This window comes from Sulfurimonas sp. C5 (assembly GCF_029872055.1).
Taxonomy (GTDB): domain Bacteria; phylum Campylobacterota; class Campylobacteria; order Campylobacterales; family Sulfurimonadaceae; genus Sulfurimonas.
In genome coordinates this window covers 230,032-343,974 of the sequence record NZ_JARXNQ010000002.1, presented here as the reverse complement: position 1 = coordinate 343,974, position 113,943 = coordinate 230,032, and the positions used below count along the sequence as shown (strand labels likewise).

Below are 113,943 nucleotides of genomic sequence, written 5' to 3'. Positions count from 1 at the left end.
GTTATTATCTCAAGCTCTCGCTTGCTTAGTTTTCAATGATCTCAAACTTGATTTCCTCTTCTAAACTCTAGAAGATTCTGACCCTCTTTCGTTGGCCTCTCATCGTTTGTGGACGGGAATTATAGAGAAATAATTCTTATAATATTCTTAAAAAAACATCTTTTTGAAAAAAGATTTTTCTTTTCTGTAAAAAGGTATTTTTAACTATATATAAGAGTCTTCTATAATAGATAATTTTCCATCTATTTTTAGTAGTGGGAAGTTTTGATTTTAGTACTAAAATGATAAAAGAATGTTTAAAAAATTAATTTGAGAATTTTATTAAGATTGATTTTGTATATGGAGTTGAAATATATAAGGTAATTAAATTGTAGATGGTTGAGTTAGAAGAATTATTTTCTTCTAAGCTCTTTAATACGTGCTGCTTTACCAGCAAGGTTACGTAAGTAGAAAAGTTTCGCACGGCGAACACGACCACGACGAATAACTTTAATTTCATTGATAGAATCAGTATAGATTGGGAAAATTCTCTCAATACCTACACCATTTGCACCAATTTTACGAACAGTGATAGTTTCACCAGTTCCTTGACCACGTCTTGCAATACATACACCTTCGTATGCTTGAACACGAGTTTTGTCTCCCTCTTTAATAGTTACTGCTAAACGAACAGTATCACCAGCACGAAAATCTGGAATATTTTTGTCAGCGATTTGCGCTTTTTCAAAGTTTTCAATGTACTTATTTCTCATAAGATTTCCTTGTTTTATGCTTTAACAGCTGTCCTGGTCTGAAAAATTTTGTTTTCGCTTCAGACAAGGCAAATTTTAGTGAGCGAATTTTACTATGATTTCCCTTTAAGTATTCTGATGGAACACTTACACCTTCATACGTTTGCGGCTTTGAGAAAGATGGAGCTTCAAGTAATTCCGTCTCAAAGCTTTCCACTTCAAGAGATTCACTATTCCCCAGTACACCATCCACATTTCTAGCAGTCGCATCACATATAACTAAAGAGGCTAGTTCACCTCCAGTTAAAATGTAATCACCAATACTAAAAACTTCATCGGCGTATTTCTCAATCACCCTCTCGTCAATCCCCTCATAGCGTCCACTCACAAACGCTACATGAGATTTTTTTGCTAACCTCTTCGCATCATTCTGCGTAAAAGGTTTAGCAACCGGAGTTAAAAAAACAATATGAACATCTTCATCATTTTTTTGTAAATCACTTAAACAGTCGTACAGTGGCTGAGGATTCATAACCATCCCTGCCCCACCACCTACTGTAGTGTCATCTACTTTATGATGTTTATTATTTGAGTAATCTCTTGGATTTAGATACTTAATATCTAAAAGTCCTTTTTCGATCGCTCTTTTTAAAATCGAGTCACTAAAATAACCCTCTATCACATTTGAGAACAGGGTTACAAAAGTAAAAGTCATTACGAAGCTTCTAAGATATCAATAGCACCACTGACAGTGATTTTTTTGTTATCTATATCTACATCTTTTTTGAACGGTTCAATAAAAGGAATTAAAAACCTTTTTGGATGTCCCTCTTTTACCAATGACTCATTTGTGTCAATTACTAAATAGTTTGTAATATTTAGACGTTCAACTTCGTGAACTTTACCTAAAAGCTTTCCATCTTCATAAACTTCACAATCTTCTAAATCAAAGAAAAAGTATTCACCATCTTCAAGATGACAATTTTTTCTTGTCTCTTCATAAGTTGTATAAAGTTTTGCGTTTGTAAACTTTTTAGCATCCTCAGGGTTGTTAATGTTATTAACTTTTACAATCCCTCTTTCTAAATCCACATCACTAAGAACAACTTTGTCGTTTTTATTGATTAAAAAACTTGCCCCATCTACAAACTGCTCCGGAAAATCAGACTGAATATGAAGTTTCATATCCCCTTTAATACCGACAGTTTTGCCAAGAGTGGCAATGTGAAGTAATTTATTCAATTGGTTCGACATTTATTCTGTAACTCACACCATCTTTAGCTTTACAGCCAGAGATAACAGTTTTAATAGCACCTATCATCTTACCGCTTTTACCAATAAGTTTACCGATATCAGCTTGGTTAGCATAGAGAACTATCTCTGTCACTTCGTCGCCTTCAACCATTTCCACTTTTACATCTTCAGGATATGAAGCTAAAAGTTTTGCAAATTGTGCGACAAAATCAGTTATCATGATTATCTACCAGTAATCTTTTTAACGCGATCACTCATTTTAGCACCAACGCTTAACCAGTAATCTAATCTTTCGTTATCAACTACTAGAGTTTTCTCTTCGTTCATTGGATTGTAGTGTCCAATTAACTCGATCCAACCACCATCTCTACGTTTACGGCTGTCAGTTACCGCGATACGGTAAAATGGTCTTTTCTTTCTTCCCATACGAGTAAGTCTAATTACTGTCATTTATGTTCCTATGTTTTGTTTTTACCTAATTACTGGTTAAATCTGTGCAAGTATAAAGTGATTGTTTAATAAGGAAGAGTATATTGTAGGTTCTTTAAATAAATCATTAAAGAAATAAAAGTCTTCCCTCTTAAGCATCTCTATAGTTGGATGTACACATTTAACCAGTAAATAGGTTACAAATCTTTTTATCACAGAGGTATTGTTTAAAAAGATTTTTTTCAAGTGGAATTATATCGAATTTTTTTTCAAATAGCAAATCCCACTATATTAAGTTATCTAGGCATACCGCCAAAACCACCCATTCCACCAGGACCACCCATTTGTCCCATAAGTGATTGAAGTTGTTTCATACCGTTTTTGCCTGAGAATTTTTTCGCCATTTTTCCGGCATTTTTAAATTGTTTGATCATACGGTTTACTTCTACAACAGTTAAACCACACCCTTTTGCAATTCTCTCTTTTCTTGAGTTGTTTAATAGATCCGGGTCTTCTCTCTCTTTTAGAGTCATTGAACTAACCATTGCTCTAATGTTTTTAAGTTCTGAAGAGTTATCAAAGTCAAAATCTTTGATCGCTTTACTCATTCCACCCATACCAGGAATCATACCCATGATAGAACTCATTGAACCCATTTTTTTCATCGCTTCCATCTGTTCGATGAAGTCGTTGAAGTTAAATTTCCCTTTTTGGATTTTCTTTGTTAAATGTTTTGCTTTTTTCTCATCGATTACATTTGCAGTTTTTTCCGCAAGTCCTTCGATATCTCCAAGACCCATTAAACGGTTAACAATACGCTCAGGCAGGAAAACTTCTAAATCTTCCATCTTCTCACCGAGACCGATGAATCTTAATGGCACTTCAACCTGAGATGAAAGACCAAGTGCTACACCACCTTTAGAATCACCGTCATATTTTGAAAGGATAACACCATCAATTCCAATTTTTTCTTTAAATGTAGTTGCTGTTCTTACTGCATCTTGACCAGTTAAAGAATCTGCTACATAAAAAATCTCATCAGGTGAAGCTACTTTTTTAACGTTTTCAAGCTCTTCCATAAGCTCGTCATCAATTGCCAGACGTCCTGCCGTATCTATTAAAACTACATCATAAATTTTAGAGTTTGCATATTCAAGTGCAGACTTTACAACTTCTACAGGATTTTTAGTAGCTTCATCTTCATACAATTCTACTTCAATTTGAGCAGTAATTTGACGAAGTTGTTCAACCGCTGCCAAACGCTGTAGGTCGGCTGCAACGATAAGTACTTTTTTCTTTTTATTTTTAAGATAGTTTGCAAGTTTACCGGTAGTTGTTGTCTTACCAGATCCTTGCAAACCTGTCATTAAAATTACAGTTGGAGGATTTGGTGCAAATACAAAACCTTTATTACCACCAACTTCAAGTAGATCAGTTAATGTCTCACGAAGTGCTTCTAAGAATTGGTCTTTTCCAATCCCTTTCTCTTTTGTTTTATACTCAACACTTGAAATAAGTTCTTTTACAACTTTATGATTTACATCCGCTTTTAATAGAGATTTTTTAAGCTCATTTAACGCTTTTGTTAAAGCTTTTTCATCATCATGAAAACGGATCTTTTTGATCGCATTTGTAAAACTATCTGTTAAAGTACCAAACATACACTACCTCTTGGTTAGACTAAATTTTTCGCGATTATAACAAAGTCGTGCTTGTGCTTTGCTTTATTAAAATATTCTCGGATTTAAGTATTATTAGCTCCAAACAGCTATTTTACCCGACATATCCATATGTGTCAGATAGAGTCGCAGATCGAACTCTGTCTGATGATACTGAGCAAACATGTGTTCACACAGTTTATAAAAAGCCTTATTATGTTCTTTTTCTTTAAAATGTGCGAGTTCATGTACAATTATCATCTGCAAAAATTCTTCAGGTACACTTTTAAATAAAGATGCGATCCGTATCTCATTTTTTGCTTTTAGTTTTGAACCTTGCACACGGGAAACAAAATGATGTGTTCCTAAAGCATTATGAATAACATTTATTTTTCCATCATATACTGCTTTACTTAGTGGAGATGTCTTTTTCATAAACTCATTTTTAATATCTTGTACATACAAAAACAGCGCTTTGTCATTTTTATAGTTGTGCGGTATTGGATATTTATTTGTCAAATAGCTCTCTAGTTTATTTGCCTCTATTAACTTTTGTACTTGTTGTTGTACAGTTAGGGGATAATGTCCCAGATATTTTAAGTTATTCATTGTTTTACATATTTCGATAAAAAAGCGTTAATCTGGTTGGCAAACAGCTCTGCATCTTTGACAGAAAAAGGTTTTGGACCTTTTGTTATCTCTCCGCTCTCACGAATTTTCTCCATTAAATTTCTCATAGCAAGATACTGTTTAATATTATCGACGCTATAGAGTTCACCTCTATGATCTATCGCATGCGCATTATTGGATATAGTTCTATCTGCAAGTGGAATATCGGCAGTAATTACCAAATCACCTTCTTGCAACATCTCTACTATTTTATTGTCAGCTTCATCTGCACCTGCATCTACGATCAGATACTCTACAAATTCTGATTTTCCAATGTTAATCTTTTTATTTGAGACCACTATTGTTGTAATATGCAAACGTTCGATCTGTTTTAACAGTATGGGCTTGAGTAAATTTGGAAATGCATCTCCGTCGACAAATATTTTAAACATTGATTAGCTCCAATTTTTCTTGACGGTTCATCTGTTTTATCTCATATTCTCTTTTACTTGCATCGACTCTGTCAGTACGATTTTCATAGTATACGAGTTCAACAGGGCGTCTTACTTTTGTATATTTTGCACCTTTGGTAGAATGATTATGCTCATCAACTCTTTTTTCCAAGTCTGTGGTAATTCCAGTATAGAGAGTATCGTCACTACATTTGACTATATATACTTTCCACTTACTTACAGGAGTTATAAAAGTGTTTACTCCTTCTACCTGATAATACGCAAAGTCATTCTCCCTGCAATACCACATACAATATGCACAGGTAAGTGAATCTAAAATATCTTCGTGATCTTTTAACTTCTGCCCTTTCAGTGAGTCCAGTTCTGTCTCTAATATCTTGTGTTTTTTAAAAACCTGTAGAAGATATTTTTTATAAATTCCAAGTTGTTGTTTTATAAAATCGCTATCTCTGCCTTTTTTTCTTTTATAGGGAAGGATTTTATGGTTATTAAAACACATTGCAATTGTGGAGTGTGTATAGACTTCAAAGATCACTTTATTATGTTTAAAATCTCTTTGAAAGCCAAGCTGAGAAAGTTTATCAAATAATTCTATGCTTCTGATCTTTGGGGAATATTTTGTAAGTAGTTTTTTATTGGCGGGAAGCATCGAAATTTTATATTTTGCAAAGTCTTTATTGAAATCTTTTTCGATCTCCCGGTTACCTGTTTCATTAGGAACGACTAAAGGAGCATCCACACCTATATGAACTTTATAATCTTCGTACTTTGTAATCTCTTGAACTATTTCATCAATCGATTTGAGCAGTTTAAGCTCTAAAATCTTTAATTTGTTTCCCTCTTGTTGTGTCACACAAAAGCCTGAGAAGTTTTTTTCTCCCCAAGCGAGGTCTATGCCTATATATAGACTATTCAAACGTCTTAAATATTTTTGGCTCAGGTGATGTAAACTCCATACCAAGAAGCTTTACCTTATGAGCGTGAAGCATCACCCTTTTTGCACGGCGTCCGCCGTATTGCTCATCACCGATAATCGGATGCTCAATATATCTTGCATGAACACGAATCTGGTGAGTTCTTCCGTGATGAATAATTATTTTTGCTTTTGTCTTTTTTGCACTTACCTCTTCAGGATAAAACTCTGATTTTGCAGGTTTTCCTTTTGGAGAAACATTTGAGTATGCTTTATTATTCTTCTTTTGAGTAACAATCGGTTTATCTACAATTGTAGGCTCAGTTAGAATCCCTTCCAACCATGCAATATACTCTTTATATACATTATCTTTAGCAAACTCTTTGACCGCTTTTTCACGGAATTCCTCATTTTTTACAAGCATTAATACACCACTTGTTTCACGATCAAGTCTGTGAAGTAGTCTAGCACCTTTAAATTGTCTCTCTATCTCATCTGAATTTACAAACGCAGGTTTGTCAACAACAACAAGATCATCATTTTCAAAAAGAATTACTGGCTTTTCAACTTTTTGCACACGAAAAATTGTCTTTACATCTATATCACCACGGGCAATCATCACTTTCTTATTCCCTACATATACCAGACCGCGGTCGATCATCGATTTTGCCTGAGAATTTGAAACTCCCTCTTGTTGTGCTAAAAGTTTATATGCTTTTTCAGTTGCCATTATTTTGTATTTCCTTTATTTTCTCTATAACTTTTTGCAAGTCAATTTTCTCATCGACTCTTGAAGATGGAAGTTCTTTTACCATCTCTAGTGCATGAAGTATCTCTTCACTCTCTACATATTGTACATGATGTACATATTTAAACAACTCTTTTTGGTGGAAGAAATGTTTCCCTGTAATTATTTTACATCCAAAGTGAGCTGGTTCAAGCGGATTGTGCCCACCTACATCTTCCTTGAATGCTCCACCGAGTATCGCAATATCGCTGATCGCATAAATATTATTAAGCTCACCCATCTTATCGACTAATATTATATCTGAGTCGAAGTTGTCCTGCTCAGAAAATTTCTGTGCCGTTAAAGAGTTTTTCTCTGCATATTGTTGAATCAGTTTATAAACTTCTTCAAATCTTTCAGGATGACGAGGAACAATAATCAGTTTTGCATCGTTTGTTTTTTTATACTCTATAAATGCTTTAAGTACATTCTCCTCTTCCGTTGGATGTGTACTACCTGCAACAATAACTTCACATTTAGGTTTTATAAACTCTTTTGTATGCGAGATCTCACCTGCAAGTTTGATATTTCCTATCACTTCAATATTTTTAGCTCCAAGAGCCAAAAATCTGTTTTTATCCACTTCACTTTGTGCATAAATAATCTCAACACGTGAAAGCATCTTTTTGTAAAACCATGCAAACTGCAGATAGCTTTTTACACTTTTATCGGAAATTCTTCCATTGAGTAAAATTATCTTGGCACCCTTGTTAAAAGCTACTACAAATAACAGGTACCAAAACTCAGCTTCCAATACTACAAGCAGTTTCTGTTTTCTAATCCAAAACGGTAAAAAGTTCTCATAAGGCAGGTAACGTACCTCTGCATCATATTTTTTTGCTTCAACTTGACCCGTATGTGTAATTGTTGTAATACACACTTTTTGATTTAACTCTTTTAAAATAGGTTTTAAAGCTCTTGCTTCACCGAGAGAACATACATGAAACCAGATAGTGTTAAAAGTTTTAAAACGAGGGTTTTTAAAAAGAAAAAAACGAGCCGGAATAGATTCTTTATACTTGTATTTAAAAGATAAAATTACAAGAAGCGGTAGTGCTACAATATAGAGCACTACACCTAAAACGTAGTAAAGAAGAGTGAAAGGCAAAGCCTACTCTTCGCTAGCTTTCACGTAAAGGATACGACCACAATGAGGACATGTAGTAATATCTTCTCCACGAATTACATCAGAGTAAACTTTATCACCGATTACCATGTGACAACCCATACACGCTTGGTCTTCAACAGGAACAACTGTTGTATTTTTTGCCCAACGACGAATTTTTTGATAGAACGCTAAACCTTTTTGATTGATCTCTGAAAGAAGTTGCTCTTTTTTCTTGAATACTTCTTGGCGATCAGCATTGATTTTTTCAAGTTTTTCATCTACTTCAGACTTTACACTTTCTAAAGAAGCATTTAATTCATCAAGATTTGCTTTAGATGTATCGATTTGTTCATGTTTTAAAGCAATGATTTTTTCTAAACGCTCAATCTCTTCATTTGCGAATGTGATTTGTTCTTTTGCAATCTCTTCTTCAAGTTGAAGTGATTTCATCTCACGCTCAGTTTTTACTTCAGCAGATTTTTTTGCATTTTCTTCAAGTTTGTTAGAAAGTTCACTTAGATGAAGTTCATTTTTTGACTTTTTAAGTTCTTCTTCTTTAATTTCGTTTGTTAAATTTTCAATATCGCTTTCGATACTTTTAGTTTTTGCTAATGCTGCTTCATATTTATAGTTAGCTTCTTCAATCTGTGGCTCAAACGCATCGATCTCTTTGTCTACAATTGAAAGGTCGATCAGTTGTTTAAGGTGCTTATTCATTGGGGTCCTTTAGGAGTTTTACTTCTACCATTTTTCTTCAAAACATACTTAAATATATGTAAATGGATTTTCTGATGACGCAATTATAACTTTTAAACCTAAATTTTTCAAATATTTCGCTAAAATTTCTGCAAAAAAGTGTTCACTTTCGTAGTGTCCAATATCAATTAAAGATAAATTTATACTCTTTGCTTCCATTGCATCGTGATATTTTACATCACCTGTTAAAAAACAATCTGCATGTAAACTTCTCATCAAAGAGCAGCCTGAACCTGTTGTCAGTGCTGCTATTTTTACCTCATCTGAACATTTTACACATTTTGCAAATTTTAATCCAAAAGCATTTGATACTTTTTTTGCAAAAGTATCAAAATCTTCATTCACTTCCAAATAAGCGATAAAACCGTCCTTCTCTTTTATTTCGTATCCTAAGATATTTGTAGCCACATACTCATTTAGATGCGTTTGATCGAAGTTTGTGTGCATTGCAATATTTGAGATGTTTTTTTGGATCATCTTTTGAATTAAATTTGCAGGATATTTGCTAAATTCCAATTGCTTTAATCCACCGAAAATTATTGGATGATGCGTAATTAAAAGTGTATTTGGTTCAAGTGAATCTATCAAAGCTTCATCAACATCGATACTGAGTGCTATAGCTTCAATATCATGATTAAAATCCCCCACTAAAAGTCCTGAATTATCCCATCCTTCTTGTAGTTCAAACGGTGAAAGTTCATTTAAGAAGTCATAGATTTCTAAAACTTTCATCCCAGTTTCTCCAGTTCCTCTTTCGCTTCGGCAAACTCATCGTCAAGTTCAAGTGCTTTTTTGTACATCTCTTTTGCAGCTTCTGTCTCTTGCATATCTACGAGTAAATTCCCGTAATTGTAATATGTTATCGGATTTTCATTGTCTTGTTCTAATGAGTAATCAAGATGCTCTTTAGCCTTCTCAAACTCACCTGTTTTTCTATAAACACTTGCAATGGCTTGATGTAAAGCAGAATTTTTATGGTTTAGCTCTAAAGCTTCTTGATAATATTCCAATGCCTCTTCATATCTTTCTTGTGCAACTAAAGCATATCCCATTTTAAAAAGGATCTCTTGGTTATGAGGCATTTTAATATTTGCTTCGTGATAGATAGTCAAAGCTCTTTGGGCATCCCCTTTTTGCATCTCTTCATCACCCTGATATACAAGTAATTCTGCATCTGCAGGATCTTCAAAAACTTTTCCTTCTTCGGGATCTTTGAGGGTTTGAATGTGCTCATAAATTTTAAATGCGAAAAATGCTGAGGCACCAAGCATTAGGAGTTGAAAAAGTGTCACTTATTATCCTTTAAAATATTGTTATTAAGTAGTGTTATCAGTTGTAATGGATCAACTTGTACACCATCTACGCGTACTGCAAAATGGAGATGCGGTCCCGTTACTCTTCCGCTTTGACCACTTAAACCTAAAAGTTCTCCCTTTTGCACCATTTGTCCTTTTTTGACATCAAACTTACTCATATGAAAATAACATGTATAGATGCCGTAGCCATGATCAACTACTACTGTACCGCCTGAGTAAAAACGATCAGAAACTAATACAACTTTCCCATCGTTGCTTGCCTTTATTGCTGTACCTGTTTTAGCACGGAAATCTGTCCCGCTATGGTATCCGTTAAGTGAACCGTTATATACTCTTGCTTTACCAAAGTCAGATGTAATATTACTGTCTAAAGGAAGCTCAAACGGCTTTGAAATATATAGTTTTGGAGTTACCGTATTGTATATATTCATTGCTTGATTATACTCTTTTTCAATACGTTGTTTAACTTCTTTTGATTTTGGATTAACTTTTGAAGGATCAACGTGGATCTCTTCATGCGCATATATCCCTTTTTGTACATTTAAAAACAGTAAGGTAGATTTTTCTTTTTTATTGTCAAAATAGTTAATATAAAGCTCTTTGGAGGAGACTTTTTCATAATAACTTACAGGCACAAGTGCAAAACAGCATTTCTTATTTACCGGGGAATGAATTATAGGAAACTTTTTTTTGCCAAGAGCAATATCTTTATACTCTATTCCATCTTGTTTTTCTAATTTAATTAATGCTGTTTTTCCATTAACGACTTCATTGTCAAAACTTGTAATTTGTAGTGCAAAACTATTGATAATAACAAACAAGAAAATAAGTAAAAACTTCACTAATAATCCTTTAACGCACGAGCTATATCTCTTTGTTGATCTTTTTCTTTGAGGTCATGTCGTTTGTCATGTAACTGCTTCCCTTTCGCAAGGGCTATTTGTATTTTTACTATATTTTTTGCATTGAAATATAGTTGTAAAGGGACAATTGTATAACTCTCTCTATCAACTGCTTTTTGAAGCTTTGCCAACTCTTTTTTATGTAAAAGAAGCTTACGAGTACCTCTCTCTTCATGAGCGTAAAAGTGGTGTGTCGTTTCCAATCTTCCTATATGTGCATTAAATAAAAAAGCCTCATTCTTTACAAAACGGATGAAACTGTCTTTTAAGTTCACACGTCCTGCACGTATCCCCTTCACTTCACTTCCTGAAAGAACAAGTCCCGCTTCGAACTTCTCTTCTATAAAATAGTCATGATACGCTTTTTTATTTTTTGCTATGGTTTCACCCATTATTCTTTTTCCTTGTTTATTTTAAAAAAGCTACTGCCGCTTCCGCTAAAAAAGTAGCCTTGTCTGTAATGTTGTTTGAGTTGCGGATATTCTTGAAGTGCGGGAGCAAAAAGATCATTTGCTTCTGTCGCACTCATTGTATTTAAAATATCTTTTGAACTGCGTTCTTTTAACTCTTGTACTTTAAATCCGTCAATCGGATTATAAAAATTCTCTCTGTATACCGTATATACCTTCGGTGTAGAAATTTTAACATCCGGAGTAAAAACTTCGAACTTTAAAAGCTCCTCTTCGTAAGGCTCAACTATCTCACCAACACCACTGACATTCGCACTGCCGTATCCGTAAATAAAAAATGGTACATCCGCACCCACTTTCACACCGATTTGTGCCAGTTCATTTAAACTAAGACCCAAATCTAAAACAGAGTTACACATCTTCATAAAAGTCGCAGCATCACTGCTTCCCCCGCCAAGACCAGCGAATGCGGGAATATTTTTTTCAACTTTGATCGCATGTGTCTGCATCAGTTTTTCAAGAGAAGCTGAATTAGTAAACTCTTTAAGTGCCATATACGCTTTATAGATCGTATTTTGTTTTGTCTCGCAGTCAAACTCTCCAATGATCGTAAAATCATTCATTTTGGCATTTAGATCTGACTTTGAAACAAAAGAGAGTTCATCGTAAAGAGTATCTACTCTCATGAAACGGGAAATAATTTCATGGTAGTTATCTCTTTTACCTGTAATTTTTAGAAAAATATTGACTTTAGCATACGCTTTATATTTTTTCATCACTTTTGCTTTTTCAGCAATTCTCCTAAAGATTTTAGTTCATCTTCATCTCCGCCATGAAGTGCAGCTTTATTACTCAGGGCCACTTCACGTGCAAGTTCATCCCGCAAAATTGAAACATCTTTGGGTGCATCGATACCGAGTTTTACAACTCCGTTTTCAACCGATATTACTTTAACTTCAATATTATCGCCTATTAAAATAGATTCATCCACTTTTCTTGCTAATACTAACATTCTATTTTCCCTAATTCATATTTTACTAAACCATCTTTTATAGTGATGATTGAAATATTATCGCTGTTGTCGATAAAATACGTCCCTTCATTTTGTATTTTGAAATCTTCTAAAGCAAGAACTCTTCCAAATTTTAGATTGTCAGGATCTCCCAGATAATAGTTTTGTTCTAAGGCTAAAGATTTTTTAATATCCAAAGCCCTTTCATTTTCATAAACAAACTGTCCTTCACAAAGTCTCTCAAGTGCACTTAGGCTACCAGCTTCAAGACCTAGCTTTTTTGCGATGAGAAGTCCAAGTGAACGGATATATGTTCCCTCACTTACCGTCGCTTCAAAAGTCACAAAAGGATGGCAGTAATGCAAAAGCTTCATCTCATAAATCGTAGAGTGAATTTTATTGAGCTCCACTTTTTTACCCGCGCGGGCCAAATCGTAAGCACGCTGCCCGTCAATCTTTTTCGCACTGAAAATCGGAGGTTCATATTCTAATTCGCCCTCAAGTGATTTTACGGCTCTTAATACTTCATTTTCACTAAACTCTTTTAATATTGTAACATCTTCTATCATTTCTGTATCAAGAGAATCACTTTTAGCCCCAAGCCATAAAGTAGCTCGATATGTTTTTGGAACTTTATTTAAGAATCGAAACAGTTTAGTATGTGAACCAAGTCCTATCACCAGTACCCCTTTGGCAAAAGGATCAAGCGTACCTGAAAAGCCTGCTTTTTTTGTACCGTATTTACGTTTTAGTTTAGAAAGGAACAGGTTAGAACCTATCCCTGCCGGTTTATATGCTACAAATAAGCGATTCATAGTCTCTCAACAAATGATGCTAAAATCTCTCTTTTGCTTCCGGCAAAGTTGATATTGAGTTTAAACTCACGCCCTGCTTTACTTACACCTAATACACGTCCTGTTCCAAAAATTTTATGACGTACAAGATCACCTTTTTTGTATGCCGTATTTTTTTGTACTTTGAGTGAACCCTCACACAGTCCTGCTTCATTAAAAAATCTACTTTTCTCTAAATCACTACGGCGTCCTTTGTAAAATCTGCTGCCTGCATGAGAAAGTGTCAGTGTCTCTTTCGCTCTGGTAAATGCAACATATCCGAGGCGGCGTTCCTCTTCTAAATCACTACCATCACCAACAAGCGGTAAAAAGCCCTCTTCCATTCCAATTACAAAAATATGTTCAAACTCCAAACCTTTTGAAGCATGGATACTCATCATATAGATAGCATCTCCTTCAACCTCATCTTGATCACTCTGAAGAGTCAACTCATTTAAAAACTCATCTAACGATGTTTGAGGATTGTTTTTAACAAAGTCACGGTAAAGTGCATAGAATTCATCCATATTTAGAATTCTTTCCTGAGCATCCGGCATACCGTTATAAATATCTTTGAGATGGAAAGTATCTTCTAACACTTCTATGAATTCATATGTTGAATCCTCTGCAACTTTTGCGACTGCTTCAAGGTTTGCTACAAACTCCTTGAGTGTCGTCGCATTTTTCTTTTTTACTAGAGCTTCTAGTTCTGAAAACTCTGCAGTTTTAAGATATTCATAAATCGACATTCCTTTTTGATGTGCCGCTAATTCAATTTTGTCTAAACTTGCTTTTCCAAGTCCACGTTTCGGTTTGTTTATAATGCGTTTAAATGAGAAGTCATCATGATGATTTGTAACAACACGGATATACGAGATAAGGTCTTTAATCTCGGCACGATCGTAAAAGCGTACACCACCTACCACTTTATATCCGATTCGGGCACGGTTTAATCCTTCTTCAATAGAACGGGAAAGTACGTTAACGCGGTATAAAATTGCTATTTCGTTTGCTTTTACACCCGAATCTAAAAGTTTTTGAATTTGCTGCGCTACTTTTCTAGCTTCTTCATTTTCATCTTGTGAATTCAGTGTAGAAACATCATCTCCGTCTCCACGAGTTGAAATGAGCTCTTTTCCGAGACGTGAGCGATTGTGTTCGATCAACGCATTTGCTACTTTTAAAATCGGTTTTCTTGAACGGTAATTTTCTTCGAGTTTAAAAACACTCACTCCTGCAAAATCTTCATCAAACTCCATAATATTTCTAATATGTGCTCCACGCCAGCCGTAAATTGATTGGTCGTCATCCCCAACAACACAAATATTGTTATGTGTCATACATAATTTTTGTAAAAGTTTAAGCTGTAGTTCATTCGTATCTTGATACTCATCGATCATAATATACTGATATTTTTGACTTGTTTTTTCTGCTAATTCAGGATTTTGTTCCAAAAGTTTATATGTCAATGCCAAAAGGTCGTCAAAATCGACAAGGTTATTCTCTAAAAGGTATTTTTCATACTCTGCATAGACTTCTGCTATTTGTTTATAATTAAATAGTTCCGCTTGCTTATATGCATCATCAGGAGTTATGAAAGAGTTTTTATATCTTGATATCTCAGATGCAATCAAAGGGGTAGGAATTTCAGAATTGATTTTCTTAATGATTCTTTTTTTATCGTCGGTATCGATAACAACAAAATTATTCTCACGGCCTAGTAAGTGGATATTGAATTTTAAAAAAAGCAGACCGAATTTATGGAAAGTACAAAGTAGCGGTGGATATGCTGCATTTTGGATCATAGCCATAGAACGCTCTTTCATCTCACGAGCCGCTTTATTTGTAAATGTTAACGTTAACGTGTTTGAAGCGGGAATACCCAGTTCTTCGATCAAGTACGCTAAACGTGAAACAATAGTAGTTGTCTTACCGCTCCCAGCTCCTGCAAGTATTAAAACAGGTCCCTCTGTTTGTCTTACAGCAGCACTTTGAGACTCATTCAATCGTTCAAATATTTTTTCCATTTTATCCACTATAACTATAAATTAAAAATATTATAACAAAAAAAGCTGAAAATTATTAGAAAACTATTGCAATAATTATAATAATCAGTTATAATTTTAGTATTATTATTACTTATAGGAATTATTAATGTTAAGAGACTTTGCAAAATTACAAACTTTTTTAATGGTTATAAAGGAGAAAAGTTTTTCAAAAGCATCAGCGAAACTGGGTATTTCTCAGCCTGCTGTTACACAACAAATTAAATTTATTGAAGACTATTTAGATACAAAAATTGTGGATAGAAAGAAAAACGGAATTATTCTCACAAAAGAGGGTGAAGACCTTTATAGAATTGCTCAAAGACTGGAAAAAGCAATTCAAAACTCAGAAAAAGAGCTTTTAAAAATCATTAATAAAGAGTTTACATTTGTAATGGGTGCTTCTTTTGCAATCGGTAACTATATTTTACCTAACTATCTTGGTGAAATTAAAAAAAGAATCGACAATGAAGTCTTTATGAATGTTGATCTTTCTTGTAATATCATTGAGCAATTAGAAGATAAAAAAATCGATGTTGCTCTTATAGAATCTCCTGTATTTAAAGACGGTATTATCTATAGAGAATGGGTTGAAGATGAGCTTGTAGTATTCTCCAACCAACCAATCAAAAAACATCTAAGTGCAGATGATCTTTTAGAGTTTGACTGGATTTGTAGAAATGAAGACTCTCACACTAGAAGACTTACAAGTGAAGTGTTTGAAGAGATGGGTGTACAATGTAATAACTTTAATGTTCTTGGAGTATTGGGTAGCCCTACTGCAATCAAAGAAACAATTATGAATGCTGACAAAAATGCTGAAAGACCGATTGTTTCAATTATGTCTAAACACGTTATTAAAAATGAGATCGAAAAAGGCACTCTTTTTGAAGGTCGTTTAAAAAATCATAAGATCACAAGAGAGTTTTATATCGCATATTCAAAAGATAGAAAACACGATGCCTTTGTTGATAATGTAGTAAACTATCTTTTATCTCTTCACAGAGTATAAATGTATTTCATAGAGTAAACTTATGTTTTACTCTAAGTAGCTTTACTTTTCAAAGCTTTTTATTTTAGGAATTTAGAGTTTTCAGGGTTTGATAAAAAAGAAGCCATTGAATTCTCTATCCCTTCTTCATCTATCTTTTCTTTATCAGTTTTTTCCGTAGCAGAAGTATCTATCTCTTTGAGATTTGCAAGATTAATAAATACAGGTGTTTCATCCACTATAATTTGTAAAATACTAAGTATTGGCACACTTACTACACTACCAAAATTCTCAGTTCCAAATCCTGCTTCAAATACTAAATATCCGTCTTCGATTCTTGCACTTTCGAAGGTATAGCCTGCAAGAAAAAAAAGTGTTAACGGACGGAATTCACTACTTATTTCTAAAGGAAGTTCTGGTTGAAAATGAACCTCTTCAATCCTACAAAGTATTCCAAAGTTCTGCTCTTTTTGAAAAAATAAAACAATTAACTCTTCAATACTTTTTTGCATAAATTTTGCAAAATCTTTATCTTCTACCAAATTATCTAGCAAATCACTTCCTCAATTTTTTCTTTTGTAATTATATCAAAATCTATCATAGCATTCAGCAAAGCAATCTTTTGAAACTTATTTAACTCCTGATAAGGAATATCTGCAAGATAAATTTTTTCTTCATTTAATAGTTTTGCCCGCATAGTACCTTCTAATAAAGGTGTCTTTGGAGTAAGCCAGTTTACACCGTCAAAAAAAGCTATATTAGCAATTGAAGTATCAGTTACAAGTCCATTTTTTACGATTAAAATATCATCACAGCTCTCTTTTTTACCAAAGAGTTCATTCAGTTTTTCTCTATTTTCATACTTTTTATCGTAATCTATATCATCACAAAATACAAGTTTTAAACTATGAATATTTCGCTTTTTGTAAGGGAAATACTCAATAGTATATTTCCCCTCTTCATCATACACTATACGGCAACGTGTTAATTCTTTTTGAGTCGGTTGGATAATCGATGAAAGTTCTAGTTTACCCTGACCGATTGTAGTATCCACCCTCTTTTGGTGATACTCCAAATTGTAGACTTTTTGGTTATATATTTTAATGGTTTCTAAATATTTACTCACTAAACAGCTCTGTCGAGAGATATCTTTCTCCCGTATCACATAATATAGTCACTATCGTTTTTCCTTGAAATTCCGGACGCTTTGCTACCTGCATTGCAGCATATACATTTGCACCACTTGAAATTCCAACTAAAAGTCCCTCTTTTTGTGCAAGCATTCTAGCTGTATCAAACGCATCTTCATTACTGACTTTAATCACTTCCCCATACACTGAAGTATCTAAAATATCAGGAACAAATCCTGCACCTATCCCTTGAATCTTGTGTGGTGAAGGTTCTTCACCTGAAAGAATTGCGCTTGCTTCGGGTTCTACAGCAAAAATAGCAATATTTTGTATCTCTTCTCTAAGTACTTTAGAAGTTCCTGTAATAGTTCCCCCTGTTCCAACTCCGGCAACAAAAGCATCTAGTTTACCATCTGTATCGGCTAAAATTTCACGTGCAGTTGTAAGCGTATGAATTTCAGGATTTGTAGGGTTTTGAAATTGTTGTAAAATAATCGAGTTATGTGTAAGTGCCTGAATCTCCTCTGCTTTTGCAATAGAACCTTTCATACCTTTTGCTGCAGGTGTTAGTACAAGTTCAGCTCCCAATGCTTTTAAAAGATTACGACGCTCTATACTCATCGAATCAGGCATTGTCAAAATTAATTTTAATCCTAAAGCTGCACAATTTGCTGCAAGTGCTATTCCTGTATTACCGCTTGTAGGTTCAATGATCGTTGTCTCTTTCGTAATCACACCGCTTTCAATTCCGCGGCGAACCATATTCATTCCAATGCGATCTTTTACAGAGCTTGTCGGATTCATAAATTCACATTTTCCGATAATCTCGGCACCGCAGAGTTCTGAAGCAGTATTTATCCTTACAAGGGGAGTATTCCCTACCAATTCCGTAATATTTTTTGCTATTTTCATCTCTTAAGTCCTTAATTATCAAATTTTATCTGAAAAATATTGTTTACACAATTATCTACCATTTTAAATACTTCCAAAAAGCCGTCAAAACCGTTAAAGAAATATGGGTCAGGTACATCTGCACCATCATAGCCAAACTCACCAAGTTTAACAAGGTTTGTAGCCCCCATACGTTGTAAATCACTATAGTTGCTGTCATCAAGTGCCACGACTAAGTCAAACTGTTCAAAGTCCTCTTTTGTCACTTTTCTGGCTCTGAAAGTTGAGATATCTATTCCGTTTTGTTTTGCTACTTTAATGGAGTTGTTACATGGTGCTTCACCTAAATGCCAATCCCCCGTTCCTGCAGAGTCAATATTTATATTCAAGTTCTTTTCCTCTGCAATTTTTTTAGCAATTCCTTCTGCTAAAGGTGAACGGCAAATATTCCCTAAACACACAAATATAATTGAGTTCATACTGTTGCCTATTTTTTGATATTATTATACTAAAAAAGAGACGATAATGGCGATTTATTACAGTGATGGGAAAAAACTAATTGATGTAGAATACGATACTATAATAGAAGTCGGAGATATAGTAGACGGTATGCGTGTTCTTTCAACAAATACTAAATCATCAGATGAATATGCCGTGTTTTTGCTTGAACCAAATACTCGTATCACATGTTATGTATTTGATGAAGTTTTTATAGTTGGAAAAATGGACAGCTTTGAAAGCCTGGCACAAGCTGTAGAAGCTTGGAACAATGATGAGATTTAATCTTTATTTGAACATCTTATATGAAGTACTACAAATATTCAATATTTACTAGAACTTATCTTTCATTAGTAAGTTCAGATTTTTACAAAGGAATATTAATTTATATAGTAAAAGCAAAATATCAGAGTACTAAAAAAGTACTCTGATATTCTATTAATTAGAAAAATATTTATTTAGCCATTAAAATTGCTTTTTGTTGATTAAACTCTTCTTGAGTTATATACCCTTCTTTTTTCATCTGTATAAGCTCTTTAAGCTGTGCAACTTTATTTGTTGGTTGACTGCTTTGTGCAATTTCTTTTGTTGATGTCTTTACTTCCTCTTCAGAAGGATTGAATAAACCATCTATCGACTCATCTGCTTTTTCACTTGCTTTTTCACTAATTGAATTACTAACAGAATTAGTTACATTAGTTGTAATATTATCAACTATTGATCCAAAACTAAATGCAAATGATGCAGTAGAGCTAAGTAATATCATAGTCAATCCATAAAGATATTTGTTCATTTATTTTCCCCCTTATTATTGAACATTGTTATTTTATATTTTTTTACATGTTATTGTCAAGAGATAATAAAGATATAACAATTCTATATTAACTATCTAAAATTACTGTTTATGATTATTATGAGGGAAAAAATCAACAATGTTGTCATCCCAAAAATACTAAATAGATAAACAACTTCAAAACCGTAATGCTCCCACAAATATCCTATAAGTAAAGAACCTAAGGCACTAAAAATTGCCATTCCTGCATAAAATACTCCAAAGACAAATCCTTTCGATTTTGCATTGATCGAAATATAACTCCGCAAAGCATTTAAACTCAGTACAGTAAACAGTCCTAAAAATCCAAATGACAGCAACAAGTTGATTTTAACACTTAGCATTGAGAATATACCAAAAATAAAGGCGATAAACACTATTTTAAAATTTCCCTTTTTATCACTCAAGATTCCACCGTAGTAACTTGTAATTGTTTGTACCAATGTAAAAAGTATGATAAATAATGGAATATCTGATAATGTAAAACCATTTTGTTTTGCGAGTACAATTAAAAACTGTTGATTGACAATAAAAAATAAAAAGCCAAAGTAGATAAAGAGTAAAGGAAATAATCTATAATCTTCCCTATTGAGAACAATATTAGTCTTTTTTTCTACTTTTGGTACATCCTGTACAAAAAATATCACGATAGTTGTCGCTATCATCCCTGGCACTAAAGTCCAAAGAAAAATATCTTTGATTAATATTTCATTTTGAATAAAAATTAAAAAGATTATGAAGACAATTAATGCCCCGACAAGTTCACCTGCAATATCCATCATTTTATGAAAACCAAAAGTTTTCCCATGTTTATTTGCCGTTGAATATGCACTGATAATCATATCTTTAGATGCACTGCGTACTGCTTTACCCATCCTTTCAACACCTTGTAAAAAAGCAATTGAAATGAATGTATCTGCAAAAGCAAACATCGGTTTTGTAAATGCTGATAACACATAACCGACAACGACAAACGGTTTAACGATATTGTACTTATCACTTAAATAGCCAAACAAAACTCTTATGGCATAGGAGATAAACGTTGCAACTGCAATAATAATACCGAGTTTATCGACACCTTCGTGAAGGACATATACAACGTAAATAGGAAGTAAAATATTTATAATTGACGATGCCATATCTGTAAAAAAACTTACAAATCCTAAGGCTATGATATTTTTATTTATGTCTTTCATAAAGGTTCTCTTCTCTTAACCAAACAATGATGAGACTTTATCTATTTCAGAGTAATCTTATCTCTACCACTATTTTTTGAAATATATAGAGCATTATCTGCTCTGACAAGAGATTTTTCAACATCTTCTTCAATATGATAAACACTTAGTCCCATACTGACTGTAATTTTATGTGTATTATTAAAAAGATACTTTGAAATCTTGTCCTTTATATTTTGTGCAAAATTTTCTATATCATCTTCACTAAGATTAGGTGCGATAATTAAAAACTCCTCGCCGCCCCATCTGCCAATAGTATCTGAAGCTCTCGAATTTTCTCTTAAAAGTGTACTTAATTCTTGTAAAACAATATCGCCAACATGGTGCCCATAAGTATCGTTAATGATTTTGAAATAATCAATATCTAAGATAATAATTCCAAAACTACCTCCATAACGGTCTACTCTATTTTTTTCTGCTTGCAATACTTCATCAAGTTTGTGTCTGTTATATAACTGTGTAAGTTTATCAGTTATGGCAATTTCCTGTAATGCTTCATAAGCAACTTCAAGTTTATCATTTGCCTCTTGTAGACTTTCTTTTAAGCGTTGTTGTTTCCTATATAAAAGATACCCTACTGCAAATATAAAAATAAAAAAAGCAATAACTTTCCATAGGATCATATAATCTACCTCTTTATCATACTTGATAGAGATCCATTTATTAAAAATTTTTCTATTTTCTTCTTGTGACAGGCTATTTACAGCCTTTTGTAAAATACTCAATAATAAAGGTTCATCGTTACGTACACCTATACCAAGCGTCCAAGATTCCTCAATTTTTCCAGTAATTTTAAGTTTACCTATATAGTTGTTTTGTAATTTGTAACCAATACTTGCAAGTGTACCTATATAACCGAATAGTTCTCCATCACTTACCCGTCTCAGTCCATCATCTATATCTTCAACCTCAACTATATTCAAAAATGGATATTTCATTTTTAAAAGTTCAGCAAATGCATATCCCTTACATATACCAATTTTTTTCTTTTCTAAATCTTTGATATCACTTACAAAAGGTACTTCCAACTTTGTTGCTACAACTAAAGGTATAACTAAATACGGTGATGTAAAGTTCATATACTCTTTTCTTTTTGGCGTTTCCATTGCCAACGAGAAGATATCACATTTACGTTCTTTAGCGAACTCAATCGATTGGGTCCAAGTCTTCGTTGGGATTACTCTAAAGTTTGTTGCTAGTGTTTTCTCAAATGCTTGAAAGTAATCTGCCGTCATCCCTTCATATTTTCCATCTTCACTGAAATGTTCAAAAGGCATCCAATTAGGATCGATACACATAGTAATCTCTTGACGTTTAGCTAAATACTCTTTTTCTTTTGTTGTTAGTTCTGTATCTAAAGCGTAATCACTAAATAGCGTTCCGCGAAGGTCTATCTCTTTTTGTACTAGTCCTAAAAGTTTATAAACGTCATAAATTCTTTGTAGTTTCTGCTTGTTTATACTACCCAGTGTATCTGTTCCATAATAAGCTAATTTTTTCAACTCCTCTGCTTCATAGCGTAGAGCTTCTTTTGTCTTATGCAAAGAATTGTATTTATTATAAATAATATCTACAGTTTCATCTATATGTTCAAAAGCATATTTCCAACCTTCTAAAGATGCATTTCGAAAACGCTTTACCTCTTGAGGATTATCTTTTAGATATTCTTGACTTGTTATAAGAAGATCACTGTAAAAATCAAACCCATAATCTTTTGGATTGAAGATAACTGGTTTTCCCCCTAAAGATTTTAAAACATATACCTCATTTGAAACATAAGCAGCTATAAGATCTGTTTTACCGTTTAACAAGTCTGCAGGATTAAACGATGGTTGTATTACCTGTATATCCTGAGACATAATCCCTTGAGAATACATCATGGAAAACAATGATACATCTATATCCCTCGTTGCCATGATTCTTTTATGTTTAAAATCCTGAATATTCTTAATATGAGAACTCTTATCTGCTAACACTACAAGAGGGCTTGATTGAAAAATTGATGCAAGATAGACAATCTTCTTACCGTTTGATATATCTATTAATGAAGATGCTCGACAAGTTGCATACTCGCTTTTACCTTGAATAACATCATTCTCCATGCGGATTCCTGGTTGCCATTCTTTTAGAGTAACGTCAAGACCAGCTTCTTTATAAAAGCCTTTTTCTTTTGCCATAATATAACCGGCAAATTGAAACTGGTATTTCCACTGCAATTGTAAAGAAACTTTTTTTAGTTCTTGGGCGGATAATGTAAAAGTTAATAAAAGTAAAAACAAAAAGAGTTGAAGAAGTTTCATTACGCCCACTTATATATAGATTAAAGATTATATAAATAGTTTTGTGAGAGTTAACTTAAAATAAAAAGAGTATGGTGCGCAGAGAGGGACTTGAACCCTCACGACCTTAGGCCACTACCCCCTCAAGATAGCGTGTCTACCATTCCACCACCTGCGCAATAAAAAAAGAAAAAAAAAGCCCAACTCAAAAAAGAGCTGAGCTTTGAGAGGTACTTTTAGATAATCTAAAGATTAACCTAAAAATGGGTTAGCGTAAAGAGCGATTAATGCAACAACTAGTGCATAAATAACTTGCGCTTCGATCATTGCTAAAGCGATGAACATTGTAGTCATAAGTTTAGCACCTAAACCTGGGTTACGTGCAGTACCAGCGATAGTTGCAGCAGCAGTGTGACCCATACCGATAGCACCACCAAGAGCAGCTAAACCAAGTCCAAGACCAGCAGCGATCATAGAGTAAGCTTTAAGAGTTTGATTAGCAACGTCACCGTCGTTAGCTAAAAGAGCAGCAGAAAATGCTACTAAAAGAAAAAGAATTTTTTTCATAATGTATCCTTAAAAATATTTACAACCCGTTCGGATAGCGTAACCTCATCTTGCAATGAAGCAACCTAAACATGAATGCTTAGATTTCCCTACTAGAAATTGATAGCGCAATTTTACAAAAGAAGTTCTAAATAAAAACTTATACCGCTACTAAACTCTTATATTTACTCTAACTAATATCTTTAGTTTTCTTCTGTTGGCTTTGAATCAAAACGATTTTTCACCTCTAAAAAGCTGTCAAGATTATCAAAAAACAGATCTATTAAAGTTGGATCGAAATGTTTACCGCGTTCTTCTTTAAAAAGTTCAAGTATTTTATCAAGCTCCCATGCTTTTTTATAAACTCTGTCATGCCCCAAGGCATCAAATACATCAGCAACTGCAGTAATACGACCAAATATATGAATATCATTTCCTTGTGTACCCTGTGGATATCCACTACCATTCCACTTTTCATGGTGTGTATACGCTACCATTGCGGAAGCTTTGAGGATATCTCTTTCTGAGTGTTTGAGCATCTCATAACCAATTTCTGCATGTGTTTTCATAATTTCAAACTCTTCAGGTGTCAATTTACCCGGCTTATTCAATATTGCATCCGGTATACCGACTTTTCCAATATCATGCATTGGACTTGCTTGTTTTAATAAAATAGCTTCTTTTTCACTTAGCCCGTAATATTTTGCCAACATATAAGAATATTCAGCTACCCTTCGAACATGGTCTCCAGTCTCTTTACTGCGAGTTTCACCGATTGCACCCATTTTTTCTACTACTTCTTTTTGAGTGTTTACAATCTCATCATTAAGTCTGTAAATATCTGTTACATCAAACATTACTTGGATAAATTCGACTATCTCATTTTTCTTGTTTGTAACCGGATAAAATATCGTTTTTGTAATAAACTCACTCTTATCTTTTGCTACATTGGTAATAACTTCTTTTACGATCTGCTTAGAGTTTAAATCATTTAAAATACGTGTACACAGACCTACTTCTTGATGCTTTCTATGTCTGATTTCTCCACAGTTTTTACCTATAAGTTCTTTTCTTTTATATTTACTGAGTTCAAGAAACCTATCATTCACATATTTGATATTATTGTTAACATCTGTTCTCAGTACAGCCGTTGATAAGTTGATCGCTTCTTCATATTGTTTGAAATAATAAAGATTTTCTTCCAAGTTTTCTTTTGAAGAGAGAACTTCATTTTGTAGTATCTGTTTTACCGTCTCAAGTTTAGTAACGTCGTTTCTAATACCTATATATTCTCTGAATGTACCGTCTTTATAGTAAATAGGAGCTACTTCTGAAACAACCCAGTAATCAGTACCTTTTTTAGTTCTATTTTTTATTAAGCCTTTCCATATTTTTCCAGACTGAATTGTTTGCCACATCTCTTTAAAAAGCTTAGGATCATTATCAGGATGTCGAACTATATTATGTGGTCGTCCAACTATTTCATCCCGTTTATATCCTGAAATCATTTCGAAGTTTGTATTAACATCCGTAATTATTCCTGATCTGTCTGTAGTTGAAAAAATCGATGCCGAAGCTACTGCATTTTTAAACTGTTCTAAATAGTAGATATTTTCATCTAAGTCTTTGCTTGTCTCTTTAATGAGAGTGGTTAAAGCGGATAAACGTATCTCATCATCACTTACTTCCTCTTCTACAATCTTTATATCCAAGTTAGTAGAAGTATCTTCTCTTTCATTCAATGTTACATATGTTGTAGTGATGTTTAAGAGGTTGTTATCACAACTAAAACTATTGTGAAAAAATTCACCATATGTTATGAATCCTGAACTCGTTCCTAGAGAGTTGAGTATCTGTATCTCTTTATTTAAAAAACCTCCGAGCATTTGACGTCTTGCTCCACATGTATATACAAATGTAGCTTCATTTACTTTCTGATTATGTAATTTTATATGCTCTATATTTTTATGCTCTATCGTACCAAGATCGGCAAAACCGAATCTTACATATTGACCTTCAGGGACATTGCCTGCAAACGTTATGCTCCCCTCTTCATAATTAAATGCAACAAGAGCTCTTGCAACTTCAGTACCTCCAACATTTAGTACTAATGGAAATTGGGATCCATGCTTTAATAAATCATCACGAACCGTTTTCCCTAAGTATTTTTCAAATGTATCGATAATAGGCATATTGTCAAGTTCATATACTGTAGGTCCGCTTGCTTTAGTAACAAGCATCTCTTTACCAATAGTTTCCCAATTAAATAGATAGTCTGCATTTACTTTGAGAACTTTCGAATCTATTATTGCGAATACTATATCGCTATCATCACTGTTATTAGCACTAATATAATTGGAATGAAATTTAAAATCATCACCCGCATTACCACCAACAACAACTAAATCTGGATTCACTACGGCAAGTTTGCTTAGTAAATCTGATGCATCAACTTTAAAGGTATTTGCAAAAGTTATTACAAGTTTTGTATCACCTGTAATATAATTGTTTTTTAAATCGTTTATAATCTCTTCTGTACTGCTATCATAATAGCCGACATTTTTTACGGTAGAGTTTTCAAATACAGAAAATGATAAAATAATTTTATCATCCGATATTTTTCCATCATGTACTATTCCTGCAGTGGAACTAGTAATAATAGAAGCATTTTCTAGCAGAGATTGAAGTTCATTTTTAATTCTCGAAATTTCCATATAAAGGGTGTTTGAACTAAAAAGTTGTACTAATATCTTTTTTTGATCATAAGATTGAAAATTATCACGAATAAACTTCTCTAAATCATCTCTATTAGTATACTCATAATTAATTTGTTTCATCAACACTCCACTTTTATGTTTGCTTTTTTAGATTAGAATCTTTGAAATTTAATTATTTTAGCATAGATATAATAGCACATTCTATATTTTTTAGCTTAAAAATCATACACTACTACTATTTTTTAAATTTTGAATTTATATGTAATAAGTCTTATTTTAGGCAGTTGTAGCGTTTAAAATCTATGTCTGTATATTATGAAGATTCTTTCTCAATGCGGATATACATCTATTATTCCATCTGTTTGCATCAATGAAGAAAGTAAGCCCAACTAAAAGTTGAGCTAAAAGAAGTTTTTATAAAAAGCAGTTTGTTTTTATGAGGTTAAAAGTTTTATACCATAGATAAAGAGATCTTATTCCCTTTAAACTCTATAATTTCTACTGTAACTTTGTCACCTTCATTTAATATATCTCTAACATTTTCAACTCTCTCTTTAGAGATTTTAGAGATATGTAATAGTCCGTCTTGACCATCAGGCAATTCAACAAAAGCACCAAAATCTACAATTCTTTTTACAGTACCTTCATATTTATCACCTACTTGGTAATCAATTTTTGCTACTTTTGGTTTAGAAACAATTGAATTTATATGTTCTTTTGCACCTTCAATACCTGATTTGTTTTTACCAGTAATTTTAACTTTACCTTCTTTTTTATCGATGTCTATTGCAACTTCAAATCTCTCGATAATTTCACGAATAGTTTTACCGGCTTGACCAATAATCTCACCGATGAAACTTGGATCAATATGGAAGAAGTCAGTCGTCGGTAGTACACCATCATTGAACTGAATTTTAGATTCAGCTTCAAGCATAATGTCAATAATGTGGCTACGTCCTTCTTTGGCTTGATAAAGTGCTTCTTTTAGAACTTCAAGTGAGATACCACCAAGTTTGATATCCATCTGCATAGCAGTAATACCATCTTTTGAACCTGTTACTTTAAAGTCCATATCACCGTCATGATCTTCTAGTCCCATGATATCTGAAAGAATAGCGTACTTATCGCCTTCACTCACCATACCCATAGCAATTCCTGCAACTGTATCAGATGTTTCAATATCTGCAGCTTTTAAAGCCATATACCCGCCACATACTGTAGCCATTGAACTTGAACCGTTTGATTCTAAGATCTCAGAAACTAAACGAATTGTTTTCCCATCTGTATGAACAATCGGCTCTAATGCACGTTTTGCCAAGTTTCCATGACCAAGTTCACGACGTTTTACACCTGTAATCGGACTTGCTTCACCTACTGAAAAGCCAGGGAAATTATAATGTACCATAAACTCTTCATTTTGTGCACTCTCATCAGTTAAACTTTCATACATTTGTGCATCTTTAGGTCCACCCAAAGTTAACACAACAAGTGCTTGTGTTTGCCCGCGAGTAAATAAACATGAAGAGTGAGCTGAAGGCAGTACATTTGTCTCGATCGTAATCGGTCTTACTTCATTTAATGCTCTACCGTCTGCACGTACTTTTTCATCCAAGATTTGAGAACGAACTTGGATCTTTTTGACTTTTTCGATCGCTGCTTTTAATTCCTCTTCATCCCAATCAGTTTTTGTTGTTAAAATTGTTTTTCTTAGAGTTCTCAAAGCAGAAGAACGCTCAGATTTTGCCATCTGATTCATTGCCTCTTTGATGTCTGCCATATGGTTTTGTTCAACATATGCAACCATCTCTTCATTAAGTTGATTCGCTGTCAATACAAGTGGCTGAGCCTCTTTTTGAAATTCCTTAAAAGCTTCTTCATATTTTGTATTTGCCGCGAACAAAGCTTCTTGTGTTTTTGCAAAAACTTCGATTAATTCATCTTCAGGTAATGCATTGGAGATATGTGTATCAACTATTACTCCCCCCATTCCTGCATTGATTGGATCTAAAATAGGTTCAATACTTGGTTCAATCTCTACATTTTCACTACCGATTGAACGCATCTCAATCATTAACAGATCATCTTTTGTACCTGAAAGATACAGATCAAGCGTTGAATTGTTTAATTGACTAAGAGTTGGGTTTAATATTAATTCCCCATCAACTTTTGCAGCACGAATACCACATACACTTCTATTGATATCAATATCTGATACATATAAAGCAGCTGATGCAGCATTTAATGCCAAAACTTGTAAATCAGCTTCACTATCTACACTAAATACCATAATAGTAATCTGTGTCGGATGTCCAAAACCTTTTGGAAATAATGGACGTAAGCTTCTATCCACAATTCTTGACGTAAGTGTTTCAAAATCACCAGGCTTTGTCTCACGTTTAAAAAAACCACCTGGAATTTTTCCTGCAGCATACGTTTTTTCAATATATTGTACAGTTAACGGTAGAAAATCATCAGAAACTGTCTCATTTTCCTCATATACAACAGTTGCAAGCATAACAGTATCACCACATTTAAGCCATGCTGCACCATTCGCTTGACGAGCTACTTCATTAAAGCTATACTCTTCTGTTTTATTTGTCAAATCTAAATTTACATCATATTTCATTTATTTATTTTCCTCTAAAATTTTTTCTACAGTTTCATCATCTACTTTTTCTAATTTTTTATAATAGAGCTCGGTTTCTACATAGTCATCTATATCATACAGAAAAAATATATCATCTACAAAAGGTTCTAGTGTTTCTAAAACATCACTAGGGATCACTGGTACTGCTATGTAAACTGCTTTTGGTGATTGTGCCAATACAGTCTTGACCGCAGTCATAAACTTTGTTCCGGTTTCACTTCCCTCATCTACAAGTAAAACTATTTTATCTTTCATAGAAGGAAAAGGTCGTCCCTTACGAAACTTATATATTTTACTAAGTATACCCTCTTCATGCTTTCTATGTGCTTCACCGTAAATATAATCAAGTTTAATTTCAAAAGAATCAATCAAATTTTCCTGAATTACAATCTCTTCTGTTTCACTTACACGAGCCACTTCACATTCAGGGTTATTCGGCGCCATAATAGGTTCTAATAAAAGAATATCTAAACGGTTTTTCACTCTTGATTTAAGATATGAACCAAGTACTAAACCACCTTTAGAGATTCCAACTAGTTCCCATTGTTCATCCTTTAACTTATTCATAGGAATTACTTCGGCTAATTTACGTGCTGCATCTTCTCTATTTTGTAATATCTCTTTATAGTATTTCATTTTAGTTACTCTCTTGGTTGGAAAGTTTATACTCGATTAAAGCATTGTTAGGATCCGGTTTCATAAACGGTTTTAGAACTACGCTTATAAATATATATTTATCCTTAATTGATGATGTATTTCCGTTTGCGTTTAGAATTGGTCTTGTATTTTCACTATATTTTATACCAAAATCCCAACATCTTTTTTTATACATAAAACCTATTGAACCCGTCTTTAACTGTTTAAGTTCAAAGTCATAATTATACACTCCAGAAAAGCTGTAATGTTTATTATAATTATATTGTAACGAAGATGTTAAATATTTAGTATATGGATCAACTGTATTATTTGCTTTTGCAATATCATACTTAAAAAGATGAGAAATTCGTAAATTTACTCCATGATTATTATACTTTACAGAATTCAAAATTTTTGTAAAACGGTGTTGCTGATAATTGTAAAACATATTATTATAAATAGAAAAATGCTTTGTTACCTTATAATCTAATTCATTTTCTAATTCACCAAGTTTGTCTTGTCCAGTTTCATATGAAAGTTTTTGAGACAACCTGTGATATAGTACTTCATTAGCAGAAGAGTCATAAAAATACTGAGTAAAATCTAAATATGCTTCATCATTGACTGAATTAATGTTGTAAAATTCACATTTAGCATCATTTTTGTTCTCTTCTTTTGAACAAAAAGCACTTACATCATCATAAAAACCGCTTTGTAAACTTTTATCAAAACGATTATATCTTGCTGAAAAACCTACTACATGTATAAAATCATCAAATCGTTTTGTTAACTGAGTAGAAGCACTTAAAGTATGATAATTACGTGCAAAATATCCATCACGATAATTAAAATCTGGTATTAAGGTAGCATGTCTAAAAGCAGAATGCTGCATATACAAATTCGCTTTATATGATAAATTTAAATACTCGTCAAATAGATCTGTTTGTAAAGTAATCGGTAAATTAATATCTGTTTGGACTACATTTGTATTAACTTTCCTATAAATATCTTTACTTTGTATATCTAAGGAATAAAGTAAATGATCTTTTAGAAATGTATCTAAATAGTAGTGATAATGTAGGTCTGGTAACTGTTGTAAAGTTTCATCATTTGAATCTTTTTCCAAATATTGATAGTATTTAACATATGCTCCAAGATAATGGTTGTCAGTATTATAAAAAGTGTTGATTCTTGAAAGTACTTGATTTGATGTAACTTGATTTTGTGCATTATTAGAAGCAAGATTTATATACTCTACATCGTTCATATGCCCGATATCTACGTATAACCCTGATTGTCCTTCTAAACTGCTATTAAACCATTGATTTATTAAATCTGTATTTTCATATTTAAAGTTAACTCCATAATGTTCATTATTTTTTAGTTTTATAGCTAAAGAGTCCAAATAGGAATTATATTCATGAAAAAAACCTGCATTAAGTTCACCCCTTGAAACAGGAGAATCAACAAAGCGGAATTTAGAATAGATACCGTGTCCTCTGTTTGTTCTAATTTGAGGCCTTAATTCTAAATCCCACCAATTTTGTTCTGCAATATATATAGGTTGTTCATAGTAAAAGCCTTCTGATTTTGAAAGACCTATAGAAGGCATCAACAAACCTGTTCTTCTTGTTGTATCTAAAGAGTAACCAAAATAGGGTGTATAGAAAATTGGTATGTCATAAAAATAAAAACGGGCATTATAAATGTTTAGCCACATACTATCAGCATTATAATCTGAAGATGAAAACGCAATTTTCCACAAAGGATCAATAGGATTACATCCGCTTACAACACCACTTGAAATATCAATATCTTCATCTTTTGCCTCACCACTCTCTCCACTCATCCATACTTCTGAAGAGGTATCTAACATATAAAAAGGTTTAAACAGTTTCTCTTTTTTTGTAAGATTCAGTCTTGCATAGTCACCTAAAAGTTTGTAATTCCCTTTATAGTTAACTTTAATATTACCATAGAGTTCCAGATCTGAAGTTTCTCTGTTATATTTTGCATTATTAGCAGTTAAAAAGTAATCTTGGTAGACAACGGTTACACCTTCATTGGCNATCAGCATTATAATCTGAAGATGAAAACGCAATTTTCCACAAAGGATCAATAGGATTACATCCGCTTACAACACCACTTGAAATATCAATATCTTCATCTTTTGCCTCACCACTCTCTCCACTCATCCATACTTCTGAAGAGGTATCTAACATATAAAAAGGTTTAAACAGTTTCTCTTTTTTTGTAAGATTCAGTCTTGCATAGTCACCTAAAAGTTTGTAATTCCCTTTATAGTTAACTTTAATATTACCATAGAGTTCCAGATCTGAAGTTTCTCTGTTATATTTTGCATTATTAGCAGTTAAAAAGTAATCTTGGTAGACAACGGTTACACCTTCATTGGCATAAACAATACTACCGTTACTATCCATTTGAGATGCATACACTTCCACCTTGGAAGAAGCAGCCATAACATAAATACTAAGAGATAAAAAAAGTAAAAGAGTTTTAAGCATCTATAACCAAAGTTCTTGCAGTTTTATCATGCCAAGTTTGTCGAGCTGGATCCATAATACCCCACAAAAATCCAAGATATAAAAACATTTCACTAATAACTCTAAAAATAGCACGATTGAGTGAACTTAAAACATTAGGATTATCTAAAGTTCTTATTTCAATTACTTTAATTTTCATCACTAATTTACCGATTGTTGCACCGTACTGCATTACAAAAAAAGCTTGGTACACAATCTTCATCATCATATATTCTAAGACAAATTGGTTTGTAACGTTAATCCACTCTTCAATGTTTGCAGCACTGCTAAAATTATCATACAATGCAAGAATAAGTAAAAATGAGAGTAACATCTCATCTATAAAAAAAGCCATCGCTCTTTTTTTTGTATCGGCCAATGTAAAGCCTTCTCGATGCAATATACTCTCAATCTCTTCGTTCAAAATGTTTCCTATAAAGCTTGATATGCAATATCTGTTCTAAATTTTTTCCCGGCAAAATGCACTTGACCACATCTTAAATATGCTCTGTCACGTGCTTCTTTAATTGTATCACCTAAACCGATACAAAGTAAAACTCTTCCACCTGTTGCATAAAGTTTACCATCATCTTCTTTAGATACTCCTGCGAAAGAGATATGTGTGTACTTTTCAATCTCTTCATGGTGCACATCATCTAAAATAATCTCTGCAGGCTTAGAATCACCGTATGGATAGTTTTCACTTGCCATAACAATACCTACAGCATATTGTTTTGAGAACTCTACTTCGATCTCATTAAGTCTATTTGTTGCCGCTTTATAGAACATATCACTTACACTTGATTTCATAAGAGGCATTAAAATCTCACATTCCGGATCTCCAAAACGTACGTTAAATTCCAATGTAATAGGTTCACCGTTTACAACCATGATACCGATAAAAAGTACACCCTCAAACGGAGCACCCTCTTCTTTCATCCCATCTAGTGTTGGACGAATAATTCTGTCTTTTACTTTTTGGTAAAGTGTTTCATCAACAAGTGGAGTTGGAGCATATGCACCCATACCGCCTGTGTTAGGACCTGTGTCACCATCCCCTACACGTTTATGGTCCTGTGCCGCTTGAAGCAGAATGTAATCATCCCCATCACAAATTGCGAACATTGAAAGCTCATACCCGTCCAAGAACTCTTCAACAATAACTTTTTTACCGGCATCGCCAAACGCTTTTCCACTTAACATCTCACCGATAGTTTTCTTAGCTTCATCATGAGACTGAGCAATGATAACACCTTTACCACCGCAAAGCCCATCAGCTTTCACAACTATAGGTGTACTTAAAGTGTCTGTAAATTTATAAAGTTCTTCAATAGAATCACTCTCTATATAACGAGCAGTTGGAATGTTATATTTTGCCAAAAAGTTTTTCATATAAACTTTTGAACCTTCTAGCTGTGCTGCTTCTTTACTTGGTCCGAAAATTGTTAAACCGTTTGCCTTGAAAATATCTACAACACCATCAACTAGTGGAGCTTCAGGTCCTACAATTGTTAGTTCTATCTCATTCTCTTTTGCCCACTCAGCTAATTCATTATAATCTTTAATATTAATATTTGTACCAAGATTATCTGTTGCACCGTTTCCAGGCTGAAAAAAGAGTTCATGTCCGGCATTTTCATTTGCAATTGCCAAACCGATAGAATATTCACGACCGCCAGAACCTAAAATTAAAATTTTCATTCACTTCTCCACTAAAAAATATAATTAATTTACCACGATAAACTAAGTAGATTTTTTTTCTAAAATTATTGTAGCCCAAATGGCCGTCACACTAATGGCTTTGGTTCTAGAAAGCCGAAATTGTGTGAAGGGAGACCCATTTTAGGCGGCAATTTCTCAGTCGAATTAACGCACTTCAAACGAAACCACCGGCACACAACGAATCTACCAGGTTCACAATATGAATATGTAGAACCCTCATATATGTGCTGGCACGAGCCATCCAGACTATTTATAATATTATACTAGATATTAGTTGATTTTTCTTTGAAATCAAAGCGTTTTTGCTATTTTCACACACGAATCAATTGTTGTTTCAGCGGAGATCACAAAGTTGCTATTTTTTGGCAAAGCTTTAGCTGTCGTTTTCCCTATTACAACAATCTTTTGTGTATCTTTTATCTTATTATTTTTCAAAAAACACTCAACGCTTGAAGGTGAAGTAAATATAAGCACGGCATCATTCTCTACTTCAGTCTTTAAAATGCTTTTAGAGCAAAAAGTTTCATATACAATCACTTCATCAATGTCATATCCAAGCTCTTTGGTTTGAGTTACAAAATCGGATGCTATGTTTTTTGCTCTTAAATACAACCATTTCATCTCTTTCGGAAATTTAGTAATTAAATTTCCTAAATTCTCTCCATACCCAGAACCTGTTTTTAACACGGTTCCACCTATATTTTCAAAACTTTTTGCCGTTTGCATAGATACACATAATGCAGCTTTATTTATGTATTTTTCTTTTTCGTACTGTTCCAAAGCACGAATAACCTGTTTGGAAGTAATGATCAAAGAATCGTATAGTGAAAAATCAATTTCAGGAGTAAAAAATTTTGTATCTAAAGAGTTAATATGTTTTGTTTCTGGATGTGAAGTTGTAGAGAAAAGATAAATTTTTTTTGACATGAGAGAAGCCTATGGCTTACTCCCACTCGATTGTTGCCGGTGGTTTAGATGAAATATCATAAACTACACGGTTAATACCATCAACTTCATTGATAATTCTTCTAGAGATTCTCTCTAAAAGATCATGCGGTAAATGAGCAAACGTTGCAGTCATTCCGTCAACTGCTTCAACAACACGTACACACACTGTATTATCATATGTTCTGTTATCACCCATAACACCAACAGATTTAACATTTAAAAGAACCGTAAATGCTTGCCATGTTCTTGTGTAATAACCACTTGCTTTAAGCTCATCTAACATAATTACATCAGCTTCACGTAATAAATCAAGATCAGCTTGATTTACATCACCCATGATTCTGATTGCAAGTCCCGGACCAGGAAATGGATGACGATTAATCATAGATTCCGGCAGACCAAGCTCTAAACCGATTTTACGAACTTCATCTTTAAATAATTCACGTAAAGGCTCGATTAACTCGAAATCCATCCAATCTGGAAGACCACCAACATTGTGGTGAGATTTAATAACTTCAGACGGACCGTTTACAGAAATTGATTCAATAACATCCGGATATAATGTTCCTTGAGCAAGGAATTTAATACCATCGTGTTTTTTAGCTTCTTGCTCAAACACTTCGATGAAAGTGTGTCCGATAATTTTACGTTTTTGTTCAGGATCAGAGATACCTGCAAGACGACCTAAAAATAGATCAGCTGCATCTGCAACAACTAAAGGAGCTTTCAAGTTTACTTTGAAGATCTGCTCAACTTGTTCACGTTCACCTTTACGAAGAAGTCCATTGTCAACGAATACAGGGATTAGTTGATCACCAATCGCTTCATATAGCATTGCAGCAACTACAGAGCTATCAACTCCTCCACTTAAACCACAAAGAACTTTACCATCACCAACTTTTTCTTTTATGATTCTGATTTGCTCTTTTAAGAAGTGTTCCATTTTCCATTTTTCATCCACTCCACAAATATTTTTTGCAAAGTTACGAAGCATTAAATAACCCTCTTCCGAGTGTTGTACTTCTGGATGGAATTGCATTGCATATACATTTCTGTCTTCATTTGCAATAGCAGCATAAGGAGAGTTTGCAGATGTTGCAATTACTTCAAAACCTTCTGGAATTTGATCTACTCTATCTGAGTGAGACATCCATACAATACGGTCATTGTCACAATCAGCAAATAATTTTGATGCTTTTGTTTCGTAGTTATTAATATTTAATTCTGCTTTTCCATACTCATGATGAGATGAACGGATTACACTTCCACCAAAGTCTACAGCAATTCTTTGCATACCATAACAGATACCAAGAACAGGGATACCCATCTCATAAACACCTTGGTCTACTTCATATGCATCTTTGTTATATACTGAAGATGGACCACCTGAAAGGATAACACCTTTTGGATTTTTAGCTTTTATCTCTTCTACTTTTGTATGATAAGGAAGGATTTCACAATAAATTTGATCTTCGCGAAGACGGCGAGCAATAAGCTGCGTATACTGAGAGCCGAAATCTAAAACGATAATGCTAACATTTGTCATTAAAATGCCTTTTGGGATAATTAGTTGTGAAAGGATACTATAAAAAAGATTAAGATTTGATGAGTGAAAAGAAGTAAGAAGAGCAAAGGGTCAATAAGAACCCTTCTCTCTGTTTTCAGCTTCCGTGAACTTTTTCTTACAAAAAAATTTCATACGCTGAAGAGAAGGGCTTAATAAAGACCCATAATTTCAAATTGAACATACCAGATAATCATAGAAAGAATATATCCTACTAAGATTGTCCAAGCATGTTTCATATGTGCACCGAATGTATAAATTCCGTGAAGTCTTCCCATTACACCAACACCTGCTGCTGAACCAAAAGAGATTAAACTACCACCGATACCTGCTGTTAACGTAACAAGCATCCATTGATCGATTCCCATAGTTGGAGAAGATTTTAAAATTGCGCTCATAACAGGTACGTTATCCACGATTGCAGAAATAAATCCAACACCGATATTTGCACTTGTAGGACCGACAAGTTCATATAGCTTATGAATATACTCTAGGAATCCTAAGAAGTGTAATGCACCTACAGCTGATAGGATACCGAAGAAGAAAAGAAGTGTATCATTTTCAACTTTTTGCATATTTACGTAAATATTAAATCCGTTTTTCCCAGACTTTGTAAGGAACACAGAGTACATTTTAAGAATTGCCAGACCAAACATCATACCCCACATTGCCGGGAAATGGAAAAATTGATGACCAAGAACTGCAATTGTAATTGTTGCAACACCAAGATACACAGTACCCATAGCACCGTCTAAAAGCTCTGGTTTTTTCTCTGTAGTCGGATCAAAATCAGGTTGTCCTTTTGGAACCGACATAGAAAGTAGGTATGCCGTAATTGCCCAACCAAGAACTGATGCAGGGAAAAGGTATAAGAAATCAACAAATGCACCTTTGCCTGCTGTCCAAGCCATTAGTGTTGTGATATCCCCAAATGGTGACCAAGCACCACCTGCATTTGCAGCAACGACAATATTAATAGCACCAGGTACTAAGAAAGAGATATTTCTCTTATCAATTGTAAAAAGCACCGTTGAAAGGATAAGAGCCGTTGTTAAGTTGTCTGCAACCGGAGAGATAAAAAATGCTAAAAGACCAGTAAGCCAGAACAGCTTTTTATATGTATACCCTTTAGATACAAGTTTATACTTCATAAGGTCAAACACACCGCGTTCGATAAGCGTTTCGATAAACGTCATTGCAACTAATAAGAAGAAAAAGATTTCGGCAATTTCAAGTATTAACGTTTCAAGTTCATCATGTAACGGATCTGGATTCAAACCGTTAATTGCATAATAAATACCTACTAGCATAAACATAACAGTACCTGCAAAAAGTGCCGGTTTTGCTTTATTTACACTATATTTTTCCTCTGCAGCAATAAAGTAATATGCTACAATGAAAGCTACTAAACTTAGCCATCCAACCCATGTTGTCGCTAAGTTAACGTCTGATGCAGCATGTGCCACTGCATTTACAGCAGTTTCAACTACTGGAGTATTTTCCATTTAGTTCTCCTCTTGAATGGTGTGTACACCTATCGATTCTGTTCTATTTAAGGCCGAAGTCACGATCTCTCTAGCCGTCAATAAACGAAATTTCAATAGTTTACCAATTTTTTCTTTTAAAAGAGCATTAATTGTCTCTAATGCGTCTGTTAAGCCTCTTTTTGTGCGAATAATCGAGACATTTTCCCACATAATTTTTCTAAGCTGATTTTTCTTCGCCTTGTCCTCTTTATAGCTCATCACCTCATCAACAATCGGGAACTCTACAATCTTGTCAGTAAAATTATCTCTTTTTAGAATATCTTCCACTGCTCTTTGTCCAAATACTAATCCTTCAAGCAAAGAGTTTGAAGCGAGTCTGTTTGCACCATGAACCCTCGTTGAAGCCACTTCACCGATTGCATACAGTCCCTCTATATTTGGAATTTTTCCGTTAAGATCTGTTTTGATTCCACCAATCGCATAGTGAAATGCCGGAGAAATAGGTACTCTTTGTTCCGGAACTTTAAAGCCGAGTGCACGCATATTTTTGTAAATATTCGGGAATCTATGAGCAAAATATTCTTCTGTAAAATTATCGAAATTCAGATAAACATTTAAACCTGTTTTCTTTTTATAAAGATATATCGATTTACTTACAATATCACGCGATGCCAGTTCTCCACGCTCGTCGTACTCAAATAAAAATCTTTTTCCGTTTTCATCCGTAATTGTTGCACCTTCACCTCTAAGTGCTTCTGTTAAAAGCATCTTTTGTGCATTTGTAGAGTTTACAAACACTGTCGGGTGAAACTGAAGCATCTCCATTCGATCAAGCTCGATCCCTTTCATAACACACAATCCTTGCATATCTGCACTGATACATGGAGCATTGGTATGATACTCATAAAGTGAACCCACACCACCGCTTGCTATAATTACATTATCGGCATAAATATTTTTTGTTTGTCTGTGATCAAGAACTGTTACACCGTAACATTTGCTATCTTTAATTAAAAGATCGACCACACGTGCATCACTGAGCATTGCATGTGTATTTTGCGAAAGTAAAAAGAAATGCAGATATCTTCCTGTCGCATCTCCTCCTGCATGTACAATTCTTTCACAAGAGTGCGCTGCTTCTTTTGTATAAAGAATATGCCCCTCTTCATCTTTATCAAATTCAAAACCGTTTTTAATCAAATCATCGATTGCTTCAATCGAATGCTCACTTAAAACTTTTACTGCTTCTTCATCACAAAGACCATCACCCGCTGCAAGGGTATCTTGTATATGTGCGGGGATATCATCTTCGTTACGTGCTAATGCAATTCCACCTTGAGCATAAAAAGTATTACACTTAAACGTTTCACGCTTGTTAATGATTAAAACTTTTTTATCTTTCGGTAACTTCATAGCGGCATACAGTCCTGCCACACCTGCACCGACGATAATTACATCATACTTATACATTTAGTTACAACTCTCATTTGTATCAAATTTTTGCTTTTCCATATGAAACTCTACGTTTTCATCACTTTGTGGAGCTGCCTTTTCATAATATGGTGGTGCTTTATATCCACATCCACTCACACTTAACAAAAAGCTTGTTATAATTAGCATATGAAAAATGCCAGTGAAATTATAAAAACTATTCAAAATCAACCTCAATTTTCTAAGCTATCTCATTTTCATTGCATAAAGAAAATACAATCTCTATTTAACCTACCATTACAAAAAATGGTAAAGTTTGCTTATATAAAAAATCAAACACTTTTTTTTGTGCTTAACCATCCAGGTGCTAAACAAGAGTTTGATAATAATATACAATCGATTAAAAGTGCTTTAAAATATGTAACTCCTGATGAGTGTAAGGAACTTTACATAACAGATATAAGAGCTTTCGTAACACATACCCCTTCTTTTAAACCACAAACCAAACAAAAAACAGATACAGCACCAAGTTATCCAGAACGTGCAAGTGGAACACTCACTGTAAGCATTGAAGACGAAAGACTCAATAAACTTGTAAAATCAATTTTTGACATTATAAAAGAGAACAATGGATCTTAAAACTACTATACAACAACTTCCTTCAACGCCAGGAATTTATCAATATTTTGATAAAAATGGCAGACTTTTATATGTTGGAAAAGCAAAAAGTCTCTCTAACCGTGTTAAAAGTTATTGGTACTTTACTCCGGAACTGCGTCCAAATCCTACACTTTCTGTTAGAATTACAAAGATGCTTGAACAGACTGTATCACTGGAATACATTGTTGTCAACTCTGAGCATGATGCTCTAATTTTAGAAAATTCTCTGATTAAACAACTCCATCCAAAATATAATATTTTACTTCGTGATGATAAAACATATCCATATATCTATCTTGATAACTCTGAAAAATATCCGAGACTAGACATTACAAGAAAGATCATCAATTCTAAAGACATCACCTACTTTGGTCCCTATTCAGTAGGTGCTAGAGATATTTTAAACTCTATCTATTCCATCGCAAAACTGGTACAAAAAAAAGGATGTTTACGTTCAAAAAAACTTTGTCTTTATTATCAGATTGACAAATGTTTAGGTCCTTGTGAACTGCCTATTTCAAAAGAGCGTTACCAACAAGAAGTCGATTTAGCCGTTTCATTAATTAAAAATAAAAAGCTGCTAATCAAAAAACTGCAAGAAAAAATGGAATTTTATGCTGAGGAACTCCGTTTCGAAGAAGCGGCAGAATTACGAGATACAATTGATAAAATTTCTCGATCGGAAATCAATTCAGAAATAGATTTTGCAAGTAACGAAAACTTCGATATTTTTGTCGTAGAGCATAACGAACAACGAGCGGTACTTGTCAAAATATTTATGAGGAACGGAAAAATTATCTCCTCTTCTCATGACTACATCAATCTTACAGAGGGTTTTGATGCAAATGAAATATTTACACAGGCACTTGTAGATTTTTATAAAGAGGAAAAACCACCTATAGTTGCACCTATACTCGTAAATGTCTCTTTTGAGGATCAAGAACTTATTGAAGAGCACCTCAGCAGAGTTTTTGAAAAAAAAGCCTCTATTACAATTCCTCAAAGAGGAAAGAAAAAAGATCTTATTTCATTAGCACATTTAAATGCCCAAGAACTACTCAAAAAACAAAATAATTCTAATCTGAAACTTCTTCAGGATATTAAAGAATTATGCCAACTGGAAGTTATTCCAAACAGAGTCGAAATATTTGACAATTCCCATATGGCTGGGATGGCTACAGTTGGAGCCATGGTGGTGTATGAAGACGGTAAGTTTGATAAAAAATCATATAGAACTTACCATCTTGAAGCAAAAGACGAATATGCACAAATGAGAGAAACACTTACAAGAAGGGTTGAAAGCTTTAGTAAAAATCCAGCACCTGATCTTTGGATACTTGACGGAGGTGCCACACTTTTAAATTTGGCACTCGATATCTTGGTTTCTAACGGTGTCAACATGGATGTCATCGCTATTTCTAAAGAAAAGATAGATGCAAAAGCCCACAGAGCAAAAGGAAAAGCAAAAGATATAATCTATACTAAAGACGAGATATTTAAACTTAAAGATTCAGATAAACGACTGCAGTGGGTTCAGAATCTTAGAGATGAAGCCCATCGTTCTGCAATAACCTTTCATAAAAAAACAAAACTGAAACTGGATCAAGAGAGCAAACTTTTAAGCTTACAGGGAATATCAGCAGCAAAAGTCCAAAAACTTCTCAACCATTTCGGTAGTTTTGAAAATATTAGAAATGCTTCTACAGAGGAGTTGTCGACAATTTTAAACAGAAAAGATGCAAAAAACATCAAAATCTTTTATAACTAAGTTTTATTTTTATTTCTATATGATATATTTGTGACAATTCTAAAATTTTTGCTAAATATAAGGTTTAGAGTATGGAAAAAGTAACTCCTATTGATGAAGAGTATATGTTTGATAACTTAGTCATAGTTAGTCAAACAGATGAAAAAGGGATTATTACCTACGCGAATAAAGCATTTTCCAATGTTTCTGGCTATAGTGTAGATGAATTGGTAGGACAACCACACAATATTGTAAGACACCCGGATATGCCAACAACTGCATTTGCAAAAATGTGGAGTACTATTAAAAGTGGGCAAGCATGGAATGGTATTGTCAAGAACTTAAGAAAAGACGGCAGATATTACTGGGTTGATACAGAAATTTTGCCTATTAAAGATGACAGTGACAATATTACAGGCTATATAGCAGCACGTCGTGCAGCATCAAGAAAAGATATAGTTGATACAGAAGAAGCTTACATAAAGATGTTAGAAGCTGAGTCTGTAGAGAATAAGGGGTAAAAATGCTAATCTACAATTATAAAAAAGAGTTTATAGGTATAGACGAAAAAGATTTAAAAACTTTGGGTCTAGAAACTTTAGCACAGCTACAAGCAGAAGCTACAGATTTTGCTGATCTTTTCGTCAAAACACCAGGTTATGTTCATAACTTTCAACACGTACATTGGATTGACTATGTCTCTTGTGCTGACTCTACAGAACATCCACGGGTTATCATTAATGTCAATAATCATGTATTTAAATCAGATGTTTCCATTACGACGGCATATTTAGCAGACAATCCAATTGAAAAAGCTTATTTCATCCACCTTAATCATTTAAGGATATTAACTGATTCCGAAAAAGGTACAATTTCTGTAGATCGCTTAGATAGACCTTCACAACAAACTGCTACTACACCTGAGCCTATAAGTTTTCCAACAGAAGCTGAAACACCTATTCTTTCAGAAACAGCACCTGCTCACGAAATCTTAGAGGATGAATATGATAGCGGTTTAACAGATTATGAAGAGCTTCCTGTACACGTTGATGAATCTCCTTTAGATGTAGGTGATTTGAGTGTTGACGATGTTATTGATGACAGTTTCGAACTGCATCCAGAATTAGCATCTACGGAAGCTGTTGAATCTGAATTTCCTACATCAATCGAGATTCCTGAGTCTATAGAAGTAGAAGAAAGTACAGAACCTGTTGCCGTAGAAACTCCTGTCAAACAGACGATCCCTGCAGCAGGAACAATGCACCTTGATCCTGAATTAGAAAAAATTATCAACAGTGGATATGTGTACAATCCTCAAATCGCTTCAGATGAACTTGGTTTGCCTCTCGATTTGATTGAAGAGTTTATAGAAGACTTTATCAGCCAAGCAAAAGAGTTTAAATCAGAACTATATGGTGCTTTAGATGAAGGTGATGTTGACACAGTTAAAATCCTTTCACACAAACTTAAAGGTGTTGCGGCAAACCTTCGTATCGAAGATGCACTTGAAGTTTTAACAACTATCAATACTACTGGCGATCTTAATATCATTAAGAAAAATCTTGATGCTTTTTATATGATTATTGCAAAACTTGCCGGAGAGGAGATCAATTTAGATAGTGGAACTCCTCAAGAGATGCACGAAGAGGAAGAAGAGTTAACACTCGACTTTAAAGATGAACCTGAAGAAGAGATTGGTACAGCTGATGAAGAGTTTAATGATAAACTAGAACTTCCTACTGAAGCAGATGATGCTATTATTTCTATTGCAGATGATGACGTGCCTGAACAGATTGATATTCCAGAATTAGCAGATGATAATTTTATTGCACATGAAGAAGTAGCTATAGATTTAGCAGATGAAATACAAAGTGAAAGTACAGAATTTGATTTTCAAGAACCAATTTCATTAGAAGATGACACTACACAAGAGCCAGAATCTGTTCAAACATATTCTAAAGAACAGATAGCTCAAGAGATCGGTTTAGACACTGAAAGTTTACATGAGTTATTAGAAGATTTTCAAACAGAAGCTAAAGATATTATAGCTACTATGAAAACTGCTTTACAGAACTCCGATCTAGATCTTTTAAAAGCACAAGCAAACCAACTCAAAGGGATGAGTAACAATATTAGATTTACAGAGCTTTCAAACGCACTGCAAGAGTTGTTAAACATTGAGAATGTAGATGATGCTTTCAATATGATATCAAGAGTTGAAGAACTTTTAGAACAAATCTCGAGTGAGGATTAACATATGCAACTAGGACTTAAAAGTAGACTTAGATTAATTTCATTACTTCCTATTATTATTCTCTTTTCTATCACGAGTTATTTTGTTTATGATTCGTATGAAAATTATAAAGCTGCACAATTACTACAAGATAGACTTGCTGCAAACAGAGAATTAAACTCTTTAGTCAACAATATCTCTCGTGAAAGGGGTATGACAGTAATGTACCTTGGAAACTCATCTCCAAATACATTAAAGTCACTTGTCAAACAAAGAACGATTGTTGATGAAAAAGCAAAAGCATACTTTGAACATATTTATGCTCAAGCTACTAAAGAGCATTCTGTATCTTTAAAAGAGGAAGCAGAAACTTTAGAAAATGCAATCAAAAAAATTGTTGAAACACGACATCTTGTAGATGAGCAAAAAACAAACTTTAAAAATGTTTATGAAACAGTATACGGTCAAGCACAGAGTATTGCAATTAAACAACTTGAAGAGATTACTTATAATCAGTTAGATCCAAAAATCAATGACTATTCTTTTAAATATATTACATTAGTTAGAGCTAACGAATATACTTCCGCTGAGCGGGACTTTATCTCATTTGCCATTGCTCGTTCAACTGAACTTGATGAAGAGGAAGTAAATAAGTGGATTAATCTCGTTTCAAAAGCAGATGCGATCACTTATGACACTTTAAAAGATCAAGCGCTTATCAAATCTTTGAATGATATTTTCAAAAGTGAAGATACACTTGAACTATTCGATGACATCAATACAGAGAGAGCATCTGTTATGGTATCTGCAGCAGCAGGTGAATATGAAACAAATGCCGGTGTTTGGTTTGCCATGTTATCGGAAAAAACAAATATTCTTTATGAGGCACAAGAAAAAGTTCTAGAAGCAATGGATGCGAGAGCTATCGTTGTTAAAACAGATGCACTTAGATTTCTTGCTATCACTTTAACTGTATGGCTTGTTTCAATTATTCTTGCTATTTTAGGTTATTTACTTTCTAATGAGATCGCTAAAAATATCAAAAATCTTGAGGAAGTTCTTATTCGTGTTGCTGAAGACGCTACGGAACATAATGCAGAAGATATCAATCTTGATACTGCTCAAGGTACAACGGAAGCCTATAATTTACTTGAAAGAATTATCGAGCAAACAAAACTCGATAAAGAGATGGCACAAGAAGCGAGTGAAGCAAAATCTATGTTCCTGGCAAATATGTCACACGAGATTCGTACTCCGCTAAACGGTATCGTTGGGTTTACCGAACTTCTTAAAGATACTGGTCTTAAAGAGGAACAACAAGAATTCGTTGAGATTATTGAAAAATCCTCAGAAAACCTTCTTGAGATTATCAATAACATTCTTGACTTATCTAAAATTGAGTCTAATAAACTCGAAATTGAAGATATTGTTTTCAACCCTATCGAAGAGTTTGAAAGTGCAGTTGAAGTTTATGCTGTTCGTGCAAGTGAAAAACATATTGATCTTGGATGTTTCATCGATCCTGAGCTTGAAGAACCTATTAAAGGGGATCCGACAAAAATCAAAGAAGTTATTATTAATCTTCTTTCAAATGCTGTTAAATTTACAAGCAGTTCAGGTGCTATTAACGTTGATATTAGAAAACTTGAAGCACCTCAAGAGGGTATCACGCGTGTTAGATTTGAGATCCAAGATAGCGGTATCGGTGTAACAAGTGAGCAAAAAGCAAGAATTTTCGAGGCTTTCTCTCAGGCGGACACTTCTATTACACGTAAATACGGTGGTACTGGTCTAGGTCTTACAATTTCATCTAGATTTATTGAACTTATGGGTGGACAACTTGATCTTCATAGTGAACCAGGTGAAGGGACAACTTTCTTCTTTACAATCGATTTTGAAGAGGTTGAAAGCACACAAGAATCTTCAAGAGGAGCATTCCCTAATATCAATGCATTAATCTTAGAATCTGCTCATAAACAAAAAAATCAAGATATTTACCTACGTGAATATCTTGATTTTTACGGTATCAGTTATACTCTGTTTAAAGACCTTAATGAGCTTGAAACTCTACAAAGACAGGTAAGTTACGACTTATTATTTATTGACTATGATTATGCGACAGAAAACGACTTAAATGCATTTAGTTCAATGCCTGAAGAGTTAATTCTTTTAACAAAATCGTATTACATGAGAACGATTGACTCTATGGGTCTAGATGTATTTAAAACATTGTATGAACCGATTAACAATACAAAATTAAAACAAGCACTTGAAAACTATAGCAATTCTAACTTTAGTGCAAAAAAAGCTAAAAAAGTCAGTCGTAAAAAATATGATGTAGAAACATCTAGATTCCATGCGAATGTTTTAGTTGCCGAAGATAATATTATTAATCAAAAACTGATCAAAAGAACTTTGGAAGACTTAGGACTCACAATAGATATTGCATCTAACGGTTTAGAAGCTTTCCAAAAACGTAAAGATGGCAATTATGACCTAATCTTTATGGATATTCAAATGCCGTTCTTAGATGGTATGGAAGCAACTAAAGAGATTTTGGAATACGAAGAAGTTTATAATCAACCTCACGTTCCAATTTTAGCATTAACTGCCAATGCCCTTAAAGGGGATAGAGAAAGATTCCTAGAAGCAGGTCTTGATGAATACACGACAAAACCTCTGGTTCGTGCTGAGATCGTTACGCTTTTAAACCATTTTCTAGCTGATTACATTGTGTATGAAGAAGAAGTGAACGATACAACAAAAACTGCCGATGTAGAACCAACAGAAACAATTGAAGAACCTGTTGCAGTTCAAGAAGAAGAGGAAGAAACTATTAGCGTTGAAACTCAGGAAGAACTAACTCCTGAAGAGGAAGAAGCACTTCAATATGATGCTGATGTACTCATTGCAAACTATAGTAAATTTAATACAAAACTGTTTGCAAAAATTTTAACTGACTTATCATTTGAATATGATACTGCAAACAATGCTGAAGTTTTAAATGAAAAACTGGCTCAATATAAATATAAAGTAATCTTGCTAGATGCTTTACTTAAAGATGCTATTGATGTACAAACAGATGCAGATATTCTTATTTCTGAAGATTCGGTAAATAAAGAAAAACTCAGATCTATATTAGAAAAATATATGTAAGGAATTAGACAATGACACAAAAAGATTTAGTAGTACTTGCAGTAGATGATGATCTTATTAACTTAAAATTATTAAAGTCTATGCTTTTAAAAACAGGGAATGTCAAAGAAGTTGTAGAAGCTAAAAATGGGTCTGATGCAATCGGTGTTTTAAAAGGACGTAATGACATCGATCTTATTTTACTAGATATCATCATGCCGATAATGGGTGGTATTGAAATGTTAAAAGTTGTACGTGCAGATGATTCTCTACGTCAACTTCCAATTATTGTACTGACTACGGATGAAACAAAGAAAGCTGAAGCATTGGAAGCTGGTGCAAACGGCTTTTTAATGAAGCCTATTCGCAATGATGAACTCATTGCTAAAATGAATACTGTAATAGTATAAATCAATTGACTAAACAAGTTCTATACTAGAACTTGTTTAAGAACCTCTTCAATTCTTTTTACCCCTACTATTTCCATAGCATCTTTTACTTCTTGAGGTATTTCATCTAAATCTCTATCATAGTTTTTCTGAGGTATAAGAACTTTTGTCATATCTGCTTTGTGTGCAGCAATTAATTTCTCTTTTAAACCACCGATAGGCAGAACATCTCCATTTAAAGACACCTCACCCGTCATTGCTACATCTGAACGAATTTTAGCAGAGCTTAAAATCGATGCTATAACACTTACCATTGCAATACCTGCACTAGGTCCATCTTTTGGTGTAGCACCGTCTGGAACATGTACATGAAGGTCATAACGCTTATATACTTCACTTGGATCTATAGCTACTTTATCTTCTTGTTCTTTAAATGTAAGTGGTATGTTCTCTTGAGAAATTCTTAGTTTCTTTGTATCTATTAGAGTCTTAACTACACTAAACGCGATACGAGCAGACTCCTTCATAACATCACCAAGACTACCTGTAAGCTGCATAGTACCCTTACCTTTTATACGGATAGATTCAATTTTCAGTACATCTCCGCCCACTGCTGTCCATGCAAGACCGTTTACGACACCCACTACAGGAATTTTATTTGTTTTTTCGATCTCAAATACAGTTTTATCAAAGAACTCGTCTAGATTTTTTACACCTATAGATATCTTTGTTTGTTTTTTATCTTTTAAAAGTAATAAAGCCGCTTTTCTACTCATTTGAGCAACTCTACGGCGTAGATTACGTACTCCAGCCTCACGAGTATAACTGTGTATCAACTCTTTTAATGCTGGTTTTGAAATTGTTACTTCAGATTTTTTCAGTCCATGTTTTTTCAACTCTTGAGGGATAAGATATCTTTTTGCAATCTCTAACTTCTCTTGAGGTGTATATGAGCTAACCGTAATAAATTCCATTCTGTCAAACAATGGCTTAGGGATACGACCTACATCATTTGCAGTTGCTATAAAAATAACATTTGAAAGATCAATATTGAAATTCGTATAGTAATCACGGAATTCACTGTTTTGCTCAGGATCTAAAATCTCTAAAAGAGCAGCAGTTGGATCTCCTCTACCATTTCTAGTAACTTTATCAATCTCATCAAGCACTATTACAGGGTTCATTTTCTTCGCATCAATCAAGCCTTGAACAATACGTCCAGGCATTGCCCCAACATATGTACGACGGTGTCCACGAAGCTCATTTACATCTTCTAAACCACCTAAAGCTATACGTACTAATGGTCGCTTGAGTGCAGAAGCAATCGAGTTTGCTAATGATGTTTTACCAACTCCCGGAGGTCCTGAAAAACAAAGAATAGCACCTGCAGATTTTGTTTGCTTAATACCGCGAAGCTCTAAAAGTTCTTTCACTGCAAAATATTCAACTATTCTCTCTTTTGGCTTTTCTAATGAATAATGATCTTTATCAAGCTGTTTTTCTACATCGTAGATATCCAATGCTTTTTTACTCATCGACCCAAAAGGGATATCTAATACCCAGTCAAGATATGTTTGTGTCATTGAAGCATCTGAAGAATCCGGATGCATTCTTGAAAAGCGCTCTAACTGTTTTGAGATCTCTTTATAGGCATCTTCAGGCATTTTAGATTTTTTTGCTTCAAGTTTTTTACGATATTCTTCGATCTCTTCGTCTCTGGCAGTATCAGTTCCAAGCTCTTTTTGGATCTGTTTTAATTGCTCTTTTAAAAAGTACTCTTTATTCACCTTTTCAATATGTGTATGTACTTTTGATCTGATCTCTTTTTGAAGTTTATTCGCCTCAATTTCATCGATTAAATAATCAATTAGATCTAAAAATCTTTTCTCTGTATTTGTCTCTATAAAAAGTTTATAAGCCTGATCTTTTTTTAGTTTAACAGTTGAACATATTAGATCAATTATACGATTATGATCGTGGTTTTCCTCTATTGTTCTTAAAAGATCAGGTGGAAAATAGTTACTTACACTTGAAAGAGTTCTTACTTTTTCACGTACTACCTCTAAAATTGCATCAATCTTAAGAGAATTAACCTCAACTGATGGTATAACATCTACATGTGCAATTAAAGGTTCATCTGAAACTTTATGCTGCATTCTTGCACGTGCTAAACCTTGAAAAAGTACTTTTACTCTTCCATCAGGCAATGCAACCTTTCTCATAATCGAACCTACAACTCCTGCATCATATAAAGAGTCGTAATCTCTCTCCCCATCATGTTCTGGTTTTGTCGGACAAACAATTACTAATGAATTGCCTTCAATTGCAGTTGTTGCCGCTTGAATATTTTTGTCATCATTTAAAAAAAGCGGTGAGATCATAAAAGGATATAAAAATATATCATCCTCTGCAATAACAGGAATGTCAGCAGGGAATTCTCCATAATTACTTAATTTCATCTCTAGTCATCCTTATTTTGTCGTATTTGTATCTTGTACAGAATTTCTTGAAACTACACTTTGTGTATCAGGGATTAAAAAGCCATACCAACTCGCCGTACCATCACCTTCAAACCATTCTCTATACCATGGAGTATTTGCACGTTCAACTTCATTCCAGTTGATCCATGGTTCAGGTTTAATATTTCTATAATACTCGGCAGATTTATATTTATCTATCCTGTCATACAGTAAAGCTATTGTTTCATTTAAAGCAGCTTCGGAAAGATATAGTTTAGTAAGCATTGAATCTACTAAAGCATAATAATCCGATTTTGGATAATTTCTCTTAAATGCTTCAGCCTCCTTGATTGCATCTTGAATAAGTACCTGATCACGTCTTGGATTCGGTAATGACAGATATTTTGCCTTAATCTTTAAAAATTCTGCGAATTCTCTTTCATTCTCATTAGCATATCTTTTAATGTACTCATCCAAAAAATGCTCACTTAACAAATATTCACCATCGTACATGTGTGCAATTGCCAAAATCATTGTCGCTTCTGGCAAAAGAGGAGAACCAATATGCTCACCTTGCAAAGATGCATAATAATCATCAGCTTTATCTAAATTTCCATCTGAAATAGAATTTATAATCTGCTCATACCAATATACTGCCGGTTTGTTGTATTCATCAATATCTTTTGATGAACAAGCACTGAAAAGTAAAATCACACTTACAGATGTAAAGAAAAGCTTATATAGACGTTGCATAAAATATTCCTAGTTTCTAATTAGATTGTTATTTTATCTAAAAGATATATAATAGTGTTTAAATGGAAATAATTATATTAGTTTAAAATTAATTAAGCTATACTTAAGTAAGAAAGTACGAAAATTTAAGATTAAACAACTGTTATTCGCTACTGAGCCCATTATTAGGGTGCAGTAATTTTCTCACTAAAAAAGGGAGCATCTATGAAAAAGTTACTAAAATTATTAATGATACTCAGTTCTTTAACATCTTTTTTATCTGCTGCAACTAGTTGTATAGGGACAACTGCAAATTGTTCTTACAATGTAACTGCAACTGAATTAGCAAATAAAATTCAAGGTATTGGAATTACAATTAGCAATCCTGTAATTACTCATGGAAATGGGAAGCAAGTAGGTATTTTTTCTAATGGTATTAATGGAGCTAATTTAGAACTTGACGAAGGAATTATCTTAACAGGGATGAATGTCCAAGAGTCTTTTACAACTAACAGTACTTGGAATACGTCTATCCAAGAGTCTGGTACATATAATGATCCAGATTTAACTGCCATTGATAGTGGTGCTATTTACAATCCTGTTATTTTTGAATTTGATGTTACATTGGATGAGAATACACGACTTTTATTAATAGATTATCAATTTGCTTCTGAAGAATACAATGAGTATGTTGGTTCACAATTTAATGATACTTTTGGATTTTTTGTCTCTGGTGGAGATTTAAATCAAACATACAATATTGCAAGAGTAGTAGATAATCAGACATATGTAACTATTAATAATATAAATAATTATGCACCTGTTACCGTAAATAATGTTAATAATGGCTCCGTTGGGGCTTATGATGATGCTACTCCTCAAATTTTAACAAATAGTGCTTATTTTATTGACAATGACGGTAATAACAATGGTGGAACATCACCTGTACTTGTTGAATATGATGGATTAACACACACCCTGCATGCAACTTTAGATAACTTAACACCAGGGGAAACATATCATTTCAAGATGGCACTTGCTGATACATCTGATGCTCTCTGGGATACTGGTGTTTTTATTAATAAGATAAATGGTTTACGTGAACCAAGTTTATGTTATGACTATTCGTATAAACAAAACGGTATTTATCTTACAGCTGGTTTCGATCCTGTGATGGGCCCTTATATTAGTGCTGACAATGTAACTCCAAATGATCCTATTCAAGTTGCTATGTATTTCAAAAATACACAACAATCAGAAATTACTACAAGTAATATCAAAGTGAATGTTTTAGATATTAATACCTCACAGGCTATTTATGCTCCACAAAGTGTTTATGTAACTGATCCGGGAAGCCTTTATGAAACACATATCGATGACAGTACTCTTTCAGTGAGTAATAGTTATATTCAGAACATTCCTGTCTCATCATTTGGAGCATTTGAATATTTTTATACTTATTTTTCTTTAAATCCATTATCAAGCAGCTTAAATTTACCAATAAAAGCACGTATTGATTACGATATTACTATTCCTCTCTCTTTAACACAAAGTATAACTATTCCAAGATCAAGTTTAATAGATTCTGATATACCTATGTGTGGAGGTGGAAACTCTGCTTTTACGCCTGTGTATGGACGTTTTAATGTTATAGAAAACGGTCTATACACTAATGACACCGACTATTATTACAATCTCAACACGCAAATAACAGGAAGGACTGGAAATCTTAGTGTAGCTGCTGTTGATGCAAATAGCACAGATCTGCATGATTTAATACCTGTAACAACCGTTGTTGGTATTGATATTCTTGATCTTAATGCCTTCCATGACACAGCAGCTACATGTAGTGAATCAGCTAATAGTATTAGTGATCGTGTCTGGGTAGTTTTTGATAATTCATCAACTACTCCTTTAAATACTGGAGATGTACAATTTAATGCTCAAGCTGCAGAAAATGCAGCACTTAGAATTGCTTTCTTTGATGATGGTAACGGTTCAATTCTTCAACTCGAAAAAGTAACAAAGAACGGTGAGGTCCGTTGGAATGTTCTTAACTTCCCGGATGCAGTAAAAAAAGGTGACTGTTTAGCAGATATCGCACAAGGTAACGATACGATTGCTCAATGGTGTAGTAATGCAGGTACTAACTTTAATTCAGCAATGACTAAACCCGAACTAGATATTTGTATGAAGTGTGTGTACGGTTATAATACTAATTTAGTTTGTGCAAGAGATAATTTCGCTATCAGACCCGAAGCTTTTTTAATACATATTGATGATCAAAATCAAACTACTAATCCAGGTATTAGACTTACAAACAATCTTTCTGGTGTTACGTCACCGTTATTAACTACACTCAATTTAGCATCTGGCTATAACTATACTTTAGATATAAATGCAACAAACCATCTAAATAATAATGCTTCAGCTGGATATAATGTATTTTTATCTACTACTAATGGTACAAAAGCAACCTATGTTTGGTCTCCGCCTGCTGCCAAAGATGTATCGGGGTGTAATGATACAAATGAGCACAATATCACTATCAAAATGGCTAACGGAGAAAGTTACGATACAGATGGTTCAATTTACCAAGTAGGAAATTATCTATTACATTTAGAAGATACTAGTTGGACTTCTGTAGATAGTATTCCCCCTGCTCATCATTCATCAGCTCATTTTGCAAGTGGACCAGATTGTGTCTTAAACAGTAATTATGCTGCAAGCACTTCACAGTTTGATAACTTAAATGGCTGTAATATAAGCAGCGTACATACAAATCCTGACAATAATATAGTATATAAAGATATCAGCATTGCTTTTCATCCTTATCAGTTTGATATAACAAATACCGTAACTGTAGGTGACAGTAATAAAACAACCGCTGAACAACCATTTATCTATATGGCCAACATTGATTCTAATCCAACTATATCTGTCCACCTTAATTCTATTATTCAAGCTCATGGCGCAGATGGTGCTGCTGCACTTAGCAATTATGTGACTCAATGTTATTCAGAAGACACAGCTTTTAAAATAAGTAAAAGCAGCACAAGTTCTCCACTTCTTCAACTACGTTATAATTTAAATGACTTAAATGCAACAGATATTAAAGTTTATGATCAAAATGGCACTATTGCACCAGGTAATATGAATAAAAATATCTCTGTTGTACTACCGTCTACATATTGGACGAAAACGCTTAATGGTTCTCTTAAACTTAGAACAAATATCAATTTTGATAGAAATGTCAGTCGTGCCATTAATCCTGAAAATATTAATTATACAAGATTAGATATCAATGATTCAGCTCATAAATTTACAGCAGATTTAGATAGTAATAATTTTGCTGATGGTAATAGAACAGTAAATAAACTTGTTCATCACTATTATGGAAAAACAATAGCTCCAAAAGTAACGGTACTTTGTAATGGTACTCCATGTACTACAGGTAATGATGCAAGTAATGTACATAAAACTCAAGCTCTTGTATATTTTTCAATATATTGTAACCCTCGTGATCCAGGTATAGTATGTTCTCCAGGAAATACTGTCAATAATAATCTTCCTCTTGGGTCAATCCAAACTAATGATATAAGATGGTGGACAAATCCTTATCATGATCGTAATATTGTTTCAGGTTTAAATACACCTGGTGTTGATGGTATAGTTGGTACTATTTCTGAAGTCAATTATAACAACGTTGCTGAAACTGCTCGGACACTTATAAATAATTTCACTTATGAAACCAAACTACAATATAATGGAAACAATGGCTTACCATATGACGCTGTAATGCAAATGCAATCTTCTCCATGGTTAATTTATAATGAAACCAATGCAGGTGCAACTACAAATCAATTTACAGTTGAATTTATGGGAAATAGTGATTGGAGTGGTAAATATGAAGAAGACAGTACAACTGATACGAAAATTGCACCTTCAACAGATAGGAGGATAATGTGGTAAAAAAACCTGCCTTTACAATGATCGAACTTATCTTTGCCATTGTTGTCATGTCTATTGCAATTGTATCATTACCAGTAATGACACAAACTGCAGATAAAAATACAGAAGCCAGTATTGTTCAAGAAGCTATTTTTGCTTCTGAAACTATTTTAAATGAATCAATGGCTTATTATTGGGATGAAAATTCTCAATTTGATGAAAGTATATCAGGTGATTTATCAAGAGTAATTAATACATCAGGTTGTATTGCAAGTACTCCCAACAAAAGAATAGGACATGTTAATAGAAGATGTTTGAGTGATCTTGCTATAAGCGTTAGTAACAATCCTACTGTAAATACACTTGATAGTTTAGAAAATACGTGGAATAATCAAAATGTAATACTTAATGCACCTTCAGGTGCTACTTATAAAGCAGGATATTATGCAACTGTTAATGTTACACAATCTAACCTTGGTGGTTTACAATTTGGTAATACTGCAAATAATGCAGATCTAAAAGAGATTGCACTGACTATAAGAGACAATAGTGCAAATATAATAACTACCTTAAGAGCATACAGTGCTAATATTGGAGATATTGATATAGCGAAGAGGACTTTACCATGATGAAAAAACGTGCTGCATTTACAATGCTTGAACTGATATTTGTTATTGTTGTCATGGGTTTTCTTGGTACATATGGTGTAGAGTTTTTAGCACGGGCATATAGTAATTTTATCTTTACTAAAGTCAATGATGATTTGCAGTCAAGAAGTGAAACAGCCGTTGAATTTATTGCAAAAAGATTAGAATTTCGTATCAAAAAATCTTCTCGGGCAATTAATACCACAGCAGGAACTTGGAACTATATACATGGTGGAATAAGTGATGACAACGCAGACGTTTTAGAATGGATAGCAGCAGATGATGATGGCTTTAGGGGTACAACCTTCCCTTTATGGAGTGGTGTTATAGATCTTACTAGTAGTACAAATAATGCTTTAGTATCCCCTGGTAGTGACTTTGGAGGAGTTAGTGCCCTAATTTCAAATTTAAGCGATTCCACTCTTAATGATTCTGCAATCTATTTTATTGATTCAAAGTTCTCTTTTACAAATCCGTGGGGATACAATGGAGCAATCGCAAATCAAGATGAAACTCTTCATCCAATTCAAACAACAGGAGTAAATGACACTTTAGCTCCTAATGGTTCTAATTTTTCAGGAAAAGAAATTTCTGAATATTACAAACTCACGTGGACAGCTAATGCAGTTAGACTAGAAAACTACAATAATGCAACAAAAATGGGTGATCTTTATTTTTACTATGATTATCAACCATGGCAAGGAGAAGCATATACAAGTGGAAAAAGAGTTTTACTTGCTGAAGATATTAGTGCTTTTAGATTTCGTTCAGCTGGTGCACTCATAAAAATCCAGGTTTGTGCAAAAAGCGATTTGCTAAAAGATGAAAATGGAGAATATGCATTATGCAAAGAAAAAACAGTATTTTAAGAAACGGTATGGCTATGATTATGGCTATATTTGTGATCGTTATTATCTCTACAATCTTGGCTTTATCTTTAAGACTTTCATCACAAGGTGTTCAAAGAACTACAGATCTTTATCTTTATGAACAAGCAACAATTCTTTCTCGTTCAGCTACTGAATATGCAATGTCAGTCCTTTCAAAAGTTAATCCATGTAGTTTAAACAGTATTCCATCTTTTAGATATAACAATACGTATGACATTAATATTAGCACGAACTATATTCCATTTAATGGTAGCGATTGTGATACAAATGCAACAGCAATCGGTGCTGTATTTGCAAATACTACGACTGAAGAGTCAGACGGTACTGTAATCATAGATGTTACAGTAACAGGGAATCCTGCAGGCACTACAGAGCCAATCAAATACTTTAGAAGAACGATTCAAAAACTCTAAATAATATGGGTTATTTCTAAACTTTTTAATGCTATAATCTTTGTAATATACACACAAAGGATTATAGTATGAATATCTCTCTAACTGGTAGAAATATCGAACTTACAGAATCTATGAAAGCACATATGACTAGCTCTATCGATGCTCTTAAAAAATACAATATGGATATTATTTCAGCAAATGCAATAGCAAGCTCTATGCATAAAAAGGGAAAAGAGCACTTCAATATTGAATTTGTTTTAAATTTACCGCAAAAACATACTATTGTTATCAATCAAAACGATGCTGATCTTCATGCGGCAATCGACATTGCTTTAGAGCGTTCAGAGAAAGCTCTTCGCCGTCTTCATGACAGAGAAGTTGATCATCACAAAGTTGGTCTTAACGAAATCAAAGCAGAAAATGTTGATGTTAAAGAAGCTACTGCAGAGATTGAAGATGAAATTGTACCTGTTGAGCTTGAACTTTATAAACCTCGTGAAGTTGAAGATGTTTTAAATGATTTAAAAGAATCTGGAAAAATGTTTGACATTTTCATTGATCATGAAAACAAAACTCGTGTTCTTTATAAAAGAAACGACGGGAAATTTGGTCTATATTAATAGACTAGGTCTTTCTTGACCTCCTGAACTATATCTTCATCAAGTGCGAAGTCAAAGTATCTAAACTGGCTTCCACTTTGATTTAAACCTTTTAACAAGTCTCCACTTTTTCTATAACGTAAATCTAAATTTGCTATGTCAAAACCATTCGTCGTTTTGACAAACTCTTCAAGCCTTTTTGACTCTTGTCTGTTTGTATATAAATAACAATAACCTTTCAGTCCCGTACGACTCACACGACCTCGAAGTTGATGCAAAGTTGACAATCCTAACCTCTCTGCACCTACAATTACTACCGTCGTCAATCTTGGCAAAGAAATTCCCACTTCTACTACTGTAGTGGCAATTAAGATATTTCCGTTTTCTCGAAAATCAAGTAGTACTTGCTCTTTTTCTTTATCTTTTCCGTGAGTTACATACACATTATCAAAATTTTTTTCCCAATAGGCTCTTGCTTCATCTATACTTTGGTATTCTAAAACTTCACTCTGTTCTACCAAGGGATAAACTAAAAGTACTTGATTATTTTTTTCTATCTCACTGTTTATATGTTCTAAAAGATCTTTAAAATCACTTTTGTGAATTACTTTGGAATCTATATCTTTTTTAAACGGTGTTGATGTAATTAAACTCACATCTATATGAGATGCTTCAATCATTGCCTGTGTTCTAGGAATAGGTGTCGCCGAGAACTGTAAAAAGTGAGGCTTTTTTTCTCCTGAACTCACAAGCTTTTCAAGTAAGCTTCTCTGGGCAGTTCCAAAGCGATGCTGTTCATCTACCATTACCAATCCTGCCTGAGGCAGTTCTCTGTATAACAATGCATGTGTTCCGATAATAAAATCATATTCATTGAGATCCACTTTTTTTGTCTTATTTGTTACAAGGACACATTTGAGATCTAAAAACTTTTGTGCTTCTTCAAAGAGTTGATTTGCTAAGATAGTAGTAGGTGCCATCAATATACTTTTCTGCGGATGCATCATATAGGCACTTGCAAGAATTACCATTGTTTTTCCGCTTCCAACATCACCGACAATCATACGTCTTGCTGCTACGTCTTTAGAGAAATCACTTTTAATATCTTCGATCGCACTCTGTTGTTCTTGTGTAAGTTCAAAAGGAAGCTTTTGTGTCCAAGAGGTATACTCACCCTCTTTTGTAACCAATGTTTTAAAATATCTTCTTTTTTTATGCAGTTGTGAGAGATAGATGAATAGTTCAAGATACTTCAGTGTCTGTAAACTAAACTCTCTTAACTCTTTTTGGGGTACTTGCTCAGGAAAATGGAGTGTGAGAATCTCTTGGGCATATTTCTCTTTCAGACCAGCTTGAACTAAATTCTCTTTTGTAATCAATTCACTTACAAGTCTGTTCATTACATCGTTACGCAAACTTGATCTGTATTTCGCAGTGATTTTTCCGATCTGAGTAATTTTTTTGGGCATAGTCATCGAACAATGTCCCATTTTACAGTCAATTAAACCATAAAAATAATCCCTCTGCCCTACGCTAAAAGCATGCATCATGTAAGGTTTGGGTTTAAAGATGACACCTTGTATTATATGTCCGAAGTTGTGAGCATAAAAAGTTATTTGTAGAGAGTTTGGAGCACAATAGACAGACTCTATAGTCGCATCTATCACTTGCGGTTTAGCGGTTTGGAGAGAAGTCTCAACTCTGTAATCCTCATATGAAGATGGAATTGTTAAAGCCAATTCCAGTACAGAGTTAATACCGAGTTTTTTAAATTTTGTCTCTTGATCTTTTGTAAGCTCCATCACCTATCTCTTTTATAGATGAAGTATCTTACAATAAACTACGTAAAAAAAATTAAAAGTTTGCAAAATGCAATACTTTTAGCCGTTTACTCTTTTGTTTCTCTCTTCCTCTTGCGCTTTATACAGTTCAGCACAACCACGAGAAAGTTCACGAATTTTCAAAATGTAGTTTTGTCTTTCAGTTTGAGAGATCGCTTTTCTTGCATCAAGTACGTTAAATACATGTGAAGCCATCATACAAAGATCGTATGCCGGCAGTGGAAGCCCAGCTTCTAATGTTCTTAGACATTCAGCACTTTTTGCATTGAATTCATCAAAAAGCATAGCTGTATCTGCTACTTCGAAGTGATATTTAGAGAACTCTACTTCACTCTCTTTATGTACATCTTTATAGTATGTTTTATTACCATCTTTATCGATATTCCATACGATGTCAAAAACAGTATCTACACCTTGCAGGTACATCGCAAGACGTTCAGTTCCGTATGTAATCTCGGCAGTTACGGGTTTACACTCAATCCCACCAACTTGTTGAAAATATGTAAACTGTGTAACTTCCATACCGTTTAACCATACTTCCCAGCCTAGTCCCCAAGCACCAAGTGTCGGAGATTCCCAGTTATCCTCAATAAAACGGATATCGTGTTTTGAAACATCTAAACCAAGATACTCCAAAGATTTCAGATATAACTCTTGAATATTATCCGGTGAAGGTTTAATGATCGCCTGAAACTGGTAATATGATCCAAGACGGTTTGGATTTTCACCGTAACGTCCATCTGTCGGACGACGTGAAGGTGCTACATAAGCAGTTGCCCATGGTGTAGAATCAAGTGATCGCAAAAAAGTAGCCGGATGGAAAGTTCCAGCTCCAGCTGGGATATCATAAGGCTGTACAATATTACAACCCTCTTTCATCCAGAACTCTTGTAGTTTTAATAACATTTCGCTAAACGTAATCATTATTTTATGACCTCTAAAAGTAATTGCGAAATTATACTATAGAGTCGCTTTTTAATTTATAAAGCTAATATTTAAAACTGATACCAACTTTAAAATAGTTATCGTTTGTTTTACTTTTCGGTTCATAATAAAGATATCCACCTTGAGGAACTAAATCTGATTTTTTGATTGTTTGTTTAGAATAAGTGTAGGCAACAAAAAACTCTGTTTGCTCACTATAGCTGTAAGTTACAGGAATTGTCACCTCTATAGTATCTGTTTTTCCTAGTTTAAACTCTTCAGAAATAAGATTTGCCTTCATTTTTGGGCGTAAAGCATATTTATATTTAAACTGTGTTGCTATTTTTAGGTTTTTTGTTATTTCTGTTGAAAAACCTAAAACAGGAGTAATATAAAACCAATAATAACGTTCATTTTGTAAACTTGATAGTTCTCTATACCAAGAATGATATCCAAGACCCAATCCATATGTTACGCCAAAGCCATTTACTTTGTCTGTTTGTGTATAATCAAGGCTCAGATCGTATATAAGATTTGACGTAGTAGATTTAACACTTCCATAAGGTAACCCACTTCCTATATATGCACCTGTATAATCCGTATTCCCTTTTAATACTAATGCTTTAAAATCTAAATTAGGGCATCCATCATCATCGCACTCTAAATCCATACCAAATCCCAATTCAAATCCTGTAACTGAATTTGATTGTTCACTATCTAAAATTTGTCCATTATCATCATATTCGCGATAATCCATGTCCATATTCACAAATGCCGCAGAATATGTATTACCTGCATATAAACTACTTGCTAAAAAAATCATCCCTAGAGTTTGTGATAATTTTGCCTTCATCTTCATTCCCCTTTTATAGTAATTTACAAATTATATCACCTATATTTTTACCTAAAGAAGCTGCAACTACACTACACTTTACTTTCAATAAAAAACAGATGTTATCTCTATGGCTTGGGCTCATACATTCATAATTACCCATACCCTTAGATATAATTATATCTGAATTATCAAATAACTGTTGTGCTTCACTTGTAGCTCGTGAATATGTAAAACCGGGAGTATTTACACCACTATCAACCAAATTGCATAATTGATCAAATCCTGCTTCTTTTGCTTCAGTCATTGTGACATCATTAATGATTGGATTTCCTCTAACCATATAAGTAAACTCTTTAGAAGGATACAGTTCTTGTAGAGTTTCTATAAAAAGATGGTCAAAAATATGTTCTCCAACATTATCTCCGATCACTAAAATTGTTTGTGCTTTTTCGAGTTGTTCTTTTAGTTTTGCAAAATCGTTATGGGCAAAATCTATATGAAAAATGTTTTCTAACTCTTCATACAGATCAAATTCTACTTCTGCAGCAAGATCAATTACATTGCCTGCTACTGCAATTTTTGTTGCTGTTAAAAGTTTATTTTCACTTTTTTCTAATTTCTCTTTGAGCTGGGGTACAAAAGTAAGAGCTTTTTGTGTAGAGTGTTGTTTCACCTCATCGTATAGATCTTTTTTATGGGCGATTTCTGCCATTATCTCATATATATCTGCTGCAATTTCCGGAGGTGTCTGTTCGTAAGAGAATGTTTCACTCATATTCTCTACAGTTGAAGTTAATTGTTTTGCAAGAGCTGCATCTGCTTTTATAGCATTTGCCACCTTAATGCTTTGGTTGATAAGACAACCGACACAGGCTTCATCTATTTTCATTTAGAAGTATGCTCGTCGATCGCTTTATTCCACATAAGTTTGTATTTACGTCTCATAAACTCTACTTCCTGTTGAGAGAGTTTAAGTTGTTCTTGAAGGGTGTGGATTGTTTTTCTATCTTCATCATAAAGTTCTTGAAGAGAGGCTAATGCTTCTCTTAAAAATTCATTTTCCGTTTTAATTGACTCAATCGTTTCATCTTTTGCGTCAAGAACTTTCTCATGAAGATTTATTATTGTTCCTATAGTTTTTTCAACAAATTCAGGCTGCACAACCATCTCATGGATGTTTCTTTGTGCCAATTCCTGTAATTTTGCAGGCACAACAGATTCAGTGGCACCTTTTGAAGGATCTATATAGCGAATACCGTCTTCAACCTTTACAGTCAACTTGCCACGTTCAATCAAATCATCGATCGCACTAAGTTCAAGTCCGGTCATTTTGCTATATTCTTCGTCAAGCATCCACTGCATTGTCGTTACTCCTGCGTTTATAATTAGCCTATGATAGTTTCTATCTCTTGTGAATCCATCTCAACTTTTTTAGCTTTTGCAATTCTATCTTCTTTTAATTTGATAGCTAACTCTTCGTTTTCAAGAGCTAAAATTTGCATTGCCAAATATGCTGAATTGATCGCACCGGCTTTACCTATTGCCACTGTAGCAACTGGCATTCCAGCTGGCATTTGAACAGTAGATAAAAGTGCATCAATACCACTTAAAGCTGATGCAGACATCGGTACACCGATGATTGGTTTAACAGTTTTAGAAGATAAAACACCTGCTAAATGCGCTGCCATACCAGCTGCTGCAATAAATACTTGTGCACCTTTTTTTTCTGCTTCAACAATGTATTCTTTCGTTCTTTCAGGCGATCTGTGTGCAGATGAGATAATCATCTCATAATTCACACCAAAAGCCTCTAACGTGTCAGAACACGACTTCATAACTTCATAGTCACTTCTTGAGCCTATTACAATAGAAACAAACTTCATGTATTACTTTCCTTCATTATTTTTATAACCAAATTATATCAAACTTCCATTTAATAAAGGAACTTTTTTTCTACGATTTAAGAATTTTCTTCTCACCATTTGTTATAATTGATACAAGACTAAAAAAAAGTAATCTCATGCAAAAACTTGAAGAACTTATTGAACTGTATAATGCCTTGTCACTTTGCAACGAAGCTATTAATGATATAGACAATGAAGAAGAGCTGTTTGCTCTCGTATGCCAGAGAATTCTTGACGTCAGTCATATTACAATGGCATGGATTGGTTTTGCAAATGAAGATGAAACCAAGTTAGAGCCTTTTTCATACTGCGGAGAAGGTACTCATTATGTAAAAGATATATCTATCTCCATTCAAGATAGTGATCTTGGAAATGGACCAAGTGGAATTACTTATAAGACTAATACACCTTATTGGTGTCAAGATTTTTTACAAGATCCCCATACGGCTCCATGGCATGAAACAGCTTTACAATTTGGTTGGAAAGCATCTGCTGCAATTCCAATTCACCGTAAAGACAAGGTGATAGGTACACTTAATCTTTATTCTATACGCCTTAATGCTTTTACTCAACATATTCAAGATCTTATTCTCAAAATGGTAAGCTCACTTGATACAGCACTCACAAACTTAGAAAACAATAGAGCAAGGGAAGAAGCTGAAAATGCACGTAATGAGTCTTTTAATCTTCTTTCTTCGATCATAAATTCACTTCCTACAAGAGTTTTTTGGAAAGATCAAAATTTAATTTATATGGGCTGTAATACAGTTTTTGCAAATGATGCGGGTAAAGAGTCAACTGATCAGATCATAGGGAAAAGCGACTATGATATGCCATGGAAAGAGCAAGCCGAACTCTATAATAATGATGATAAAGAGGTTATGGATTCTGGTAAACCTAAACTCTTTTTTGATGAACCACAAACAACTCTAGATGGAGACATCATGTGGCTTAGAACTTCAAAAGTTCCTTTAAAAAACTCTTCTGGAGATATTATCGGTATTATCGGTATATATGATAACATAACCCAACAAAAGCTTACAGAAAACCAACTCAAACAAAGTCAAGAACATCTCCATGCAATTATTGAAAATGAACCGGCTTGTGTCAAACTTATCGATCAACAAGGTATACCTGTAGATATGAATCCTGCCGGTTTGGAAATGCTTGAAGTAAGCTCACTTGAAGAGCTTCAAAAACATCCTTTGACAGACTACCTACTTCCTGAATGGCGTGAACCTTTTATCCAACTTCACCAAAAAGTGATGCAGGGGGAAAGCGGCAGTTTGACTTTTGAAATCAGGGGAGCAAAAGGGACACGCCGTTGGCTTGAAACCCATGCAGTCCCTATGAAGGACAGTGATGGCAATGTAGAAACGCTTCTTGGCTTGACAAGAGACGTGACAGAAAAGAAAGCTTCAGAAGAGCGTATCTTGTTTATGGCTAACTTTGATACTTTGACACAGCTTCCAAATAGAGCAAATATGGAGTCAAAAATAGAATATACCATTGCTCTTTCTCAAAAAAATCGCTGGACCTTCTCTTTAATGTTTTTAGATATTGACAATTTTAAAGATATTAACGATACTCTCGGACACGATATTGGGGACAAACTGCTAATAGCACTTGCAAATAGACTCAAAGGAACTCTTCGTGCTGAAGACACACTCGCACATTTTGGAGGTGATGAGTTTATAATACTTCTGCCAAATACGGATACTCATCAGGCTCAAGAAATAGCAAAAAAATTTTTAGCAAAAGTCTATCAACCATTTGCTGTAGATCAACATAGGCTGACTGTTACTGCTTCAATTGGAATCTCCATATATCCTGATGATGGGACTACAACGGAAACACTATACAAAAATGCAGATAATGCCATGTATCGAGCAAAGTATAACGGGAAAAACAACTATTCATTTTTTACTGAAGAGATGCAGCAAACTGCACAAAGGAATTTACAACTAAGTAATGCTATGCATGATGCTATAATGAATAATGAATTTTATCTTACCTACCAACCCCAAATCTCAACTATAAATCATGAACTAATAGGCGTAGAGACACTGCTTAGATGGATACATCCTCAACTTGGATTCATCTCACCTGCCGAATTTATACCATTAGCAGAATCAAACGGCTTGATCTTAAGCATTGGAAAATGGGTTATGGAAAATGCAGTTTCACAGCTCAAAACCTGGTTTGAAAATGGTTTAGAGTCTATAAATTTATCGATTAATTTATCTGCCGTACAATTTAATCAATCTGACCTTAGTGATCAAATTAATGAAGTTTTACAAAAATTCAACTTTCCTGCAAAATATATAGACTTAGAATTGACAGAAAGTGCGATTATGGGTAATCCTCAATTAACAATCAATACGATTGAAACTCTCAAACAATTAGGTATTAAGATATCGATCGATGATTTTGGAACAGGTTACTCCAGCCTCAGTTATCTGAAAAAATTTCAAGTCAATAAACTTAAAATAGATCAATCATTTGTTCGCGATATCACAACAGATCCTGAAGACAAAGCAATTGTTGAAGCAATTATCAACCTATCAAAAAGTCTCGGGCTAAAAACAATTGCCGAAGGGGTTGAAACACTCGAACAACTAGAACATCTTCAAAGTAGTGGTTGTGATGAAATTCAAGGGTACTTTTTTTCAAAACCGTTAACGGCTGCAGAATTTGAGGAGAAATATCTTACACCAAAGAAATAAATTTATTTCTTTGGATATGTTCCCATGTCTGGATGAGACGGGATTCTAAAAAATGTAAATGGAGGAAATGTAACAGGAAGTTTAATAGGATTGATGTTTCCGCTATGTACACTCTCCCAAATTTTTCCGTTTTGTGCTTGAAGTTTGTTGAAACTCATATAAATGCGTCCATCTTTTTCGTATGTTTTTCCAAATTCGTTTTCAAGAAACTCTATTGTACTGCCCAGTGGCATTACAGCTTCAAGTTCATCCCCAGGAAGTGTTTTATATTTACACATGTAATATTCACCATCTTCCGTTGTCTCGCCTGTAACCTGATGCGTACCTAACTGCATAGTAAAATCTAAACTTTGAGTATCATGTTTCTCAAAAGGACGTGAAATCAAATATGCATCAGTATAACCGCGGTTTTGCAATGATTCAAGTTCATACTGATACTTAGCAATATCTTCTTTGCCTTCATAATAATCGTCAATAGCCATTCTATACGCTTTGGCAGTTACTGCCGCATAATATGCTGTTTTTGTACGACCTTCAATCTTAAGAGAATCAACCACACCGCTGTCTAAAATCTCTTTAATATGTGATCCGAGATTCAGATCTTTTGAATTCATGATGTAGGTACCGACACCTTCATCCTCTTCAAGTTTAAATAGTGTTCCCGTTTCAGGATTTGCAGCATACATCTCATACGGAAAACGACAATCATTTGCACAAGACCCACGGTTTGGTACACGTCCGCTCTGTAGTGTCGAAATAAGACATCTTCCGCTATATGCAAAACACATACTTCCATGTACAAACACTTCTAGTTCTAGTTCTGGCAACTCTTTTTTAATCTCTTTTAGATCTTTAAGCGAGATCTCACGTGCTGTGATAATACGTGATGCTCCCATCTCTGCATATACTTTGGCATCTAGTACATTCATCACATTTGCTTGTGTTGAAAGGTGCAATGGGATCTGAGGTGCAATTTCATGAGCCAGTTTCAAAACACCAGGAGTAGCAACAATAATTGCATCCGGACCCATCTCAGCTATCTTCTCAATATGTTTTTTTAAAAGGTTTAGTTGAGAATTAAAAGGGAATCCATTGATAGTTGCATAAACTTTTTTTCCGCGTTCATGTGCGTACTTAATTCCCTCTGCAAAATCTTCATACGTAAACTCTTTTCCACTACGAATACGTAAAGAGAAATGACTTACACCGCCATATACTGCGTCAGCTCCAAAATCAAGAGCAATTTTTAATTTTTCCAGCGTGCCCGCCGGAGAAAGTAATTCGACTTTTTTCATTATTTTCCAAACTGCTCTAGTAGAGCTTCGATATCTTCTGTTGAGGCGAGATCACTATTCTCATCACCTTCAATATGTTTCGCAGAAGAAACACGTGAACTATCATCAACTTGTGATTCAAAGAGTGAGTTCATATATTTAGATAATGTTCTCATAACATTAATAACCCTCTCTATTTTTTGACGATGAATATCTTGATATTGCATGATATCCATAACATTCATAATAGAATCACCAGAGTTTTGCAATGCTTCGATAACATCTTGGGTACTAGCTAAAGCCTCTTCATTTTTTTCTAGTTGATTTGCAAACGCATTTACATCTGGAAACTTCTCTCTTAATGTCGTAAAAAGAGCTACATTTGATTCCAAAAGTGCTACAACATTATTGAGATTTTCCTCTTTGTCCATTAAATCATTACTGATATTTTCTATTATGTCAAAAATTTCTGATGCTTTTTCTTCTGACTCTTTTGTCACATCGTCAAGCTGATGTACTACTTTATTTTCATGAGTTGCGGGAGGTCCCCATTTAGGTGGTTCTCTATCATCTTTTGTTTCGTTATTTTCATCCGATTGAGTAGCCGTCTCTATATCTGTTTCTATCTCTTCAGCTAACTCTTCTTCTTCAATATCGTCAAGATCCAGCTCTCCACCCATCAATGCATCTAATTCTTCTTGAGTCATAAAAGATCTCCAAAATTGAATAATTTATTAATAAACACTATAATAACATAAAATAAATAATAAAGAGCTCATATGATAGTCGATCTTCATAACCATACTCCCCTTTGTAATCATGCAGAAGGCAGTATAGAACAATACGTTGAAGCTGCTATAAAAGCAGATACGAAAGTATTTGGTTTTGCAGATCATGCACCAATGGATTTTGATCCGAAATATCGTATGGGCTTTGATGATATGGCTGCATATGAAGCAGATGTTTTAAGTGCAAAAGAGAAATATAAAGACCAGATACAGATCCTTTTAGGTTATGAAGTAGATTATCTTGAAAATCACATGGATCCGAGAGTTTTGGATGCACAAGTAGATTATTTAATCGGCTCTGTCCATTTTATTGATGAGTGGGGATTTGACAATCCGGAATTTATAGGACGCTATGAGAGTGAAGATATAGATGATATCTGGAAAAAATATTTTGAAACAATAGAAAAAATGGCAAAAACACAATATTTTGATATCGTAGGCCATCTTGATCTTATAAAAGTTTTCAAATTTCTTCCAAACAAGAGTATTGTTGAGATTGCAAAAAATGCTCTTTTGGCAATTAAAGAAGCAGATATGTCACTGGAACTTAATGTCGCAGGATATCGAAAACCTATTGCCGAAGCATACCCTTCAAAAGAATTACTTCAAGAGGCTTATAAGTTAAATATTCCCATCACTTTTTGTTCCGATGCACATAAACCGGAACAAGTCAACCTTTATAATGACCAAATAGTTCAACTTGCCCGTGATGTAGGATACACGGAGTGTGTATATTATGAAAACAGAGAAAAAATTTTTATAAAATTTTAGCTCTTTGTATTTACCAACCACATAGAAAAAATATCTAAGTAGTTCCAAAAAGACTCTATATATTCAGGTGTAATTCCCTCATCCACTAAATCTTCTAAAAGAGGTTTATAAAGAGCGAGCCATGACTTTCTTGCATGCTCATCTATGCGAAACGGAGCATGACGTCCAACCATTTGAGGTTCTCCTCTTGTTTGTGTAAAATAATCAGGTCCGCCACATATTTCGATCAAAAATGCATATGCATGCTCTTTTGCTTCTTCGAAATCCTCTTCGTCAAAGATAGGAAATAAAAATGCAATGTCACTCGTTTTAATCGATTCATAATGATCATAGACAAGTTTTTTAAATCTTTCTTCCCCTACTTCGTGTAAAAAACCGGGATGCGGCTTAGCAACAGGTGGTCTAACACCAATTTCTCCGTCAGTAATTTGTAAATTCACAACTTGTCCTTTCTCTTTTAAGATAATGCAATAATTATACAAATTTATATTTATTATTAATTGATTTATATCAATAATGTCAAAATTTTTCTCCAACTATCACAAATTTTCTCATTTATATAATGAAGAAACATTTTCTCAAATTATTAACAAAATTGTAAAAACGAATATATGCGCCAAATCTAAAGTTAGCTTTAATATTTTCATTTGTATAATACCTACATACAATAAACATGTAAAAGGAAATCCGAATGGGTAAATATATTGAATTAACAGGTGCAGACTTTGAATCAACAGTAGCAGAAGGTGTTACATTAGTAGACTTTTGGGCTCCATGGTGTGGTCCATGTCGTATGATTGCTCCAATCATCGAAGAATTAGCAGAAGATTTCGACGGAAAAGCTAAAATTTGTAAGGTAAATACTGATGAAGAGCAAGATATTGCTGTTAAATTCGGTATTCGTTCAATTCCAACTATTCTTTTCTTCAAAGATGGTGAAATGGTTGAGCAAATGGTTGGTGCAGCTTCAAAACAAGCTTTCACTGACAAACTAAACTCTCTTTTATAATTCATTGATGAAAGAAACACGAGAAAGAAAAAAAGGGAAATCTCTTTTTTCTCTCTCAACACTTTTAGCTTCTTTTTTTGGTGCTGCAATGATAGCCGGTGCCTTTGCCTACTTTAACTATAAATTTTCAGAATATAAATTTATTAATTTCAATGAATGGTTTTTTTATGAAAAAAATGACCTATTTATTCCTCAACAAGACAAATATTTAGTTGTTTTTTACTCATCTAAACAAAGAAACTCAGTTGAAGCATTAAAAAACTTAAAAACAGAACTTCCTGTTTTAGCAATTGACTATTACAATACTCTAGATGAAAATACAAAGCACATAACATTTATAAAAGCAGGAACAACAACAAGTATTCAATTCATTCAGCGTTTTAATATTTATGAAATCCCCTCTATTTTTTTTATTAAGAAACAAAAAGATTCCCTTTATAAACAAGATAGTATGATACACAAACTTAATAATTTAGAAGATATTTCAAAAGAGATTACAAGGCTCTAAAAAGGATTTTTATATGATACTAGATTGTGCAATTATAGGTGGTGGACCTGCCGGTTTGACAGCTGGTCTTTATACAACACGCGGCGGTTTAGAAAACGTTGTAATGTACGAAAAAGGTATGCCTGGCGGGCAAATCACACAAAGTTCTGAGATTGAGAACTATCCAGGTGTAACAGGTGAAATAACAGGTATGGATCTCATGATGCCGTGGCCTGAACAATGTCAAAAATTTGGACTTGTACACGAAATGGTAGAAGTGCTTCGTGTTACAAAAGAAGGTGAACTTTTTACTATCCATAAAGGTGACGGCTCGACACAACAAGCACACTCTGTAATAGTGGGAACTGGTTCTTCACCAAGACGTGCCGGTTTTAAAGGTGAAAATGAATTTTTCGGTAAAGGTGTAAGTACTTGTGCTACATGTGACGGTTTTTTCTATAAAGGTAAAGAGGTAGCTGTAATTGGTGGTGGTGACACTGCTCTAGAAGAAGCACTTTATCTTGCAAAACTATGTTCAAAAGTATACTTAATCCATAGACGTGATACATTCCGTTCAGCACCAAATACTGTTAAACGTGTACAAAATACTGAAAATATTGAACTTGTACTTAATTCTACTCCTGATGAAGTATACGGCGATGCAACAGGTGTAACAGGGATCAGAGTAGTTGATACAAATGGAAACAGCAGAGACATTGAAGTACCAGGTGTGTTTACATTTGTTGGGAACGATGTAAACAATCAGGTTCTTATCCAGGAAGACGGTAGTTTTTTATGTGATCTAAATGATCAGGGACAAGTTATCGTAGATCTAAGTATGAGAACTTCAGTTCCTGGACTTTTTGCAACGGGTGATATGCGCATCGAAGCACCTAAACAAGTAGTATCTGCTGCAGGTGACGGTGCAGTTGCTGCTTTAGCTGCCATTAGTTATGTTGATGAACTTTTAAACTAATAGATGTTAGTATTTCGTAATTATTTATAAGCAAAAGGATAATCAATGATTAAAGTTGGTGTGTTTGGAGCAAGCGGTCGTGTAGGAAAACTCTTATTAGACGATCTGAAATTAACTGAAGGTATGAGTGTAAGCAGTGTTTTTGTTCGTAATGAACTTGACTTTGCAATTGATCCTTCTATTTTAGTAACATCTGATATGAAAACTTTTCTTAACGGTTGTGATATCGTAATCGACTTTTCTTTACCTGATGCGTGTGAAGTGTTACTTGAAGAAGCCATTAAAACTCCTAAACCTTTAGTTATAGGGACAACTGGTCTCAATACTCACCAACTAAACCTTTTAAAACAAGCAAGTGAAGTTATGCCGGTTTTATATGCAACTAACATGAGTTTAGGCGTAGCTCTTTTAAATAAACTTGTATATCAAGCTGCAAAAACTTTAGAAGGTTTTGACATTGAGATCGTAGAGATGCACCATAGACATAAAAAAGATGCTCCAAGTGGTACTGCACTTACTCTTAGCGAATCTGCAGCAGCAGGTCGTGGCGTTGATCTTGATAAAGTTCGTGTAAGCGGTCGTGACGGTAATATCGGTGAAAGAACTAAAGATGAGATCGCAGTAATGGCACTTCGCGGCGGTGATATCGTTGGTCGTCATACTGTAGGATTTTACAATGACGGCGAGTTTATCGAACTTAACCACACGGCAACAAGTAGAAACACTTTTTCAAAAGGTGCTATTCGTGCCGGAAAATGGTTAGCAGATAAAGAAGCTGGTCTTTATTCTATCTCTGATTGTTTAGAGTTAAACTAAATATTTTTAGCACTTTGTGCTAATTTCGCCCAAGCAGATTTTCCGTCTGCCTGGATTGCTTCATCAAAAGCTTTTTGAGCTTCTTCATCTCTCCATAGTTTAGTATAAACAGAACCTAATAAATACTTTTGTCTTGCTCTATTGTCTGCTGAGAGTTCTGCAGTATCTAAAGATTTGATAACCTCCAAAGCATTTGCATAATCATCTATATTCATGTATGCCTGATATAAGGAAAACTCTATATACGGCGTTTGTGCATGCGATGATGTTCTTTTTTGAATATCATAAATTTTTCTTCCGTATTTGATCACCATATTGTCATCTTTTTTAGCTACCCCTACAGCAACCATATTTGCATATCTGTCTATATCTTTATAACTATCTTTAAAGACCTCTTCGACTTTAACAATAGCCTGAACCATTGCATCTTGTTTTTCTAAACGGCTATATGTATCAAATAGTATTCTATATACATCTAAATATTGTGTATCTTTATCTAACTCTATAAGTGCTATTAAATCTTTTGCAGCTTGCAGTACATCTTGATAATTACCTATTGCAAAATCAACTTTAATATATCTGTAAAGCCATTTTTCTTTCTCTTTTACATCTGTCGTATCAATATTTTTAGTTGTCATTCTTTTTGCAAGCTGATAATCTCCACCCATCATAGCACATTCATATACACCGTCATCCCATTTGCTAGAGAGTGTAACATTATGCTCACTTGAGATTATTAAGACATCTTCACAATCTTTATTTTTTAAAGAATTCTGCATTGCTCCGATTGCCGCAGTTTGAATTATTTCTTGAACATTCGGATAAATAGTGCTGTCTAGTGCTAAAAGTTTTTCTTTTAATGCAAGCGCTTCATCGTACTTGCCAATCTCATTTAAAAGTTTTGCCTTTTCATAAATAGCTTTTAAGCCTATAGAATCGTTTTGATACTCTTCAATAAGTTTGTTGAACTCTGTAAGTTTTACACTGCTGTTCATATCATCAACATCAAAGAAAAGTTGATCTTTTGCTAATTCTACTTCATTTATAAAGTCACCTTCCGGAAACTTTTTCATATAACTATTTAAGCTGTTAAGTGCTTCTTTTTTATGTTTTGTATTTGCTAAATAAAGTCCCTTTTTAGCTAGAACCTCTTCATATTCATCATATGTTGCATTAATACTATTTAAAAGGGCACCTGCGATATCTGCTGCAGTTTGATACTGCTTTGCTTCAAATAATTCTTGCATAAGTTCTATTGAACGTTTCAAATCTTCTTGAAAGAACTGTGGTTTTACACCTAGTATTTTTTCTAAATATTTGCTTGCCTCTTTTGGAGATTTCGAAAATGCCAAATTAGATAGATGGTATGCTGCTTCTACAGCTACATCAATATCTTTTGTTTGATAGAGGGCATCTTTATAAAATTTTTCTGCTTGTGAGGCTCCACCACCCTCTTCTAAAGCTTCACCTTTATAAATATATCCTCGTTGGGCATGTTTACTTCCTGCATGTTCACTAAAAAGCCTGTCAAAGAAATAATCAGAATCGGATGTCATTCCAATCTTAGAGTATGCATAAGCAATGAGTGAAAGTACTTCTGCTACATTTTCATCTGCAGAATATTCACGTAAAAAAATTTTTGAATTTTCTATAACATTGTCATAATCTTTTAGTTTTGCATATATTTTGATTTTATAATAAAGCAGTTCTGCTTTGAAAAGAGTATTTGGATAACGTTTTAAAATATCATTTGTAATATCCAGACATCTTTCATACTCTTTTTGTTCAAAATATTCTTTTACTTTAATATATTCAGAAACATCCTCTACCCTTTTAATGGCTACAGGATTCCCTTTTATATCTAAACTGCCTACATACGGAAGCTTGTCTTCATCCATATAAAAAGGAAAGTTGATCGAAAAGTTTGAAGGTGCATCTTTTTTAATTAGAGGCAGTTGTTCTTGATAACCTATTACAAACCATGAATCACTTAATGTTACATCTGCATCAAACAGATTCGCATCTTTTGTCAGATCATATATATTAGCATATAGTTTCATTTTGTGCTTAGGTTTTACAGAGAGAAAAAATACACCTTTTTGTACAAATGTATTCACTTTAAAAAATTCATCCTCAAGCTGTTTAATATCTTTTGATGATCTTTTTGAAAATGCACACACTATTTCTTTTGTTTCATGGAATTCATTTTTGAGCTCTTTACAAGTAAATTGACTGTTATCATTTAGATGAAGTGTAGAATATTTGATGAAGTTGTCTTTTGCACTGTCAATAGAGATTTCGAGTGCAAAAGAGAGAGTGGGAATAAGAAGGGTCAAGAGTATCTTTCTTATCAATTCTCTTCCCCTTTTTATTTAAATTTTTTCGTTATTAATAACCACTATTATATACAAAAGCTGTAATGAATTCTAAAAGTGGGTTTACAGCGATAAAAGCAAAGATTGTTCCCATAATTGCTATACCGATGATTGTATTTAACGGTTTTGTAGCATTTGCAACATATACACATGCACCGTTTTCAAGTACTGGTTCTTTCATGAACATATAAACAATCAGTTTTAAGTAATAGTAACCTGCAATAGCAGAGTTTAATGCCATAATTAATGCAAGAATAGTGTAACCACTAGTTACTGCAGAAGAGATCATATATAGTTTACCCCAGAAAAGTGCAAACGGTGGAATACCTGCTAAACTTAACATAAACAATGCCATAATAAGAGCACTGATAGGTGCAGTTTTAATCATACCTGCAAACTTGTCATATGAATGATCAGACGTTTGGTGTTCAGGTAGTTTTTTCTGTCTTGAGATCCATAACATTGAGAATGATCCAAGGTTAGTAAAACTAAACAGTACCCAGTATAAGAATAGTGCAGAGTTTGCTTGTGTAGTACCAATTAAGATAGCTGCCATTACAAAACCAGCGTGTGAAATTGAAGAATACGCAAGCATACGTTTTACATCAGTTTGCACAAGTGCCCAAAGGTTTGAGATAGTCATAGTTACTACAACAAAGATATAAAGAATTACTTCTAACCAAGTGATGTTGCTGTGTACCAGGAATTCAAAAAGTCTCATTGTAACAACGAATGCTGCGATCTTTGGAACGATTGACATATATCCTGCAAGAGCTGCCGAAGAACCTTCATAAACATCCGGTGCCCATGTATGAAACGGAACAAGAGATAGTTTGAAACCGAAAGATGCTAACATAAATACTACTGCAACAAGTACATAACCGATATCTGCATATCCGTTGTTTGCTAATACTAAGGCAATTTTGTTAATTTCAACCGAACCTGTAAGTGCGTAAAACACCATTGCACCAAAACTGTAAAAACCAGCTGCTAAAGCACCCATTGTAAAGTACTTCACTGCCGCTTCAAAAGATTTGTCACGGTTGTGCATTGCAATCATTGTATATAGAGCTAAAGACGAAGTCTCTAAACCTACGAAGATCAGAATTAAGTTGTCTGAAGAAACCATGAATTGGAATCCACCAATCATAAACAGGAACAATGCGAAGAACTCAGGATATGAGAACTCGTGGAAACGTTTAGATGTCAACGCTAACGGAATAAACAGCATAGATGCAATTACAATAATGAATTGTGCAAGAATTGCCAGACCGTCAATTAACATTAAGTCAAACACACCTAAAGTGATACCACTTTGCGTAAAGATCTCACTAGAATCTACTAGTGCGATAAAATCCATACCTAGGAATAATAAAGAAAGTACAACATATAAAGTTTTATGCAGACCACCTTTAAATAAGTCAATAACTAAAATAAGTAGTGCACCAATGATTGGAATCAGCATAGGTGCTAGAGTTATTAAGTTTAATGACTCTACAGGGATATTAATTGGTGATAACATTAATGTACCTCCTTAACAGAAGATTTTGAAGCAATAACAATCTCTTTTGATTTTACTAGATTAGGAATTCTCTCTTTAGCTAAATCAGTTTGTGATTTGTTATGCATTAATTGAACAATCGCTTTTACAGAGTTATCAATCGGCTCTAAAACAGGTTTTGGATAAACACCTAACCAAATTGTAATGATTGATAATGGAATAAGCGCGATAAGTTCACGTTTATTTACATCTGGTAGATTTTTATTTTCTTCTTTAGTAACATCTCCGAAGAACATTTTTTTGTACGCTGAAAGCATATAAATCGCACCAACGATAATTGCTGTTCCAGCAAGAAGTGTTAACATATGAGATTGTTGATAAAAACCTAGTAAACTTAAGAACTCACCAACAAAGTTAATAGTAAGTGGCATACCAACAGAAGCCATTAACATAATTCCAAAGATAGTTGCGTATCTAGGCATTACGTTTCCAAGTCCACCGAATTCACTCATTAACTTCGTATGACGTCTGTCATAAATTACACCAACAAGTAAGAACAGTGCACCAGAAACAACACCGTGACCGATCATTAAGAAGATTGAACCAGAAATACCTTCAACATTTAATGCAAATGTACCAAGGATGATAACACCCATGTGTGAAATTGAAGAGTAAGCAACAACTTGTTTCACATCTTCTTGAGCATATGCAACCATAGCTGTATAGATAATCATGATAATTGCAATGATTGCAATTGGAACCATGAAGAATGCAGATGCATCAGGGAACAGTGGTAATGAGATACGAACGAATGCGTATGTACCCATCTTAAGTAAGATAGCAGCAAGGATTACAGAACCGATAGTCGGAGCTTGACCGTGCGCATATGGTAACCAAGTATGAAATGGGAACATTGGAACCTTGATCGCAAAACCGATAAAGAATGCCGCAAATAACCATAATTGGAATGTCTCAGGTAAGATCAATCTGTACCAGTCTAGGAATGCAAAACTCCATACGCCTGTAGCTTGGTAATAGAAAAATGCCATGAAAAGCATACCAACTAACATTACAAGTGAACCTGCAAATGTATACAGGAAGAACTTAATAGATGCATAGATACGTAAAGGACCACCCCATGCACCGATGATGTATACCATTGGTACTAAAGAAAGTTCCCAGAACACGTAGAATACGATAGCATCAAGAGCTGCGAAAACACCGATCATTGTCATTTGTAAGAATAGAAGCGTAATAATCATATTCTTAACATTAGGAGTCTCTGTAAGTGACGCAATACCAATCATTGTAAAAAATGAAGCTAAAATGATAATAAATAAAGAGATACCGTCAACACCTAACACATAGTTAATACCAAATGCAGGTACTAATGGTAAATGCTCCATAAATTGCATACCAGAAACACTATTATCAAAAGCGAACCATAACCATAGTGAAAGTATGAACTCAACAAAAGCCACACTGACACCAAATGCACGGATACTCTCTTTTTGGATCATAAATCCAAGAATACCTGCTATGGCCGGAAAGAAAATTAAAATCGATAAAATATGATCTATCATCTTACATTACTCCTAAACCTGATAAGAACACTTTGATCTCATCAGAATATCTAACTGCTAATCCAAAAACTACAGCTAAAGACAGTAGTACTAACGTACCAGCTACCATCCATTTTAACATCGTAGAAAGATTTCCACTTTGCATACCTCTTGTTTGCTCACCTGTTCCGTAAAGAACGTTTGCAATACCGTCAACTGTTGCATCAACAATTTTAAGATCAATTTTTTTCCAGAACATTTCTGAAATCTCTCTATACGGCTGTACTAAATATTTCTCATACGCATATGGGATGTAATATTGGTTAAAAAGAACTTTATAACAAAGTCTGTTTTCCATTTTACTTGTTCCATCTGGAACTGTTGACCAGCTTGAGTATTTTTTATAAGCAAAAAGTACTGCTGCGATAACAAACAGTTGTGTACCGATTGTCATACCCCAGTATACTGCAGGGTGATGGATATGATACTCAATAGCAGGAAGTAAACCTGTAATCATCTCGAAGTATGAAAGTTTTAGTGAACCTGCAATAATTGCAAGAATTAATAATGGGCTCATCGCTACAAGCATAAATTTGTATGCTTCATGCGGATGGATACCGAAAAGTTTGTATCTCTCTTCACCATGGAAGATAAGAGCAACTAGTCTGAATGAATAGAATGCCGTTAAACCTGCAGTGATTAATAACACTGAATAGATAATGTAGTGATGCTCAACAAATGCCGCTTCTAGGATTAGATCTTTTGAGAAGAATCCAGCAAGAGGGAAGATACCAGCAAGAGCAACTGAAGCAAGAGTCATCATAATAAATGTCCACTTCATTACCTTTTTCAGTCCACCCATTTTAAACGGATCAAGTTCATCATGCATAGCATGCATTACGTTACCAGCACCAAGGAATAATAACGCTTTAAAGAATGCGTGAGCCATAAGGTGGAAAAGTGCTACCCAGTATGCACCAAGTCCAGCTGCAGCAAACATATACCCTAACTGTGAAAGTGTAGAGTAAGCGATGATTCTTTTCATATCACGGTTAACAAGTGCCATTGAAGCTGCAAAGATTGCAACAAAAGCACCAAGAGATGCAATGAATAATCCAACATTTGGAATCATGTCATATAGTTCGTTTGAACGGATAACTAAGTAAACACCTGCTGTAACCATTGTTGCCGCGTGGATAAGAGCCGAAACAGGAGTTGGACCTTCCATCGCGTCTGCAAGCCATGTATGTAATGGGAACTGAGCCGATTTACCCATAGCACCAACAAATAAGAAGATACCGATCCACACTAGCGTTGCAGTGTCTAAGTTAGCCATTGCAGAGAATGCTTCGTGATATTGTAAAGTACCAGTATTCCAGTAAATTAGGAAGATACCGATTAACATACCAAGGTCAGCGATACGGTTCATAATGAACGCTTCATTAGCTGCCCAAGTTGCGATCTCTTTGTGGTACCAGAATCCGATAAGACCCCAAGAACAAAGACCAACACCTTCCCAACCGATGAAAAGACCAGCGAAGTTGTCACTCATTACAAGAACCATCATTGAGAAAACGAAAGCCGATAACCAAGCAAAGAATCTGTTAAATCCAGCATCATGATCCATATATCCGATTGAATAGATATGAACGATTGTTGAAACAAGAGTTACAACCATCATCATTGTTACAGACACTTCATCTACAATAAAACCAAACGGAATATAAAGATCACCCGTAGCCATCCAAGTCATCATTTCAACATGAACCGCTTCACCACCACCAAGTATGTGTGCTAAAAGAATAGAACTACTTACAAATGATGTAAATATTAGTAAACTTCCTACAATACCAGTAAAAGTTTTCTTTGGAGTAGCAGTAAAAAGTGCCGAAAACAAAGAACTTACTAGCGGTGCAAAAAGCGCAATATATAAATATTTTTCCATATTTTATCCTCTCATACTTGCCATAGTTTCAAGGTCAATATTGTTGTGACGTTTGTGCCATACAATTAATAAACCAAGACCAACAGCTACTTCCGAAGCAGCAATAGCAATTACAAAAAATGCAAACATTTGACCTGTTAGGTCACCGTAATAATGTGAAATCGCAGCAAAAGCTACATTTACCGAGTTTAGTAAAATCTCAGTTGCGAAAAACAGTAATAACAGGTTCTTTCTTTTCATTACACCCACTAAACCAATAGCAAAGAGTATTGTAGATAGAACAAGATAGTGATTTAAACCTATTTCCATCATGAAAGCACCTTTTTATTTTTTTCTTCAAGTTCAAGGATCTCATCAGCACTCATCATTGTAAGTGAAAGATCCATTTTCTTACCAGCTAAGATAATACCTGCAATCATAGCTACTAAAAGCATTACTGCAGCTACTTCAAATGGAATAAGGTATTTTGTAAATAAAACAACACCAACTTGTTGTGTATTACCTACGTTTTCTAATTCCGGAGCAAATGCCATCATATTGTCAGATACGATTGGAGCAGCAAAAATAAGTACAACTAAAATAGCTGATAAAGTTGCCATTCCAACTACGATGTATTTGTTACCTTGCTTCTCTTTTACTTCACGTGTAGTGTCGAAGAACATCATACCAAAAGCATAAAGAGCCATTACAGCACCCGTATAAACGATAATTTGTATCGCACCTAAGAAATCAGCACCAAGGATAAAGAAAAATGCCGATATAAAAATCATTCCTGCCGCTAATGCACTTAATGCATATAACGCTTGCGATGTTGTTACAGTAATGTAAAACATTGCAATAGTTAAAAACGCAAATAAGTAAAACGCTATCGCTTCAAACATAGTCCAAACTCCTTAATATGCTAGAGGTGTTTTCTTAACACGCTCATCTTCATGTGGTGTAATAGCACCGAAACCTTCAAACTCTCTTTGAGCTTTTGCTTTCATAGTGTCTATTGGTGTTAACATATCATCATATAAAATGAAATGCTCTCTTTGATCACTCGCATTTTCATACTCACCACCATGAGTAATAGCAAGCTCTGGACAAACTTCCGCACAATAACCACAGAAGATACAACGCCCTAAGTTGATGCTGTATTCAGAAACTTCTTTTCTTTGGTTTTCATCGTATTTTGTCTCCATACGGATACAGTTAGAGATACAAATCTTTTCACAAAGACCACATCCAATACATCTTTCAGCATCTGATTCCCAAAGACGTTTCATCTCGTGAACAGCACGGTATCTTGGTCCGATTGGCATTTTTTCAGCCGGATATTGTACTGTGTGTATATCAGCTTTGATCATCTCACGAAGTACAACCCACAGACCTACAAAAAGCTCCCCTTTAAAAGTTCTTTTTGCAACACGTACGAATTTCTCCCATGGTGTTTTAGGATAATCTTCGATATCTACTAAGAAGTAGCCGTTTTCAGCTACGTTTCTATCGTTAAATGGTTCCATATTCATCCCATATCCCCTTAAAACATCATTACAAAACCAGTGATTACAACGTTAATCACTGCGATTGGCATAAGCACTTTCCAACATAACCACATAAGTTGATCCGGTCTTACATCTGGCCATGCAGCTCTAGTCCATAAGAAAAAGAAGAAGAAAAATGCAACTTTTGCTAATAAACCTAAAGCTCCTAGGAAACTACCGTCTCCGTATCCACCTAAGAAAATAAGTGGAATAACAAATGAGATAAAGAACATGTTCGCATACTCACCGATGAAGAAAAGACCCCATCTCATACCAGAGTACTCTGTACCGAAACCATCAATAATTTCGTGATCGTTTGCAATTAAGTGGAATGGTGTACGACCAGTTTCAGCAAAAGCAGCAATCCAGAAAAGTACAAACGCTACCGGTTGTGACCATACGATCCAGTTTGAGATACCGCCAGCTTGATACTCATTAAAATCGATTAATGAAAGTGAACCAACCATCATAATTGGAGCTAAAATTGATAAACCAGTTACAACTTCATACGAAATAAATACTGCAGCTGTACGAGCAGCTGAAATTAGTGAATATTTATTTGCTGAAGCCATACCACCTAGTAATGGTCCATATAGACCAACTGCCATAATACCTAGGATGTATAAGATACCGATATTGATATCTGCAACAATCGGGTGTACTTCGTATCCAAAAATTGTAAAAGACGGTAAGAATGGAATAGCAGCAGCTGCCATAAATGCAGTTGCAGCAGTAATTACCGGAGCAATTTTAAAGATTTTTCCAACAACACCTGTTGGGATAATATCCTCTTTTGTAAAAAGTTTGATACCATCTGCTGCAACTTGTAAAAGTCCGTAAGGACCAACATTCATTGGTCCAAGACGACGTTGCATAAATGCAAGTACCTTTCTTTCAAAATAAGTACCAATACCAGCAAGTGCTGAGAATATTAGTAAAATTACAACAACTTTAATAATCGTTTCTATTAAATATGCGCTATCCATACACTACACCCTTTCTATCGAAGCTACATTGAAACGGTAACCGTCAAATAATGCCTCTGAATTTAATTTAGAATCAAAAGTAGGAAGAACTACAATTGAGCCAGCTATTTTGTTATCACTAACTACAGCAGCTGTAAGTTCCCCTTTGTCAGTTTTCACTCTTACTGTATCTCCCTCGTTGAAGTCTGAGTTAGATAAGAACTCTTCTGACATATATACACCGCTTACTTCATCAAGTTCAGTAGCTTTGTTTGTGAAGTCGTTAAATTGTCTTACAGGATTTGCAAGGTAGATTATACTACCTTCTAGCTTGTCCTCGCTGAATTTAGCCACACTCTCGTCACCGCTTGAAGTAACTGCTACGTTTTCTAACACATAACCTCTTACTTCTGTACCATCATTTTCATAATGGTTTGGAAGGTTGTCAAACTGCTCTGCTTTAAAACCTTTTGCAACAGGAAGTTTTACAGTGTAATCAATTACGTTTTCAGCTTCAAGACCAAGAGCATTAGCAATATCGTTTAACTCATACCCTTTATATGACACTGCAGCATTTGTAGGATTTACTCTTTTGTTAATCGAAGTAAGCGTTCCCTCTTGTTGATTCATAGCAGGCATATCAAGATCACCGTCACCTAAAGCTGATAGTGTAAAGTCACCATTTGTGTTGTAACCAACAGTATAAGATCCAGCTGTATCGTCAAGGTCACAAATTAAACTAACACCTAACGTATTTGTAAGTGTAGGAATCATTGTAACTTCAAATTTAGAATACTTCTCAATTAATGCAACTAGTCTTGCTAAATTTTTAGAGTTTGGATGGTTGTAAAGATCCGGTCCAACCATAAGAGCAAAAGTTTCTGCTTTTTTCAGGTTTTTCTCTAAATCTTCCATAAACTTATCACCAGCACCGATAAGCTCTAAAAGTTTATTTTCATCAACTGTAACGTCTTTGGCAACTTTCTTAGAAACCATAGTAGATTTTTCTACTTCAACTTCTTCTTCCTCACCAGTTTCTTCGTTAACTTTCATCTCTTTAACAAGTTCAATAACTTTTTCTTTTACAGTCTCTTCAACCGTAATAGTTTTCTCAGAGTGAAAAGATGCTAAATATTCAGAAACATCACTTGGCATAGCTGCTTTGTCACCGAATAGATCTAGAACTAAGTAAAGAGCGATCTCTTCTTGAAGCGGTGCATGTTCTACAGTCATGATAGACTTTCCAAGACCTTCAATAACAGGATCTTTTAGAGGGTGAAAGTAAAGTCCAGCACCTTTGTTTACCGTCATAGAGTTGTTAAGAGCGTATCTAGCATTTGGATTATCAGTTTTAAGTGCCGATCCAACTGAAACAATAAAGTTAGAATCCATAGTTACTTTAAGATCTCCGCCGTAAAGTGATTTACCGCTTACTTCAGAATAATCTTTTAAGAACGTTTGGAACGATTTTGCTTCATTGTTTACAAGTTTGTAACCAAATTTCTCTTTCATAGCTTGTAAGAGATATGCTTCTTCATTTGTGATAGTTGAAGTAAATGCAATCGTATCTGCTTTTTTGAAAGCTTCTACTGCATTAGCAAATGCCACTTCATCTTTTGCAGTAGTTGTGTTTTGGTAATCAAAACCGTAACGACCCGCACCACATAAAGATACATAGTTCCACTCGTTCATAACACGATAAATTTTCTCTGTATCGTCATGTAAACTTGTATGTTTTACATCGTAAGAGATTTGACATCCTGCCGAACAGTGACCACAAGTTGCAGGAACTTGGTTTAGTTCCCATGCATTTGATTTGTACATGAAATGTGTATCAACTAATGCACCAACAGGACATACAGCAGCACACTCACCACATGATGTACAATCTAGATGATCAGTACCATCTGTTAAACCGATTACCGACTTGTTCAGTTTATTCCACATCGCATATGCATCTTTAGGCATTGTTTCTTTAAATTCCGCATCAATACCTTCAGCACCACGTGCAATAGTTTTAAGTGAGTTGTCACCAATCATATCTTTACATGCAGTAACACATCTCTCACAAACTATACATAGACCCGGATCGTAGTGTAAGTGCCCCCAGTCATGAGCACTTCTATCTACATCTTTGATCGCATAGCTTTGTGAATCTACTTCAATTTCTAAAGTATAGTTCTGAAGCTCACACTCACCAGATTGGTCACAAACACCACACTGTAATGGATGGTTTACATCGTAAACTTCCATAATAGCACGACGCTCTTTTTCGATGTTCTCTGTCGTAGTTGTAATATTCATCCCGTCTTTAGCTTTAGCGTTACAAGCATATACTTGTTTCCCGTCAGCTTCAACAAGACAAATACGACAAGCTAGAGTTGGCGAACATCTCGTCAAATAACATATTGCCGGTATGAAAATATCATTCGCACGAGCGGCATTGAGTATATACTCACCCTCTTGCGTCTGTATCTCACGGCCATCAATATTTATACTGATTTTACTCATGATACCACTCTTTCTATCTTAGATTTAGCGAATCTATACGCACTAGCATCTTCTGTTTGATCAAACATAGGATTAAGTGCAATAGTCCCTTTTAACTCATCATCAAGTTTAAATGTTCTTGTTAATGTAGTTGCACCAAAAGTGATCGTTACCGTATCACCGTCAGAAATTTTTGCAGCCGTTGCAAACTGTGCAGAACCTCTTAAACTATTATCTTTTGGTAATTGTTTAGTTTTGTTCGTATAGTTGTTAAACTGTAATACAGGGTTTGCATTGTAGATAACTGTACCGTTATATTCCGGTAATTCTTCTACATCTTCAAGCTTCCCGTCTGCTTCAACTTCAACTTCGTCTAACAGATAACCTCTCACATCTTCACCAAGCCCAGTTAAGAAGTTCTCTAAGTCATCGAATTCAATCGCTTTAAAGCCTGCAACACTTGCCAACTCTTTCGTGTAGTCAATTGTGTTTTTAGCCTCTAAGCCTAAAGCATTTGCAATATCGTTTAACGTATAACCGTCAAAACCGAGTGCCACGTTTAACGGAAGCACTCTGTTGTCAATACTTACAACAGTTCCCTCTTGTTGGTTGAGTGCAGGTACTGCCATATCTGCATCACCTAAAGATGAAATAACAAAGTCACCTTGAGCGTTATAACCAACAACGTTTGCAGTGTCAGTATCCACATCAAGATCACAAATCATGCTTGCACCGATAGTATTTACTTCGCTTGGGATTACAACTAAAGTAAACGTCGTATATTTTTCAATAATAGCTGCAAGTTTTGCAATATTTTCTGCTCTTTCATGTGCTAAAACATCACTACCGATAATCAGTACGTTGTTTTTCGCACGAGCAAAAGATTTTTTCATGAATTTAAGTTCATCGTCACCTACATTGCTCTCAGCAGACAGGTTTCCAAGATCTAAATTATCTAAGAATGCTTTTGTATCTTCATCTACATCCACATTCTCTAAAAGCTCATTTGCAATTAGTGCTAAAACACCCTCTTCAGTACCAACTTCATATTTCATGAACTGTGTAACAGTATTTTGAAGTAATGCGTCTTCGATCGGATGCGCATATACAATTTTTGCACCGTTATGGCGAGATGCTGTTGTTAAAGCATATCTTACACCCGGATTGTCAGTTGCAACTCTTGACCCTAAAACGATAGCCGCTTCAGCTTGTTTGATTGCATCTAATGAACCACTATGGTGAAGTTTACCGCTTACAGAACTGTATGCTTTCATAAAAGCAGCGTATTTTCTAGCATCCTCATTGAACAGTTTCAAGCCTTGCGTCTCTTTTAACTTCTGTAAGATGTACGCTTCTTCGTTCGTAATCATTGAACTAAAGCGAATAGCACCTGCATTTTTCACAGCCTCTACGGCAGCGTTAAATGCAGCAGAATCACTTTTTTGCTCATTGTTAAAATCAAATCCGAAACGTCCAGCACCACACAGTGAAGTGTATTCAAAGTTATTTTTTACTCTGTGAATTGCTTCAGCACCGTTAATGCCAGTGTGACGTACTTCGTACTCTAATGAACATCCAGCTGAACAGTGTGCACAAGTTGACGGGATACGTGAAAGTTCCCATGCATTTGCAGAGTATTTAAACTCAGAGCTCACAAGTGCACCGACCGGACATACTGCAATACACTCACCACAGAAAGTACAGTCTAATTTCTCAGCATTTTTAGGGATAATAGTTGAACTGTATCCACCAAAGAAAACATCAATTGCATCATCACCGATAGCTTCATTACAAACGTGCGTACACTTCTCACACATAATACATAAAGCAGGATCATATGAGATAAGACCCCAGTCTTTAACTGTTTTATGTTGCTCACGAGCTGTAAAGCTTTGTTGTGAAATTCCAAAATCAAGTGTCATGTTTTGAAGATCACACTCACCAGACTTATCACAAACACCACATTCTAATGGGTGGTTAACATCATAAAGTTTCATGATGTTTACACGCTCTTGCTCTAATGCAGCAGAATTTGTTTTTACTTCAATTCCCTCAGTCGGAGGCGTATTACACGATAGAATAAAACCATCTACACCTTCAACCTCTACAGAACAGATACGGCACGATGCACAAGGGCTTGTTTTTGAGATGTAACACATAGTAGGAATATGGATTCCCGCTTTACGTGCAACTTGTAAGATAGTCTCACCCTTTTGAGCTTCTACAAGTTGACCATCAATTTTAAAGTTAATTGTCTTACTCATTCCGCCCCCTTATGCCTGTACCATAGCGATGTAATAACAACGCATACAACGCTCAGCTTCTGTTAACGCCTGCTCTTGAGTAAATCCAAGATTTACTTCTTTGTTGTTGTCTTTTCTTACATCAACGTCAAGAACTTCTGCATGCTCACGAGGTAATCCCGGTAACCAACCAGTGATTTTCTCGTTTTTGTTATACACTTTTAATTTCATTAAGTGATCTTCCATGATCTCTTCATCAGTTAAAGTGATCTCACCAGATTGTACATATCTTGCCATTACAGAAGCTGCACGTTTTGCCTGACCTACTGCATTAACAATAGTCATTGGACCATATTCACAGTCACCTGATGCAAAGATACCTTTGCGAGATGTCATATAGTCTTTACCGTTTGTTTTAATAGTAGCCCAAGATGTCATCTCGATATCCCACTCTTCAGGAAGAAGACCAAGATCAGCTGATTGAGAAACCGCAGGGATTAGATAATCTGCTTCAATCGTATATGACGCACCCTCAATTTTTTCTAAGTTAGGGCGACCACCATCAGGATCTGGCACTAATTCATACTTATCAATCAGTAATTCAGTTAAAATATCATCTTCATTTGTAGTGATTGTATTAACTGCAGAGTGGAATAAAAATTCTACACCCTCTTCAACTGCTTCGTGATACTCTTCATACGTAGTATTACGGATGATAGTTTTCTCATCACGACGATAAATCATATATACTTTTTTAGCACCTGCACGGATTGAACAACGTACAACGTCCATCGATGTAAAACCACCACCGACACACACAACTGTTTTACCAGTTAAATCTACGTGATCAGTTGAAAGCAATTGCTGCTCTTGAACATGCTTAGGAGTTTTAATATCAAACTTCTCATACAGGTTAACCCAGTCAAGGAAATCGATTGCTCCCCAGTATCCTTTAATCTCTTCACGCTCATTGTCACAACGAACTTTTTTAGAGATACGAGTACCAGTTGCTACCATAACCGCGTCATATTCTTGTTCGAACTTACGCATATCGTCAGCTGTAATTTTACGGTTTGTGATAAAGTTTACACCCATATCACGAACACATTCAATATCCTCTTGATACTTATCCCAAGGCATACGGTACTCTGGAACTCCAACAGTTACCTCACCACCAAGAACCGGAAGTTCTTCGTAACAGTCAACTTCAATTCCTTCAGCAGCTGTATAGTATGCTGTTGTAAGACCAGCAGGACCTGCACCGATAACCGCAATTTTCTTACCAATCGGAGCTTTTTTCTCCATAGGGTGGAAAAAGTCATATCCATGGTCTGTCTCATAATCAGCACCAAGACGTTTCAGTGCCATAATTGAAATAGGCTCATCAAGGTTTGTTCTACGACATGCATCTTCACAAGGGTGTGGACAAACACGACCACATGTATGTGCAAGCGGCATAGTTTGACGAGTTGCTTCTAAAGAATCATCGAAACGTAAGTCTCTTACACCTTCGATGTATCCAGGGATATCAACGTGTGCAGGACATGCATCTGTACAAGGAGCTGTAATTTTTGCAATATAGCTCGCATCTGCATTGTAATGTTTCGATGGTTTTTTCTCGTTAATACACTCAAGGAAAGTATCTTCAAAGTGTGTCATCAGATCTAAAATAGGATTCGGAACTGTTTTTCCAATCTCACATTTAGAAGTGATTTGCATACTTTTTCCGATCTCTTTTAGGTGTTCAAAATCAGCTGTTTCACCTTCACCGCGCGCAATTTTATCAAGTTGATCGTATAAGATACGTCCACCCCAGCGTCCCGGTGCACAACGACCACACGCTTCAGAGTATTCTTGATACTGTGCTGCATATTCCATCGCTAAACGGATAACATCTACATCTTCATCAAATAGCGTTACACCATCCCAACCGATGAATGCACGTGACGATCTGTGATCATCATACTGTGCCGGCAGATTATAAGCTGATTCTTCCCACTCTTCTTGAGGTTTACCGACATTATTTACCAGTTCACCATTCCAAGTAGAAAAATATACTTTGCTCAAAACAAATTCCTAATCTTTTTTAACAACGATAGTCCAGTCAACTTCGTTAAACTTTAAAGAGTTATATAACTCCCAACCACATTCTTTTACTAGATCTGCACTTCTTTGTACAGGTGTAAAATCACCAATTTCAAAAAGAAAAATAAGTGTCTCATTTGCTTTGTGAGTTTCACCTAAAATCTCTTTCATACGAGGTTCAAAATCATTTTTTAAATGTCTTAGATCATATCTTTTCATTATCTATCTACCTCACCAAATACGATGTTTGTTGTACCAATAATAGAAACAACATCCGGAATATAGTGACCAGGTAAAAGGTCAGTTAAAATTCCTGTATGCCAGAATGAAGGCGCACGTAATTTAAGTCTGTACGGGTACGGTCCGCCTTGAGAATTAATGTAGTATCCAAGCTCACCTTTTGGAGATTCAGTCGGAACATACACTTCACCAACCGGTGGTCTCATACCTTGTGTTACAAGTACAAAGTGTTGCATTAAAGAGTAGTTTTGCGTCATGATATCCAGCTTAGGAGCAGAGATATATTTAGGTGCATGAGCCATTAATTCAGTTTGACCATCTTTAACACATTTCTCATACATCTCTATTGTTTGATAAAGAATCTTTGCAGACTCTCTCATCTCTTCCATATAGATACGGTAACGTGCAAAGTTGTCACCCTTGTCAGAGAAAGGTACATTAAATTCTACTTCATCGTATAATTCGTAAGGTTCCTCTTTACGGATATCCCATGCTACACCTGAAGCTCTTAGCATTGGACCTGTACAACCCCAAGAAAGTGCCATCTCTGTTGGAATTGTTCCAACATCTTCCATTCTCATTCTCCAGATACGGTTAGAATCCAGTAGATCTTCGTAATCTTTGATGTTTTGAGGTAATTTATCTAAGAAAGTTCTTAGTTGTTGTAAGAAATCATCTTGAATATCTAAAGGTACACCACCGATACGGATAGCAGCGTGAGTTAAACGAGCACCACAGTAACCTTCGATAATATCCATTAAGTATTCTCTCTCACGGAATGCAAATAAGAAAATTGTCATCGCACCGATATCAAGAGCCGTAGTCGCTAACCAGAATAGGTGAGACATTAAACGGTTGATCTCTAAAAGCATCATACGGATAACTTTTGCACGACGAGGAACGTCAAGTCCGATCAGTTTTTCAACTGCAAGTGCAAATCCATAGTTATTTGAAGATGAAGCGATATAATCCATACGGTCAGTAGTAGGCATAAACTCGTTGTAAATCATATTTTCAGCCATCTTCTCCATACCACGGTGAAGGTATCCGATATCCGGATGTGCTTTTGTAATTTGCTCTTGTTGAAGATGAAGCATTAAACGTAACTGTCCGTGAGCAGACGGGTGCTGTGGACCGAAGTTTAATATAAGCTCATTATCTTCTCTGTCGAATGTAATGTTTTCAAAAAACGGTGTTAATCTGTTTTTTACTTGTGCCATATCTTTACCACCCTATCTTTGCGGATCATCAATAACTTTTGATGACTCTTTTGTATATTTTTTGATGAGGAACACTCCGCCCTCTTCTTGATAATCTTGAACTGTTTTTTCCATATCATCAGTGATCTCAGTACCTTTTGGAACTTCAAAACCAAGACGGGCAAAACGCTCAGAATCGTATCTGTCAATTCTTGCAGTATCACGAAGTTCAGGGCCGATAATATCACGAGCTTCTTTACCGTAGATTTTATCAACTTCATACCAAGCAGCGAATTCATCACCCTCTAATGGATACGTTTTACGAAGTGGGAATCCTTGCCAGTCGTAAGGCATAAGGATACGTTTCATAAACGGGTGGCCGTTAGCTTCGATACCGAACATGTCGAACATTTCACGCTCTGACCAGTCAGCTGATCTGAAAAGTTTTTCAACAGAATCAACAGCTTGACCCTCTTTAATGAAATATTTGATACGGATACGTTTACGTTTAGTCATTGAAAGCATTTGGTAGAAGATCTCGAAAGTTCCGTCTTTTGCTAACCAATCAATAGCACTTAACTCTGAAAGTTGAGTATATTCTAACTCGTCTCTCATAAGTTCAAGTACACCGTAAATATCTTTAGCATTGATATAAACAACCATTTGCTCAACTTGAATATATGCATCGCTTACTTCAAATTTAGCTTTGATCGCTGCTAAATCAGCTGCAAATACAGCATCATCTTCAACAGGAGTTTTAGGTACTTGCGGTGCTACATAAAATCTGTCTGTATAGTAAGCTTTTGCTTGTACATCATCTTTTGGTGTATATGCTCTCATTACATTAACCTTTTTGCTTTTTGTGCTTTACCCGCTTTTTGTGCACGAATTTTTTGTTGTAATAACATTACACCGTATTGTAATGTTTCAGGTCTCGGTGCACACCCTGGTAAATAAAGGTCAACAGGGATAACTCTGTCACACCCTTGTACAGTTGCGTATGTATTGAACATACCACCTGTATTTGCACATGAACCCATAGAGATTACCCATCTAGGCTCAGTCATTTGATCGTAAAGACGCTTAATGAACTCTGCGTGTTTTTTTGTAAGAGTTCCGGCAACAATCATCACATCAGATTGACGAGGTGATGCACGGAAGATTGTTCCGTAACGGTCAAAGTCATATCTCGATGCACCAGCTGCCATCATCTCGATACCACAACAAGCAAGACCGTATGTCATTGCCCAAAGTGAGTTCGAACGACCCCAGTTTACCACTTTATCAATTGATGTAAGTGCTACCGGTAAACCACCGTCTTGTGTATAATTTACTTTATGTTGTGCCATTCTAGCGCTCCTTTTTTCCATGCGTATACAAAACCGATTGCTAATAATAGGATGAACATAATCATCTCAGCAAATCCAAACCATCCGAGTACTTTAAAATCTACTGCCCATGGGAACATAAATACGATTTCAACATCAAATAGTAAAAATAATAGTGCAAAGAGATAGAACTGTGGTGAAACTCTGTTTGGTTGTTTCGTTACCTCAGGTCCACACTCATACACAGAAAGTTTAATTTTTTCAGTATCTTTTGCAGCTAATGCACGACTCGCTAATCTTGCGATTACTGTCGTTGCTATAAAAGCACCAAATGTTATAACAAAAAGTACAAATACCCCAAAATACGGATTTGCAGTACTAATATGCTCCATATAACCTACCTTTTCAAATAAGAAGTTACTCCTTGTCGTAACCCTTTTTTATATTTGTTTTCTAACGTCAATAAACACTATCTGTTAAGCATACAGAGGGTTCTTTGGACATTAGAAAAAACAGTTAATGCACTATATCAAAAAGAGTATTAAAAAAAGTTTTTTTGGGAAAAAGAAATTTTATGTGTCACATTTTGCAACACATAAAAAATAGAGAAGATAAAAGTGTGTAGATTTGTAATATTTTATGAAAAAAACATCAAAAATTGTAAGAAATGTCACCAAAAAGCATATCGTTGTCCTCTATGGAATCAAAAAATGCATTGCCGCCTAAATAATCTACTACTCCAAATGTTGTTTTTATACTGTCTGTCACATCATACTCAATCCATACTCTTTGATAACCGCCTTTATCAAACCTGTCTCCAAAAGCATTGAACAAATAATTTAGATGCAATGTATCATGCATAAAGTCTGATGTTATTCTTAGTGCCCCTTGATAATTATGTTGTTTCAAGCCGTAATCTTTTACAAAATATTTATCTGCTAAATCTAAAGAGATGGTTGTATCGGCTATACCATTATACTCCAAACCTACTAGAGCATCAAATCTATCAAGCTTTTGATTTGCTAACTGTAGATATCTATAATTTTTATTATATGCCAGTTCTGTTTTAAACAGCCAGCTACCGCTTACTACTGTTGCCGCAGCTCCATACATAGTAATTTTATTTTCTATATTCACATCATTTCGTGGATAAAACTCAAAATTCGGATACACATCTGCAAAATAAAAATCCAGATCAAACCCTGTAAATTCTCCCGAAACATTCAAAGCATACGTAATCTTATTTGGTTTTTTTTGTCCACCTACTTTTACAGGCGAAGGGTTAAAATCTCCGCCAAAAGGAGGTAGTTTATCTTCACGTTGTTCAAGTATGATTATCGGTGTAATACTCCAGTTCTCATAGTAATAATCAAACTTAGCCATAGTCATACTTAAACGTAAATCTTCTATGTCTACCATACCAGGACGTCTGTTATCCAGTGGGTTGAGTACATCAACTACGCGAATAGTATCGCTTTTACCCCATACAACTACTTGACGACCAAGTTTTATATCAAGGTTCTCCAAAAGAGTCCCTTGAATATAAGCATCAAAAAGTTCGACTTCACTCTCTAATGAATCAAGTTCTTCCTTAGTAAATTTATCACGCCCTTTTGCCAAATAAGAAAAATCATAAAATGAATTAGCATTTACTTTGAATTTAAAGCTTTCACCTAAGTCTTGATTATATTCCAGAAACAAAGAGGTTCTCAGTGAAGAAAGTTTATCGTGTGGAGCTTCATTTTGATAACTGTAAGCAAACTCCTGTTTCAATTCCCCTTCTATTCCATACTTTTGCAAAGAAAAGCTTTTTTCTTTATTCTGCTTTGGAGTTGCTTTAACTACAGGTGTCTCATCAAAACCATCCATAAATGCATCTAAGTCATCAGCTATAACTACGCTGCTCAGTAAAACTACGGCAAGTGATAATCTAAGCAACTACAGCCCTTTTTCCAATCTTCTTGTAGTAAAGACATCATCATCTATCGGTTTGTTTACCTCTATGTTGCTAAACTGTAAAATCGTTTGATGCAATGTAGTTTTTCCCTGTTTTGTTGTCATTACCATCTCATCAATCACCCAAACACCGTCTTGTTTATGCATTTTTGTTACATCAAGATATTTCGTTTCTCCATTTTTTAAAAAACCTATTGAGCGTACAACCATGTCTATATCTTCACGAACGAGTCCTATAGTTTTGACATAGCCCGACTCTTCGACCACATCATCGTTTACAGGAATAGATTCGACCATAGTTGTATCGTGTCCTCTTACATCTACGTGTTTTAAAATTTTGTACGTATAATCTTCAACACTTCTTTTTGTCATATCGTAATATGAAAAATCACTTCCCATAAAACTTGAACTCTTGTCGCTTGTAGGAATTCTTTTTACTTTTTTCAGAGCCGGAAGATAGAGCCACTGATCATCATCTTTAGAAGCATCATCATAATCGTATGTTAAAAACGCCGTGTCTTTAACATCTGCAGGCGTTTTGAAAAACATGATTTTATAATCATCTTTGCCGAAATCTTTACCGAATGTTTTGATAGAGCGTATACGCTGATTTGAGTTTTTATCGATCAAAATCATTTTCATATCTTGAATAATAGTTTTCCCGTCATCTCTGTCATACACAGCTTGTGCAATTGCTCTTGCTTTGTCGTCTGCATGTACTAAAGCCGTAAATGCTAATAGTGAAATTAATCCAAGTTTTTTAATCATTTTATCCATCCTCTTTTTGCAATTAGAACCATAAGTGCAGGTGCAAGCAGCAAGTCTGCAATAAGTGCCAAGATAATAACACTTCCAGTTAAAAATCCAAAGTTTTGTACGCTTTCCATTTTTCCAAACATATATGCATAAAACCCAAGTGAAAGTACGATTGTTGTAATAACCATCGCTTTACCCGTCGTGTAAAAAGTTTTCTCAACAGCCAAAACAGCATCTTTTGTGCGTAAATAGTAACGTTTGAAGTTATGCATAAAATGAATTGTATCATCCACCGCAAGTCCGATCGCAATCGAGCCGATTAAAAGTGTAAACATATCTAAAGGGATGTCATAGATATACATCAGACTAAGTCCTATAATTACAGGTGTAAGGTTTGGAATCATAGAGATAAGTCCAAGTCTTGCATTACCCATAATAAACATCATCGTAATTGCAATCAGCGTAAATGCAATGATGTAACTCTCTACAGATGAGCGGATAGCCTGCGTAAAAGTGTGTACCAATAATGGAATAATTCCCGTCACAGTTACATCTTGATCTGCAAAAGTCTCACTATATCTTTTTTGCACATGCTCGAGCATATCTTCACTCTGTATACTATCTACCCAAGGCACCTTAATAGTTACACGAAGTTTTGAAAATTGTGAATCTACAACATCTTCAAGATCATCGCTTCCGCTGTTTTCAAAAAGAAGCAGTTCTTGTGAAACAAGCGCTTGATCCGATGGAATTGTATAAAAACTTTCATTGTTTTCATGAAGTGCTTTGTTACTCTCTTTTACAATCGTATCAAGCGACATAATCTTTCCGATATACGCTTTGCCGTCATCATATTTTTCTAACTCTTTGTTTAAATTCTCCAATTCCTGCAGACGTTTTGGATCCTGCCAGCCGTTTTGCTGTTTTGTATCCGCTACAACTTCCATAGTCAATGAACCGTATAGGTTCTTGTCTATGTAATGTGTCCCTACATAATTTGGATCATCTTTTGGAAACCATTCAAGCGGATAGTGAGATAGACGGATATTTGTCGCCAATATAATCGAAAGCAGAACTAAAAGCAAACTCACCGTCACGACACTTTTTGGATGATGTGTAGGAAAATATGCAAATCTTTCCATCACATGATCAAGCCAGTGTTTTTTATCTACAGGTTTTGGCTTCATCGGAGTAATCATCAGCAGTGCCGGTAAAAGTGTCAATGTTAAGAACAGCGAAATCAACACACCTAAAGAGGCAAATTTACCCATATCGGCAATCGGTGCTACTTCACTTCCTGCAAACGATGCAATACCGATAGCAGTCGTTATACCTGTCATTGCAATTGCTAGCCCCGAGTGCTCCAGTGTAAAAGTGATTGCAGATTTCTTATCTTTACTCTCATTAAACTTGTCAAAAAAGATTGAGAGTACATGCACTGTTGCACCGACACTCACGGCAATTAAAAGCGATGGGACAATTTGAGTAGGAAGTTTAAATGCTACACCGAAATAAGCCATAGACCCCACAGTTGTTAAGAGTGCCAACACAATTACAAGTAATGGATAGACAGTAGCACTTACACGTCTAAAAATTATAAAAAGGAAAACTAAGATAATCGCTATCGTCACTCTAGTAAACTTCTGCATATCCTCTTTCATCATAGATTTGAGTGCATCCATAACACTAGCACTTCCTGCATAATAGATCTTAAAGTCATCATCTGAATATTTGTTTACGATCTCTCTTACTTTTTTTACAATCTCTGCATTTTGCATATCTGTCAGAGGCTTACGCTCTTCTTCTGCGGCAGCAGGTGCATCAAAATCGCTGAACATCTCATCGACACTCTCTTGTTTATCAGAAACAAATGCCTTTGTCTCGATCATAATCGTAGTGATTTTACCGTCGCGTGACAAAAACAGATCTCTGTAAAAAACATTATCCATAGCAATACTTTTAATCTTGTCAGCATCAGCCTGTGTTTGAGGGAAATTTTCCAGTAAATCTTCAACGATTAACTGATCTTTTTCACCGCGTGTATTTCTTACATTGACAAGTGATGTCACCTCATCTAAATAAGGAACATTGTCTTCAAGTTCTTTATGCAGTTTTTTAAGCTTCGTTAAAAAAGGGATTGAAAAGATATGATCGTTTTCGATCGCAATCAAGATCCTCTCATCACGACCGAACTGCTCTTTGAACTGTTCATATTTGATAAGCATTGGATCTTCTGGATGTAAAAAACCTTCCGTTGAAGTATCCATTGTAATTTTCGGAACGTTTGAGATTGGAAAGGCAATTACTAAAAGTGCAAATAATATGACTATAAAAGGGTGTTTACCTATAAACTCCCCAAATTTTCCTAATTTTTGTTCTAACTTATGATGCATTCATTCTCCCTTTTGGTGACGCAATATTAATATAAATTACAAAGTAAGTCATTAACATATGTTAATTTTTATACTCTTTTTTCAGACGACTTAAATGCTGCGGAGTAATTCCTAAAAAAGTTGCAATATGATACTGCGGGACTTTATTTAAAAGATGTGGCGTTTCTTGCATAAACAACTCGAACCTTTCATTGGCACTTTTTGTTTGTCTTTGAATAGTTTGATTATGCAAATAAGAATAAGCGGCTTCAGTCATTAAACGACCAAAACGTTCCCACTTTTTAAAGTTATTATATAAAAACTGTACATCTGTATAATTAATAGCTACAACTTCCGTATCTTCTAAGGCTTCTATATTGATAGTAGCCGCTTTTTGATGTAAAAAACTATCATAATCTATTACAAAAAGATTTGTAACACCGGCATTTTCATCATTATAAAAAACACTCCAGGTAAAATCTTTCCCGTTTTCATCTATAACGTAAGCTCTTACCAAACCACTGTTAATAAAATATATTTGATTACAGATATCACCTTGAAACAAAATTGTCTCTGATTTTTTAAACTTCTTTATTACAAGTTTTGATTCTAAAATTTTCCATTCAATAAGATTAAAAGATATATGCTGTTTTATAAAATCTTTATACTTATTAAACACTCTCTACAATTCCTGAAAATTATTTATTTAAAAATCCCATAGACTTTTCATTGTCAAAACTTCCAGTTTTCTCACGTCCAATCTCATCTTTAAAATCTTTCATTAAAAAGATTGGGTCCTCTTTAACAGCAACTTTGTAAGCCGTATTTTTTATAATCAGGTTGATCTGTCCACCTGTTAAAGAGTACTCAGCAAGTTCTTCTTTATTAAAGCCCTCTTCATACGGTGCATCTTTTGGCAGCATCTTTTTCCATAATTGAACTCTTTGCTCATAATCGGGCTTTTTAAACTCAATTTTGTAGTTGAATCTTCTTGAAAATGCACTATCTATATTCTCAAGTAAGTTTGTCGTTGCTATAAGCATTCCACGGAAATTTTCTATCTGTTCAAGAAAAATATTTTGCATCTGGTTATGCATCTGATCAGAACCCGTAATGTTACCGCTGCTTCTTGCACCTAAAAACTGATCTGCTTCATTTAAAAGTAAAATAGGCTCAGTTTTTGTCTTTTCAGTCAGCTCATAAAAAGTATCAAATATCTTTCTTACGTTCTTTTCACTCTCACCTACATACATAGAGAGAATTTTTGAACAATCAAATGCTAAAACCTGACGTTTTAAAGACTTCGCGAGTGAATATGCAGTCATTGTTTTACCGGTACCTGCTGCTCCGTAAAAAATAATGCGTGCATCGATTCCAGATTTTTTCTGTTTTATACCCCATTTTACAAGACGTGCAACCACCTCTTTGTCTACTTGTTTCATCAGGTTTTCTAAGGTTTCTCTCGTTTTAGGATTCAGCACTACATCATCGAGTGAGCTTTCAGGCTCTACAAGCTCAAAAATATCTTGCTCTTCGATTAAAGCATTAAGTTTCAAACGCGTTACTTTTTTTGTTTTTTGAGGATGCATAATACTTTGAAGTACTTCATCAACAATATAAAAAGCTCTAGAGATTCCACCAAAAGGATTCAGCATCTCTTCATAATCTATAATACCGCTTTCGATCAGGTTTGAGCCGTCTTCTAAAAGTGAACGGTTTTTAATTCTCTCATATTCATCTAACGAAATCAGATCAATAAGAGTATTCATCTCACGTAGTGAAATATCAGTTGAGCTGTACTCTTCGCGGAGCAGTGCCAAAAAGATCACCTGCTCGTAATTGTTCATCTTCTTTTGTTTAAAGAAACGGTCAAGTACTAACTCTTCCGATGTTTGTGCAACTCTTTCATCAATTCTTTTTTCTAAAAGTTTGAGTTTGTTTTGCAGACGGTCTATCCCTAAAGAGTGCTCATGTACATTCTGGCGGATTACGCTCATCTTTTGGTACAACTCTATTCTAAAGAACTGATCCTGAAGATACTCAAGATGATCTGCGTACGGTTTTATTTCCGGCAAGTCAAGGTCAAGTGAGCCTTCTTGCAGAAGTTTAAAAAACGGCGGTGTTAGTCCAACGGCAGAGTTTAAAAGCTCTAAAGGTGTTACGTCTGCTATCTTGATCGGAGTAAAACTTTGCTGATGTAACCATCCCAATTCTAAAAGGTTTTTTACCCCTCGTAAATTGTCCAAATACTCAAAATTTGTATGAGTATAAAGGTCTTGAAGCAGTTGAAAAACCAAAACATCATCTTGCCCTTCAACATATTTTTTTAAAACATAGCGAAGCATTTTTGCTTCATCTACACTACATTTCAAGTGTATAAATATACCACTCTTTTCGACATCTTTTGTATTTAAAAAATCTGCTAATGTTTTCAAAAAAATCCTTAAAATTATATCTGTCTATCTTACAGCAACTAAACTTAATCTACAAAAGAATATAAAAGTGCAATCTCATCTTTCCAGATAGACTCATCAATCGTCTCTAACACAAGTGGAATATCATCCATTCTCTCATCATTCATAATAAATCTAAAGGCATCAAGTCCAATCTCACCTTTACCTAAAGAGTGGTGTCTGTCCACGCGGCTTCCAAGTGGCGGTTTAGAATCGTTGATATGCATCCCGCTTAAATATTCAAATCCTACTATTTCACCAAATTCATTCCAAGTTTTATCGTATGCTTCGCGAGTTCTAATGTCGTACCCTGCCGTAAACATATGACAAGTATCTATACAAACACCCACACGAGATTTATCTTCTACTTTATCAATAATGCGTGCTAAATGTTCAAACTTGTATCCTAAATTTGTTCCTTGTCCCGCAGTGTTTTCTATTACCGCTTTTACACCGCTTGTTTTGTCAAGTGCAAAGTTAATAGATTCTGCGATTACATCAAGACACTCATTTTCCACTTTTGCTAAATAATCTAAATCTTTTTTCTCTTTTGCAGAGAGTTTTACAAGATGACTTCCCGGATGAAAATTGAGTCTGTCAAGGCCTAGAATCTCACAACGTTGTAATTCATCTATAAATGCTTCACGGCTTTTCTCCAGCTTATCTGCTTCAGGATGCCCGAGATTAATTAAATATGAATCGTGCGGCAAAATATGTTTTGGTAAAATTCCCGATTTTTCCAGTGTATCAAACCAAATATCCAATGTTTTTGCATCAAAAGGTTTCGCATCCCATCTTTTTTGGTTTTTTGTAAAAAGTGCAAATGCTTTTGCCCCTATCTCTTGTGCATTTGTGATCGCATTATATACGCCGCCGCTTGCACTTGTATGTGCTCCAACAAATTTTGCCATTATTGTACGTCCTTTATCTTTATTAATATTTTGTTTTCTCTGTCTTTGAAATAGATTTCGTCTAATTCTACTTTATATACAATATCTACACCGTTACCCTGAATAATTTGTACAAAGCCTAAATTTGTTTTGAGTAAATTTTTTCCCTCATAAATAGGTTTTGCTAAAAAAACATTTTTTAGCAGGTCATCGGGATATGCACTTGAGAGGTACTCTTCATTAAAAGAGGATTTTCTCATACACCCTTCCCCCTCAATACAGATCATCCCGTCAATCGTGATCTTTTTAAACGCCTTACCGACAACATAGAGATCGATCTCTACACTCTTGTCGTCTACACCGATATACCCAAGATCGGAAAAGCGAATATTTTGCGTTTTAAAAACAACCATCTTAGAACTTTTTTCAAGCTGCTTCACACTGCAGGCACTGAAAAAAAGAACTAAAAAAACGAGTAGATACTTCATAAAATAGTGTACTTTCAAAGAAAATTTTCCAAATTATAGTAAATTTTTTGCAAATTGACATAAAACAAAAAATTACTCTTTTTTTTTCATACAATCCACTTATGAAAATACATATAGATATAGACTGTTTTTTTGTTAGCGCCATTCGTACCATAGATCCAAGTCTGGAACATAAGCCAGTTGCAATTGGTGGACGAAGCGATACAAAAATATTTGATACAAGTGCCAAAAATCAAACCGTCAACTTTGAAAACTCCGGAAGTTTCGTACCCACTTTTTTTAAAGCATATGAGGAAAAAGATGATGATCTTGACAGCTTTCGCGATAGTGACGGAAAAATACGCGGGATCCTGACAACTTCTAGTTATGAAGCAAGAGCGTACGGTGTCAAAACTGCAATGCGGATCGAAGAAGCCCTAGGACTGTGTCCAGATCTTATTATAAAAGCACCGAATATGAGTTTGTATCAAGAACTCTCCCATAAACTGCATGAGTACCTGATGCTAAGGATTCCGTTGATTGAGCAGGCAAGTATTGATGAGTTTTACGGTGATCTCAAAGGGTGGATCGAAGATGAAGATGTGCCTTATTTTATAGACACCCTGCGTCACGAGATCAAAAAAGATTTAAATATTCCCGTCTCTATCGGAGCAGCTTCGACACGTTACATCGCAAAACTGGCAACCTCCTATGCTAAACCTTTTGGCTCTAAAGCTATTTATCCATGGGATTTTGACAAATTCGTAAATCCGATCAAGGTAGAGGATTTTGCCGGTATCGGCAGAAGTATGCGGCAAAAACTTCACTCAGTGCAGATACATACACTCGGAGAGCTTAGAAAAAGACGTGGAACGCTAGAGTCATGGGGACCTTATGCAAAGGAGCTTTATAAACGTGTTAATGGAGAGGTTGATGGTGAAATTCAGACAAAGCGTGAGAGAAAATCGATTGGAATCTCCCGTACTATTGAACCCATTTTCGATAGAGTGGAATTACGTAGACGCGTACATATTTTAGCACGCCACCTTAGTTTTGCAATTATGAAACTCGATGTAATACCCACCACTTTTCATCTTTCAATAGCCTATGAACTAAGTCAAAAATCTCATGCTAATATCTCTTTGGCAGAAGTGTTCACAGACAAGAAGTTTGACACTTTATGTATAGACCTGTTTACTCAAGCCGACACACAGAGAAGACTTCGTGTTATTAGACTGAGTATTCAGGCAGGAAACTTTACAAAACATTCAAAAAGGGAACTCTCTCTTTTGAACTTTTTTGATGAGCAAAAAATGCACCGCCTCACACTCTCCTCACAATTGTTACGTCAAAAATATGGAATAGATGCTGTCAAATGGGGTAGTGAAATGCAATAAGCCTTGAGTGCAAGAAACGTTTTTGAAACAAAATGTTCACTGGAACTCATGAACAGGGCTTATTATACATAGTAACAAAAATAGAAAAAGCTATAATCAAAAAACAGAACTTATGCTACAATACTTCCATGACAAACTTAAGGCTTCTTGAGCAGTTTCGCTCGTTTTACTTTAAAAACTATCCCGATGATATGGAAACACAGATCTCTTACTTCGCTGTTTTCGGCGGACTTGACTGGGATATTGACACCACAAAAAGCCTCAAAGAACTTATCCACACTTTAGTACTGGAAAACTTTGACGAACTCTATGAAAAAGTGCAGGAACTTACACTCGGTGATAAATCCTACAAACGCTTACTTCGTGCTTTGGCAGTCGGTGATCGCAAAATCTTTTCAGCTTTTAACCGGGCAGGATTAAATAACGGTAATGGTGGTGCTGCACTGAACTACTTGCAGGAAAAAGGTCTTATCGAAATGGAATACTCTCGTGAAGTCCATCCAAGACAAGAGTCTCCCAAAGCAAAACTCAAACGTGCAGATGCAAAACACAGAATTTCTCATAAAGTCTTTTTTACTTATCCTTTTATACGCTTTTGGTTTTATTTTATAAGTCCCAATTTTAAAGCTATTCAAGAAGGAGATTTTGAAAAAGTACTGGAAGACTTTGAGCTTAGACATAACTCATACACAAGTCTTGTATATGAAGAGTTATCTGAACTGTTACTAAACTATAATCTTAGAGATGCGCATATTATCAGCTCAGGAAGTTATTGGGATGCCAATGTTGAGATAGATATCTTGACAGTAACAGAAAATCAGAGAATATACGTAGGTGAATGTAAGTGGACAAATCACAAAATAAATAAAAAAGAACTGCATAAGATCAATGACAAATGTCAAAGACTTAACATAGTCCCTACCCAGATCGTGCTTTTTTCAAAAAGAGGTTTTTCCAAAGAACTCGAAGCGATGGCGGGGGTAAACCTGGCACTTTATTCAAGTGAGGATTTTAAAGCACTTGTCAAAAGCAACCCAAAAGGTTCCAATCCAAAAATGCTTTTTAGCTAACAATCCTTAATGCTTCATATGCTTCTTGTAGAAGCTGGAATTTATTCGTGTAATGTTCCACCATATGAGGTGCTTCATGGAATACTTTATCGGGATGATACACTTTTGTCAGCTTCTTATAACTTTTCTTTAATGCATCTTGACTCGCACCTATCGGGCATTCTAAGATCGTATAGAAGTGTTTTTTCTCTTCTATAGTATTCTCTTTTACAAGATCACCAAAGCTGAAACTTGCAAAGTCACTATAGAGTTTTGACATAAACTTATTATCGAAAGTGTACTGAATTTGATAGTGGAGAATATGCTTTTTATTGAGTGCTTTTTCCAATCTTGATTTCGCTTTAAAGTCACTCACGTCAACAACAAGTGAAATATCCGTCCCCCTCTCAACATAAACTTCAAGTTGTGAACGCATATAATTTATTATCCAGGCATTTGGTTGGTCAAGGGATATAAGTACTGTATTTTTATCGTATGCATAAAGGTTAACCTTTACGGTTTCAGGTTCTTCCATTTTATTCATTACGATTTTAATAGGTTGAGAACCGTACTTGAGCATTGAACGGAGAAAAAATTGATGATTGAAGTCGTGCACTTTTGCATGATGTTCACTCAGTTTATGTAAAAAATCTTCTCGAATTTGCTTTAAAGACTCATTTCTAAATACCAAAACAGCTTTAGGCAAAAAGAGCATGCCACGTGTGTGATGGTTTAAAAATTCCCGCATCCACGGTGTATTTAGAGTATCAAAGTCTGTAGTAATAAGAATAAGATTGTCGCGTAGTACGATATCCATATTGCCTACCTCTTTAGTTTGATGTCTTAAAAAAGCAAATATAGTTCCAATTATTATATCTTAAAACTGTCTTGTTCGAAAGATCTACGAAATTCTTCTTTCATCTTCTTTATAGTTTTTTTGAGTATAATTGCAATATTAATTTAAGTAGAAACAAACAAGGACTCTATTTTGCGTGAAAACATGAATGAAAAATGTGCAGTTGTTGGGATTTTTGGTCATGAGGAAGCTTCTAAACTAGCTTATTTCTCTCTCCATTCTCTCCAACATCGTGGTCAAGAAGCTGCAGGTATCTCTTCTGCAGACGGTCAAAAAGTACACACTATCAAAGATCGCGGTTTAGTTATGAAAGTTTTTAATGAGAAAAAACTAGAAACTTTAAGAGGAACTAGTGCAGTAGGTCATACAAGATACTCAACTGCAGGTGATGACTCAATCTTAGATGCACAACCAGTTTTTGCAAGATACGATCTTGGTGAAATGGCAATCGTTCACAACGGAAACCTTACAAATGCTCAAGAGGTAAGAGACTCTTTAATTGAAAAAGGTGCTATTTTCCAAACATTTATGGATACGGAAAATTTAATTCACCTGATTGCAAAAAGTTCAAAAGAGAAACTGCTTGACAGAATTATCGATGCAGTTGAAAAAATCGAAGGTGCTTTCTCATTAGTATTTTTAAGTAGAACAAAAATGTTCGCTATGCGTGATCGTCATGGCTTTAGACCACTAAGTCTTGGTCGTTTATCAAACGGTGGATACATAGTTGCTAGTGAGACATGTGCATTTGACCTTGTAGGTGCTACTTTTATCCGTGACGTAGAACCGGGTGAATTACTTGTGTTTGAAGAGGGAAAAGCACCTCAAAGTATTAAAGTATTTGAGCCTACTCCAAAACACTGTATTTTTGAGTATGTTTATTTTGCTCGTCCGGACTCAACTGTATTTGGTCAGTCTGTGTATAAAACAAGAAAAAATATGGGGAAAGAATTAGCGAAAATTGAGCCAATTGAAGCTGATGTAGTTATCCCTGTTCCAGATGGTGGTGTTCCTGCTGCAATCGGTTATGCGCAAGAGAGTGGTATCCCTTACGAAATGGGTATCATGAGAAATCACTACATCGGCCGTACGTTTATCGAACCTACTCAAGAGATGCGTGATCTTAAAGTAAAAATGAAACTTTCTCCAATGCCTGAAGTAATTAAAGGTAAACGTGTAATCGTGATTGATGATTCTATCGTTCGTGGTACTACTTCAAGAAGAATCGTTAGAATGCTAAAAGAAGCAGGTGCTGCTGAAGTTCATATGCGTATCTCTTCTCCACCGACAACAGATCCATGTTTCTACGGTGTTGATACTCCGGATAAAGATAAACTGATCGCAGCAAATATGAGTGTAGATGAGATCTGTAAATATATTGAAGCAGATTCATTAGCTTATCTTGATGAAGCAGCATTACTTCGTAGTGTAAATGCTGAAGAAGAGACATATTGTACAGCTTGTTTTACAGGTAAATATATCGTTTAATGCAACAAATCTATACATTTGGCAGCTACTTAAAAGATAAGTTTGGCTGCAAAGTTTATAAAGTTGGTATAAACATCTCGGGATTTACATGCCCAAATATAGATGGAACAGTAGCAAAAGGGGGTTGTACCTTTTGTGAAAATGACTCTTTTAGTGCTAGTACCGATCAGGTACAAGAATTAAAAGGGTTTCATCTCAATCTCAATTCTCAAGAAAATCCTTTTTTAGAAAAACAGCTTTTACAACTTGAACAGCAGTTTCAAGCAATCTCGGCAAGACAAAAAAAAGAGTACGGGGCTGAAAAGTTTCTTGTATATTTTCAATCATTTACAAATACCTATGCTCCTTTTGAAACCCTCAAAGCACTTTACGATAAAGCCTTAACATTTGAGAATGTTGTAGGTCTGAGCATCGGGACAAGAAGTGATTCTATTACAGATGAGACCTTAGAATATTTGTCTGAACTCTCACGTAAAAAAGAGATCTGGATTGAATTTGGAATACAATCGGTTTACGATGAAACATTAGAGCGTATCAACCGCGGACATGACAGTGCAAATGTAAAAGAATGGATACTTAAGTCAAAAGCAGCAGGCTTACATGTTTGTGGGCATCTTATCTTCGGTTTACCGGGTGAGACTCAAGAAATGATGTTAGAGACTGCAAAACAGGCATATGAATGGGGTATAGACTCTGTTAAATATCATCCTCTTTATGTCGTTAAAAGAACAGCACTGGCGAATGAGTATGCACGTGGAGAGTTCCAGCCCATCAGTGAAGAGCTTTACCTTGATACTCTTTTAAAAGCAATTGAGATGAAACCTGCTAATGTCAACGTACAAAGAATCACTGCAGGGATAGATGACAATTCTCTCTTAGCACCACAGTGGTGTAGAGATAAAAATGAGCAAGTACGACATATTAATGCTGCTTTGAAAAAAGTAGGCTTAAAATATTAGTGAGCTTTGACACTAACAAAATCTGATACGTTTCTAAAATAAGGCGGGTAATCAAAGTATACTCTGAACTGTTTTGCTTTGCCTGCACCTAATTTCTCTGCAATTACAAACTCTTTAGTTATAGTTTGAGGTTTATCTTTATCTATTCCCATCCCTTCATTCAGGAATTTAAATAAGCCTGTTGATTGAAAAAAGTTTTCACCTTTTACATTACCTGTAGCATGACCACGGTTTACAAGCTTTATTTCAATTGTTACTTTTCCAATCGTAAAATTTCCTGTGTTTTGTACAATACCCGTGTAAACTATCTTCTCAACAGATAAAAGTCGTTTATTTTTTAATTTAGAGAGCTGAACTTTCTTAGTATATTTATCAACAACAATCACACTTAATATAAATAAAAATAGAGTAATAAGGGTTACTGAAAATAACATTGAAGTTTTTAATGAAGTCTTCTTTTGTTGTAGTGACTTATATACACCAAAGAGAAAAAGAAGAAATATTATAAAAAAAGTTATATAGTGTACGTAATTTAATTCGGTCATTGACAATCAGCCTCTAAAGAAATATTATAGTTATACTCATACTTAAATGGTTCAACAATGATTTTGAACTCTTTCGTTTCATTTTGTAAGAGTCCATCTATATCTATCGACATTTTTTGCAATGGCTTTAATCCATAGATGTAATTTTTAAATTTATTGCTTGAAGCTTTAAATACATAAGCGCTAACTCTACATTCTCTAAAATCTCTAGTTGAAATGTTTGTCACTTTCCCTTTTACAACTACCGCTTCAACAAAATTAAGTTTTTTTTGACTTAAGAATTCCACTTTGTTTTTAAAAATGTACTCGTGTAATTTTATATATCCATAGCTTGGGCCAAGGACTACAATAGTAAAAGCAAGAAGAACTAAGAATATGGCTGTTTTTAGTTTCTCTCTCATGAAAAGAGCTAAAACAATCAGAAGAATAAAAAGGACTAATATACTTCCAAAGAGTATAAAGTCCTGAGTAACGAGTCCATCAACAAAGTTTTGGAATTTACTGCTTCTCATCAGGACTACTTATCGTCCCTCGAATTTTTTTCAGCAATACCGCTCATACCGAAACGACGAGCAAGTTCTTGCTTGATACGATCAGGAGAGATGTTTTTACTTGCAAGGGCAACCAACATGTGATATGTCAGATCGGCTGCTTCATAAACCATCTCTTCTTCATCGTTGTCTTTGTGTGCGAAACAATATTCACCCGCTTCTTCGACAACTTTTTTAAGGATGGTATTTTCACCCTTATGTAAAAGTTTTGCCGTCCAAGATTCACTCGGATCTGAATTTTTACGCTCTTGGATAGTGTGATAAAGTGTATCTATTACACCATATGCAGCTGTAGTATCTACTTCTACTTCACTAATAGTTTCTCCACTCTCAAGCTCTGTAAAAAAGCAAGATTTTCTGCCCGTATGGCATGCCACACCTTCTTGTGTCACTTTGATCAAAAGAGTATCGTTATCGCAGTCGATATTAAATGAATGGATTGTTTGTATATGCCCGCTGCTCTCCCCTTTTTTCCAAAGTCTTTGTTTACTTCTAGAGAAATAGTGAGCTGTTTTTGTTTCCAATGAAAGTTTGAGTGCTTCTTTATTCATATAAGCCATCATAAGCACTTCATTAGTTGCCACATCTTGTACGATAACAGGAAGAAGCTCTTGCTTCTCCCAATCTATTCTATTTAATATCTCTTGCATTATTATTGTGCCGTAGATGTTCTTTGTTGAGCATTTTTCATATCTACCCAGATATTTGGTGTTGCTCCACCAGGCGTTAAGAAAATTTTAGCGTCTTTATTCTCACGAAGCGCATCATTAAATTGCCCTTGTACTTTAATCTGCTCTAATTGTAAAAGTTTCGTTGTTAATGACTTAGAAATTAAATCATTTGCTTTAGCACGAGATTTTGCTTCAATCATAACTGCATCTGCTTTACCTTGTGCTTCAATACGTGCTTTATCTGCAACACCTTGTGCTTCAGCTGCACGTTTTAATGCATCTTGTTTTGCACGTTGTACTTCTTGTTGTGCACGTTCAACTTCTTGCTTTGCAACTTGTACACGTTCAATTTGATCTTTTACTTTTTGTGGAAGTACTATCTCACGAAGTTGTACTGATTGTAAAATTGCAGGTGAGTTTTCTAAACCTTCAATGTTTTCTCTAATACCTGTTTCAATAGCACGAGCTATTGTATTTCTTTCACGAGGTAATAATTCAGCTTCATATTTACCTACAACATTACGTACCACGTCACGAACAACAGGATTGATGATTTTATCTTCCCAGCTAAATCCCCAGTTAGAGATTGTTTGTGCTGCTAATTGAGAGTTCAGACGATATTGAACAGTTAATTCGATGCTTACCGGTAAACCACGTTTATCAAGTACCGTAATAGCAGGTTTTGTTAAGATCCCTGAAGTATTTGAAGTAGCTTCAATTTTACTTGCATAGTTTATTACACGTACTTTTGTATCTACAAGATATACTTTTTGAATGATTGGGATGATGAAATGAAGTCCCGGTAAAAGTGCTTGGTCTTCATACTTACCATTTGTACTTAAAATACCTCTTTGTCCCTCTTCAATAATTGTAAAAGGTTTTGCAAGAACTAAAACAATTACAATAGCAATGATAAAATATAAAAGTCCCGCTTTTCCACCACCAAAGTTAAACTCAATATTAGGCATTTGAGGACCTTTTGGACCGTTATTGCCGCCACCTGAGTTTGATGATGTTTTTTTATAGCCGCTTTCACTTTTTTTCTTGTTAAAATAATCATTCATATCTGAGGCCATTTTAATACTCTCTTCTTTCATTTTAATCTTTCCTTCTTCCTTCTGTTTCTGACATCTTGATGTCAAACTTTTCAAGGAAACATCGCAAAAGCGAACGATTCCCTTGTTTTATGACCTGAGCGGTCTAAAAGAACTTACTTCTTTTACCTAGTCAATATATGTAAGGTAGTGCTCGTATTTCGCATTACGTCCAAAAACAATATCAAAATATGTACTTTGAAGTTTCTCTGTAATCTCACCACGAGAACCGATACCGATTGCTCTAGCATCAACTTGTGCAACTGGAGTAATTTCTGCAGCTGTACCTGTTAAGAATGCTTCATCTGCAACATATACTTCTTCACGAGTAATACGGCGACGAGATACTGTATATCCCATATCTTGTGCAATTTCAATAACAGTTTTTTGTGTAATAGATGCTAAAGCATTGTCACTTGGAGGTGTAATAATCTCACCGTCTTTGATCATGAAAAATGATGCACCGCTTGCTTCTGCAACATAACCTTGATCATCCAATAAAAGTGCTTCATCATATCCACAATCAATAGCTTCATATTTTGCCATTTGTGAGTTTAGGTAGTTTGCAGTAGCTTTTGCTTTACCCATATTTGAAGTATTAGCAGGTCTAGTCATAGAAGCAATTTTCAGCTTGATACCTTTTTTAAGACCCTCTTCTCCAAGATATGCGCCCCATTCCCATGCAGCCATTACAGTTTCAACAGGAGCATTTTTATGATAAACACCCATTACACCGTAACCTAAAAATGCAAATGGTCTGATATAAACGTTATCTCCAGTGAATTCATTTTTTCTAAGAAGTTCAATTTGTGCTTCATTCATCTCTTCAACAGAATATGGAATATCCATAAGTGTCATTTTTGCAGACTCTTTTAATCTTTTCGTATGGTCATTTAAACGAAAAATTGCATACCCTTTTGCAGTCTTGTATGCTTTTGTTCCTTCAATAACACCGTTTCCATAGTGTAGTGTGTGTGAAAGTACGTGTGTTTTAGCATTATCCCATGCTACAAATTCGCCATTCATCCAAATATATTTGGCTGCGTCCATTTAGTTTTCTCCAATAAGAATTACATATAAAATTGTGTTATTGTACCCTAAATGACGTTTAACTTATATTAAAAATTCTAGAGGAATAAAATGGGAGTAAAAAACTATTTTAAACTAAAAAAATATGCATTAAAAGTACTATAATTTACTTGAAGTTTTCAAAATATTAAAAGAAAATTTTTTTAAAAAGGGATTACAAGAAAGCAAGCGGGGTAAGGCTTGCTTCTTGCAGATTAAGGAGAAATGAAATTTGAAATTTGTTTTTTATATTTTAGAACTCAACTTGAGCAGTTAGCATATATTGAGTACCATTTTCGTTAGTATGAGCTGTATTAGTCATGTCACCTTCATTATCAGTAACGATAACGTTAGCTACCCATTGAACGTTTCTGTTCATGTCCCATGCGAAACCAGCGATATAAGATTTTTTCTCATATTCTTTTGTTCCAGATACAACCATTGCACCTTGGTTTGCTTTTGGAGTCCAGCTGTCATAACGACCAAGGATTCTATATTGTTTTTCAGCACCTAAACGGTATTCACCATTGAAAGAGTAACCTTTACCAGCTTGTTTAGAAACGTAAGTTGAATTCTCAGCAGTATCTTCAGATTTTACGTATTGAGCAGATAATAAGAATGATGGTTGGTTATATACAGTATGGAAACCGTAGAAAACTAAATCATCGTTTTTACCAGCAATTGCACCAGCTTTGTGTGCTTTATTGTATTGACCATAGAAAGATGCATCCCAATAAGTTAAAGTATCTTGCTTGTCTTTACCGTTAACACCAAGAATGTGAGCAGTAGTTCTCCACTCAAAACTCATGTCTGTTCCTGCTTGATATGCATGGTAACCTTCACCGTTGAAAAGACCGATATCAGCATCAAAATATTTAGTTTTTGTTTTTGTCATTACACCAAAGTCTGCTGAGTTAGATAAGTCACCATCTCTTTTTGACTCGATAAGTACTTTAGAGATATCACGGAAATACCAAGAGTTGTGCTCTTCATAGTCATGCCATGGTCTGTGAGCCAAACCGATTTCAACACCTGTATATGGAAGAATATCATTTAAGTATAAGTAAGCATATTTAGCACGGATTTTTTCATCTCCAGTCACATCTTTACTCATATCGAATGTTACACGATAGTATGATTTTGGATCATCAAGAAGATATGCTTTTAATTGAAAATATGCACGACGAATTTGAAATTCAGACGAGTCTGTTGAAGTGTTTTCAGTACCATCAGATAATGTTTTATCTCTATCATTATATACATAACCAAGGTATGTTAAACCTGAAAATTTTAATTTGTCAGCATGAGAAAATACTGAAGTTGAAGATTTAATCTCTGTACGACCTTCACCACCTTGAGTGAATACTTGACCATTTGCATCTTGGAAAAGTTTTACATCAGATGCTGAAGCAGCAGCTGAACCTAAAGTTAAAGCAGCTAATGCTGATAAAACAATTTTATTCATTTTTGAATTCCTTTTTTTCGTTTTTGTTTGTTCGGCGAAAGTATAAATTAGCAAGGTTACACAATGATTACAAAACAACCCTTATTTCGTAACCTTTTTGTAACCTTGCTGTTTTATTATTTCGCCAACAATTTACAAAAGGAGCAAAGTTATGAAATATAACAATATAAAAGAATTACTTTCTGTACTAATCTTTTCATTTTTAATCTTTGCCAATCCTATTGTAAATACACTTACTTTTGATATGACTAATGCTAGTAAAATCATGCTAGATATTGAAATGGAATCTGAAGAAGTAGAGTTAGAAGAAGCTGAAGAAGAAAATGAAGAAGAAAGCAAAAATGCATTTTTTCTTAGCTACTTTTCATTATCTAACATCTATTCTAATGGTGCACAACCAACATATCAAATCCAATCACATACATATCGCACTAACGCGTCTTTATTAAAACCTCCAATACTTTAATTCATACAACTTAATCATTCGTTATATTCAAAGTTTGACTTCATAGATAATGTTTTTCTATGTTTGTTCACCTTTTTGGATTCCTTGTCTATGAATTCAGCTTTGCAATATACACAAAATTTTTCACTGTTATTCAAGGCTAAATTCATAGATAACGTTTTCGTTTGTTTGTTCACCTTATTGAATTCCTTATCTATGAGTTCAGCTTTGCATATACAATGTTTACAAAGCAAAAAAATAAAATAAAAAAAGGAATTCATAAAATGAATAAAATTGTATTATCAGCTTTAGCTGCTTTAACTTTAGGTGTGGTTGCTGCAGAAGCAACTCCAAATCCAACTCTTGAACCAAAAAATGTTGCTAAGGTAACTGGTATTGAGCATGATATTCTTGAAAGAATCCATTTTTCAGGTGACTTGAGATTAAGATATGAGAGTAAAGAAACGTACTACAGAGATGGTACTGAGACTACAAATAAGTACACTTATCACAATAGATATAGATTAAGATTAATTGGAGCTGTAGATTTAACTGAAAATTTAACATTTGAAGCTGGAATGAGAAGTGGATATGCAAATCCAACTTCAGGTAATCAGACATTTTCAAATGACAAAGCTTTAAGTGATTACATGTGGCAATCAATGAGATTTAATATTTTAAACCTTACATATAAAAATGGAGACTCTACAGTAAAAGTTGGTAGACACCCGTATATGATATATAGACCAATCAAGTCACAGCTTATTTGGGATAACGACTTATCGTTCAATGGTTTAAGTTATAACTATGAAAATGACTCTAGAATCATTAACGTAGGTGCTAATCAACCAACATATGCTGAAAGAATCAACTCAAGAGATAATGTTAATCTATATTTTGCACAATATGTTGAGAAAATGAAATTTGACAACTCTCAATTAAACTTAGGTGCAGGTATTTATTACTATGACGGTTTAAAAGGGAATACTGCTATGTATTATCCTGAAGACGATGGTAAAAAAATGGGTAATACATTTGTAACAGATTTATCTGGAGCTGATGTATATGAAAACGATTTCCACATTGTTGAAGGGTTTGCAGAGTTAAAATTTAAAGATGTATTTGGTAAACCTTTTACAGTTGCTGCTGGAGTAGCATACAATGCTGCAGCAAGCAATAAAAACTTTGGATATGATTTAGCTTTTCAAATAGGTAAAGCAAAAAATGTTCATGATTGGCAAGTGAAGTATTCTTATACTGATATTCAAGAAGATGCTGTACTTGGTGATCATAGTGACTCTGATAACTTCGGTGGTGGTAGTGCTGCTAGAGGACATGCGATTAGAACAAAATATAAATTTGGCAAAAATACATACCTTGCTGGAACATTCTTTTATAACACACTTTATGGACAAAGAAATGGTTCTACTAAACCAGCTGCAGACTATGAGCGTGTGCAATTAGATGCAATTATAAAATTCTAATAAACAAATTTCAAATTTCATTTCTCCTTAATCAATATATCCAGACTCTGTCTGGGTATACTCTTCATATGTAATCAATCTGTAACCTTATTGTTTTATACTTTCGCATCTTAAAAAAAACAAGAAGGTAATTCAAAATGACAAAAATGGTTAAAATTGCTCTTGCTGCAACAGTATTAGCTGGTGGCTTAAGTGCTAGTGATGTTATCAAAGGTAGTGGTGCTTCTTTCCCTTATAGTGTTTACCAAAAATGGATTAAAGCATACAACAAAGAAACTGGTGTAAAAATTGACTATATCAAAAAAGGTTCTTCAAAAGGAATCAAAGATGCTCAAGCACGTGCAGTTGATTTTGCTGGAACTGATGCTCCTCTTTCTCCAAAAGACTTAAAAGAAAACAAACTTTACCAATTCCCTGGTGTAGTTGGTGCTATCACAATGGGTTACAATGTTCCAGGTCTTGAAAACCTTCAATTAAGCCGTGACGCTATCGTTGCAATCTCAAGCGGTAAAGTTGCTTACTGGGATGATGCAGTAATCGCATCTGCTAACAAAGGTATGAAACTTCCACACGAAAAAGTAACTTTCGTTCACCGTGCTGACGGTAGTGGTACTACATACAACTACACTTACTTCCTTTCAAAAGTATCTAAAGACTGGAGAGCTGAATTTGGTGCGAAAAAAGCACTTAACTGGCCAGGTTCACAACATATCGGTGGTAAAACAAACTCTGGTGTAGCTGCACTTATCAAACAAACTCCATTCTCTGTTGGTTATATGGATTATGCTGATGCTAAAAACAACAATATTGCAATGGCTGCTGTAGAAAACAAAGCTGGTAAATATATTAAACCAGAACTAAAATACTTCCAAGCTGCTGCTGCTAAAGCTGATTTAAATCCTGCTAAAGATTTCTATGCAGTAATCGCTGACCCAGCTGGTGAAGATTCTTACCCAATGGTAGCTGCTACATTCATCTTAGTTCCAGCAGAAAAAGC

106 protein-coding genes and 1 tRNA gene (1 of these 107 only partly in view) are annotated in these 113,943 nt (G+C 34.7%); 26 read left to right on the top strand and 81 right to left on the bottom strand.

Going from position 1 to position 113,943, the window contains the following annotated elements:
- Positions 1–392: 392 nt before the first annotated feature.
- From rplS to P6N22_RS05905, 20 genes are all read right to left on the bottom strand, one after another.
- Positions 393–752 carry a 50S ribosomal protein L19 gene (gene rplS / locus P6N22_RS06005; RefSeq protein WP_280331120.1) on the bottom strand — a complete coding sequence of 120 codons (360 nt, stop codon included), beginning with the start codon at positions 750–752 and terminating at the stop codon, positions 393–395.
- Positions 742–1,446 carry a tRNA (guanosine(37)-N1)-methyltransferase TrmD gene (trmD, locus tag P6N22_RS06000; RefSeq protein WP_280331119.1) on the bottom strand — a complete coding sequence of 235 codons (705 nt, stop codon included), beginning with the start codon at positions 1,444–1,446 and terminating at the stop codon, positions 742–744. The genes rplS and trmD overlap by 11 nt, the downstream gene beginning before the upstream one ends.
- Positions 1,446–1,973: a ribosome maturation factor RimM gene (rimM, locus tag P6N22_RS05995; protein WP_280331117.1), complete on the bottom strand. Its 528-nt coding sequence runs from the start codon at positions 1,971–1,973 to the stop codon at positions 1,446–1,448. Before rimM ends, trmD begins: the two co-directional genes overlap by 1 nt.
- Positions 1,966–2,205, bottom strand: a complete 240-nt coding sequence (locus P6N22_RS05990; protein ID WP_280331115.1) for a KH domain-containing protein — start codon at positions 2,203–2,205, stop codon at positions 1,966–1,968. Before P6N22_RS05990 ends, rimM begins: the two co-directional genes overlap by 8 nt.
- Before the next feature lie 2 nt (positions 2,206–2,207).
- Complete coding sequence (gene rpsP / locus P6N22_RS05985) at positions 2,208–2,435, bottom strand: 30S ribosomal protein S16 (RefSeq protein ID WP_193113209.1); 228 nt, start codon at positions 2,433–2,435, stop codon at positions 2,208–2,210.
- 275 nt (positions 2,436–2,710) lie between these two features.
- Entirely contained in the window at positions 2,711–4,075 is a 1,365-nt protein-coding gene (gene ffh / locus P6N22_RS05980) for a signal recognition particle protein (protein ID WP_280331114.1), read from the bottom strand.
- A 93-nt stretch (positions 4,076–4,168) separates the two neighbouring features.
- The gene (locus tag P6N22_RS05975) at positions 4,169–4,681 is read right to left on the bottom strand and encodes a M48 family metallopeptidase (RefSeq protein ID WP_280331113.1); all 513 of its coding nucleotides are present in this window, start codon (positions 4,679–4,681) and stop codon (positions 4,169–4,171) included.
- Entirely contained in the window at positions 4,678–5,133 is a 456-nt protein-coding gene (locus P6N22_RS05970) for a YaiI/YqxD family protein (RefSeq protein WP_280331112.1), read from the bottom strand. Before P6N22_RS05970 ends, P6N22_RS05975 begins: the two co-directional genes overlap by 4 nt.
- Complete coding sequence (locus tag P6N22_RS05960) at positions 5,126–6,070, bottom strand: DUF429 domain-containing protein (protein WP_348542136.1); 945 nt, start codon at positions 6,068–6,070, stop codon at positions 5,126–5,128. The genes P6N22_RS05970 and P6N22_RS05960 overlap by 8 nt, the downstream gene beginning before the upstream one ends.
- The gene (locus P6N22_RS05955) at positions 6,063–6,797 is read right to left on the bottom strand and encodes an RNA pseudouridine synthase (RefSeq protein ID WP_280331110.1); all 735 of its coding nucleotides are present in this window, start codon (positions 6,795–6,797) and stop codon (positions 6,063–6,065) included. Before P6N22_RS05955 ends, P6N22_RS05960 begins: the two co-directional genes overlap by 8 nt.
- Positions 6,787–7,962, bottom strand: a complete 1,176-nt coding sequence (waaA, locus tag P6N22_RS05950; protein ID WP_280331108.1) for a lipid IV(A) 3-deoxy-D-manno-octulosonic acid transferase — start codon at positions 7,960–7,962, stop codon at positions 6,787–6,789. The genes P6N22_RS05955 and waaA overlap by 11 nt, the downstream gene beginning before the upstream one ends.
- Before the next feature lie 3 nt (positions 7,963–7,965).
- A complete protein-coding gene (locus P6N22_RS05945) occupies positions 7,966–8,679 on the bottom strand; it encodes a C4-type zinc ribbon domain-containing protein (protein WP_280331105.1) in 714 nt (237 codons plus the stop codon).
- Between the two features lie 48 nt (positions 8,680–8,727).
- A complete protein-coding gene (locus P6N22_RS05940) occupies positions 8,728–9,450 on the bottom strand; it encodes a Nif3-like dinuclear metal center hexameric protein (RefSeq protein WP_280331102.1) in 723 nt (240 codons plus the stop codon).
- A complete protein-coding gene (locus tag P6N22_RS05935; protein WP_280331099.1) occupies positions 9,447–10,010 on the bottom strand; it encodes a tetratricopeptide repeat protein in 564 nt (187 codons plus the stop codon). The genes P6N22_RS05940 and P6N22_RS05935 overlap by 4 nt, the downstream gene beginning before the upstream one ends.
- Entirely contained in the window at positions 10,007–10,876 is an 870-nt protein-coding gene (locus tag P6N22_RS05930) for a M23 family metallopeptidase (RefSeq protein WP_280331097.1), read from the bottom strand. Before P6N22_RS05930 ends, P6N22_RS05935 begins: the two co-directional genes overlap by 4 nt.
- On the bottom strand, positions 10,876–11,328 hold the full coding sequence (gene smpB / locus P6N22_RS05925) for an SsrA-binding protein SmpB (protein ID WP_280331096.1): 453 nt from the start codon (positions 11,326–11,328) through the stop codon (positions 10,876–10,878). The genes P6N22_RS05930 and smpB overlap by 1 nt, the downstream gene beginning before the upstream one ends.
- A complete protein-coding gene (locus P6N22_RS05920) occupies positions 11,328–12,122 on the bottom strand; it encodes a 4-(cytidine 5'-diphospho)-2-C-methyl-D-erythritol kinase (protein ID WP_280331094.1) in 795 nt (264 codons plus the stop codon). Before P6N22_RS05920 ends, smpB begins: the two co-directional genes overlap by 1 nt.
- On the bottom strand, positions 12,122–12,358 hold the full coding sequence (gene csrA, locus P6N22_RS05915) for a carbon storage regulator CsrA (protein ID WP_280331093.1): 237 nt from the start codon (positions 12,356–12,358) through the stop codon (positions 12,122–12,124). The genes P6N22_RS05920 and csrA overlap by 1 nt, the downstream gene beginning before the upstream one ends.
- Positions 12,352–13,173, bottom strand: a complete 822-nt coding sequence (gene truB, locus P6N22_RS05910) for a tRNA pseudouridine(55) synthase TruB (RefSeq protein WP_280331091.1) — start codon at positions 13,171–13,173, stop codon at positions 12,352–12,354. Before truB ends, csrA begins: the two co-directional genes overlap by 7 nt.
- Positions 13,170–15,218, bottom strand: a complete 2,049-nt coding sequence (locus tag P6N22_RS05905) for a UvrD-helicase domain-containing protein (RefSeq protein ID WP_280331089.1) — start codon at positions 15,216–15,218, stop codon at positions 13,170–13,172. The genes truB and P6N22_RS05905 overlap by 4 nt, the downstream gene beginning before the upstream one ends.
- Positions 15,219–15,345: 127 nt before the next feature.
- Between P6N22_RS05905 and P6N22_RS05900 the strand changes: the two genes are divergently transcribed.
- Positions 15,346–16,248 carry a LysR family transcriptional regulator gene (locus P6N22_RS05900; protein WP_280331087.1) on the top strand — a complete coding sequence of 301 codons (903 nt, stop codon included), beginning with the start codon at positions 15,346–15,348 and terminating at the stop codon, positions 16,246–16,248.
- Between the two features lie 59 nt (positions 16,249–16,307).
- Here the strand turns inward: P6N22_RS05900 and P6N22_RS05895 are convergent, their stop codons facing one another.
- The 4 genes from P6N22_RS05895 to P6N22_RS05880 are packed head-to-tail and all read right to left on the bottom strand — an operon-like array spanning position 16,308 to position 18,727.
- Positions 16,308–16,781 carry a hypothetical protein gene (locus tag P6N22_RS05895; protein WP_280331085.1) on the bottom strand — a complete coding sequence of 158 codons (474 nt, stop codon included), beginning with the start codon at positions 16,779–16,781 and terminating at the stop codon, positions 16,308–16,310.
- Positions 16,775–17,353 (bottom strand): aminotransferase class IV family protein, encoded by a 579-nt coding sequence (locus tag P6N22_RS05890; protein WP_280331083.1) that lies wholly within the window; start codon positions 17,351–17,353, stop codon positions 16,775–16,777. The genes P6N22_RS05895 and P6N22_RS05890 overlap by 7 nt, the downstream gene beginning before the upstream one ends.
- Positions 17,346–18,269, bottom strand: a complete 924-nt coding sequence (cysK, locus tag P6N22_RS05885) for a cysteine synthase A (protein ID WP_280331081.1) — start codon at positions 18,267–18,269, stop codon at positions 17,346–17,348. Before cysK ends, P6N22_RS05890 begins: the two co-directional genes overlap by 8 nt.
- Before the next feature lie 11 nt (positions 18,270–18,280).
- On the bottom strand, positions 18,281–18,727 hold the full coding sequence (locus tag P6N22_RS05880) for a low molecular weight protein-tyrosine-phosphatase (RefSeq protein WP_280331079.1): 447 nt from the start codon (positions 18,725–18,727) through the stop codon (positions 18,281–18,283).
- A 46-nt stretch (positions 18,728–18,773) separates the two neighbouring features.
- Between P6N22_RS05880 and P6N22_RS05875 the strand changes: the two genes are divergently transcribed.
- Positions 18,774–19,031 carry a hypothetical protein gene (locus P6N22_RS05875; RefSeq protein WP_280331077.1) on the top strand — a complete coding sequence of 86 codons (258 nt, stop codon included), beginning with the start codon at positions 18,774–18,776 and terminating at the stop codon, positions 19,029–19,031.
- A gap of 169 nt (positions 19,032–19,200) precedes the next feature.
- On the opposite strand, the gene P6N22_RS05870 is transcribed toward P6N22_RS05875, so the two are convergent.
- From P6N22_RS05870 to P6N22_RS05795, 16 genes are all read right to left on the bottom strand, one after another.
- Entirely contained in the window at positions 19,201–19,539 is a 339-nt protein-coding gene (locus tag P6N22_RS05870) for an SHOCT domain-containing protein (RefSeq protein ID WP_280331075.1), read from the bottom strand.
- A gap of 92 nt (positions 19,540–19,631) precedes the next feature.
- Positions 19,632–20,774 carry an MFS transporter gene (locus tag P6N22_RS05865; protein ID WP_280331073.1) on the bottom strand — a complete coding sequence of 381 codons (1,143 nt, stop codon included), beginning with the start codon at positions 20,772–20,774 and terminating at the stop codon, positions 19,632–19,634.
- 41 nt (positions 20,775–20,815) lie between these two features.
- Positions 20,816–23,113, bottom strand: coding sequence for an ABC transporter substrate-binding protein (locus P6N22_RS05860; RefSeq protein ID WP_280331071.1), 2,298 nt, complete (start codon positions 23,111–23,113; stop codon positions 20,816–20,818).
- Between the two features lie 72 nt (positions 23,114–23,185).
- A tRNA-Leu gene (locus P6N22_RS05855) sits at positions 23,186–23,270 on the bottom strand.
- A 74-nt stretch (positions 23,271–23,344) separates the two neighbouring features.
- A complete protein-coding gene (locus P6N22_RS05850) occupies positions 23,345–23,659 on the bottom strand; it encodes a F0F1 ATP synthase subunit C (RefSeq protein ID WP_280331069.1) in 315 nt (104 codons plus the stop codon).
- A 182-nt stretch (positions 23,660–23,841) separates the two neighbouring features.
- Complete coding sequence (locus tag P6N22_RS05845) at positions 23,842–26,475, bottom strand: HD domain-containing phosphohydrolase (RefSeq protein WP_280331067.1); 2,634 nt, start codon at positions 26,473–26,475, stop codon at positions 23,842–23,844.
- A 331-nt stretch (positions 26,476–26,806) separates the two neighbouring features.
- Positions 26,807–28,981, bottom strand: a complete 2,175-nt coding sequence (locus tag P6N22_RS05840; RefSeq protein WP_280331065.1) for a polyribonucleotide nucleotidyltransferase — start codon at positions 28,979–28,981, stop codon at positions 26,807–26,809.
- Complete coding sequence (locus P6N22_RS05835; protein ID WP_280331063.1) at positions 28,982–29,638, bottom strand: phosphoribosyltransferase family protein; 657 nt, start codon at positions 29,636–29,638, stop codon at positions 28,982–28,984.
- 1 nt (position 29,639) lies between these two features.
- Positions 29,640–31,715 (bottom strand): LPS assembly protein LptD, encoded by a 2,076-nt coding sequence (gene lptD, locus P6N22_RS05830; RefSeq protein WP_280331061.1) that lies wholly within the window; start codon positions 31,713–31,715, stop codon positions 29,640–29,642.
- Between the two features lie 440 nt (positions 31,716–32,155).
- Complete coding sequence (locus tag P6N22_RS05825) at positions 32,156–32,605, bottom strand: RDD family protein (protein WP_280331059.1); 450 nt, start codon at positions 32,603–32,605, stop codon at positions 32,156–32,158.
- A gap of 8 nt (positions 32,606–32,613) precedes the next feature.
- On the bottom strand, positions 32,614–33,882 hold the full coding sequence (gene purD / locus P6N22_RS05820) for a phosphoribosylamine--glycine ligase (protein ID WP_280331058.1): 1,269 nt from the start codon (positions 33,880–33,882) through the stop codon (positions 32,614–32,616).
- 312 nt (positions 33,883–34,194) lie between these two features.
- The gene (locus tag P6N22_RS05815) at positions 34,195–34,830 is read right to left on the bottom strand and encodes a uroporphyrinogen-III synthase (RefSeq protein ID WP_280331056.1); all 636 of its coding nucleotides are present in this window, start codon (positions 34,828–34,830) and stop codon (positions 34,195–34,197) included.
- Between the two features lie 16 nt (positions 34,831–34,846).
- On the bottom strand, positions 34,847–36,397 hold the full coding sequence (gene guaA / locus P6N22_RS05810) for a glutamine-hydrolyzing GMP synthase (protein ID WP_280331054.1): 1,551 nt from the start codon (positions 36,395–36,397) through the stop codon (positions 34,847–34,849).
- 170 nt (positions 36,398–36,567) lie between these two features.
- Positions 36,568–37,920 carry a sodium:proton antiporter NhaD gene (nhaD, locus tag P6N22_RS05805; RefSeq protein WP_280331052.1) on the bottom strand — a complete coding sequence of 451 codons (1,353 nt, stop codon included), beginning with the start codon at positions 37,918–37,920 and terminating at the stop codon, positions 36,568–36,570.
- Entirely contained in the window at positions 37,921–39,372 is a 1,452-nt protein-coding gene (gene nadB / locus P6N22_RS05800) for an L-aspartate oxidase (RefSeq protein ID WP_280331050.1), read from the bottom strand.
- Positions 39,373–39,522, bottom strand: coding sequence for a hypothetical protein (locus tag P6N22_RS05795; RefSeq protein WP_280331048.1), 150 nt, complete (start codon positions 39,520–39,522; stop codon positions 39,373–39,375). It abuts the gene before it with no gap.
- On the opposite strand from P6N22_RS05795, the gene P6N22_RS05790 reads away from it, so the two are divergent.
- The 6 genes from P6N22_RS05790 (at position 39,523) to P6N22_RS05765 (ending at position 47,518) form a co-directional block, all read left to right on the top strand.
- Positions 39,523–39,972, top strand: coding sequence for a hypothetical protein (locus P6N22_RS05790; RefSeq protein ID WP_280331047.1), 450 nt, complete (start codon positions 39,523–39,525; stop codon positions 39,970–39,972).
- Entirely contained in the window at positions 39,962–41,761 is a 1,800-nt protein-coding gene (uvrC, locus tag P6N22_RS05785; RefSeq protein ID WP_280331045.1) for an excinuclease ABC subunit UvrC, read from the top strand. Before P6N22_RS05790 ends, uvrC begins: the two co-directional genes overlap by 11 nt.
- 71 nt (positions 41,762–41,832) lie before the next feature.
- Positions 41,833–42,261: a PAS domain-containing protein gene (locus P6N22_RS05780; protein WP_280331043.1), complete on the top strand. Its 429-nt coding sequence runs from the start codon at positions 41,833–41,835 to the stop codon at positions 42,259–42,261.
- Between the two features lie 2 nt (positions 42,262–42,263).
- Complete coding sequence (locus P6N22_RS05775; RefSeq protein ID WP_280331041.1) at positions 42,264–43,994, top strand: Hpt domain-containing protein; 1,731 nt, start codon at positions 42,264–42,266, stop codon at positions 43,992–43,994.
- A 3-nt stretch (positions 43,995–43,997) separates the two neighbouring features.
- Positions 43,998–47,129: an ATP-binding protein gene (locus P6N22_RS05770; protein WP_280331039.1), complete on the top strand. Its 3,132-nt coding sequence runs from the start codon at positions 43,998–44,000 to the stop codon at positions 47,127–47,129.
- An 11-nt stretch (positions 47,130–47,140) separates the two neighbouring features.
- On the top strand, positions 47,141–47,518 hold the full coding sequence (locus P6N22_RS05765) for a response regulator (RefSeq protein ID WP_280331037.1): 378 nt from the start codon (positions 47,141–47,143) through the stop codon (positions 47,516–47,518).
- Between the two features lie 20 nt (positions 47,519–47,538).
- Here the strand turns inward: P6N22_RS05765 and lon are convergent, their stop codons facing one another.
- Both lon and bamD read right to left on the bottom strand, forming a co-directional pair.
- Positions 47,539–49,956 (bottom strand): endopeptidase La, encoded by a 2,418-nt coding sequence (gene lon, locus P6N22_RS05760; RefSeq protein ID WP_280331034.1) that lies wholly within the window; start codon positions 49,954–49,956, stop codon positions 47,539–47,541.
- 12 nt (positions 49,957–49,968) lie between these two features.
- Positions 49,969–50,709 (bottom strand): outer membrane protein assembly factor BamD, encoded by a 741-nt coding sequence (gene bamD / locus P6N22_RS05755; protein ID WP_280331032.1) that lies wholly within the window; start codon positions 50,707–50,709, stop codon positions 49,969–49,971.
- 204 nt (positions 50,710–50,913) lie between these two features.
- Here bamD and P6N22_RS05750 point away from each other — a divergent pair, with 204 nt between their 5' ends.
- The 5 genes from P6N22_RS05750 (at position 50,914) to raiA (ending at position 57,191) form a co-directional block, all read left to right on the top strand.
- Positions 50,914–54,660 (top strand): choice-of-anchor L domain-containing protein, encoded by a 3,747-nt coding sequence (locus P6N22_RS05750; protein WP_280331030.1) that lies wholly within the window; start codon positions 50,914–50,916, stop codon positions 54,658–54,660.
- Positions 54,654–55,268 carry a type II secretion system protein gene (locus P6N22_RS05745; RefSeq protein WP_280331028.1) on the top strand — a complete coding sequence of 205 codons (615 nt, stop codon included), beginning with the start codon at positions 54,654–54,656 and terminating at the stop codon, positions 55,266–55,268. The genes P6N22_RS05750 and P6N22_RS05745 overlap by 7 nt, the downstream gene beginning before the upstream one ends.
- Positions 55,265–56,155 carry a type II secretion system protein gene (locus P6N22_RS05740; RefSeq protein ID WP_280331026.1) on the top strand — a complete coding sequence of 297 codons (891 nt, stop codon included), beginning with the start codon at positions 55,265–55,267 and terminating at the stop codon, positions 56,153–56,155. Before P6N22_RS05745 ends, P6N22_RS05740 begins: the two co-directional genes overlap by 4 nt.
- Complete coding sequence (locus P6N22_RS05735) at positions 56,131–56,589, top strand: hypothetical protein (RefSeq protein ID WP_280331024.1); 459 nt, start codon at positions 56,131–56,133, stop codon at positions 56,587–56,589. Before P6N22_RS05740 ends, P6N22_RS05735 begins: the two co-directional genes overlap by 25 nt.
- Positions 56,590–56,657: 68 nt before the next feature.
- Entirely contained in the window at positions 56,658–57,191 is a 534-nt protein-coding gene (gene raiA, locus P6N22_RS05730) for a ribosome-associated translation inhibitor RaiA (protein ID WP_280331023.1), read from the top strand.
- On the opposite strand, the gene recG is transcribed toward raiA, so the two are convergent.
- From recG to purE, 6 genes are all read right to left on the bottom strand, one after another.
- On the bottom strand, positions 57,188–58,972 hold the full coding sequence (recG, locus tag P6N22_RS05725; RefSeq protein ID WP_280331021.1) for an ATP-dependent DNA helicase RecG: 1,785 nt from the start codon (positions 58,970–58,972) through the stop codon (positions 57,188–57,190). The two genes, raiA and recG, sit on opposite strands and share 4 nt — an antisense overlap.
- Before the next feature lie 78 nt (positions 58,973–59,050).
- On the bottom strand, positions 59,051–59,935 hold the full coding sequence (gene glyQ, locus P6N22_RS05720; protein ID WP_193113265.1) for a glycine--tRNA ligase subunit alpha: 885 nt from the start codon (positions 59,933–59,935) through the stop codon (positions 59,051–59,053).
- A gap of 64 nt (positions 59,936–59,999) precedes the next feature.
- Positions 60,000–60,788, bottom strand: a complete 789-nt coding sequence (locus P6N22_RS05715; RefSeq protein WP_280331017.1) for a hypothetical protein — start codon at positions 60,786–60,788, stop codon at positions 60,000–60,002.
- A gap of 13 nt (positions 60,789–60,801) precedes the next feature.
- A complete protein-coding gene (locus P6N22_RS05710) occupies positions 60,802–61,659 on the bottom strand; it encodes an ARMT1-like domain-containing protein (protein WP_280331015.1) in 858 nt (285 codons plus the stop codon).
- Positions 61,656–62,132 (bottom strand): DUF3972 domain-containing protein, encoded by a 477-nt coding sequence (locus P6N22_RS05705; RefSeq protein ID WP_280331013.1) that lies wholly within the window; start codon positions 62,130–62,132, stop codon positions 61,656–61,658. Before P6N22_RS05705 ends, P6N22_RS05710 begins: the two co-directional genes overlap by 4 nt.
- Before the next feature lie 23 nt (positions 62,133–62,155).
- Positions 62,156–62,653: a 5-(carboxyamino)imidazole ribonucleotide mutase gene (purE, locus tag P6N22_RS05700; protein ID WP_280331010.1), complete on the bottom strand. Its 498-nt coding sequence runs from the start codon at positions 62,651–62,653 to the stop codon at positions 62,156–62,158.
- Positions 62,654–62,790: 137 nt separating this feature from the next.
- Here purE and P6N22_RS05695 point away from each other — a divergent pair, with 137 nt between their 5' ends.
- Positions 62,791–65,400 carry an EAL domain-containing protein gene (locus tag P6N22_RS05695; RefSeq protein WP_280331008.1) on the top strand — a complete coding sequence of 870 codons (2,610 nt, stop codon included), beginning with the start codon at positions 62,791–62,793 and terminating at the stop codon, positions 65,398–65,400.
- Positions 65,401–65,402: 2 nt separating this feature from the next.
- Here P6N22_RS05695 and P6N22_RS05690 read toward each other — a convergent pair whose 3' ends face one another.
- Both P6N22_RS05690 and P6N22_RS05685 read right to left on the bottom strand, forming a co-directional pair.
- A complete protein-coding gene (locus P6N22_RS05690; protein ID WP_280331004.1) occupies positions 65,403–66,695 on the bottom strand; it encodes a peptidase U32 family protein in 1,293 nt (430 codons plus the stop codon).
- Positions 66,695–67,381, bottom strand: coding sequence for a chemotaxis protein (locus P6N22_RS05685; protein ID WP_280331002.1), 687 nt, complete (start codon positions 67,379–67,381; stop codon positions 66,695–66,697). The genes P6N22_RS05690 and P6N22_RS05685 overlap by 1 nt, the downstream gene beginning before the upstream one ends.
- A gap of 72 nt (positions 67,382–67,453) precedes the next feature.
- Here P6N22_RS05685 and P6N22_RS05680 point away from each other — a divergent pair, with 72 nt between their 5' ends.
- Positions 67,454–68,233: a histidinol-phosphatase gene (locus P6N22_RS05680; RefSeq protein WP_280331000.1), complete on the top strand. Its 780-nt coding sequence runs from the start codon at positions 67,454–67,456 to the stop codon at positions 68,231–68,233.
- Here the strand turns inward: P6N22_RS05680 and P6N22_RS05675 are convergent.
- Positions 68,230–68,673 carry a globin gene (locus P6N22_RS05675; RefSeq protein ID WP_280330998.1) on the bottom strand — a complete coding sequence of 148 codons (444 nt, stop codon included), beginning with the start codon at positions 68,671–68,673 and terminating at the stop codon, positions 68,230–68,232. The two genes, P6N22_RS05680 and P6N22_RS05675, sit on opposite strands and share 4 nt — an antisense overlap.
- A gap of 251 nt (positions 68,674–68,924) precedes the next feature.
- Between P6N22_RS05675 and trxA the strand changes: the two genes are divergently transcribed.
- The 4 genes from trxA to dapB are packed head-to-tail and all read left to right on the top strand — an operon-like array spanning position 68,925 to position 71,521.
- Positions 68,925–69,242 carry a thioredoxin gene (gene trxA / locus P6N22_RS05670; protein ID WP_280330996.1) on the top strand — a complete coding sequence of 106 codons (318 nt, stop codon included), beginning with the start codon at positions 68,925–68,927 and terminating at the stop codon, positions 69,240–69,242.
- A 7-nt stretch (positions 69,243–69,249) separates the two neighbouring features.
- The gene (locus P6N22_RS05665) at positions 69,250–69,750 is read left to right on the top strand and encodes a hypothetical protein (protein ID WP_280330994.1); all 501 of its coding nucleotides are present in this window, start codon (positions 69,250–69,252) and stop codon (positions 69,748–69,750) included.
- Positions 69,751–69,766: 16 nt separating this feature from the next.
- Positions 69,767–70,705 (top strand): thioredoxin-disulfide reductase, encoded by a 939-nt coding sequence (gene trxB, locus P6N22_RS05660; RefSeq protein WP_280331129.1) that lies wholly within the window; start codon positions 69,767–69,769, stop codon positions 70,703–70,705.
- Positions 70,706–70,750: 45 nt separating this feature from the next.
- Positions 70,751–71,521, top strand: a complete 771-nt coding sequence (gene dapB, locus P6N22_RS05655; protein WP_280330992.1) for a 4-hydroxy-tetrahydrodipicolinate reductase — start codon at positions 70,751–70,753, stop codon at positions 71,519–71,521.
- Here dapB and P6N22_RS05650 read toward each other — a convergent pair.
- The 23 genes from P6N22_RS05650 to P6N22_RS05540 form a co-directional block, all read right to left on the bottom strand.
- Positions 71,518–73,875: a flagellar protein gene (locus P6N22_RS05650; protein WP_280330990.1), complete on the bottom strand. Its 2,358-nt coding sequence runs from the start codon at positions 73,873–73,875 to the stop codon at positions 71,518–71,520. The genes dapB and P6N22_RS05650 overlap by 4 nt on opposite strands.
- A 34-nt stretch (positions 73,876–73,909) precedes the next feature.
- Entirely contained in the window at positions 73,910–75,418 is a 1,509-nt protein-coding gene (gene nuoN / locus P6N22_RS05645; protein WP_280330989.1) for an NADH-quinone oxidoreductase subunit NuoN, read from the bottom strand.
- Positions 75,418–76,980: an NADH-quinone oxidoreductase subunit M gene (locus P6N22_RS05640; RefSeq protein WP_280330987.1), complete on the bottom strand. Its 1,563-nt coding sequence runs from the start codon at positions 76,978–76,980 to the stop codon at positions 75,418–75,420. The genes nuoN and P6N22_RS05640 overlap by 1 nt, the downstream gene beginning before the upstream one ends.
- Position 76,981: 1 nt before the next feature.
- On the bottom strand, positions 76,982–78,904 hold the full coding sequence (nuoL, locus tag P6N22_RS05635; protein ID WP_280330985.1) for an NADH-quinone oxidoreductase subunit L: 1,923 nt from the start codon (positions 78,902–78,904) through the stop codon (positions 76,982–76,984).
- Between the two features lie 3 nt (positions 78,905–78,907).
- A complete protein-coding gene (nuoK, locus tag P6N22_RS05630; RefSeq protein ID WP_280330983.1) occupies positions 78,908–79,216 on the bottom strand; it encodes an NADH-quinone oxidoreductase subunit NuoK in 309 nt (102 codons plus the stop codon).
- On the bottom strand, positions 79,213–79,785 hold the full coding sequence (locus tag P6N22_RS05625) for an NADH-quinone oxidoreductase subunit J (RefSeq protein ID WP_280330981.1): 573 nt from the start codon (positions 79,783–79,785) through the stop codon (positions 79,213–79,215). The genes nuoK and P6N22_RS05625 overlap by 4 nt, the downstream gene beginning before the upstream one ends.
- A 12-nt stretch (positions 79,786–79,797) precedes the next feature.
- Positions 79,798–80,415, bottom strand: a complete 618-nt coding sequence (nuoI, locus tag P6N22_RS05620) for an NADH-quinone oxidoreductase subunit NuoI (RefSeq protein WP_280330980.1) — start codon at positions 80,413–80,415, stop codon at positions 79,798–79,800.
- Between the two features lie 11 nt (positions 80,416–80,426).
- Positions 80,427–81,416 carry an NADH-quinone oxidoreductase subunit NuoH gene (nuoH, locus tag P6N22_RS05615; RefSeq protein WP_280330979.1) on the bottom strand — a complete coding sequence of 330 codons (990 nt, stop codon included), beginning with the start codon at positions 81,414–81,416 and terminating at the stop codon, positions 80,427–80,429.
- 3 nt (positions 81,417–81,419) lie between these two features.
- Positions 81,420–83,906 carry an NADH-quinone oxidoreductase subunit G gene (locus P6N22_RS05610; protein WP_280330977.1) on the bottom strand — a complete coding sequence of 829 codons (2,487 nt, stop codon included), beginning with the start codon at positions 83,904–83,906 and terminating at the stop codon, positions 81,420–81,422.
- A complete protein-coding gene (locus P6N22_RS05605) occupies positions 83,903–86,149 on the bottom strand; it encodes a 2Fe-2S iron-sulfur cluster-binding protein (RefSeq protein ID WP_280330975.1) in 2,247 nt (748 codons plus the stop codon). Before P6N22_RS05605 ends, P6N22_RS05610 begins: the two co-directional genes overlap by 4 nt.
- A gap of 9 nt (positions 86,150–86,158) precedes the next feature.
- Complete coding sequence (locus tag P6N22_RS05600; RefSeq protein ID WP_280330973.1) at positions 86,159–88,195, bottom strand: FAD-dependent oxidoreductase; 2,037 nt, start codon at positions 88,193–88,195, stop codon at positions 86,159–86,161.
- Between the two features lie 9 nt (positions 88,196–88,204).
- Positions 88,205–88,432, bottom strand: coding sequence for an NADH-ubiquinone oxidoreductase subunit E family protein (locus P6N22_RS05595; protein ID WP_280330972.1), 228 nt, complete (start codon positions 88,430–88,432; stop codon positions 88,205–88,207).
- Positions 88,432–89,673, bottom strand: coding sequence for an NADH dehydrogenase (quinone) subunit D (gene nuoD, locus P6N22_RS05590; protein WP_280330970.1), 1,242 nt, complete (start codon positions 89,671–89,673; stop codon positions 88,432–88,434). The genes P6N22_RS05595 and nuoD overlap by 1 nt, the downstream gene beginning before the upstream one ends.
- A gap of 12 nt (positions 89,674–89,685) precedes the next feature.
- The gene (locus P6N22_RS05585) at positions 89,686–90,492 is read right to left on the bottom strand and encodes an NADH-quinone oxidoreductase subunit C (RefSeq protein WP_280330968.1); all 807 of its coding nucleotides are present in this window, start codon (positions 90,490–90,492) and stop codon (positions 89,686–89,688) included.
- The gene (locus P6N22_RS05580) at positions 90,492–91,001 is read right to left on the bottom strand and encodes an NADH-quinone oxidoreductase subunit B (RefSeq protein WP_280330966.1); all 510 of its coding nucleotides are present in this window, start codon (positions 90,999–91,001) and stop codon (positions 90,492–90,494) included. Before P6N22_RS05580 ends, P6N22_RS05585 begins: the two co-directional genes overlap by 1 nt.
- Positions 90,983–91,372, bottom strand: coding sequence for an NAD(P)H-quinone oxidoreductase subunit 3 (locus P6N22_RS05575; RefSeq protein WP_280330964.1), 390 nt, complete (start codon positions 91,370–91,372; stop codon positions 90,983–90,985). The genes P6N22_RS05580 and P6N22_RS05575 overlap by 19 nt, the downstream gene beginning before the upstream one ends.
- 259 nt (positions 91,373–91,631) lie before the next feature.
- Positions 91,632–92,918, bottom strand: coding sequence for a DUF1302 family protein (locus P6N22_RS05570; protein WP_280330962.1), 1,287 nt, complete (start codon positions 92,916–92,918; stop codon positions 91,632–91,634).
- A complete protein-coding gene (locus P6N22_RS05565; protein ID WP_280330960.1) occupies positions 92,919–93,704 on the bottom strand; it encodes an outer membrane lipoprotein-sorting protein in 786 nt (261 codons plus the stop codon).
- Positions 93,701–96,085 carry an MMPL family transporter gene (locus P6N22_RS05560; protein WP_280330958.1) on the bottom strand — a complete coding sequence of 795 codons (2,385 nt, stop codon included), beginning with the start codon at positions 96,083–96,085 and terminating at the stop codon, positions 93,701–93,703. Before P6N22_RS05560 ends, P6N22_RS05565 begins: the two co-directional genes overlap by 4 nt.
- 61 nt (positions 96,086–96,146) lie before the next feature.
- Complete coding sequence (locus P6N22_RS05555; protein ID WP_280330956.1) at positions 96,147–96,743, bottom strand: Crp/Fnr family transcriptional regulator; 597 nt, start codon at positions 96,741–96,743, stop codon at positions 96,147–96,149.
- Between the two features lie 19 nt (positions 96,744–96,762).
- Positions 96,763–98,499: an ATP-binding protein gene (locus P6N22_RS05550; protein WP_280330955.1), complete on the bottom strand. Its 1,737-nt coding sequence runs from the start codon at positions 98,497–98,499 to the stop codon at positions 96,763–96,765.
- Between the two features lie 44 nt (positions 98,500–98,543).
- Positions 98,544–99,428 carry a deoxyribonuclease IV gene (nfo, locus tag P6N22_RS05545; protein ID WP_280330953.1) on the bottom strand — a complete coding sequence of 295 codons (885 nt, stop codon included), beginning with the start codon at positions 99,426–99,428 and terminating at the stop codon, positions 98,544–98,546.
- A complete protein-coding gene (locus P6N22_RS05540) occupies positions 99,428–99,895 on the bottom strand; it encodes a hypothetical protein (protein WP_280330951.1) in 468 nt (155 codons plus the stop codon). The genes nfo and P6N22_RS05540 overlap by 1 nt, the downstream gene beginning before the upstream one ends.
- 101 nt (positions 99,896–99,996) lie before the next feature.
- Here P6N22_RS05540 and P6N22_RS05535 point away from each other — a divergent pair, with 101 nt between their 5' ends.
- Together P6N22_RS05535 and P6N22_RS05530 are read left to right on the top strand one after the other, a co-directional pair.
- The gene (locus P6N22_RS05535; RefSeq protein WP_280330949.1) at positions 99,997–101,271 is read left to right on the top strand and encodes a DNA polymerase IV; all 1,275 of its coding nucleotides are present in this window, start codon (positions 99,997–99,999) and stop codon (positions 101,269–101,271) included.
- Between the two features lie 128 nt (positions 101,272–101,399).
- Positions 101,400–102,341, top strand: coding sequence for a DUF234 domain-containing protein (locus P6N22_RS05530; RefSeq protein WP_280330947.1), 942 nt, complete (start codon positions 101,400–101,402; stop codon positions 102,339–102,341).
- Here the strand turns inward: P6N22_RS05530 and P6N22_RS05525 are convergent.
- Entirely contained in the window at positions 102,334–103,137 is an 804-nt protein-coding gene (locus P6N22_RS05525; protein WP_280330945.1) for a J domain-containing protein, read from the bottom strand. The two genes, P6N22_RS05530 and P6N22_RS05525, sit on opposite strands and share 8 nt — an antisense overlap.
- A 171-nt stretch (positions 103,138–103,308) precedes the next feature.
- Between P6N22_RS05525 and purF the strand changes: the two genes are divergently transcribed.
- A complete protein-coding gene (gene purF, locus P6N22_RS05520; RefSeq protein WP_280330944.1) occupies positions 103,309–104,664 on the top strand; it encodes an amidophosphoribosyltransferase in 1,356 nt (451 codons plus the stop codon).
- A complete protein-coding gene (locus P6N22_RS05515) occupies positions 104,664–105,623 on the top strand; it encodes a TIGR01212 family radical SAM protein (RefSeq protein ID WP_280330943.1) in 960 nt (319 codons plus the stop codon). The genes purF and P6N22_RS05515 overlap by 1 nt, the downstream gene beginning before the upstream one ends.
- Here P6N22_RS05515 and P6N22_RS05510 read toward each other — a convergent pair.
- From P6N22_RS05510 to P6N22_RS05485, 6 genes are all read right to left on the bottom strand, one after another.
- Complete coding sequence (locus P6N22_RS05510) at positions 105,620–106,168, bottom strand: DUF2393 family protein (protein WP_280330942.1); 549 nt, start codon at positions 106,166–106,168, stop codon at positions 105,620–105,622. The two genes, P6N22_RS05515 and P6N22_RS05510, sit on opposite strands and share 4 nt — an antisense overlap.
- Positions 106,165–106,680: a DUF2393 domain-containing protein gene (locus tag P6N22_RS05505; RefSeq protein WP_280330940.1), complete on the bottom strand. Its 516-nt coding sequence runs from the start codon at positions 106,678–106,680 to the stop codon at positions 106,165–106,167. Before P6N22_RS05505 ends, P6N22_RS05510 begins: the two co-directional genes overlap by 4 nt.
- A 5-nt stretch (positions 106,681–106,685) precedes the next feature.
- Complete coding sequence (hisIE, locus tag P6N22_RS05500) at positions 106,686–107,369, bottom strand: bifunctional phosphoribosyl-AMP cyclohydrolase/phosphoribosyl-ATP diphosphatase HisIE (protein ID WP_280330938.1); 684 nt, start codon at positions 107,367–107,369, stop codon at positions 106,686–106,688.
- Between the two features lie 2 nt (positions 107,370–107,371).
- A complete protein-coding gene (locus P6N22_RS05495) occupies positions 107,372–108,466 on the bottom strand; it encodes an SPFH domain-containing protein (RefSeq protein WP_280331128.1) in 1,095 nt (364 codons plus the stop codon).
- Between the two features lie 147 nt (positions 108,467–108,613).
- A complete protein-coding gene (locus tag P6N22_RS05490; RefSeq protein ID WP_280330936.1) occupies positions 108,614–109,534 on the bottom strand; it encodes a branched-chain amino acid transaminase in 921 nt (306 codons plus the stop codon).
- A gap of 271 nt (positions 109,535–109,805) precedes the next feature.
- Positions 109,806–111,017, bottom strand: coding sequence for a hypothetical protein (locus P6N22_RS05485; RefSeq protein ID WP_280330935.1), 1,212 nt, complete (start codon positions 111,015–111,017; stop codon positions 109,806–109,808).
- 151 nt (positions 111,018–111,168) lie between these two features.
- Here P6N22_RS05485 and P6N22_RS05480 point away from each other — a divergent pair, with 151 nt between their 5' ends.
- The 3 genes from P6N22_RS05480 to pstS all read left to right on the top strand — a co-directional run.
- A complete protein-coding gene (locus P6N22_RS05480) occupies positions 111,169–111,483 on the top strand; it encodes a hypothetical protein (RefSeq protein ID WP_280330933.1) in 315 nt (104 codons plus the stop codon).
- A 263-nt stretch (positions 111,484–111,746) separates the two neighbouring features.
- Positions 111,747–112,946, top strand: coding sequence for a putative porin (locus P6N22_RS05475; protein ID WP_280330931.1), 1,200 nt, complete (start codon positions 111,747–111,749; stop codon positions 112,944–112,946).
- A gap of 137 nt (positions 112,947–113,083) precedes the next feature.
- On the top strand, positions 113,084–113,943 hold the 5' portion of the coding sequence (gene pstS, locus P6N22_RS05470; protein ID WP_280330929.1) for a phosphate ABC transporter substrate-binding protein PstS. It continues 145 nt past the right edge of the window; the window shows 860 of its 1,005 coding nt (coding positions 1–860); the start codon lies at positions 113,084–113,086; the stop codon falls past the right edge of the window.

Bases quoted from the DNA above. Each gene is read 5' to 3' on its own strand.
- rplS (WP_280331120.1), bottom strand. From the start codon at position 752: ATGAGAAATAAGTACATTGAAAACTTTGAAAAAGCGCAAATCGCTGAC.
- trmD (WP_280331119.1), bottom strand. From the start codon at position 1,446: ATGACTTTTACTTTTGTAACCCTGTTCTCAAATGTGATAGAGGGTTAT.
- P6N22_RS05990 (WP_280331115.1), bottom strand. From the start codon at position 2,205: ATGATAACTGATTTTGTCGCACAATTTGCAAAACTTTTAGCTTCATAT.
- rpsP (WP_193113209.1), bottom strand. From the start codon at position 2,435: ATGACAGTAATTAGACTTACTCGTATGGGAAGAAAGAAAAGACCATTT.
- ffh (WP_280331114.1), bottom strand. From the start codon at position 4,075: ATGTTTGGTACTTTAACAGATAGTTTTACAAATGCGATCAAAAAGATC.
- P6N22_RS05975 (WP_280331113.1), bottom strand. From the start codon at position 4,681: ATGAATAACTTAAAATATCTGGGACATTATCCCCTAACTGTACAACAA.
- P6N22_RS05970 (WP_280331112.1), bottom strand. From the start codon at position 5,133: ATGTTTAAAATATTTGTCGACGGAGATGCATTTCCAAATTTACTCAAG.
- P6N22_RS05955 (WP_280331110.1), bottom strand. From the start codon at position 6,797: ATGGCAACTGAAAAAGCATATAAACTTTTAGCACAACAAGAGGGAGTT.
- P6N22_RS05945 (WP_280331105.1), bottom strand. From the start codon at position 8,679: ATGAATAAGCACCTTAAACAACTGATCGACCTTTCAATTGTAGACAAA.
- P6N22_RS05940 (WP_280331102.1), bottom strand. From the start codon at position 9,450: ATGAAAGTTTTAGAAATCTATGACTTCTTAAATGAACTTTCACCGTTT.
- smpB (WP_280331096.1), bottom strand. From the start codon at position 11,328: ATGGGTGAAACCATAGCAAAAAATAAAAAAGCGTATCATGACTATTTT.
- P6N22_RS05920 (WP_280331094.1), bottom strand. From the start codon at position 12,122: ATGAAAAAATATAAAGCGTATGCTAAAGTCAATATTTTTCTAAAAATT.
- csrA (WP_280331093.1), bottom strand. From the start codon at position 12,358: ATGTTAGTATTAGCAAGAAAAGTGGATGAATCTATTTTAATAGGCGAT.
- truB (WP_280331091.1), bottom strand. From the start codon at position 13,173: ATGAATCGCTTATTTGTAGCATATAAACCGGCAGGGATAGGTTCTAAC.
- P6N22_RS05905 (WP_280331089.1), bottom strand. From the start codon at position 15,218: ATGGAAAAAATATTTGAACGATTGAATGAGTCTCAAAGTGCTGCTGTA.
- P6N22_RS05900 (WP_280331087.1), top strand. From the start codon at position 15,346: ATGTTAAGAGACTTTGCAAAATTACAAACTTTTTTAATGGTTATAAAG.
- cysK (WP_280331081.1), bottom strand. From the start codon at position 18,269: ATGAAAATAGCAAAAAATATTACGGAATTGGTAGGGAATACTCCCCTT.
- P6N22_RS05880 (WP_280331079.1), bottom strand. From the start codon at position 18,727: ATGAACTCAATTATATTTGTGTGTTTAGGGAATATTTGCCGTTCACCT.
- P6N22_RS05875 (WP_280331077.1), top strand. From the start codon at position 18,774: ATGGCGATTTATTACAGTGATGGGAAAAAACTAATTGATGTAGAATAC.
- P6N22_RS05870 (WP_280331075.1), bottom strand. From the start codon at position 19,539: ATGAACAAATATCTTTATGGATTGACTATGATATTACTTAGCTCTACT.
- P6N22_RS05865 (WP_280331073.1), bottom strand. From the start codon at position 20,774: ATGAAAGACATAAATAAAAATATCATAGCCTTAGGATTTGTAAGTTTT.
- P6N22_RS05860 (WP_280331071.1), bottom strand. From the start codon at position 23,113: ATGAAACTTCTTCAACTCTTTTTGTTTTTACTTTTATTAACTTTTACA.
- P6N22_RS05850 (WP_280331069.1), bottom strand. From the start codon at position 23,659: ATGAAAAAAATTCTTTTTCTTTTAGTAGCATTTTCTGCTGCTCTTTTA.
- P6N22_RS05845 (WP_280331067.1), bottom strand. From the start codon at position 26,475: ATGAAACAAATTAATTATGAGTATACTAATAGAGATGATTTAGAGAAG.
- P6N22_RS05840 (WP_280331065.1), bottom strand. From the start codon at position 28,981: ATGAAATATGATGTAAATTTAGATTTGACAAATAAAACAGAAGAGTAT.
- P6N22_RS05835 (WP_280331063.1), bottom strand. From the start codon at position 29,638: ATGAAATACTATAAAGAGATATTACAAAATAGAGAAGATGCAGCACGT.
- purD (WP_280331058.1), bottom strand. From the start codon at position 33,882: ATGAAAATTTTAATTTTAGGTTCTGGCGGTCGTGAATATTCTATCGGT.
- P6N22_RS05815 (WP_280331056.1), bottom strand. From the start codon at position 34,830: ATGTCAAAAAAAATTTATCTTTTCTCTACAACTTCACATCCAGAAACA.
- guaA (WP_280331054.1), bottom strand. From the start codon at position 36,397: ATGACAAATGTTAGCATTATCGTTTTAGATTTCGGCTCTCAGTATACG.
- nhaD (WP_280331052.1), bottom strand. From the start codon at position 37,920: ATGGAAAATACTCCAGTAGTTGAAACTGCTGTAAATGCAGTGGCACAT.
- nadB (WP_280331050.1), bottom strand. From the start codon at position 39,372: ATGTATAAGTATGATGTAATTATCGTCGGTGCAGGTGTGGCAGGACTG.
- P6N22_RS05795 (WP_280331048.1), bottom strand. From the start codon at position 39,522: ATGCTAATTATAACAAGCTTTTTGTTAAGTGTGAGTGGATGTGGATAT.
- P6N22_RS05790 (WP_280331047.1), top strand. From the start codon at position 39,523: ATGAAAAATGCCAGTGAAATTATAAAAACTATTCAAAATCAACCTCAA.
- uvrC (WP_280331045.1), top strand. From the start codon at position 39,962: ATGGATCTTAAAACTACTATACAACAACTTCCTTCAACGCCAGGAATT.
- P6N22_RS05780 (WP_280331043.1), top strand. From the start codon at position 41,833: ATGGAAAAAGTAACTCCTATTGATGAAGAGTATATGTTTGATAACTTA.
- P6N22_RS05775 (WP_280331041.1), top strand. From the start codon at position 42,264: ATGCTAATCTACAATTATAAAAAAGAGTTTATAGGTATAGACGAAAAA.
- P6N22_RS05770 (WP_280331039.1), top strand. From the start codon at position 43,998: ATGCAACTAGGACTTAAAAGTAGACTTAGATTAATTTCATTACTTCCT.
- P6N22_RS05765 (WP_280331037.1), top strand. From the start codon at position 47,141: ATGACACAAAAAGATTTAGTAGTACTTGCAGTAGATGATGATCTTATT.
- lon (WP_280331034.1), bottom strand. From the start codon at position 49,956: ATGAAATTAAGTAATTATGGAGAATTCCCTGCTGACATTCCTGTTATT.
- bamD (WP_280331032.1), bottom strand. From the start codon at position 50,709: ATGCAACGTCTATATAAGCTTTTCTTTACATCTGTAAGTGTGATTTTA.
- P6N22_RS05750 (WP_280331030.1), top strand. From the start codon at position 50,914: ATGAAAAAGTTACTAAAATTATTAATGATACTCAGTTCTTTAACATCT.
- P6N22_RS05740 (WP_280331026.1), top strand. From the start codon at position 55,265: ATGATGAAAAAACGTGCTGCATTTACAATGCTTGAACTGATATTTGTT.
- P6N22_RS05735 (WP_280331024.1), top strand. From the start codon at position 56,131: ATGCAAAGAAAAAACAGTATTTTAAGAAACGGTATGGCTATGATTATG.
- raiA (WP_280331023.1), top strand. From the start codon at position 56,658: ATGAATATCTCTCTAACTGGTAGAAATATCGAACTTACAGAATCTATG.
- recG (WP_280331021.1), bottom strand. From the start codon at position 58,972: ATGGAGCTTACAAAAGATCAAGAGACAAAATTTAAAAAACTCGGTATT.
- glyQ (WP_193113265.1), bottom strand. From the start codon at position 59,935: ATGATTACGTTTAGCGAAATGTTATTAAAACTACAAGAGTTCTGGATG.
- P6N22_RS05715 (WP_280331017.1), bottom strand. From the start codon at position 60,788: ATGAAGGCAAAATTATCACAAACTCTAGGGATGATTTTTTTAGCAAGT.
- P6N22_RS05710 (WP_280331015.1), bottom strand. From the start codon at position 61,659: ATGAAAATAGATGAAGCCTGTGTCGGTTGTCTTATCAACCAAAGCATT.
- P6N22_RS05705 (WP_280331013.1), bottom strand. From the start codon at position 62,132: ATGCAGTGGATGCTTGACGAAGAATATAGCAAAATGACCGGACTTGAA.
- purE (WP_280331010.1), bottom strand. From the start codon at position 62,653: ATGAAGTTTGTTTCTATTGTAATAGGCTCAAGAAGTGACTATGAAGTT.
- P6N22_RS05695 (WP_280331008.1), top strand. From the start codon at position 62,791: ATGCAAAAACTTGAAGAACTTATTGAACTGTATAATGCCTTGTCACTT.
- P6N22_RS05690 (WP_280331004.1), bottom strand. From the start codon at position 66,695: ATGAAAAAAGTCGAATTACTTTCTCCGGCGGGCACGCTGGAAAAATTA.
- P6N22_RS05685 (WP_280331002.1), bottom strand. From the start codon at position 67,381: ATGACTCAAGAAGAATTAGATGCATTGATGGGTGGAGAGCTGGATCTT.
- P6N22_RS05680 (WP_280331000.1), top strand. From the start codon at position 67,454: ATGATAGTCGATCTTCATAACCATACTCCCCTTTGTAATCATGCAGAA.
- trxA (WP_280330996.1), top strand. From the start codon at position 68,925: ATGGGTAAATATATTGAATTAACAGGTGCAGACTTTGAATCAACAGTA.
- P6N22_RS05665 (WP_280330994.1), top strand. From the start codon at position 69,250: ATGAAAGAAACACGAGAAAGAAAAAAAGGGAAATCTCTTTTTTCTCTC.
- dapB (WP_280330992.1), top strand. From the start codon at position 70,751: ATGATTAAAGTTGGTGTGTTTGGAGCAAGCGGTCGTGTAGGAAAACTC.
- nuoN (WP_280330989.1), bottom strand. From the start codon at position 75,418: ATGTTATCACCAATTAATATCCCTGTAGAGTCATTAAACTTAATAACT.
- P6N22_RS05640 (WP_280330987.1), bottom strand. From the start codon at position 76,980: ATGATAGATCATATTTTATCGATTTTAATTTTCTTTCCGGCCATAGCA.
- nuoL (WP_280330985.1), bottom strand. From the start codon at position 78,904: ATGGAAAAATATTTATATATTGCGCTTTTTGCACCGCTAGTAAGTTCT.
- nuoK (WP_280330983.1), bottom strand. From the start codon at position 79,216: ATGATGGAAATAGGTTTAAATCACTATCTTGTTCTATCTACAATACTC.
- P6N22_RS05625 (WP_280330981.1), bottom strand. From the start codon at position 79,785: ATGTTTGAAGCGATAGCGTTTTACTTATTTGCGTTTTTAACTATTGCA.
- nuoI (WP_280330980.1), bottom strand. From the start codon at position 80,415: ATGAATATGGAACCATTTAACGATAGAAACGTAGCTGAAAACGGCTAC.
- nuoH (WP_280330979.1), bottom strand. From the start codon at position 81,416: ATGGATAGCGCATATTTAATAGAAACGATTATTAAAGTTGTTGTAATT.
- P6N22_RS05610 (WP_280330977.1), bottom strand. From the start codon at position 83,906: ATGAGTAAAATCAGTATAAATATTGATGGCCGTGAGATACAGACGCAA.
- P6N22_RS05605 (WP_280330975.1), bottom strand. From the start codon at position 86,149: ATGAGTAAGACAATTAACTTTAAAATTGATGGTCAACTTGTAGAAGCT.
- P6N22_RS05595 (WP_280330972.1), bottom strand. From the start codon at position 88,432: ATGAAAAGATATGATCTAAGACATTTAAAAAATGATTTTGAACCTCGT.
- nuoD (WP_280330970.1), bottom strand. From the start codon at position 89,673: ATGGCACAAGTAAAAAACAGATTAACACCGTTTTTTGAAAACATTACA.
- P6N22_RS05585 (WP_280330968.1), bottom strand. From the start codon at position 90,492: ATGAGAGCATATACACCAAAAGATGATGTACAAGCAAAAGCTTACTAT.
- P6N22_RS05580 (WP_280330966.1), bottom strand. From the start codon at position 91,001: ATGGCACAACATAAAGTAAATTATACACAAGACGGTGGTTTACCGGTA.
- P6N22_RS05575 (WP_280330964.1), bottom strand. From the start codon at position 91,372: ATGGAGCATATTAGTACTGCAAATCCGTATTTTGGGGTATTTGTACTT.
- P6N22_RS05565 (WP_280330960.1), bottom strand. From the start codon at position 93,704: ATGATTAAAAAACTTGGATTAATTTCACTATTAGCATTTACGGCTTTA.
- P6N22_RS05560 (WP_280330958.1), bottom strand. From the start codon at position 96,085: ATGCATCATAAGTTAGAACAAAAATTAGGAAAATTTGGGGAGTTTATA.
- nfo (WP_280330953.1), bottom strand. From the start codon at position 99,428: ATGGCAAAATTTGTTGGAGCACATACAAGTGCAAGCGGCGGCGTATAT.
- P6N22_RS05540 (WP_280330951.1), bottom strand. From the start codon at position 99,895: ATGAAGTATCTACTCGTTTTTTTAGTTCTTTTTTTCAGTGCCTGCAGT.
- P6N22_RS05535 (WP_280330949.1), top strand. From the start codon at position 99,997: ATGAAAATACATATAGATATAGACTGTTTTTTTGTTAGCGCCATTCGT.
- P6N22_RS05530 (WP_280330947.1), top strand. From the start codon at position 101,400: ATGACAAACTTAAGGCTTCTTGAGCAGTTTCGCTCGTTTTACTTTAAA.
- P6N22_RS05525 (WP_280330945.1), bottom strand. From the start codon at position 103,137: ATGGATATCGTACTACGCGACAATCTTATTCTTATTACTACAGACTTT.
- P6N22_RS05515 (WP_280330943.1), top strand. From the start codon at position 104,664: ATGCAACAAATCTATACATTTGGCAGCTACTTAAAAGATAAGTTTGGC.
- P6N22_RS05510 (WP_280330942.1), bottom strand. From the start codon at position 106,168: ATGACCGAATTAAATTACGTACACTATATAACTTTTTTTATAATATTT.
- P6N22_RS05505 (WP_280330940.1), bottom strand. From the start codon at position 106,680: ATGAGAAGCAGTAAATTCCAAAACTTTGTTGATGGACTCGTTACTCAG.
- hisIE (WP_280330938.1), bottom strand. From the start codon at position 107,369: ATGCAAGAGATATTAAATAGAATAGATTGGGAGAAGCAAGAGCTTCTT.
- P6N22_RS05495 (WP_280331128.1), bottom strand. From the start codon at position 108,466: ATGGCCTCAGATATGAATGATTATTTTAACAAGAAAAAAAGTGAAAGC.
- P6N22_RS05490 (WP_280330936.1), bottom strand. From the start codon at position 109,534: ATGGACGCAGCCAAATATATTTGGATGAATGGCGAATTTGTAGCATGG.
- P6N22_RS05485 (WP_280330935.1), bottom strand. From the start codon at position 111,017: ATGAATAAAATTGTTTTATCAGCATTAGCTGCTTTAACTTTAGGTTCA.
- P6N22_RS05480 (WP_280330933.1), top strand. From the start codon at position 111,169: ATGAAATATAACAATATAAAAGAATTACTTTCTGTACTAATCTTTTCA.
- P6N22_RS05475 (WP_280330931.1), top strand. From the start codon at position 111,747: ATGAATAAAATTGTATTATCAGCTTTAGCTGCTTTAACTTTAGGTGTG.